The sequence below is a fragment of the Geomonas sp. Red276 genome, from assembly GCF_054784495.1.
In genome coordinates, this window is sequence record NZ_BLXW01000016.1 from 1 (window position 1) to 114010 (window position 114010).

Annotated in this window: 105 protein-coding genes, 2 tRNA genes, 1 pseudogene and 1 other annotated feature (1 of these 109 cut by a window edge); of the genes and pseudogenes, 75 read left to right on the top strand and 33 right to left on the bottom strand. The window is 60.6% G+C overall.

Annotation, left to right across the window (positions count from 1 at the left end):
• Positions 1-183 precede the first annotated feature (183 nt).
• On the bottom strand, positions 184-1656 hold the full coding sequence (ilvC, locus tag ACYVL5_RS12405; RefSeq protein ID WP_460595893.1) for an NADP-dependent ketol-acid reductoisomerase: 1473 nt from the start codon (positions 1654-1656) through the stop codon (positions 184-186).
• A 262-nt stretch (positions 1657-1918) separates the two neighbouring features.
• On the opposite strand from ilvC, the gene ilvY reads away from it, so the two are divergent.
• The 16 genes from ilvY (at position 1919) to ACYVL5_RS12485 (ending at position 19168) form a co-directional block, all read left to right on the top strand.
• The gene (gene ilvY / locus ACYVL5_RS12410) at positions 1919-2818 is read left to right on the top strand and encodes an HTH-type transcriptional activator IlvY (protein ID WP_460595894.1); all 900 of its coding nucleotides are present in this window, start codon (positions 1919-1921) and stop codon (positions 2816-2818) included.
• Positions 2819-3083: 265 nt separating this feature from the next.
• Entirely contained in the window at positions 3084-3851 is a 768-nt protein-coding gene (gene rpsB, locus ACYVL5_RS12415; protein ID WP_460595895.1) for a small ribosomal subunit protein uS2, read from the top strand.
• 89 nt (positions 3852-3940) lie between these two features.
• The gene (gene tsf / locus ACYVL5_RS12420; protein ID WP_460595896.1) at positions 3941-4591 is read left to right on the top strand and encodes a translation elongation factor Ts; all 651 of its coding nucleotides are present in this window, start codon (positions 3941-3943) and stop codon (positions 4589-4591) included.
• A gap of 102 nt (positions 4592-4693) precedes the next feature.
• On the top strand, positions 4694-5416 hold the full coding sequence (pyrH, locus tag ACYVL5_RS12425; RefSeq protein WP_460595897.1) for a uridine monophosphate kinase: 723 nt from the start codon (positions 4694-4696) through the stop codon (positions 5414-5416).
• A 2-nt stretch (positions 5417-5418) separates the two neighbouring features.
• Entirely contained in the window at positions 5419-5976 is a 558-nt protein-coding gene (gene frr, locus ACYVL5_RS12430) for a ribosome-recycling factor (protein WP_460595898.1), read from the top strand.
• Positions 5977-6091: 115 nt separating this feature from the next.
• Positions 6092-6835 (top strand): isoprenyl transferase, encoded by a 744-nt coding sequence (locus ACYVL5_RS12435; RefSeq protein WP_460595899.1) that lies wholly within the window; start codon positions 6092-6094, stop codon positions 6833-6835.
• 96 nt (positions 6836-6931) lie between these two features.
• A complete protein-coding gene (locus tag ACYVL5_RS12440) occupies positions 6932-7720 on the top strand; it encodes a phosphatidate cytidylyltransferase (protein ID WP_460595999.1) in 789 nt (262 codons plus the stop codon).
• A 318-nt stretch (positions 7721-8038) separates the two neighbouring features.
• Entirely contained in the window at positions 8039-9193 is a 1155-nt protein-coding gene (locus tag ACYVL5_RS12445) for a 1-deoxy-D-xylulose-5-phosphate reductoisomerase (RefSeq protein ID WP_460595900.1), read from the top strand.
• Positions 9194-9298: 105 nt separating this feature from the next.
• Positions 9299-10366, top strand: coding sequence for a M50 family metallopeptidase (gene rseP, locus ACYVL5_RS12450; RefSeq protein WP_460595901.1), 1068 nt, complete (start codon positions 9299-9301; stop codon positions 10364-10366).
• 98 nt (positions 10367-10464) lie between these two features.
• Positions 10465-11163, top strand: a complete 699-nt coding sequence (gene tsaB, locus ACYVL5_RS12455; protein WP_460595902.1) for a tRNA threonylcarbamoyladenosine biosynthesis protein TsaB — start codon at positions 10465-10467, stop codon at positions 11161-11163.
• Positions 11164-11567: 404 nt separating this feature from the next.
• Positions 11568-13229 carry a dihydroxy-acid dehydratase gene (ilvD, locus tag ACYVL5_RS12460; protein ID WP_460595903.1) on the top strand — a complete coding sequence of 554 codons (1662 nt, stop codon included), beginning with the start codon at positions 11568-11570 and terminating at the stop codon, positions 13227-13229.
• Between the two features lie 163 nt (positions 13230-13392).
• A complete protein-coding gene (ilvB, locus tag ACYVL5_RS12465) occupies positions 13393-15093 on the top strand; it encodes an acetolactate synthase large subunit family protein (RefSeq protein ID WP_460595904.1) in 1701 nt (566 codons plus the stop codon).
• 38 nt (positions 15094-15131) lie between these two features.
• Complete coding sequence (ilvN, locus tag ACYVL5_RS12470) at positions 15132-15623, top strand: acetolactate synthase small subunit (RefSeq protein WP_460595905.1); 492 nt, start codon at positions 15132-15134, stop codon at positions 15621-15623.
• 34 nt (positions 15624-15657) lie between these two features.
• Positions 15658-16317: a phosphatidylserine decarboxylase gene (locus tag ACYVL5_RS12475; RefSeq protein ID WP_460595906.1), complete on the top strand. Its 660-nt coding sequence runs from the start codon at positions 15658-15660 to the stop codon at positions 16315-16317.
• 32 nt (positions 16318-16349) lie between these two features.
• Positions 16350-17114 (top strand): CDP-diacylglycerol--serine O-phosphatidyltransferase, encoded by a 765-nt coding sequence (gene pssA, locus ACYVL5_RS12480; protein ID WP_460596000.1) that lies wholly within the window; start codon positions 16350-16352, stop codon positions 17112-17114.
• A gap of 141 nt (positions 17115-17255) precedes the next feature.
• Positions 17256-17488, top strand: a binding site (T-box leader).
• Between the two features lie 135 nt (positions 17489-17623).
• Positions 17624-19168: a 2-isopropylmalate synthase gene (locus ACYVL5_RS12485; RefSeq protein ID WP_460595907.1), complete on the top strand. Its 1545-nt coding sequence runs from the start codon at positions 17624-17626 to the stop codon at positions 19166-19168.
• 212 nt (positions 19169-19380) lie between these two features.
• On the opposite strand, the gene ACYVL5_RS12490 is transcribed toward ACYVL5_RS12485, so the two are convergent.
• Together ACYVL5_RS12490 and ACYVL5_RS12495 are read right to left on the bottom strand one after the other, a co-directional pair.
• The gene (locus ACYVL5_RS12490) at positions 19381-19584 is read right to left on the bottom strand and encodes a cold-shock protein (protein WP_183350568.1); all 204 of its coding nucleotides are present in this window, start codon (positions 19582-19584) and stop codon (positions 19381-19383) included.
• 230 nt (positions 19585-19814) lie between these two features.
• The gene (locus ACYVL5_RS12495; RefSeq protein WP_460595908.1) at positions 19815-20843 is read right to left on the bottom strand and encodes an LOG family protein; all 1029 of its coding nucleotides are present in this window, start codon (positions 20841-20843) and stop codon (positions 19815-19817) included.
• Positions 20844-21008: 165 nt separating this feature from the next.
• Here ACYVL5_RS12495 and ACYVL5_RS12500 point away from each other — a divergent pair, with 165 nt between their 5' ends.
• The 10 genes from ACYVL5_RS12500 to ACYVL5_RS12545 all read left to right on the top strand — a co-directional run bounded on the left by ACYVL5_RS12500 (position 21009) and on the right by ACYVL5_RS12545 (position 31881).
• A complete protein-coding gene (locus ACYVL5_RS12500) occupies positions 21009-22292 on the top strand; it encodes a 3-isopropylmalate dehydratase large subunit (protein WP_460595909.1) in 1284 nt (427 codons plus the stop codon).
• 20 nt (positions 22293-22312) lie between these two features.
• Positions 22313-22840, top strand: coding sequence for a 3-isopropylmalate dehydratase small subunit (locus tag ACYVL5_RS12505; RefSeq protein WP_460595910.1), 528 nt, complete (start codon positions 22313-22315; stop codon positions 22838-22840).
• A 203-nt stretch (positions 22841-23043) separates the two neighbouring features.
• The gene (locus ACYVL5_RS12510) at positions 23044-23706 is read left to right on the top strand and encodes a hypothetical protein (RefSeq protein ID WP_460595911.1); all 663 of its coding nucleotides are present in this window, start codon (positions 23044-23046) and stop codon (positions 23704-23706) included.
• Between the two features lie 1182 nt (positions 23707-24888).
• Complete coding sequence (locus ACYVL5_RS12515) at positions 24889-26349, top strand: hypothetical protein (RefSeq protein ID WP_460595912.1); 1461 nt, start codon at positions 24889-24891, stop codon at positions 26347-26349.
• On the top strand, positions 26346-27122 hold the full coding sequence (locus ACYVL5_RS12520) for an MlaE family ABC transporter permease (RefSeq protein ID WP_460595913.1): 777 nt from the start codon (positions 26346-26348) through the stop codon (positions 27120-27122). The genes ACYVL5_RS12515 and ACYVL5_RS12520 overlap by 4 nt, the downstream gene beginning before the upstream one ends.
• Positions 27123-27200: 78 nt before the next feature.
• Positions 27201-28271, top strand: a complete 1071-nt coding sequence (locus ACYVL5_RS12525) for an MlaD family protein (RefSeq protein ID WP_460595914.1) — start codon at positions 27201-27203, stop codon at positions 28269-28271.
• A gap of 145 nt (positions 28272-28416) precedes the next feature.
• A complete protein-coding gene (locus tag ACYVL5_RS12530) occupies positions 28417-29301 on the top strand; it encodes a carotenoid biosynthesis protein (RefSeq protein ID WP_460595915.1) in 885 nt (294 codons plus the stop codon).
• Between the two features lie 60 nt (positions 29302-29361).
• Entirely contained in the window at positions 29362-29778 is a 417-nt protein-coding gene (locus ACYVL5_RS12535; RefSeq protein ID WP_460595916.1) for an HI0074 family nucleotidyltransferase substrate-binding subunit, read from the top strand.
• 69 nt (positions 29779-29847) lie between these two features.
• Positions 29848-30324 carry a cytochrome P460 family protein gene (locus ACYVL5_RS12540; RefSeq protein ID WP_460595917.1) on the top strand — a complete coding sequence of 159 codons (477 nt, stop codon included), beginning with the start codon at positions 29848-29850 and terminating at the stop codon, positions 30322-30324.
• 288 nt (positions 30325-30612) lie between these two features.
• Positions 30613-31881 (top strand): M16 family metallopeptidase, encoded by a 1269-nt coding sequence (locus tag ACYVL5_RS12545; protein ID WP_460595918.1) that lies wholly within the window; start codon positions 30613-30615, stop codon positions 31879-31881.
• A 109-nt stretch (positions 31882-31990) separates the two neighbouring features.
• Here ACYVL5_RS12545 and ACYVL5_RS12550 read toward each other — a convergent pair whose 3' ends face one another.
• The 7 genes from ACYVL5_RS12550 to ACYVL5_RS12580 all read right to left on the bottom strand — a co-directional run bounded on the left by ACYVL5_RS12550 (position 31991) and on the right by ACYVL5_RS12580 (position 37865).
• Positions 31991-32845 (bottom strand): globin family protein, encoded by an 855-nt coding sequence (locus ACYVL5_RS12550; protein WP_460595919.1) that lies wholly within the window; start codon positions 32843-32845, stop codon positions 31991-31993.
• Positions 32846-33278: 433 nt separating this feature from the next.
• On the bottom strand, positions 33279-33488 hold the full coding sequence (locus tag ACYVL5_RS12555) for a hypothetical protein (protein WP_460595920.1): 210 nt from the start codon (positions 33486-33488) through the stop codon (positions 33279-33281).
• A 383-nt stretch (positions 33489-33871) separates the two neighbouring features.
• Positions 33872-35116, bottom strand: coding sequence for an MFS transporter (locus ACYVL5_RS12560; protein WP_460595921.1), 1245 nt, complete (start codon positions 35114-35116; stop codon positions 33872-33874).
• A gap of 71 nt (positions 35117-35187) precedes the next feature.
• Positions 35188-35388, bottom strand: a complete 201-nt coding sequence (locus ACYVL5_RS12565; RefSeq protein WP_460595922.1) for a type II toxin-antitoxin system RelE/ParE family toxin — start codon at positions 35386-35388, stop codon at positions 35188-35190.
• A 96-nt stretch (positions 35389-35484) separates the two neighbouring features.
• Positions 35485-35766: a type II toxin-antitoxin system Phd/YefM family antitoxin gene (locus ACYVL5_RS12570; RefSeq protein ID WP_460595923.1), complete on the bottom strand. Its 282-nt coding sequence runs from the start codon at positions 35764-35766 to the stop codon at positions 35485-35487.
• A 132-nt stretch (positions 35767-35898) separates the two neighbouring features.
• Positions 35899-36360, bottom strand: coding sequence for a pyridoxamine 5'-phosphate oxidase family protein (locus ACYVL5_RS12575; protein ID WP_460595924.1), 462 nt, complete (start codon positions 36358-36360; stop codon positions 35899-35901).
• 149 nt (positions 36361-36509) lie between these two features.
• Positions 36510-37865 (bottom strand): 3-deoxy-7-phosphoheptulonate synthase class II, encoded by a 1356-nt coding sequence (locus ACYVL5_RS12580; RefSeq protein ID WP_460595925.1) that lies wholly within the window; start codon positions 37863-37865, stop codon positions 36510-36512.
• Between the two features lie 169 nt (positions 37866-38034).
• On the opposite strand from ACYVL5_RS12580, the gene ACYVL5_RS12585 reads away from it, so the two are divergent.
• Complete coding sequence (locus tag ACYVL5_RS12585) at positions 38035-39405, top strand: C13 family peptidase (RefSeq protein WP_460595926.1); 1371 nt, start codon at positions 38035-38037, stop codon at positions 39403-39405.
• Here the strand turns inward: ACYVL5_RS12585 and ACYVL5_RS12590 are convergent.
• Positions 39377-41254: an aldehyde ferredoxin oxidoreductase N-terminal domain-containing protein gene (locus ACYVL5_RS12590; RefSeq protein ID WP_460595927.1), complete on the bottom strand. Its 1878-nt coding sequence runs from the start codon at positions 41252-41254 to the stop codon at positions 39377-39379. The genes ACYVL5_RS12585 and ACYVL5_RS12590 overlap by 29 nt on opposite strands.
• Before the next feature lie 183 nt (positions 41255-41437).
• On the opposite strand from ACYVL5_RS12590, the gene ACYVL5_RS12595 reads away from it, so the two are divergent.
• The 3 genes from ACYVL5_RS12595 (at position 41438) to ACYVL5_RS12605 (ending at position 45737) form a co-directional block, all read left to right on the top strand.
• Positions 41438-42394 (top strand): YbgA family protein, encoded by a 957-nt coding sequence (locus ACYVL5_RS12595; RefSeq protein WP_460595928.1) that lies wholly within the window; start codon positions 41438-41440, stop codon positions 42392-42394.
• Between the two features lie 366 nt (positions 42395-42760).
• Positions 42761-44824 (top strand): elongation factor G, encoded by a 2064-nt coding sequence (gene fusA / locus ACYVL5_RS12600; RefSeq protein ID WP_460595929.1) that lies wholly within the window; start codon positions 42761-42763, stop codon positions 44822-44824.
• Between the two features lie 19 nt (positions 44825-44843).
• Complete coding sequence (locus tag ACYVL5_RS12605) at positions 44844-45737, top strand: zinc-binding metallopeptidase family protein (RefSeq protein WP_460595930.1); 894 nt, start codon at positions 44844-44846, stop codon at positions 45735-45737.
• Here ACYVL5_RS12605 and ACYVL5_RS12610 read toward each other — a convergent pair.
• Both ACYVL5_RS12610 and ACYVL5_RS12615 read right to left on the bottom strand, forming a co-directional pair.
• Positions 45730-46656 carry a CHAD domain-containing protein gene (locus ACYVL5_RS12610; RefSeq protein ID WP_460595931.1) on the bottom strand — a complete coding sequence of 309 codons (927 nt, stop codon included), beginning with the start codon at positions 46654-46656 and terminating at the stop codon, positions 45730-45732. The genes ACYVL5_RS12605 and ACYVL5_RS12610 overlap by 8 nt on opposite strands.
• Positions 46657-46882: 226 nt before the next feature.
• The gene (locus ACYVL5_RS12615) at positions 46883-47038 is read right to left on the bottom strand and encodes a hypothetical protein (protein ID WP_250680887.1); all 156 of its coding nucleotides are present in this window, start codon (positions 47036-47038) and stop codon (positions 46883-46885) included.
• A gap of 539 nt (positions 47039-47577) precedes the next feature.
• Here ACYVL5_RS12615 and galE point away from each other — a divergent pair.
• The 6 genes from galE to ACYVL5_RS12645 all read left to right on the top strand — a co-directional run bounded on the left by galE (position 47578) and on the right by ACYVL5_RS12645 (position 53189).
• On the top strand, positions 47578-48570 hold the full coding sequence (gene galE / locus ACYVL5_RS12620) for an NAD-dependent epimerase/dehydratase family protein (RefSeq protein WP_460595932.1): 993 nt from the start codon (positions 47578-47580) through the stop codon (positions 48568-48570).
• Between the two features lie 18 nt (positions 48571-48588).
• Positions 48589-49467, top strand: coding sequence for a YicC family protein (locus ACYVL5_RS12625; protein ID WP_460595933.1), 879 nt, complete (start codon positions 48589-48591; stop codon positions 49465-49467).
• Positions 49468-49490: 23 nt separating this feature from the next.
• Positions 49491-50099, top strand: coding sequence for a guanylate kinase (gmk, locus tag ACYVL5_RS12630; protein WP_460596001.1), 609 nt, complete (start codon positions 49491-49493; stop codon positions 50097-50099).
• Between the two features lie 59 nt (positions 50100-50158).
• Positions 50159-50365: a DNA-directed RNA polymerase subunit omega gene (rpoZ, locus tag ACYVL5_RS12635; RefSeq protein ID WP_250680891.1), complete on the top strand. Its 207-nt coding sequence runs from the start codon at positions 50159-50161 to the stop codon at positions 50363-50365.
• A gap of 267 nt (positions 50366-50632) precedes the next feature.
• A complete protein-coding gene (locus ACYVL5_RS12640; RefSeq protein WP_460595934.1) occupies positions 50633-52783 on the top strand; it encodes a RelA/SpoT family protein in 2151 nt (716 codons plus the stop codon).
• A 22-nt stretch (positions 52784-52805) separates the two neighbouring features.
• Positions 52806-53189 (top strand): RidA family protein, encoded by a 384-nt coding sequence (locus ACYVL5_RS12645; RefSeq protein ID WP_460595935.1) that lies wholly within the window; start codon positions 52806-52808, stop codon positions 53187-53189.
• Positions 53190-53281: 92 nt separating this feature from the next.
• On the opposite strand, the gene rpmB is transcribed toward ACYVL5_RS12645, so the two are convergent.
• The gene (gene rpmB, locus ACYVL5_RS12650; RefSeq protein ID WP_250680894.1) at positions 53282-53473 is read right to left on the bottom strand and encodes a 50S ribosomal protein L28; all 192 of its coding nucleotides are present in this window, start codon (positions 53471-53473) and stop codon (positions 53282-53284) included.
• A gap of 111 nt (positions 53474-53584) precedes the next feature.
• Here rpmB and ACYVL5_RS12655 point away from each other — a divergent pair, with 111 nt between their 5' ends.
• A complete protein-coding gene (locus ACYVL5_RS12655; protein ID WP_460595936.1) occupies positions 53585-54175 on the top strand; it encodes a YdcF family protein in 591 nt (196 codons plus the stop codon).
• A gap of 463 nt (positions 54176-54638) precedes the next feature.
• Here the strand turns inward: ACYVL5_RS12655 and ACYVL5_RS12660 are convergent, their stop codons facing one another.
• Complete coding sequence (locus ACYVL5_RS12660; protein ID WP_460595937.1) at positions 54639-56294, bottom strand: fatty acid--CoA ligase; 1656 nt, start codon at positions 56292-56294, stop codon at positions 54639-54641.
• 214 nt (positions 56295-56508) lie between these two features.
• Positions 56509-57327, bottom strand: a complete 819-nt coding sequence (locus ACYVL5_RS12665) for a helix-turn-helix transcriptional regulator (RefSeq protein ID WP_460595938.1) — start codon at positions 57325-57327, stop codon at positions 56509-56511.
• A 155-nt stretch (positions 57328-57482) separates the two neighbouring features.
• Between ACYVL5_RS12665 and ACYVL5_RS12670 the strand changes: the two genes are divergently transcribed.
• On the top strand, positions 57483-58373 hold the full coding sequence (locus tag ACYVL5_RS12670; protein WP_460595939.1) for an SDR family oxidoreductase: 891 nt from the start codon (positions 57483-57485) through the stop codon (positions 58371-58373).
• A gap of 179 nt (positions 58374-58552) precedes the next feature.
• On the opposite strand, the gene ACYVL5_RS12675 is transcribed toward ACYVL5_RS12670, so the two are convergent.
• The 5 genes from ACYVL5_RS12675 to tmk form a co-directional block, all read right to left on the bottom strand.
• Positions 58553-59137, bottom strand: a complete 585-nt coding sequence (locus ACYVL5_RS12675; protein WP_460595940.1) for a hypothetical protein — start codon at positions 59135-59137, stop codon at positions 58553-58555.
• Positions 59138-60489: 1352 nt separating this feature from the next.
• Positions 60490-62019 carry a methionine--tRNA ligase gene (metG, locus tag ACYVL5_RS12680; protein WP_460595941.1) on the bottom strand — a complete coding sequence of 510 codons (1530 nt, stop codon included), beginning with the start codon at positions 62017-62019 and terminating at the stop codon, positions 60490-60492.
• On the bottom strand, positions 62016-62969 hold the full coding sequence (locus tag ACYVL5_RS12685) for a PSP1 domain-containing protein (protein WP_460595942.1): 954 nt from the start codon (positions 62967-62969) through the stop codon (positions 62016-62018). The genes metG and ACYVL5_RS12685 overlap by 4 nt, the downstream gene beginning before the upstream one ends.
• A 74-nt stretch (positions 62970-63043) precedes the next feature.
• Positions 63044-64015, bottom strand: coding sequence for a DNA polymerase III subunit (gene holB, locus ACYVL5_RS12690; protein ID WP_460595943.1), 972 nt, complete (start codon positions 64013-64015; stop codon positions 63044-63046).
• Positions 64016-64690, bottom strand: a complete 675-nt coding sequence (tmk, locus tag ACYVL5_RS12695) for a dTMP kinase (protein ID WP_460595944.1) — start codon at positions 64688-64690, stop codon at positions 64016-64018.
• Positions 64691-64843: 153 nt separating this feature from the next.
• Here tmk and rnc point away from each other — a divergent pair, with 153 nt between their 5' ends.
• The 6 genes from rnc to ACYVL5_RS12725 all read left to right on the top strand — a co-directional run bounded on the left by rnc (position 64844) and on the right by ACYVL5_RS12725 (position 72441).
• Entirely contained in the window at positions 64844-65545 is a 702-nt protein-coding gene (gene rnc / locus ACYVL5_RS12700) for a ribonuclease III (RefSeq protein WP_460595945.1), read from the top strand.
• A complete protein-coding gene (locus ACYVL5_RS12705; RefSeq protein ID WP_460595946.1) occupies positions 65542-66546 on the top strand; it encodes an elongator complex protein 3 in 1005 nt (334 codons plus the stop codon). The genes rnc and ACYVL5_RS12705 overlap by 4 nt, the downstream gene beginning before the upstream one ends.
• A gap of 208 nt (positions 66547-66754) precedes the next feature.
• Positions 66755-67648, top strand: a complete 894-nt coding sequence (gene era, locus ACYVL5_RS12710; RefSeq protein ID WP_460595947.1) for a GTPase Era — start codon at positions 66755-66757, stop codon at positions 67646-67648.
• A 303-nt stretch (positions 67649-67951) separates the two neighbouring features.
• Positions 67952-69484, top strand: coding sequence for a NapC/NirT family cytochrome c (locus ACYVL5_RS12715; protein WP_460595948.1), 1533 nt, complete (start codon positions 67952-67954; stop codon positions 69482-69484).
• 276 nt (positions 69485-69760) lie between these two features.
• The gene (locus ACYVL5_RS12720; RefSeq protein WP_460595949.1) at positions 69761-70435 is read left to right on the top strand and encodes a PTS sugar transporter subunit IIA; all 675 of its coding nucleotides are present in this window, start codon (positions 69761-69763) and stop codon (positions 70433-70435) included.
• A gap of 2 nt (positions 70436-70437) precedes the next feature.
• A complete protein-coding gene (locus ACYVL5_RS12725; RefSeq protein WP_460595950.1) occupies positions 70438-72441 on the top strand; it encodes a proton-conducting transporter transmembrane domain-containing protein in 2004 nt (667 codons plus the stop codon).
• A 221-nt stretch (positions 72442-72662) separates the two neighbouring features.
• Here the strand turns inward: ACYVL5_RS12725 and ACYVL5_RS12730 are convergent, their stop codons facing one another.
• From ACYVL5_RS12730 to ACYVL5_RS12750, 5 genes are all read right to left on the bottom strand, one after another.
• On the bottom strand, positions 72663-74477 hold the full coding sequence (locus ACYVL5_RS12730) for a hypothetical protein (protein ID WP_460595951.1): 1815 nt from the start codon (positions 74475-74477) through the stop codon (positions 72663-72665).
• Positions 74478-74706: 229 nt separating this feature from the next.
• Positions 74707-75960 carry an NrfD/PsrC family molybdoenzyme membrane anchor subunit gene (gene nrfD, locus ACYVL5_RS12735; RefSeq protein WP_460595952.1) on the bottom strand — a complete coding sequence of 418 codons (1254 nt, stop codon included), beginning with the start codon at positions 75958-75960 and terminating at the stop codon, positions 74707-74709.
• Positions 75961-75962: 2 nt separating this feature from the next.
• The gene (locus ACYVL5_RS12740) at positions 75963-76748 is read right to left on the bottom strand and encodes a 4Fe-4S dicluster domain-containing protein (RefSeq protein ID WP_460595953.1); all 786 of its coding nucleotides are present in this window, start codon (positions 76746-76748) and stop codon (positions 75963-75965) included.
• Positions 76745-77221, bottom strand: coding sequence for a cytochrome c3 family protein (locus ACYVL5_RS12745; protein ID WP_460595954.1), 477 nt, complete (start codon positions 77219-77221; stop codon positions 76745-76747). The genes ACYVL5_RS12740 and ACYVL5_RS12745 overlap by 4 nt, the downstream gene beginning before the upstream one ends.
• 357 nt (positions 77222-77578) lie before the next feature.
• Positions 77579-77863 carry a hypothetical protein gene (locus ACYVL5_RS12750; protein WP_460595955.1) on the bottom strand — a complete coding sequence of 95 codons (285 nt, stop codon included), beginning with the start codon at positions 77861-77863 and terminating at the stop codon, positions 77579-77581.
• 383 nt (positions 77864-78246) lie between these two features.
• On the opposite strand from ACYVL5_RS12750, the gene can reads away from it, so the two are divergent.
• The 10 genes from can (at position 78247) to ACYVL5_RS12800 (ending at position 89827) form a co-directional block, all read left to right on the top strand.
• Positions 78247-78963 carry a carbonic anhydrase gene (gene can / locus ACYVL5_RS12755; RefSeq protein WP_460595956.1) on the top strand — a complete coding sequence of 239 codons (717 nt, stop codon included), beginning with the start codon at positions 78247-78249 and terminating at the stop codon, positions 78961-78963.
• Between the two features lie 115 nt (positions 78964-79078).
• Positions 79079-81058 (top strand): proton-conducting transporter transmembrane domain-containing protein, encoded by a 1980-nt coding sequence (locus tag ACYVL5_RS12760; RefSeq protein WP_460595957.1) that lies wholly within the window; start codon positions 79079-79081, stop codon positions 81056-81058.
• Positions 81059-81174: 116 nt separating this feature from the next.
• Entirely contained in the window at positions 81175-82083 is a 909-nt protein-coding gene (locus ACYVL5_RS12765) for a respiratory chain complex I subunit 1 family protein (RefSeq protein ID WP_460595958.1), read from the top strand.
• Positions 82084-82087: 4 nt separating this feature from the next.
• Positions 82088-82729: a hydrogenase gene (locus ACYVL5_RS12770; RefSeq protein WP_460595959.1), complete on the top strand. Its 642-nt coding sequence runs from the start codon at positions 82088-82090 to the stop codon at positions 82727-82729.
• A 1-nt stretch (position 82730) separates the two neighbouring features.
• A complete protein-coding gene (locus ACYVL5_RS12775) occupies positions 82731-84167 on the top strand; it encodes a proton-conducting transporter transmembrane domain-containing protein (RefSeq protein WP_460595960.1) in 1437 nt (478 codons plus the stop codon).
• Complete coding sequence (locus tag ACYVL5_RS12780) at positions 84164-85687, top strand: hydrogenase large subunit (protein WP_460595961.1); 1524 nt, start codon at positions 84164-84166, stop codon at positions 85685-85687. Before ACYVL5_RS12775 ends, ACYVL5_RS12780 begins: the two co-directional genes overlap by 4 nt.
• Before the next feature lie 12 nt (positions 85688-85699).
• On the top strand, positions 85700-86458 hold the full coding sequence (locus ACYVL5_RS12785) for an NADH-quinone oxidoreductase subunit B family protein (protein ID WP_460595962.1): 759 nt from the start codon (positions 85700-85702) through the stop codon (positions 86456-86458).
• A gap of 72 nt (positions 86459-86530) precedes the next feature.
• On the top strand, positions 86531-87445 hold the full coding sequence (locus ACYVL5_RS12790) for a PLP-dependent cysteine synthase family protein (protein ID WP_460595963.1): 915 nt from the start codon (positions 86531-86533) through the stop codon (positions 87443-87445).
• Positions 87446-87642: 197 nt separating this feature from the next.
• On the top strand, positions 87643-88122 hold the full coding sequence (locus ACYVL5_RS12795; RefSeq protein ID WP_460595964.1) for a hypothetical protein: 480 nt from the start codon (positions 87643-87645) through the stop codon (positions 88120-88122).
• A 187-nt stretch (positions 88123-88309) separates the two neighbouring features.
• Positions 88310-89827, top strand: coding sequence for an NYN domain-containing protein (locus ACYVL5_RS12800; protein ID WP_460595965.1), 1518 nt, complete (start codon positions 88310-88312; stop codon positions 89825-89827).
• A 129-nt stretch (positions 89828-89956) separates the two neighbouring features.
• Here ACYVL5_RS12800 and ACYVL5_RS12805 read toward each other — a convergent pair whose 3' ends face one another.
• Complete coding sequence (locus ACYVL5_RS12805) at positions 89957-90535, bottom strand: J domain-containing protein (RefSeq protein WP_460595966.1); 579 nt, start codon at positions 90533-90535, stop codon at positions 89957-89959.
• 349 nt (positions 90536-90884) lie between these two features.
• On the opposite strand from ACYVL5_RS12805, the gene ACYVL5_RS12810 reads away from it, so the two are divergent.
• Positions 90885-91211 (top strand): DUF1294 domain-containing protein, encoded by a 327-nt coding sequence (locus ACYVL5_RS12810; protein WP_460595967.1) that lies wholly within the window; start codon positions 90885-90887, stop codon positions 91209-91211.
• Between the two features lie 279 nt (positions 91212-91490).
• Here the strand turns inward: ACYVL5_RS12810 and ACYVL5_RS12815 are convergent.
• Positions 91491-91565, bottom strand: a tRNA-Val gene (locus tag ACYVL5_RS12815).
• Positions 91566-91829: 264 nt separating this feature from the next.
• Here ACYVL5_RS12815 and cobO point away from each other — a divergent pair.
• The 5 genes from cobO (at position 91830) to ACYVL5_RS12840 (ending at position 95972) form a co-directional block, all read left to right on the top strand.
• Complete coding sequence (cobO, locus tag ACYVL5_RS12820) at positions 91830-92360, top strand: cob(I)yrinic acid a,c-diamide adenosyltransferase (RefSeq protein ID WP_250680940.1); 531 nt, start codon at positions 91830-91832, stop codon at positions 92358-92360.
• 116 nt (positions 92361-92476) lie between these two features.
• On the top strand, positions 92477-92881 hold the full coding sequence (locus tag ACYVL5_RS12825; RefSeq protein ID WP_460595968.1) for a cobalamin B12-binding domain-containing protein: 405 nt from the start codon (positions 92477-92479) through the stop codon (positions 92879-92881).
• Between the two features lie 311 nt (positions 92882-93192).
• Positions 93193-94134 (top strand): ArgK/MeaB family GTPase, encoded by a 942-nt coding sequence (meaB, locus tag ACYVL5_RS12830; protein WP_460595969.1) that lies wholly within the window; start codon positions 93193-93195, stop codon positions 94132-94134.
• 94 nt (positions 94135-94228) lie between these two features.
• Positions 94229-95236, top strand: a complete 1008-nt coding sequence (locus ACYVL5_RS12835; RefSeq protein WP_460595970.1) for a L,D-transpeptidase family protein — start codon at positions 94229-94231, stop codon at positions 95234-95236.
• An 82-nt stretch (positions 95237-95318) separates the two neighbouring features.
• Positions 95319-95972 carry a DedA family protein gene (locus ACYVL5_RS12840; protein ID WP_460595971.1) on the top strand — a complete coding sequence of 218 codons (654 nt, stop codon included), beginning with the start codon at positions 95319-95321 and terminating at the stop codon, positions 95970-95972.
• A 121-nt stretch (positions 95973-96093) separates the two neighbouring features.
• On the opposite strand, the gene ACYVL5_RS12845 is transcribed toward ACYVL5_RS12840, so the two are convergent.
• On the bottom strand, positions 96094-96963 hold the full coding sequence (locus ACYVL5_RS12845) for a sensor histidine kinase (RefSeq protein WP_460595972.1): 870 nt from the start codon (positions 96961-96963) through the stop codon (positions 96094-96096).
• 323 nt (positions 96964-97286) lie between these two features.
• On the opposite strand from ACYVL5_RS12845, the gene ACYVL5_RS12850 reads away from it, so the two are divergent.
• The 8 genes from ACYVL5_RS12850 to ACYVL5_RS12885 all read left to right on the top strand — a co-directional run bounded on the left by ACYVL5_RS12850 (position 97287) and on the right by ACYVL5_RS12885 (position 102612).
• The gene (locus ACYVL5_RS12850) at positions 97287-98027 is read left to right on the top strand and encodes an RNA methyltransferase (protein WP_460595973.1); all 741 of its coding nucleotides are present in this window, start codon (positions 97287-97289) and stop codon (positions 98025-98027) included.
• Complete coding sequence (locus ACYVL5_RS12855; RefSeq protein WP_460595974.1) at positions 98024-98302, top strand: SemiSWEET family sugar transporter; 279 nt, start codon at positions 98024-98026, stop codon at positions 98300-98302. Before ACYVL5_RS12850 ends, ACYVL5_RS12855 begins: the two co-directional genes overlap by 4 nt.
• Positions 98303-98565: 263 nt before the next feature.
• Positions 98566-99312, top strand: a complete 747-nt coding sequence (gene surE, locus ACYVL5_RS12860) for a 5'/3'-nucleotidase SurE (RefSeq protein ID WP_460595975.1) — start codon at positions 98566-98568, stop codon at positions 99310-99312.
• Between the two features lie 55 nt (positions 99313-99367).
• A complete protein-coding gene (locus tag ACYVL5_RS12865) occupies positions 99368-100012 on the top strand; it encodes a protein-L-isoaspartate O-methyltransferase family protein (protein WP_460595976.1) in 645 nt (214 codons plus the stop codon).
• A gap of 47 nt (positions 100013-100059) precedes the next feature.
• Entirely contained in the window at positions 100060-101067 is a 1008-nt protein-coding gene (locus ACYVL5_RS12870; protein WP_460595977.1) for a sigma-70 family RNA polymerase sigma factor, read from the top strand.
• Positions 101068-101082: 15 nt separating this feature from the next.
• The gene (locus tag ACYVL5_RS12875) at positions 101083-101598 is read left to right on the top strand and encodes a purine phosphoribosyltransferase family protein (protein ID WP_460595978.1); all 516 of its coding nucleotides are present in this window, start codon (positions 101083-101085) and stop codon (positions 101596-101598) included.
• A 256-nt stretch (positions 101599-101854) separates the two neighbouring features.
• The gene (locus ACYVL5_RS12880; RefSeq protein ID WP_460595979.1) at positions 101855-102136 is read left to right on the top strand and encodes a DUF4258 domain-containing protein; all 282 of its coding nucleotides are present in this window, start codon (positions 101855-101857) and stop codon (positions 102134-102136) included.
• The gene (locus ACYVL5_RS12885) at positions 102136-102612 is read left to right on the top strand and encodes a type II TA system antitoxin MqsA family protein (protein ID WP_460595980.1); all 477 of its coding nucleotides are present in this window, start codon (positions 102136-102138) and stop codon (positions 102610-102612) included. The genes ACYVL5_RS12880 and ACYVL5_RS12885 overlap by 1 nt, the downstream gene beginning before the upstream one ends.
• A gap of 12 nt (positions 102613-102624) precedes the next feature.
• Here the strand turns inward: ACYVL5_RS12885 and ACYVL5_RS12890 are convergent, their stop codons facing one another.
• On the bottom strand, positions 102625-103539 hold the full coding sequence (locus ACYVL5_RS12890) for a nitroreductase family protein (RefSeq protein WP_460595981.1): 915 nt from the start codon (positions 103537-103539) through the stop codon (positions 102625-102627).
• A gap of 255 nt (positions 103540-103794) precedes the next feature.
• Between ACYVL5_RS12890 and ACYVL5_RS12895 the strand changes: the two genes are divergently transcribed.
• The 3 genes from ACYVL5_RS12895 (at position 103795) to ACYVL5_RS12905 (ending at position 105607) form a co-directional block, all read left to right on the top strand.
• Positions 103795-103871, top strand: a tRNA-Arg gene (locus ACYVL5_RS12895).
• Between the two features lie 85 nt (positions 103872-103956).
• Positions 103957-105234 carry a tyrosine-type recombinase/integrase gene (locus tag ACYVL5_RS12900; RefSeq protein WP_460595982.1) on the top strand — a complete coding sequence of 426 codons (1278 nt, stop codon included), beginning with the start codon at positions 103957-103959 and terminating at the stop codon, positions 105232-105234.
• Between the two features lie 109 nt (positions 105235-105343).
• Positions 105344-105607, top strand: coding sequence for a hypothetical protein (locus ACYVL5_RS12905; RefSeq protein WP_460595983.1), 264 nt, complete (start codon positions 105344-105346; stop codon positions 105605-105607).
• A gap of 150 nt (positions 105608-105757) precedes the next feature.
• Here ACYVL5_RS12905 and ACYVL5_RS12910 read toward each other — a convergent pair whose 3' ends face one another.
• On the bottom strand, positions 105758-106060 hold the full coding sequence (locus tag ACYVL5_RS12910; protein WP_460595984.1) for a hypothetical protein: 303 nt from the start codon (positions 106058-106060) through the stop codon (positions 105758-105760).
• A gap of 1129 nt (positions 106061-107189) precedes the next feature.
• Between ACYVL5_RS12910 and ACYVL5_RS12915 the strand changes: the two genes are divergently transcribed.
• The 3 genes from ACYVL5_RS12915 to ACYVL5_RS12925 all read left to right on the top strand — a co-directional run bounded on the left by ACYVL5_RS12915 (position 107190) and on the right by ACYVL5_RS12925 (position 110125).
• Positions 107190-107651 carry a hypothetical protein gene (locus ACYVL5_RS12915; RefSeq protein ID WP_460595985.1) on the top strand — a complete coding sequence of 154 codons (462 nt, stop codon included), beginning with the start codon at positions 107190-107192 and terminating at the stop codon, positions 107649-107651.
• A gap of 158 nt (positions 107652-107809) precedes the next feature.
• Positions 107810-108169 carry a hypothetical protein gene (locus ACYVL5_RS12920; protein ID WP_460595986.1) on the top strand — a complete coding sequence of 120 codons (360 nt, stop codon included), beginning with the start codon at positions 107810-107812 and terminating at the stop codon, positions 108167-108169.
• Positions 108170-108526: 357 nt separating this feature from the next.
• Positions 108527-110125 carry a hypothetical protein gene (locus tag ACYVL5_RS12925; RefSeq protein WP_460595987.1) on the top strand — a complete coding sequence of 533 codons (1599 nt, stop codon included), beginning with the start codon at positions 108527-108529 and terminating at the stop codon, positions 110123-110125.
• Between the two features lie 453 nt (positions 110126-110578).
• On the opposite strand, the gene ACYVL5_RS12930 is transcribed toward ACYVL5_RS12925, so the two are convergent.
• Positions 110579-112741 (bottom strand): hypothetical protein, encoded by a 2163-nt coding sequence (locus ACYVL5_RS12930; protein ID WP_460595988.1) that lies wholly within the window; start codon positions 112739-112741, stop codon positions 110579-110581.
• 98 nt (positions 112742-112839) lie between these two features.
• Positions 112840-113616: a ParB/RepB/Spo0J family partition protein gene (locus ACYVL5_RS12935; protein WP_460595989.1), complete on the bottom strand. Its 777-nt coding sequence runs from the start codon at positions 113614-113616 to the stop codon at positions 112840-112842.
• Between the two features lie 288 nt (positions 113617-113904).
• On the opposite strand from ACYVL5_RS12935, the pseudogene ACYVL5_RS12940 reads away from it, so the two are divergent.
• Positions 113905-114010: pseudogene (locus ACYVL5_RS12940) on the top strand (winged helix-turn-helix domain-containing protein) (its annotated part continues 122 nt past the right edge of the window); the annotation flags it as partial.

Below are 114010 nucleotides of genomic sequence, written 5' to 3' on the forward strand. Positions count from 1 at the left end.
GCCTGACTGGAACTGGAAACGATTCTTCACGGCAGCCTCCTCGGATGGAATGTGCCGTGATTATATGAACCACCTACGACGTAATATGTCGCGCTTGTCTTCCAGCGGAAGATTGGCGCTAATCAGGAAAAGAAAAGGCGCCCCCTGGTGGAAGGCGCCTTTTTGCGTCTGGAGAAGGACCGCCTAGACGATCTTCTTCATCCCTTTCATGGCGGCGCGCAGCTCGGCGCCCACCTCCTCGACCAGGTGGCTGCGGATGGCGCCGTTCACCGAGACGAGCAGGGTGTTGTCCACGCTGCTGTCCTTCAGCTCCAGCCCTTTGCCGATCACGTCGGTGCCGACCTTGGACATGAAGTCCTTCAAAAGCGGCACGCAGGCGTGGGAGAAGAGGTAGCAGCCGTACTCGGCGGTGTCGGAGATGATGCGGTTCATCTCATACAGCTTCTTCCTGGCGATGGTGTTGGCGATGAGCGGGGTCTCGTGGAGCGATTCGTAGTAGGCGGACTCCGGCTCGATCCCGGTCTGCACCATGGTTTCGAAGGCGAGCTCGACGCCGGCCTTGACCATGGCGACCATCAGGATCCCCTTGTCGAAGTACTCCTGCTCGGTGATCTCTCCGGCGGCCTCGGTCTTTTCGAAGGCGGTCCTGCCGGTCTCCTCGCGCCAGGTGAGGAGCTTCACGTCGTTGTTGGCCCAGTCTTCCATCATGGTCCTGGAGAAGGAGCCGCTCATGATGTCGTCCATGTGCTTCTGGAACAGCGGGCGCATGATCTCCTTCAACTCCTCGGCCAGCTTGAAGGCCACCAGCTTGGCGGGGTTGGAGAGGCGGTCCATCATGTTGGTGACGCCGCCGTGCTTGAGGGCCTCGGTGACGGTCTCCCAGCCGTACTGGATCAGCTTCGCGGCGTAGGGGGCGGCGATGCCGTTGGCCACCATCTTGTCGAAGCAGAGGATGCTGCCGGTCTGCAGCATGCCGCAGAGGATGGTCTGCTCACCCATGAGGTCGGACTTGACCTCGGCGACGAAGGAGGACTCCAGCACGCCGGCGCGGTCGCCGCCCTGGGCGGAGGCCAGTGCCTTGGCGATCTCGAGGCCGTCGCCCTTGGGGTCGTTCTCGCGGTGAACGGCGATCAGGGTCGGCACGCCGAAGCCGCGCTTGTACTCCTCGCGCACCTCGGAGCCCGGGCACTTCGGGGCCACCATGATGACGGTGAGGTCCTTGCGGATCTGGGTCCCTTCCTCGACGATGTTGAAGCCGTGGGCGTAGCTGAACACGGCGCCCTGCTTAAGGAACGGGATGACCGTCTCGACCACCTTGGAGTGCTGCTTGTCCGGGGCGAGGTTCATCACGATGTCGGCGGTGGGGAGCATCTCCTCGTAGGGGCCGACCTTGAAGCCGTTGTCGACGGCGTTGCGGTAGGACTGGCGCTTCTCGGCGATCGCCTCGGCGCGCAGGGTGTAGGAGACGTCCAGGCCTGAGTCGCGCATGTTGAGGCCCTGGTTGAGCCCCTGGGCGCCGCAGCCGACGATGACGATCTTCTTGCCTTTGGCGTACTCGCAGCCGGCGGAAAATTCCGAGGCGTCCATGAAGCGGCAGCAGCCGAGTTCCTGCAGCTGGAGACGCAGCGGCAGGGTGTTGAAGTAGTTCTCTCCCATCTTTTCTCTCCTCTATGTTTGGTGGGGTATAGATGTGATAGCGTGCAGACAGTACCGGAAATTTAATATTGCGTAAAGTGAATTGTTGTGCATATTGTGTTGCAGTTTCTGCAACACTGGCAAAGGGATGTCCACCCGCCAGAACGTATCTCGGGAAGCGGCTGGCCCACCTGGAAAGAGAGGGGAAGGCTGGGCGGGAACGAAGGCGCGAAGGGAGGGGGGAGACCAATGAGATGGTACCATTGTACCACGGGGCGTTCTAATGGACATGCGCGAGCTGGAAGTTTTCCTCACCCTGGCGGAGCTGCTGCATTTCGGCAGGGCGAGCCAGGCCTGTAACCTGAGCCCTTCCGCGCTCTCCCGCACCATCCAGCGGATGGAGGAGCAGCTGGAGCAGCCGCTCTTTATCAGGGACAACCGGAAGGTGCTGCTGACCCCGGCGGGGGAAAGGCTGAAGCGCTACGCCCGCCTCTCCCTGGACGAGTGGCGAAACTTCCGCCTGGCCATCAAGAACGAGCAGGCGGTGGCGGGAACCCTTTCCATCTACGCCTCCATCACCGCGGTCTACAGCCTGCTCCCGCAGCTTTTGGAGAACTTCAGGTGGCGGTACCCGGAGGTGCAGCTCGAGTTGAGGACCGGGGCGGCGGAGCAGGCCATCCCGCAGATCCAGCGAGGGGAGATCGACCTCGCCGTGGCGCCGCTTCCGGATGGCTCGAAGAGCGGGCTCGCCTTTCTCCCCATGGTGACCATCCCCCTCATCTTCATCGCCCCCCGCACGGAAGGGTTCGCCCTGGCCGTCAAGGAGGAGTCCCTCGACCCGGCCCGCACCCCGCTGGTCCTTCCCCAGACCGGGCTCTCCCGGCGGCGGCTCGACCAGTGGCTGAAGGAGCACCGGATCGCCCCCAGCATCACCTCGGAGGTCTCCGGCAACGAGGCGATCATCGCCATGGTGCGCCTGGGGTGCGGGGTGGGGGTGGTGCCGCGGCTCGTCCTCGAGCGGAGCCCGTTCCGGGACGAGGTGACCGTGCTGGAGAATGCCCCGCGGCTCGATCCCTACGAGGTAGGGCTGGCGACGTCGGTGAAGAACCTGCAGCGCCCGAGTGTGCGCGCTTTCTGGGAGCTCGCGGAGAGGGGGCTCGCCCGGCTGCCGGCCATGGAATAACGCCGGACGCGGGCAGGTATGGTCGGGTAGGTGTGTTTCAGAAAGGATGCCGTTGTTCGACCGGGGCCGTACAGGGGTTGACTGGGGGAGGGGATGGTCCGCGGGCGCGTCTCAGAGTTAGGGAAACCCCTTGCCAATCCCGCATTGCTGTGATATATACCTTTGCTGCTTTAAATTCGCACGCCATGTCATCAAGTGCCGGTGGTGCCTGCTTCGGCGGGTTCCGGCATGCGGGTGGCGGAGGCCAAACCAAAGGAGAAAGTACATGTCGAACATCACCATGAAAGAACTGCTGGAAGCGGGTGTCCACTTCGGTCACCAGACCAAGAGATGGAACCCGAAAATGAAGCCGTACATCTTCGGCGCCCGTAACGGTATCTACATCATCGACCTGCAGAAGACCGTCCGTCTCTTCAAGAACGCCTACAGCTTCGTGACCGAAGCCGCCCAGGCCGGTGAGACCGTCCTCTTCGTCGGCACCAAGAAGCAGGCCCAGGATTCGGTGGCCGAAGAGGCGCAGCGCTGCGGCATGTTCTACGTCAACGAGCGTTGGCTGGGCGGCATGCTCACCAACTTTTCCACCGTCAAGCAGAGCATCGACCGCCTCAAGCGCCTCGACGCCATGATCGCCGACGGCACCATCGAAGCCTACACCAAGAAAGAGCAGCTGAAGCTCGGCAAAGAGCGCGAGAAGCTCGAGAAGACCCTGGGCGGCATCAAGGGGATGGGCAAGACCCCGGGCGTGCTGTTCGTGGTCGACCCGAAGAACGAAGAGATCGCCGTCAGCGAAGCCAAGAAGCTCGGCATCCCGGTCGTCGCCATCGTCGACACCAACTGCGATCCGGACGACATCAACTATGTCATCCCGGGCAACGACGACGCCATCCGCGCCATCCGCCTTTTGACCAGCAAGATGGCTGACGCCGTGCTCGAAGGCGCCCAGGCCCGCAACGCCCGTCTCCAGACCGGCGCCGAGGAGGAGTTCGCCGCTCCGGCCGAGGAAGTCGCCGAAGAGGCTGCCGGCGAGGCCTAATCCCCTCTTCCCGGCAACATCCCACTCGTTTCGAAAACTACATGATGAGTCCCCGCGCCGAACAGGCGCGGGAGGCTGTGGAGGATAACGTGAGCATTACCGCTGCAATGGTAAACGAACTGAGGAAAGTAACCGGTGCCGGCCTCATGGACTGCAAGAAGGCCCTGACCGAAACCAACGGTGACCACGAGAAGGCGATCGACTACCTCCGCACCAAGGGCCTCGCCGCCGCCTCCAAGAAGGCCGGCCGCGCCGCCACCGAAGGTATGGTCGGTTCCTACATCCACGCCGGCGGCAAGATCGGCGTCCTGGTGGAAGTGAACTGCGAGACCGACTTCGTGGCCAAGAACGACAACTTCCAGGCTTTCGTACGCGACATCGCCATGCACATCGCCGCCGCCAGCCCGCTGTACGTCCGTCGCGAGGAAGTTCCCGCCGAGCTCCTCGAGCGCGAGAAGGCCATCTACCGTGACAAGGCCAAGGAAAGCGGCAAGCCGGACAAGATCATCGACAAGATCATCGAAGGCCAGATCAACAAGTTCTACTCCGACATCTGCCTCCTCGAGCAGGCCTTCGTGAAGGATCCGGACAAGAGCGTCCAGACCTACCTCAACGAGACCATCGCCTCCATCGGCGAGAACATGAGCGTCCGCCGCTTCGCCAAGTTCGTGCTGGGCGAAGGGCTCGCCAAGAAGGAAAGCGACTTCGCGGCCGAAGTTGCCGCGGCCGCCGGCGTCTAGAGCGACCCAGAAGAGCCGGCCATGAAAATGGGCGGCTCTTTTTTTACCCGCTGACCGACAGGTGCACGGGATTTTTCTTGTTTACCAACGAAGGTGACAACCATGCCAGAACCGTACTACAAACGAGTGCTCCTGAAGCTTTCCGGGGAGGCCCTGGGAGGCGAGCAGGGGTACGGTATCGACCCCCTGACCATTACCGCCATCGCCCGCGAGGTGAAGGCCGTGGTGGAGGCCGGCGTTGAGCTTTGCCTGGTCATCGGCGGTGGAAACATCTTCCGCGGCCTGGCTGCCTCCTCCAAGGGGATGGATCGCGCCAGCGCCGATTACATGGGGATGCTGGCCACCATGATCAACTCCCTCGCGATGCAGGACGCCCTCGAGAAGATCGGGGTGGACACCCGCGTCCAGTCCGCCATCGGGATGGCCGAGGTCGCCGAGCCGTACATCAGAAGGCGCGCCATCAGGCATCTGGAGAAGGGGAGGGTGGTGATTTTCGGGGCCGGGACCGGCAACCCGTACTTCACCACCGACACCGCGGCGAGCCTGCGTGCCATGGAGATCGGCGCCGACGTGATCCTCAAGGGGACCAAGGTCGACGGCGTCTACTCGGCCGATCCCAAAAAGGACCCCTCCGCCACCAAGTACCAGAGCCTCAGTTACCTGGAAGTGCTGAGAAAGGGGCTCCAGGTGATGGACGCCACCGCCATCTCCCTTTGCATGGACAACAACCTCCCCATCATCGTCTTCGACCTGACCACCGAAGGCAACGTACTCCGCGTGGTATCCGGCGCGCCGATCGGCACCCTGGTTAAAGAAGGAGAATAGCAATGATCAAGGATGTCATCGCCAATTTGAACGTCCACATGGACAAGACCATCGAGGCGCTCCGGAAGGACTTCCAGAAGATCCGCACCGGCCGCGCCACCACCGCCCTTTTGGACGATGTCCGGGTCGATTTCTACGGAAACCCGAGCCCCTTGAACCAGGTGGCCACCCTCGCGGTTCCCGAGGCCAGGACCATCACCATCCAGCCCTGGGACAACAAGATGATCGCGCCGATCGAGAAGGCCATCCTCAACTCCAACCTCGGCCTCACCCCTGCCAACGACGGCAAGCTGATCCGCCTGTCGCTCCCGCCGCTCACCGAGGAGCGCCGCAAGGATATCGTGAAGGGGCTCAAGCGCGATGCCGAGGACTCCAAGGTAGCGCTCAGGAACATCCGCCGCGACGCCATCGACCAGCTGAAGAAGCTGGAGAAGGACAAGCAGATCTCCGAGGACGACCTGAAGAGGGCGGAGAAAGATGTCCAGGATGCCACCAACAGCCACGTCGCCAAGGTCGACGAGGTGGTGGCTCACAAGGAAAAAGAGGTGATGGAGGTCTAACAAGGCCTTGGCGGCGGGGGTATGCGCCCCCGCCAGCCCCACCGCCAGCGCGGCTCGCCCGTACCTTCCCGCGCAAAACCCCGTATCACGGGGATTTTTTGTTTCTAGGGTGACTATGGATAGTTTAAGACCGGAGAGACTCCCGGTTCATCTAGCGGTTATCATGGATGGTAACGGCCGCTGGGCTGAGAAACGGATGCTGCAGCGGATCGTCGGGCACCAGAAAGGGGTGGAGACGGTCCGGGTGATAGTCGAGGAATGCTCGCGGCTGGGCATCCGCTACCTGACCCTGTTCGCCTTCTCGGCCGAAAACTGGCTGCGCCCCAAGACCGAGGTCAAGGCGCTGATGGCGCTTTTGAAGAAGTACATCCGCGCCGAGATCAAGAGGATGATGCAGAACGACATCCGTTTCAACGTGATCGGAAACCGCTCTGACCTCCCCCCGGACATCCAGCACGAGATCGATCAGGCTATTGAGAAGACTGCCGGTAACAACGGGATGCTGCTGACCCTGGCCCTTTCCTACGGCGGGCGCCAGGAGATCGTCTCCGCCGCCAAACGCCTCGCCGCCGACGCGGCGGCAGGAAAGCTCGACCCGGAGCAGATCGACGAGCGGATGTTCGGCGCCTCCCTGCACACCGCGGGAATTCCCGACCCCGACCTCCTCATCCGGACCAGCGGGGAGATGCGCATCTCCAACTTCCTGCTCTGGCAGCTCGCCTATGCCGAGCTCTACTTCACCGAGGTCAACTGGCCGGACTTCGACAGAAACGAATTGGCGAGGGCCTTCAGGGACTATCAGTCCCGGGAGCGCAGGTTCGGCATGACCAGCGACCAGCTCCGCAAAGAGCCCTCCTGAGAGGACCTTGCTCGGTTACCGTAATCGGCTCACGTTGTGCCGTACTATCCGGCAATGCCGCTTCAGCCCGACGGCTGGAGCCTACAGGAGTCCGCTATCAAACGACTAGCCACCGCAGCCGTACTTTTGCCGCTGGTGATCATATTCATCCTGAAGGCCGGCGTGGTTCAATTCGCCGTACTGGTCTTCCTCCTCTCCCTGCTGGGGCTCGACGAGTTCTACCGGATGGCGCTCCCTGCGCGGCGCGCCGAGGGGAGGCTCGCCGCCTTAGCGGGAGCTCTCTCCGTCTTCACCCTTTTCGCTCCCGACCGGATCATCCCGCTGATGGCGCTCACCGTGCTGGTGCTGGGATTTTCTCTCATCGAGCTCTTCAGGTTCAGGGAGATCCCGCGAGCCGCCGGGGACGCCGCCGTCTTGCTGATGGGGTTTCTCTATGTCCCGCTGCTTCTTTCCCACCTGATCCTGATCCGGCAGCTTCCCCACGGCGTCTCGTGGCTTTTCCTCATCATGGTGATCGTCATGAGCGGGGACTCGGCGGCCTACTACGTCGGGTCGACCTTGGGGAAGACCAAGCTCTACCCGTCGGTGAGCCCGAAGAAGAGTGTGGAAGGGTCCGCCGGCGGGCTGGCCGGCAGCGTGGCGGGTGCCTTTATCTTCAAGGCGCTCTTTTTCCACGAGTTGACCGCGCTGGACTGCGTGGCGACCGCCCTGCTGCTGGGGCTCCTCGGCCAGCTGGGCGACCTGTTCGAATCGCTTATCAAGAGAAGCTGCGGCGTGAAGGATTCCGGGACCATCTTCCCCGGACACGGTGGCGTCCTGGACCGGCTGGACAGCATCCTCTTCGCCGCCCCGGCCGCATTCTACTACGCGTACTTCAACTTCTGAAACCGGTTCTAAGTTCTATGTTCTACGTTCTACGTTGAAGAACTGCAGGTCGCGTTGAGGGACGAAACGCGACGTTTCCCGCAGTATCGGAAAGAGTTGCGTTTCACGGAGAAGCCGTTCAACGCAACCTACCCCCTTAACTTCTGGAACCAGTTCTACGTTCCACGTTGAAGGCTCATAGGACTAGAAGAATGAAACTTGGCGTTGTACGAGGTTACAATCACGTTGAAAGTTTAGTTCTCTGCTCTGCCAATAGGTTTCAACGTAGAACCTAGAACGTAGAACCTAGAACTTGTTCTTCGTTTACGAGGGATCTTTATGAAAAAATTGACCATTCTCGGTTCGACCGGTTCCATCGGAGTAAGTACCCTTGACGTCGTGGCCGCCCAGCCCGAGATGTTCAAGGTGATCGCCCTCACCGCCGGCAACAACCTGGAACTCCTGAAGAGCCAGATCGAGGCTTACCAGCCGGAACTGGTTTCGGTGCTGACCGCCAATAACGCCCGCACGCTCTCCCGCATGCTGACCGGCAAGAAGCCGGAGATCATGCACGGCGTGGAGGGGATGATCGCCGCGGCCACCGCTGCCGAGACCAACATGGTGGTGGCCGCCATCGTGGGCGCCGCCGGCCTGGTTCCTACCTACGCCGCCGTCAAGGCGGGCAAGGATGTGGCGCTGGCCAACAAGGAAACCCTGGTCACCGCCGGCCACCTGGTGATGAACCTGGTGAAGGAGAAAGGGGTGAAGCTCTATCCCGTCGACTCCGAGCACTGCGCGGTCTTCCAGTCCATGTGCGGCCACCGCGACCAGGACATCGCCCGCGTCATCCTGACCGCCTCGGGCGGACCTTTCCTGAAATGGGGGAAGGAGCAGCTTGCCCAGGCCACCGTCGCCGACGCCCTCAACCACCCCAACTGGAGCATGGGGAAAAAGATCACCGTCGACTCGGCCACCATGATGAACAAGGGGCTGGAGGTCATCGAGGCCCGCTGGCTTTTCGATATCCCGGTGGAGCGGATCGCCGTCAACATCCACCCGCAGAGCATCATCCATTCCATGGTGGAGTACATCGACGGGAGCGTCATGGCCCAGTTGGGCGTACCCGACATGAAGGGGCCGATCGCCTACGCGCTGACCTATCCCGCCCGCGTTCCTTCCGGCGTCAAGCCGCTCGACCTCACCACCCTTTCCGGGCTCACCTTCTTCAACCCCGACACCGACCGTTTCCCGGCCCTCAAGCTCGCCTACCGCGCAGCGGGGGAGGGGGAGAGCATGCCGGCCGTCATGAACGCCGCCAATGAGATTGCCGTCGACGCCTTCCTCAACGGCCGCATCGGCTTCATGGCCATTCCGGAATCGATCGAGAAGGTGATGGACCTCCACCAGGCTCACCAGCTGAAGTCGATCGAAGAGGTGCTCGAGGCGGACCGCTGGGGGCGGGCGAAGGCGAAGGAAGTCCTCGGCGTACAGTAGCGGGAAAGCGGAATTGCCGGGTACAATGAAGTAAGCTACGCTTCTGGAGCATAGTGATCACGCGACCCCAGTTCTTTACGGAAATGGGGTGCAAAGGGAAAATCCATGAGCATGCTTTTCGCCATCATCGCCCTTGGGGCGCTCATTTTTGTCCATGAATTCGGCCACTTCCTTTTCGCCAAGCTGTTCGGCGTCGGTGTCGAGAAGTTCTCCCTCGGCTTCGGCCCGAAAGTGGTCGGCAAGAAGGTGGGAGAGACCGAGTATCTCCTTTCCGCGCTGCCGCTCGGCGGCTACGTGAAGATGGTTGGCGAGGGGGAGGACGTCGAGCTCACCGACGAGGACATCAAGCGCTCGTTCTCGCACAAGCACCCGCTCAAGCGGATGGCCGTCGTGGCGGCCGGCCCGGTGTTCAACCTCCTCTCGGCCTGGCTGATCTTCATCGTCATCTTCATGATGGGGGTGCCCGCGGTAACCACCAAGGTCGGCGAAGTCATGGCCAACAAGCCTGCCGCCAAGGCCGGCCTCAAGACCGGTGACCTCATCACGGCCATCGACGGCAAGCCGGTCAACCGCTGGGACGAGTTCGCCAAGATCATCGCGGAAGGGAAGATCGCTCCCCTGCAGATTGCCGTCAAGCGCGGCACCACTCCCCTGACCTTCACGGTGACCCCCGAAAGCAGCACCACCAAGACCATCCTCGGTGACAAGGTTACCCGCCCGGTAATCGGAGTGGTAGCGGCGGGAGACACGGTAATCGACAAGTTCCCGGTCGACGAGGCATTTTCCCGTGGTACCGTCCAGAGTTGGACCATGATCAAGATGACCGTGCTCTCGATGGTCCGGCTGGTACAGCGGGCGATTCCGCTGGACACCATCGGCGGGCCGATCATGATCGTGAAGATGGCCGGCCAGCAGGCGGCGGCCGGCAGCGTCAACTTCCTTGCCTTCGTGGCCCTTCTCTCCGTCAACCTTGGCGTCCTCAACCTGCTTCCGGTTCCGATCCTGGACGGTGGTCACCTGGTCTTCTTCGGAATCGAGGTGGTCATCGGGCGGCCGGTCAGCAAGAAAACCCGGGAGATAGCCCAGCAGATCGGCCTCGTGCTCCTGATCAGCCTGATGATCCTCGCCTTCTACAACGACATCGCACGTATGTTCACCGGGGCGAAACTGTAAGGTAGGGGGCGCTAGGTTCCCTCTCCTTCAAGGAGAGGGGCAGGGTGAGGATGGGGTTCCGGTCCGAATGGGTTTAGTTCACGTAGGAAATAGCTGCCTTGAAGATTTTAACGATTGATACCTCCAGTAACTGTTCCTCGGTAGCACTGAGCGACGGCACCAAACTCCTCGGGGAATGCATCCTCGGTGAAGACCGCTGCAATTCCGGGCGCCTGTCGGCTTCGATCTCGGACCTTCTGGCCGCTGCCAAGCTCACACCCGCCGGGCTCGATGCCTTCGCCGTTTCCCTCGGCCCCGGCTCCTTCACCGGGGTTCGGGTCGGTATCGCCACCGCCAAGGGGCTTTCGCTCGCCACCGGAAAACCCGCCATCGGCTTCTCCTCGCTCGCCATGCTGGCCATGAATCTTCCCCACGCCTCTCTGCCGGTTGCACCACTGTTCGACGCCCGCAAAAGCGAGGTGTACGCGGGGCTCTACCGGTGCGATTCACTCCCCACGGCACTCGTGCCGGATGCCGTGCTTCCGCCGGCCGAGTTCCTGGCCGCCATCGATTCCCCCACCATCTTTCTCGGTGAAGGGGCCGTTCGCTACCGTGCCCTGATAGAGTCGACGCTGGGAGAAAAGGCACTCTTTGCTCCCTGGAACGCGGACCTCCCGCGCGCTTCGGCGGGAACTGTCATAGCGCTCGACAAGGGCCTCAGGGGAGAGTTCACCCCGCTCGCCCTCCTGAACCCCACCTACCTGCGCGCTTCCGAGGCCGAGATCGCCAAAAGGAAGCGCGAGGCAGCGGCGGCGTAGTTTTTCGCTAACCCTCGCCCCTTCAGGGGAGAGGGTGGCCGAAGGCCGGGTGAGGGCTGGTTTTTCTCTTTCGGAGTACGGGGTGCCCATCCTACCCTGAGAGCCCGAGCCGCTGAAATCCCCCCTGTCCCCCTTCGCAAAGGGGGGGGGGCCGTATGGGTTGCCTCGGAGAAGCCTGGCGTGCGTCGTTCGCTCCTTTCGTAATTCCCTTTCCAATACGATCACATAAGCCCTATTCCCCGTTAACGCTGTTCTACTTGCTGTTGACAGGTGGCCGTTAATGTATTATCTTGATCGTTCGATTCATTAGTCGATAAGTTCGCTGAACTTCATCGTTTTTGCCTCACCAAACCGCCGGTCGGCCGCCTCATACGGGCCGCGACTGTAGCAGGGAGAGATAAAGAATGCGTAGCGATACTATTACCCAGGGCCTGGAACGTACTCCTCACCGCGCTCTTCTCAAAGGGACCGGTCTTCCCCAGAGCGAAATGGGTAAACCTTTCATCGGCATTGCCACGAGCTTCACCGACCTGATCCCGGGGCACGTCGGGATGAGGGACCTCGAGCGTTTCATCGAGAAGGGGGTCCACACCGGCGGAGGCTACTCCTTCTTCTTCGGTATCCCCGGCGTCTGCGACGGCATCTCCATGGGGCACAAGGGGATGCACTACTCCCTGCCGACCCGCGAGCTGATCGCGGACATGGTGGAGTCGGTAGCCGAGGCGCACCGCCTCGACGGCCTGGTCCTTCTCACCAACTGCGACAAGATCACCCCGGGCATGCTGATGGCTGCCGCCCGTCTGGACATCCCCTGCATCGTGGTCACCGCCGGCCCCATGATGAGCGGCCGCGGCGACGCCGGCCGGAAGTACTCCTTCGTCACCGATACCTTCGAGGCCATGGCCCGCTACAAGGCCGGCGTCATCGACGACCAGGAACTCGCCCGCTGCGAGGAGAATGCCTGCCCGGGCATGGGCTCCTGCCAGGGGCTCTTCACCGCCAACACCATGGCCATCCTGACCGAGACCCTCGGCATGAGCCTTCCGCGCTGCGGCACCGCCCTGGCCGTCTCCGCGCTGAAGCGCCGCATCGCCTTCGCCTCCGGCGAGAAGATCGTCGACATGGTGCGTAACAACGTCACCCCGCGCTCCATCCTGACCCGCGAGGCCTTCGAGAACGCCATCCGCGTCGACCTGGCGCTGGGGGGCTCCTCCAACACCGTGCTGCACCTTTTGGCCATCGCCCACGAGGCGGGGGTCGAGCTCCCGCTGGAGACCTTCGACATCCTGGCCAAGGAGACTCCGCAGCTGGCATCCATGAACCCTGCCGGCGAGCACTTCATGGAGGATCTCGATGCGGCAGGCGGCGTGGCGGGCGTGCTCAAGCAGCTGGGGGACAAGATCCACGACTGCCCGACCGTGTTCGGGATGACCACCAAGGAGATCGCCGGAACCCTCCAGGCGGTCGACGAGACCGTCATCCACCCGCTCTCCGCACCGGTCAAGAAGGAAGGGGGGATCGCGGTCCTCTTCGGCAACATCGCCCCCAAAGGCGCCGTGGTCAAGCAGTCCGGCGTCGGCGAGAAGATGATGAAATTCACCGGCACCGCCCGCTGCTTCGATTCGGAAGATCTCGCCATGGCCGCCATGATGGGTGGCGTGGTGAAGAGCGGCGAGGTGGTGGTGATCCGTTACGAAGGCCCCAAAGGCGGTCCGGGGATGCGGGAGATGCTGGCCCCGACCGCGGCGCTCATGGGCCTTGGCCTGGGCGACTCCGTTGCCCTCATCACCGACGGCCGCTTCTCCGGCGGCACCCGCGGCCCCTGCATCGGCCACATCTCTCCGGAGGCTGCGGTGGGTGGCCCCATCGCCCTCATCGAAGACGGCGACAAAATCGAACTCGACATCCCGGCCCGCACTCTCAAGGTGCTCGTGAGCGACGAAGTCCTGGCGGAAAGAAAGACCCGCTGGAGCGCACCCGAGCCGAAGATCAAGAAGGGCTGGCTCTCCCGCTACGCCAAGGTTGTCACCTCGGCCCACACTGGCGCCATTACCACGGCGGAGTAACACCCCGACCCCCTTTACCGAAGGGGCAGAGGCAGGCCTCCCTTTACCGAGGGCTGGCAGGCTTCAGGGGACTTGGATTGTTTTTTCAAGTGGTCTTTCGTCTTACCGGACGCGGGATCTAACATAGCCGGCAGAGTATCTGCCGCAGTATGGGGGTATACCTATGAAAATGAGCGGTGCACGAATCGTACTGGAGTGCCTCAAACGGGAGGGGGTCGACACGATCTTCGGCTATCCCGGAGGTACCGTCATCAACCTCTACGACGAGCTGTTCTCCTTCAAGGAGATCAGGCACATCCTTCCTCGTCACGAACAGGCCGGCGTTCACGCCGCCGACGGCTACGCCCGGGCCACCGGCAAAGTCGGCGTCGCCCTGGCCACCTCCGGCCCCGGCGCCACCAACACCATCACCGGCATCGCCACCGCCTACATGGACTCCATCCCGATGGTGATCCTGACCGGGCAGGTGCCGACCGCGCTGATCGGCAACGACGCCTTCCAGGAAGCCGATATCATCGGCATCACCCGTCCCTGCACCAAGCACAACTTCCTCGTGAAGGACGTGAAGGATCTCGCGCTCATCATGAAGAAGGCCTTCTACATCGCCCGTACCGGACGTCCCGGCCCGGTGGTGGTGGACCTCCCCAAGGACATCCAGATCGCCCAGGCCGAGTTCGAGTATCCGGAGACGGTGGATATCCGCGGCTACAAGCCGACCGTGGAAGGTCATCCGAGGCAGATCGAGAAGGCGGTCGCCATGATCGCCCAGGCCAAGAAGCCGGTCATCTACGTCGGCGGCGGCGTCATCCTCGGTAACGCCTCCGAAGAGCTGACCACCCTGGCCAAAGAGCTCGACATTCCGGTCACCACCACCCTCATGGGCCTTGGCTCCTTCCCCGAGGATCATCCCCTCTCCCTGGGGCTTTTAGGCATGCACGGGACCTACTACGCCAACATGGCGGTCTCCCACTGCGACCTCCTGATCGCGGTGGCCGCCCGCTTCGACGACCGCGTGACCGGCAAGATCGCCTCCTTCGCGCCGCACGCGAAGATCATCCACCTCGACGTCGACCCGACCTCCATCAAGAAGAACGTGAGGGTGGACCTCCCGATCGTCGGTGACGTGCGCGAAGTGCTGACCCAGATGCTCAAGGTGACCCACGCCAAGGCCAAGGACCTCGCGGCCGCCAAGGAAGGGTTCGCCTCCTGGAAGGCCGAGATCGACGACTGGAAGGCGAAGCACCCGATCACCTACCGCCAGACCGGCTCCACCATCAAGCCGCAGTACGTGATCCAGAGGCTCCGGGCCCTCTCCGATCCCGACGCCATCGTGGCCACCGACGTCGGTCAGCACCAGATGTGGACCGCCCAGTTCTTCGGCTTCACCACCCCGAGAACCCTCCTCTCCTCCGGCGGGCTCGGCACCATGGGTTTCGGCCTTCCGGCTGCCATGGGCGCCCAGGCCGGCTTCCCGGGCCGCCAGGTGATCGCCATCTGCGGCGACGGCGGTTTCCAGATGAACATGCAGGAACTTGCCACCATGGTCCAGAACCGCCTGGACGTGAAGATCGTCATCCTCAACAACAACTTCCTCGGGATGGTGCGTCAGTGGCAGGAACTGTTCTTCGACAAACGTTACTCCTCCACCTGTATGGAGCTTCCCATCGATTTCATCAAGCTCGCCGAGGCGTTCGGGGCGACTGGCCTTAGGGCCACCAAGGTCGACGAGGTCGACGAAGTCATCAAGAAGGGCTTCGCCACCAAGGGACCGGTGCTGATGGAATTCAAAGTTGCCCGCGAAGAGAAGGTGCTGCCGATGGTTCCGGCCGGCGCTTCGCTCACCGAAATGGTGCTGGCTTCCTGATTGGGAATAACCTTACAGACTGATACGGAGGGAAATACATGAGACACACGATTGCAGTGCTGGTCGAGAACGAGTTCGGCGTCCTTTCCCGCGTGGTGGGGCTTTTTTCCGGACGCGGCTTCAACATAGACTCGCTTACCGTCGCCCCCACTAACGACGAATCCCTGTCCAGGATCACCGTGGTGACCCGCGGGGATGAGCAGATCATCGAGCAGATCACCAAGCAGCTCAACAAGCTGATCGACGTCATCAAGGTCATCGATTTCGAGCCGGAGAACGCCATCGAGCGCGAGATGGTGCTCGTCAAGGTGAACGCCGAAGAGCAGAGCCGGGCCGAGGTGCTGAGGATCGCCGACATCTTCCGCGCCAAGGTCATCGACGTCACCCCCAAGTCGTACACCCTGGAGGCCACCGGCACCCCCGCCAAGGTCAGCGCCATGATCGAGCTGCTCCGTCCGCTCGGGCTGAAAGAGCTGGTCTCCACCGGCCCGGTCGTCATCGGCCGCGGGGCCAAAGGCTGGAAAGGGTAGATATTTCCGCCCAGTTCACACATGAGGTTATTGAATGCGCAATACTAACACCCCGGTTGCTTTCGAGGGGTTCCCGTTCATCCTGGGATTTCTGGCCGCCACCGTCCTTCTGGCGGTGGCCGGCCAGTTTCTTCACCCGGCCTTCTACGCCCCCGCCGTCCTGGGGGGGCTGCTGACCCTCTTCACCGTCTTCTTCTTCCGTAACCCCGAGCGCACCGCCCCGACCAACGAGCAGGCGGTCATCGCCCCGGCCGACGGCCTGGTGATCTTCCTCGGCAAGGTGGTCGAGCCGCACACCCAAAAGGAGATGGAGAAGGTCAGCATCTTCATGTCGGTCTTCAACGTCCACATCAACCGGGCCCCCATCGACGGCAAGGTGGTGGACGACTTCTACACCAGGGGTAAGTTCTACGACGTCCGTGACGAGCGGGCGAGCTTCGAGAACGAGCAGCAGGGGCTGGTGCTGGAGACCCCGACCGGGGCGCGGATGGTGGTGGTGCAGGTGGCTGGGCTCATTGCCCGCCGCATCGTTTGCTACGCGAAGGTTGGGGATATGCTAACCAAAGGTCGCAGGTACGGGCTCATACGCTTCGGATCCCGGCTGGACGTGTACCTTCCGGTCGGGACCGCCATCAAGGTCGCCATGGGACAGAAGACCGTCGCAGGGGAGACCATCCTGGGGATACTTCCGTGAACGAAGAGACGGCCAAGATAGAGAGGGAGGGGATGCGCAAGGGGATCTACATCCTCCCCAACCTCTTCACCGCCGGAAGCCTGTTCGCCGGCTTCTACAGCATGGTCTCCACCATCAACGGCGATTACCGGACCGCCGCCCTCTGGGTGCTCGCCTCCTCCGTCTTCGACGGCCTGGACGGCAAGGTGGCCCGCTTGACCGGTACCGCCTCCAAGTTCGGGGTCGAGTTCGACTCGCTGGCCGACGTGGTCTCCTTCGGGGCGGCACCGGGGCTATTGGTCTACTGCTGGGCGCTACGGCCGTTCGGACGGCTCGGCTGGCTGGCCGGCTTCCTCTTCCTGGTCTGCGCGGCCTTACGGCTTGCCCGCTTCAACGTCCAGGTGGACACGGTGGAAAGCAAGCGCTTCGTCGGTCTTCCCACCCCGGCCGCGGCCAGCATGGTCTCCGCCACCGTGCTCTTCTTCTACCACATGCACTGGCCGAGCACCTACAACAAGCTCCCGGTCATCATCCTGATCTACTTCCTGGCTCTCTTGATGGTCTCCAACGTCCGCTACTACAGCTTCAAGGACCCGAGCCTGATCAAGCGTCAGCCGTTTGCCTTCCTGGTGCTGGCGGTGCTTTTACTGATCGTGATCGCCGCCGAGCCGGCCATCATGTTCTTCACCGTCTTCATCTGCTACATCCTCTCCGGGCCGGTCGGTTTCGTCATGACCTGGCCGCGCAGGAGGCGGCTCGAAAAGGCGCTCCACAAGGGGCACGAGGAGATGATCAGCTCCGGAAAGAGGCCGCAGTAGGGGGGATTTTTACCCCATCCTCACCCTGCCCCTCCCCTTGAAGGGGAGGGAACGCTGAGACTGACGGCGGGGGTGAGTGAAACGATGTTTTTAAAAAACCCTTGACACGTGTCAGGGGTTTGTTATTATCCCCAAAATTCGTCAAAGGCATTGACGAGGAGTAGTAGCCTTTCTCTTCCTCTCCAGAGAGCCGGTGGTCGCTGCGAACCGGTGTGGAAGCAAGGTGAACTCGCCTCCGAGCCGCCGTCGTGAAGAGCCGCAGGACCGGGCTTTAGCGTCGGCCGTCCGCCCGCGTTAAGGGCTAACGAGGTCCGCCGTTTCGGTGGACGAACAAGGGTGGTACCGCGGAAGCTTTCAAAGCCTTCGCCCCTTACTGGGGCGGAGGCTTTTTTCGTTTCCGGCCTTAAGCCAGCGGCCGATGGCTTTTGACCGGATATCTGGGATAATCGAGAGATAAACCAATGAGTTTCTCTCCAACCGCAGTTTAATAATAAGACAGGGGGAAGATTGTGAACAAAACGGAACCAAAGACCATCAAGATCTTCGACACCACACTCAGAGACGGGGAGCAGTCCCCGGGCGCCAGCATGAACATCGAGGAGAAGCTCCGCCTCGCGAAGCAGCTGCAGAAACTCAACGTGGACGTGATCGAGGCCGGCTTCCCGATCGCTTCGGAAGGTGACTTCGAGGCGGTCAAGAAGATCGCCCAGACCATCACCGGTCCTGAGATCGCCGGCCTTTGCCGCTCCGGTTTCAAGGATATCGACCGTGCCTGGGAGGCACTTCAGTACGCAGGCGAGCGGGGGAGGATCCATACCTTCATCGCCACCTCCGACATCCACATGAAATACAAGCTGCAGATGACCCCGTCCCAGGTGCTCGAGTCGGCGGTCAAGGGGGTCAAAAGGGCCTGCGGCTACACCAAGAACGTCGAGTTCTCCTGCGAGGATGCGGTGAGGACCGACCGGAAATTCCTGGCCGAGGTGGTGGGCGCGGTCATCGACGCCGGCGCCAAGGTGGTCAACATCCCCGACACCGTCGGCTATACCATCCCCTTCGAGTACTTCGACATCATCAAGTACCTGAAGGACAACGTGAAGAACATCGACGACGCCGTCATCTCGGTGCACTGCCACAACGACCTCGGCCTCTCGGTGGCCAACTCCATCGCCGCCGTCCAGGCGGGCGCGGGGCAGGTCGAGTGCACCATCAACGGCATCGGGGAGCGCGCCGGTAACTGCTCGCTGGAAGAGTTCGTCATGGCCATCAAGACCCGCGGCGACATCCTGCCATTCAAGACCAACGTGGTGACCGACCAGCTGACCCCGGCCAGCCGCCTGCTGACCGCGGTGACCGGCATCGTGGTCCAGCAGAACAAGGCCATCGTCGGCGCCAACGCCTTCGCCCACGAGGCGGGGATCCACCAGCACGGCATGCTGATGGAGAAGTCCACCTACGAGATCATGACCCCGGAATCGGTCGGGCTCAAGGCGAGCGCCCTGGTGCTCGGCAAGCACTCCGGCCGCCACGCCTTCAAGAAGCGGCTGGAAGAGTTGGGACACGACCTGGACGAGGAGAACCTGAACAAGGCCTTCACCCGCTTCAAGGCCCTCGCCGACCTCAAGAAGGAGGTCTACGACGAGGACCTGGAGGCCATCGTGGCCGACGAGGTGATGAGGGTGAAGGAGAAGTACAAGCTTTCCCACATCACCGTGACCTGCGGATCCTTCGCCGTGGCTACCGCCACCGTCCAGATGGAGATCGACGGCCTGCAGGTGAGGACGGCGGAATTGGGCGACGGCCCGGTCGACGCTACGCTGAAGGCCATCAAGAAGCTCGCCAAGGTGGACCCGAAGCTCGTCCAGTACAACGTCGGTTCCATCACCGGCGGCACCGACGCCCAGGGCGAGGTTACCGTCAGGGTGTCGGAAGGGGAGAAGAACGTGATCGGCCGCGGCGCCTCCACCGACATCATCGAGGCCTCCGCCAAGGCGTACATCGACGCGCTCAACAGGCTGGCCGTCGCCACCGCGAGGGACATCGAACCGCTCTAACGTTTGAAACAGGTTCTACGTTCTAGGTTGAAAACTTCTGGAATGGGAAGGGGACTGGCTCCGCAGGTGCCAGTCCCCTTTTTGCGCAATGACAACACATCCCCTCGCCCCTTAGGAGAGAGGGGCAGGGGGGAGGACTGTTTAAAATCAGAAACGAAAAAGGCCCCGCCGGATCTTCCGACGGGGCCTTTCTACTGGGTGGCTAGAGAGACTTAGCCGAGCTTCTTGACGTTAGCAGCCTGCAGACCCTTCGGCCCGTTGGTAACGTCGAAGGAGACCGATTCCCCTTCAGCCAGGGATTTGAAGCCTTCGCCGGTGATGGCGGAGAAGTGGACGAACACGTCTTCACCATTCTCCTGCTCGATGAACCCGAAACCCTTAGCGTCGTTGAACCATTTTACTTTACCCTGTGCCATTTTTCCTGCCTCCTTTTGTTACCTCCGGATCTCAGCCGGATCTACGATGGTTGCTGCGTTTCCCGGAGCTATAGGTGCCTGAATCGGCACAAAGGAGAGAGTCTCCTTGGCTTTTCGGCGTATCAGTCTCGGAAACCAGCGGCGTCGGGAAAAAAATTAACATCGTATAATAAGCTTGTCAAGAAAATATTTTCTTCATAACCGGTTTTTGTCTTTCAAAATCAGCCGGCTCAGAAGGTGTTGAGCCGCCGTATGAAGGCGATCAGCAGCCCGTAGTGCTGGTGGTGGAAGCGGAACCCGAGCCTTGGGAGGGAGAGCAGGTCCGGCTCGTCTGCTTCTTCCGGTCGAGGCGGGATTGCTTGGATGCGGCTCCCCGACAGGCGCAGCTCCGGGAACTCATTTTCGAGCATCTCGATCTGCTCGGTGGTGAGCTCCTTGGTGAGCCTGATGATGAGCTCGCCGTTGACGAAGCGGATGGAGTGGTAGTTGGTGTAGAAGTCGTCGATGACCTGGACTGCCTCTTCGTAGCTCTTGGTGATGGTGAAGATCGAGAAGTCCTCTGCCGAGATGAAACCCTTGAGAAGCAGTCGCTCCTTCATGAATCTGAACCAATGCTCCCAGTAGCCTTCCTCGTCATCCACCAGCACCAGGGGTTTGGGCGAGGTCTTGCCGGTCTGCACCAGGGTGAAGACCTCCATCGCTTCGTCGAGGGTGCCGAACCCGCCGGGGAAGACGGCGATGGCGTCGGATTCCTTCACGAAGGCGACCTTGCGGTTGAAGAAGTACTTGTAGGTGATGAGGCGCGGGTTCTTGACCATGACCGGGTTGGCCGACTGCTCGAAGGGGAGCTTGATGTTGGCGGCGAAGGAGTGATCGCTCCCGGCCCCCTCGTTGCCGGCCTGCATGATGCCGCCACCGCCGCCGGTGATGATCATGTATCCCTTTTCGGCCAAGAGGTTACTGAAGTTCACGCACTTCTGGTACATCTCCTCTTCAGGGAGGGTGCGGGCCGAACCGAAGATGGTTACCTTTTTGGTGTGACGGTAGGGAGCGAACACCAGGGTGGTGTAGCGCATCTCCTTCATGGTGTTGCTCAGGAGCTTCAAGTCGGCAAGGTAATCGGTGTCCTGCCCGGCTTTGAGAGCGGAGATAATCATCTCCCGTGCCAGTGCCGGGTGATGAATTCCCCCTGCCTTGTCGAGCAGTTCGTCGATCAGTCGGTCAATTTCGCCGTTGGTTCTGGTAAAGCGCAGTTGCATGTGAGAAAGCTCCCCTCTTGGAATGGGGATCTATTATAACATGCTGAAACTTTAAGGCAAATGTTTAATATCGTTGAACAATTATTAATTTGATTTGTTCCTTTGCTTTGGTTATTGTGGCAACCATGACAATTTTATTCCACTAACGTAAAAGGAACGCCACCCATGGGTATGACAACCGCACAGAAGATTTTCGCGGCCCATCTTGTCGATGAGCCGTTTGCCGGGACCAAGGTGTTGAAGGTCGACGTGGTGATGTGTCACGAAATCACCACCCCGATCGCCATCGCCGACCTGATGGCCCGCGGCAAGGACCGTGTCTTTAACACCGACAGGATCAAGGCCGTCATCGACCACGTGACCCCCTCCAAGGACTCGAAGACCGCCACCCAGGCCAAGATGCTCCGCGACTGGGCCCGCCGCCACGAGATCAAGGACTTCTTCGACATCGGTGCCAACGGCGTCTGCCACGCCATCTTCCCGGAAAAGGGCTTCATCCGTCCGGGCAACACCGTGATCATGGGGGACTCCCACACCTGCACCCACGGCGCCTTCGGTGCCTTCGCCGCCGGGGTGGGGACCACCGACCTGGAAGTCGGCATCCTCAAGGGGGTCTGCGCCTTCCGTGAGCCGAAGACCATCAGGGTCAACCTGAACGGGACGCTCCCCAAAGGGGTCTACGCCAAGGACGCCATCCTCCGCGTGATCGGCGAACTGGGCGTCAACGGCGCCACCGACCGCGTCATCGAGTTCGGCGGACCGATCGTCTCCTCCATGTCGATGGAATCCCGCATGACCCTTTGCAACATGGCGATCGAGGCGGGCGGGACCTCCGGCATCTGCATGCCGGACATGGTCACTGTCGAGTACCTCTGGCCGTTCATCTCCGGCGAGTTCGCCTCCAAGGACGAGGCGCTCAAGGCCTACTCCGCCTGGTGCTCCGACGCCGATGCCCAGTACGAGAAGGTCATCGACCTCGACCTCTCCAACCTCACCCCGCTTTGCACCTTCGGCTACAAGCCCGACCAGGTGAAGAGCGTGACCGAGATGGAAGGTACCCCCATCGACCAGGTCTACGTCGGCTCCTGCACCAACGGCCGCCTCGAGGACCTGAGGATCGCCGCCCAGGTGCTCAAAGGGAAGAAGATCGCCCCCAACGTCCGCGGCATCCTCTCCCCGGCCACCCCGCAGATCTTCAAGCAGGCCACCGCCGAGGGGCTGATCGACATCTTCATGGAAGCCGGTTTCTGTGTCACCAACCCGACCTGCGGCGCCTGCCTCGGGATGAGCAACGGTGTCCTGGCCGAAGGCGAAGTCTGCGCCTCCACCACCAACCGTAACTTCATGGGTCGCATGGGCAAAGGCGGCATGGTCCACCTCTTGTCGCCGGCCACCGCCGCGGCAAGCGCCATCGAGGGTAAGATTGCCGACCCGCGCAAATACCTCTAACTGACAAGGAGATCGACGATATGAAGAGTTTTGGCGGCCCGGCCCTCTTTCTGGACCGTAGCGACATAAACACCGACGAAATCATCCCGGCCAAGTACCTGACCGAGATCACCAAGGAGGACCTGAAGCCCTACCTCCTGGAAGACCTGAAACTCCCCGGTTTCGACCCGAAGTCGGAAAAGACCCTCAAGTGCGGCGTGGTCGTTTCCCGCGCCAACTTCGGTTGCGGTTCCTCCCGCGAGCACGCGCCGTGGGTGTTCGAAGTGAACGGCATGAACGTGGTCATCGCCGAGTCCTTCGCCCGCATCTTCCGGCAGAACATGTTCAACTGCGGCATGGCGGCCATCGAGCTTCCGGCCGATCAGATCGAGCGCCTCTTCGGCTACGCCGGCGCGACTGACGCCTCCATCGAGGTCGACGTCGAAAACCAGAGGCTGACCGTTGCCGGCGGCGGGAAGAGCGAGACCATCCAGTTCGAGCTCTCCCCCTTCGACAAGGCCCTGGTCCTGGCCGGCGGCTGGGTCGACTACGCGGACAGCAAGTACTAACTGTCGGCCACCGGGAACCTTTCTCGAATGAAACCGATGAGGCAGGAGACCAAAAGTCTGCTGCCTCATCGGTTCATAAAATATCCCCCCACGCTTGCATTCGGCCCCTTCCTTGTTATTATCAGGTTAATAATATCTAATGTTAAATCAACCTAATGCTGGGGCCGGCACCCAAAACGGAAACTCCCAACAAGGAGGCTCTTATGGGCAGCAAGTTGAAGAGCAGCACCGCAGGGATGACCCACACGGCGCGGTCCATATTTTTCCGCGGCGTAATCGTTCACATGACCGGCAACCCCAATTTCACTGAACCGTGGGCGGCAGGGTTGTCGCTCGCTATCTGTCTTGCCCTGGCAGACAAGTACGACTCCTGGATCATCGCTGGCGGCAGGGGGGACCGGGACAACATTGCCACCAGAAACGAGGTGGCGGGGGAAGTTCAGAACCTTCTGGACAGGCTCGCCCACTATGTGGAGATGACCGCAGGCGATAACCTTGCCGCTTTGCGCAGCTCGGGTTTCCCGTTGCGGCAGCGGCACGGCAAAACCAGCAGCTCGCAGATTGCGAACGCATTTCCGTCTGCCGCTTCGGCCCCGCCCCAGGAACCCGTGGCGGTAAACCTTGCCGAAGCGAAAAAGGTCCTCCTTGAGGCACCCTGGGGACCTAACATTATCAGCCGCGAGGTGCAGACCACCACCGGCAATCCTGCAGATGAGGCGGCATGGGGTGAACAGGCGGTGTTTCCTCCCAATTCCAGGATGGAAATGGAGTGTACAGCCGGTGCCAATACCTTCTTCAGGTACCGGGATATCACCGAAAACGGCGTAAGCGACTGGTCCAAACCGGTCTCCACCTTCGTGACTTGAAACCCCTCCCATCGCCCCCGCATCAGGCCAACTTGCCGGCGTCTTGATCGATCTTGACGCCGGCTATTTTTCTGTTGGCCATGACCTAACTGCAAAATCCGTCTACAAACCCGGACCTTCCCTCCTAAAAAACGGCACTTGGATCACCCTCCCACGGGATGTTGACGCGTCACCTGAATAGAGGTGCCCGTGACAGTGTAACGTGCGTCCCTTCCCGTAATAGTAGCGCCTCTTCCCATGGCATGTAGGCGAGTCAGCGAGTAGAGGGTGCCGGTGGATATGTCAAGGTGGCCTCCTCCCGCGACACGGGAGTCTCCTCTGGTGACGTGTTGATGCGGTGCCCAAGTAAGGGGTGCCCGTTAACATTTTTGGCGAACCTCCTCCCACAACACTTGAACCTCCTCCCACAACACTTGAACCTCTTCCCACAACACTTGAACCTCTTCCCACCATACGTTGACGTCTCAACGATGTTATGGGTGCAAGTGGCCATGTTAATGTGGGCTCCACCCGCAACGCGTGAACCTCCTTTCATGCCATCTCGATCCGCTATCCAAGCAAGGGATGCCGGTCAACTGTCAATATGCCCCTCCACCCACAACACAGGAGCTAGATTCCATGGGATTCTGACGAGCTATCCAAGCAAGGGGTGATGTACACCTCTTAAATGCGGCCTCCTTCAGGAAACCTAGGCCTTTCTCCGCATGTTTTGGCGCGCTCCCCCCAGTGGAGGGAGTTGCCGCGACATCTATTCAAACCCTGCTAGACGTTGCCCCATCTGCTGTTAATAATACCAACCTGTTGTCTGCCGCGTCAGAATTGGCGACTAATCCCGTCGTAAAGAGACTTCCTGAAGCGGGGCAGCACTTAGCTTCGGCCGCTCCGACATCGGTGGGCACAATTGCGGCTGGAGAGAAAGGTGGGCAGAGGGCTCCCCACCCTGCGATCTGATGGTGGACATTGCCACCTCTGTCGATGGTGGGCAAAAAAATCTATGAGGCAGGAGACAATGACTCTGCTGCCCCTATTTGGGGGGAATTGTATCTGGTCCTCCGTTTTTCTCTGCGATAAGCTTAACTTTCGGTAAGCTAAACCACGTTTTTTATTGACTATGGCTAATTGCAGACGTTACTATTCCTCCTTATGTCTTTCATCCCGCGGGTTACCAGGATACTACTGCCAGTGGTCGCCGTAGTCATTGCGGCGCTTGTGGCCCTTCCTGTCCCGCGTTGCGAGGCGGCCGAGGCTGCCAAAGCGGCGGACCACGGCACCATCTTCACCCTCTGGCCGCTGCTCGACTACCGGACCAGCCCCGCCGAGGGGTTCAGCAACCTCTCCATCTTGGGGCCGCTGATCAAGATCGAGAAGAAAGGTGAGGGGAGGGAGACCGCCTTTCGTCCCTTCTTCTACCGCACCGACAACCTGAAAAACGAGACGACCTCGACCTACTTCCTCTATCCGTCGGCGTTTTTCGAGACCACGCCGCTCGCCGATACCTACGAGGTCTTCCGGCTCTTTCAAAAGACCGATTATCGTAAGGACGAGGGTGCCGGGAAGAAGGAGCAGGGGACCATGCTGTTCCCCTTCTACATCTCCGGGCGCTCGGAGAGCCACGGGGAGTACCGGTCCTACTTTCCGTTCTACGGCGACATCTACGACCGGTTCTGGCGGGACGAGTACCATTTCGTGATGTTCCCCCTCTACGGAAGCACGGTGAAGAAGGGGACCACCACCCGGCACTATCTCTGGCCCATCTTCTCCACCACCTCCGGGGAAAAGGAGAGCGGTTTCGAGTTCTTCCCCCTCTACGGTCATTCGGCCAAAGAAGGGGTGTACAAAAAGCACTACCTGATCTGGCCGCTTTTCACCTGGTGGGATACCGGGCTCAACACCGACAATCCGAAGTCGCAGCTGACCTTCTTCCCGCTGTACTCCCGGATGGAGTCGCCTAAGGCGAGCTCGCGGAGCTACCTCTGGCCGTTCATGGGGTACAAGGTGGATCGGGAGAAGAAGCAGGAAGAGGTCGATTACTTCTGGCCCTTCGTCTCCACCATCCGGGGAGAAAAACGGAACTCGAACAACTTCCTCCCCCTGTACTCCCACGACCAGTACGCGGACGGGGAGAAGAGCTGGTACCTCTGGCCGCTGTACCGGCACGAGGAGCTCCGCTCCAAGGAGTTCGACCGGGAGACCGACCGCGTCCTCTTCTTCCTGTACCGGGGAAGCCGCGAGACCTGGCCCAAGGACGGCCGCGACCGGGTGAGCCGGGCGCTTTGGCCCCTGTTCCTCTACAAGAGGACGCCGAGCGGCATCTCGTCCATCTCGCTGCCCGCTCCGGTCGAGCCGGTGCTCTTCGAAAAGGAAGGGATCGAGAAGAACTGGGCCCCGCTCTGGCGGCTGTACCAAAGCCGCTGGGACGAGGACGGCAACTCCGCCACCTCGTTTCTGTGGAACCTTTACTGGAAGGAGCGCCGGGGAGACGAGCTCGCCTACGAGCTTTTCCCGCTGGTCTCCTACCGCGGGCTGAAGACGGAGAGCGAGTTCAAGCTCTTGAAGGGGCTGTTCGGCCTGAAACGTACCGGCGACGAGCGGGAGCTGACCCTCCTCTGGATCCCGTACGGGCTGAAATGGGGGAAGAAGTGACCAAGTTCCTGGAGCCGTTGGGGAAAAGGATACTCTATTTTCACCAGGTCCTCGGTGAGATGCTCATCCTCCTGTGGAGGACCCTGTACTACTTCCGGGAGGCCCCCAGAAACGTGCAGAGCATCCTGACCCAGATGGCCATCATCGGCTACGACACCCTCCCGGTGGCGGCCGTCATGGCCTTTTTCGTCGGGATGGTGCTGGCCCTGCAGACCGGAGTCGAGCTCCAGAAGTACGGCGGGCAGAACATCATCGGCGCCATCGTCGGGCACTCCATGGTGCGCGAGCTCGGGCCGGTCATGACGAGTTTCCTGGTGGCCGGCCGGGTCGGTTCCGCCATGGCGGCCGAGCTCGGGGTCATGACCGTGTACGAGGAGATCGACGCCCTGCGGACGCTCGACATCGATCCGGTCCGCTACCTGGCCATGCCGCGCTTCATCGCCTGCATCATCTGCGTGCCGGCCCTCGTCATCTACTCGGACTGCATCGGCATCGTCGGTGGGGCGCTGATCAGCAACCTGCACCCGCAGATCTTCGTCTCCTACGCGACCTATTACGACAGTCTCACCGCCGCCTTGAAGATCAAAGAGATCGGGATCGGTCTCACCAAGGCGGTGGTCTTTGGGTCCATCGTGGCGCTGGTCGCCTGCTACGTCGGTTTCGCCACCTCGGGGGGCGCCCGCGGCATCGGCCAGTCCACCACCAGGAGTGTGGTACTCTCTTTCATGCTGATCCTGGTCGCCGATTACGTGCTGACCAGGGTGCTCATGTAGGGGGGTGGCCCCGTACGGTGCCTGTTTCCCCTTTCGGTTCGTTTTTTGTGCCGCCCGTAGTACGGAGGGTTTTTGTCTATGGCTATTTCGGTAGAAAAGAAGGTCGGGATCTTCTTCATCCTCGGCCTCGTCGTGCTCGGGGTGCTTCTCGAGGTGGGGGAAAAATGGAATCCCTTCGAGAAGAACGTCCCCTACAAGACCTACCTGTCGAGCATCACCGGCCTCAAGGTCGGCGACCCGGTCCGCTTGGCCGGGGTGGACGTCGGCCGCATCACCCACATCCAGATCCTCTCCGACAAGATCGAGATCGATTTCGAGGTGAAGCCGGGGACCCAGATCAAGACCGACACGGTGGCGGGGCTTAGGCTCACCAACCTGCTCGGCGGCCAGTTCCTCGGGCTCTCCTTCGGCTCGCCGCAGGCGCCGCCTCTGGAGCCGGGGGGGACGGTACGCGGCAAGGACGTGGCCAACATCGACATCATCGTCGACAACCTGAGCGACGTGGTCAAGGACGCCAAGAATCTGGTCAACAGCCTCAACAAGAACCAGGACCGGGTGATGAAGCAGGTCTCGGACATCCTGGGCGCCAACAGCGGCAGCATCACCGAGTCCCTCTCCAACATCGCGAGCATCACGAGGAAGTTCGACCGGGGCGACGGTTCGCTGGCGCTGCTTCTGAACGACAAGACCCTCTACCAGGACGCGAGCAGCACCATGACGAGCTTCAAGCACATCGCCACCAGGATCGACAACGGCGAAGGGACGCTCGGGAAGCTGATCAACGACGACACCATGTACCGCGACGCGTCATCGGTGGTTGCCGACCTGAAGACCGGCGTCAAGGATCTCAACGCGGGGTTCAAGGACTTCAAGGACATCACCGGCCAGATCAACCGCGGCGAGGGGACTCTCGGCAAGCTCGTAAAGGACGATTCCCTCTACAACGACCTGCGTGACGCCTCGAAGAACGTCAAAGAGGTCACCCAGAAGATCAACTCCGGCCAGGGTACCATCGGGAGGCTGGTCAACGAGGACCAGCTCTACCGCGATACCACTGCCACCCTTAAAAAGGCGGAACGGGCCATGGAGGGGCTGGGGGATACCGGTCCCATCTCGGTGCTGGGGTCGATCGTCGGGACGCTCTTCTAACCTCGGGGCACCCTCCCCTGCAAGGGGAGGGTGCCCCGAGGATGGGGGGGACGGGCGGCCGGCGGAAGTGGTAATTACTTTGGTGGATAGGACGCTGCCGACGCGGTCGGGATGGTCGTCGGCAGCAGGCATGTGGAAGGATGTAATGGCTGATTGGTTGAACGTGGCGGTGGGTACCTTTACCATGCGCCCCTACGTATTCGCGTTTTTTGCGAGCTACCTGGTGGCGGCGGTTTTGCACCTCGGGTGGCGAAAGACTCTCTGGTTCACGGTGGCAGGCTACCTCATCGCCTTCGCCTCCGAGTTCTCCTCCATCAACAACGGTTTCCCCTACGGCTGGTACTACTACATCGAGACCACCAAGAGCCGCGAGCTCTGGATCGCCGGCGTCCCCTTCTTCGACTCCCTTTCCTACGTCTTTCTCTGCTACTGCAGTTACTGCACGGCGCTTTTGGTGCTGGCCCCGGTCAAGCGGGGCAAGGGGGATCTGGTCCTCTTGGAGACCGGGCGCATCCGGCGCTCGTTGTCGGCCCTCTTGCTCGGCTCCCTTTTCCAGGTCTTTCTCGACATCGTCACCGACCCGGTGGCCCTGCAGGGGCACCGCTGGTTCCTGGGGCAGATCTACGGCTACCGCGAGGCGGGCGTCCATTTCGGCGTACCCTTCTCCAATTATCTCGGCTGGTGGCTGGTGAGCGCGGTGATGATCGCCGCCCTGCAGCTGATCGACCGCCTGGTGGGAAAGGGGAAGGAGAAGCCGGCGGGCATCGTCCGGGCCCCCTACCGCGCCCTCTATGCCCCCTTTCTCTATCTCTGCGTGGTGGCCTTCAACCTGTCGGTAACCTGGTACATCGGCGAAAACCTGATGGCGGTCACCGGCGTCTATATCTTCACGCTGCCGGCGGTGATGGCGGTGATTCTCCTGGTGAAGAAGATCGACCGCTACCACAAGGACGAGCTCGCCGACCACCTGCGGGAGTTCCCCTGGTCTCCTGCCGCCTCCGGCGGGGCCGGCCACGGCTGGGTCGACTGACTGTCACGCAACCGAGGGGGCCATCCAGCTGCACCGAAACAGGCCTCGACTGGAGATGCTATGAACGATGGGAAAAAACGCTGGCACCGCACCTTCATGGAGTTCACCGATGCCCTGTCCCGGCTTGAGGATGCCATCAAGCTGAGGGAGGAGCGGGAGCTCACCCCGGTGGAGCTGCAGGGGCTCATCAAGACCTTCGAGTTCACCCACCAGCTCGCCTGGAATGCCATGATGGAGTTTTTCGAGTACGAAGGCACCGAACTGGTGGGATTCCGGGACGTGACCCGGGAGGCCTTCGAACGGGGGCTGATCAGCGCGGGCGACAAATGGCTGGAGATGATCCGCAGCAGGAGGAAGGCCGGCAACAGCTATCTCAAGGTGGTGGCCGACGAGCTCTGCGAGACGGTGGTCACGGTCTATGCCCCGCTCTTCTCCGAATTCCGCACCACCATGCAGGAGCAGATGTCGGGTAATTAAATGTTTTTTAATTGCCGCCGGCCTGTGGTATTTTTTCCCAGGGCGACTACAACATCATCAGGAGGAAACATGAAACATACAGTGGCCATCGCGTTGACCGTGGGAGCCCTCATCGGTGCGGCTGGTGCCGCCCTTGCCGCCGATAGCGTCTCGCTTCCCCGGGGGTACGAGAAATGGGCGAAGAGCAAGGCGAGGGTGGAGCCCGACAGGAAGTCGATGTTTTACGGCATCCACTACATCTACGTCGACAAGAAAGCCATGAAAGGGTACAAGACCGGCGGTCCGTACCCCGAGGGGAGCCAGTTCGTGGCGGTCAACTACTCGATCAAAAACGAGGGGGGCAAGCAGCTCCCCGGCAAGAGGACCATGATCGTGGTGATGAAGAAGGACAAGAAGCAGACCGCATCCGGCGGCTGGCAGTTCGCCGGTTTCTCCCCCGATGGCAAGCCCTCCGGTCTCGACCCGGTACGCGACTGCTTCGGCTGCCACGAGAAGGACGCCAAGGAGCGCAACTTCGTCATCTCCACCTACGCCGACTTCAAGTGATCAAATTTTACCCTCGCCCCTTTAGGGGAGAGGGTGGCCGAAGGCCGGGTGAGGGAGCTCTTTCGCCTCGAAACCTCCCTCACCCCTCCCCCTCTCCCCTAAAGAGATCTCTCCAGGGGATATGGATCTCTTTTCTCCCCCGGCCTACACCGACCTTTTTCCTCTCTTTAATCAGCCGCCAGTATGACCTTTTCCCCCTCCCCGCAATCAACTTCTAGCTGAAGTCCCCCCGAATGTTATAATCGTTGTGACCACTTTCCAACCGCACACCTACAGGAGTGAGTGATAATGAATCAAAAGCTGCCGGACGTAAATCTGACGACGTTGCCCAATGGCATCCGTGTAGTGACTCAGAGAGTGCCGCACATGCAAGGCGCCGCCATCGGGATCCGCATAGACAGCAGTACCAGGAACGAGACCCGGGATTCCGGCGGAGCCTCCCATTTCATCGAGCACCTGCTCTTCAAGGGGACACCCTCCCGCAGTGCCGACGAGATCATGGACGACTTTAACAGGATCGGGGCGCGGGCCAATGCCTACACCAGCCAGGAGGAGGTCTTCTTCTATGCCATCTCGCTCGCCTCGGTGATAGACCCGACCTTCGAAATCCTGGCGGACATGTACCTCAATGCCACCATGCCGCACGCCGAGGTCGAGAAGGAGCGGGGGGTGGTGCTGCAGGAAATTTCCATGAACAGCGACACCCCGGGCCGTTTCATCTACAACCAATTCCACCAGGGGTTCTGGCGCAACCATCCCCTCGGGACCCCGATCCTCGGCACCGCCGAGACCATCTCGTCCATCCCGCGCGACCGCCTGCTGGAGCACAAATTCACCAACTATCTTTCCGGGGGGACCATCGTCTCGGTGGCGGGGGACGTGGAGCACGAGCGGATCGTCGACCTGGCGCACCGCCTCCTCTCCTCCCTTCCCCCCGGCCGCCCGACGGCCAGCAGTGCGGAGCCGGGATGGCAGCCGGCGGTGGCGGAGAGCGCCCATTACGAGCGGCCGATGGAACAGACCCTGTTCTACATGGGGTATCCGCTTCCCCCTGCCGGCAACGAGCACCGGCACAAGCTGGCCGTCTTCAACCAGATCCTCGGCAGCGGCATGAACTCGCGGCTGTTCAGGGAGGTCCGCGAGCGCAGGAGCCTCGCCTACACCGTCTACTCCATGATGTCGACCTATACCGACACCGCCGGACTCATGATCCACTGCGGGACCAGTGCGGAGCGCGCGCAGGAGGCGGTCGAGGTTTGCCATGCCGAGGTGATGAGGTTTAGCGAGGAGAGGGTGACCGATGACGTGCTGGAGGCGGCAAAGGAGCAGATCCGGAGTAACCGCCTGATGGCGCTGGACGACGTGGAAACCCAGGTGCGGAGGATCTCCAATACCACCTCGCTTTTGGGGGCGCCGGAGGCGATCGCCGATTCGCTCCAGGCCCTGGCCGAGGTGAATGCCGAGGAGGTCAGGGAGATGGCCCGGAAGCTCTTTGCCAACGTGGTGCCGCGGGTGGAGTCGGTGGGGCCGGGGAAAGGGCCGAAGGAGCCGAGGTAGGCCGGGTAAAGCACCCTCACCCGCCCTTCGGGCACCCTCTCCCCCAAGGGGGGCGAGGGGATATTCAACGTCCTACAAAACGAGGAGGGCGGCCTGACGGGCCGCCCTTTCACTTTCCTTCCTTTTCGACCTTCCCGTTTGCCTTCGCGTCCTTGAAGGCCTTCAGCTCGTTCATCTGCTTCTGATAGCAATCCGGGCAAAGGCCGTGGCTGAAAAGCGCCTCCGAGTGCTCGGAGATGTACAGCTCCAGCTGCTGCCAGCTCTCGTGGTCGTCCCGTATCTTCTTGCAGATCCCGCAGATGGGAATGACCCCCTCCAGCCGCTTTACCCGGGAGAGCGCTCTCTCCAGTTCGGTGATCTTCCCCTCCAGCTGCCGGGTCCGTTCCTCGACCTGCGCCTCCAGGTCGGCCGCGTAGCTGGCCAGCCGGTCGCGGGCGCTCTCGACCTCGCTCAGGAGGCTGTGGGTGTAGGTGTCGAAGACCAGCGTGATGTCGAAGTAGAGGAGCTTGTCCAGGGCGCGGCAGGAGGCCACCACCCTCTGCGGCTCGTCCATCCCCCTCTCCAGCGCCCGGAAGAGGATCTCCTTCAGAACCCTCATCGCCGAAAGGTAGAGCTTCGGTTGCACCCTCAACTGTTGGTGAAGGAGCCCGATCCGCAGACGGTTGGTGACATAGGCGAGGTCGGTGACCCCGTCGAACAGTTCCATTATGTAGTTGCGCTGGGCTGCGTGGAGGTGCTGGAAGGTTTCGCCGTCACCGATCAGGGCGGCCACCTCTTGGTCGGAGCCTACCACTGAGAAAAACTCGGCGACGATCTCTTCCAGTTGTCGCTCGATGCAGGGCCTGCACCCTGCCAGGATGGCCATGTCACCGCTTTCGAACTGCACCAGCTGCTTTCTCCGTGCAATTTCGGGCTCGGTGATACAGATTTTACTGAATATGGCGTCGCTTACGATCCTTATCATTGCTACCTATGTGAAACCGGAACAGTTCATCGCTACTGTCCGTTCATTGCGGTCCCTGATGAAAAACAGTCGACACCGGCGCGTGGTACTGCTGGATAGCTTGCCTGTACTGACATCCATTCTATCGTACCCGGCTCTCGCGCCTCAAGACAAATAATTCATGGGTGTGGTGGCCCCTGCAGTCTCATTGGAGGAAACCTGCCGATCAAGGTCCGCTCCCACCAGAGCCCCTCACGGCGCCTGGTCACCCGGTCGGTGAACCGGCGGATGAAGGTAGGCGGTCCATGCTCCCCTCCAGTACCAGTTCGAACCGCTCGGCGGTCATCACCGGCAGGCGTCGTGCAGCAGGAGGGCTTTGGCTGATAGTACGAAGGCCCGCGCGGCGCCGGAATGAACGCCATGCGGGCCTTGGTCGTTTAGCTGGGCGAAGGGGTCAGTGCATCAGGTCAGGATCACCGGATAGGTGAGGGAAATGCTCGTGATGCATCTCGTGGTCGAGCTTGCCGATCTTCCCGCAGGTCGGGCAGAGATACTTTTCTCCGCTGTCCTCGACATCGCTTCTGACGCAGGATGACGACCAGGACTTGATGTCACAGGACCGGTCACCAGGTTCTTCGATGGGGTTTTTCTGAATGTTTGCCATACCGTGTCCTCCTGTCTGGCTCTGTCTGGCTTTGAGAACATTATAGCATGGCCCGATTTTCCCCTGGCAAATAGATCCGATGCCGATCACCAGCTGGCTCAACTTCAGTATCCCCTTGGCGAAGGCGCTCGTTTCATAGTTGGAGAGGGTCTCGGCGACCAATTCGCCATCCACCGGCTGGTCCGGATCTACGATGCGCGCTACCGGTTCCAGCACCTCCGGGAGGTCGCTTTGCTACCACGAAAAAGGGGGACTGGCAGCTTTTCAGCCAGTCCCCCTTCAGTCTTTCTTTGGTCGGGCAGCAATCGGCATTGTCGATAAAATCTAAGGATCGTAGCTCACCCCGCCCCCCATCCCACCCCTTGAAGGGGGGCGCGCAATCCTTAGAGAAACTCCTCGAAGTAGTCCAGGTCCTTGTGAAAGGTCTCCTCCAACCGGTACAGCGAGATGAAGGCGACGATCATGCAGAGAACGCCGACCGCGATGGCGCCTCCCTCCAGCCCGAGCTGCGCCCGGGCCCACTGGAAGAGGAGCGTGATGGGGACCACCATGCCGCGCACGAAGTTGGGGACCGTGGTGGCGACCGTGGCGCGGAGGTTGGTGCCGAACTGTTCGGCCGCCACGGTGACGAAGATGGCCCAGTAGCCGCTGGCGAAGCCGAGGAAGGTGCAGATGCCGTAGAAGGTGGCGGTGGAGACCCCGCCGGCCAGGAAGTACCAGACCACCCCGAGGCCGGTGAGCCCGAGGAAGATCATCACCACCTTTTTCCTGCTCTTCAAAACCTGGCTCAGGAGACCGCTGGCGAAATCGCCGAAGACGAGGCCCAAGTAGCAGTACATGACGGCGTTACCCGCCGAGATCGCGCCGGTGACCTTCAGCGCCTTGGCGAATTCGGGGGAAAAGGTGATCAGGATGCCGACCACGAACCAGGTGGGGATGCCGATGACGATGGAGTCGATGTACCGGCCGAAGCGGCGGCGATCGGTGAAAAGGGCGAGGAAGTTCCCCTTGGAGACCTCCTTCTTTTCCATGTCCTTGAACATGCCGGATTCGGCGACGCTGATCCGGAGGATGAGGAGCAGGAGGCCGAGGATGCCGCCGATGAAGAAGGCGTTACGCCAGTCGAAATTGGCGGCGACGAAGTTGGCCAGAATGGCGCCGGAAACACCGACCGAGGCGACGACCATGGTCCCGTAGCCGCGGGCGCTTTTGTGGAGGACTTCGGCGACCAGGGTGATGCCGGCCCCGAGTTCCCCGGCCAGCCCCACCCCGGCGATGAAGCGGAGGAGGGCGTAGGCGGGGAGGGAGGTGATCATGCCGTTGGCCAGGTTGGCGAGCGAATAGAGGAGGATGGAGCCGAACATGATCTTCAGGCGCCCCTTGCGGTCGCCGAGGATCCCCCAGAGGATCCCCCCCACCAGCATGCCGACCATCTGCATGTTGAGGATGAAGACGCCGCGGTTGATCAATTCCGGCCCCTGGAGGCCGAGGCTTTTCAGGCTCGGCACCCGGACGATGCTGAAAAGGACGAGGTCGTAGATGTCGACAAAGTACCCCAAGGCCGCCACGATGACCGGCAGGCTGAGGATCTTCCCCCATCCCGCCTCCCCAGTCGAAACCCGCTCCATAGCTCCCTCCTCTTCAATTGATCATTCAATGCATGACATTTCCGAGCCCCTAGCGAGCCCTTGCAATCGCCTCATCCCTCCACAGTGGTCGACGGCGCATGGGGAACTTGCGCCCCGTGCCACACTGCCACGATCCAGACGGTCTTTTCCTTTACCCGGTAAAAGAAGCGGTAGGGAGGGACGATAGCCTCGCGGAAAGGCAGATCTGGGAACTCCGGCAAGGTCATGCCGGAGTTAGGGAAGTCCCTAAGTTGATAGAACTGCTTCCGCATTTTTCCTGAAGGAGATGGCGGCAGAAGGATTCTCCTGGCGGATATAGGCGAGCGCCTCTAGAAACTGACGGCGTGCAGTTGAGGTAAAGACGACTTTCAAGATTCGGTCTCTTTGAGATATTCATCCGCTTCGGCCAAGACTGCGTCGAGCTCATAACCTTCCCCGGTCTCTATTTCCTGCTCTCCGCGGGCGAGAACCCTCAGGATTTCAAGCTCGTGTTGAGTCTGCTCAAACGCCTGCAGGCTTACCATCACGGCGGTCGCCCTACCTCGTTGAGTTATGAAGACCGGCTCCTGGGAGGCGGAGATTCGTTTGAGTATTGCAGTCGCATCCTGCCGAAGATCTGATATGGGAACTATTTTGGGAACTGTAGCCACGATGGTACCTCCTAACGATACTTCTAACGTTACCACCAACGGTACATGTAAACAACTTCCATCCGGAGCATCCTGCCACCTCACGGTATTTCGACCGGCCGGACACGGAGTGCCCACCCTGAATCGGCCCAGCTACCGGCGGGCTTTGCCGGTGACGTGGCCGATGGTGATCTTGATGACGTCGGTCTTGCTCCCTTTCGCCGCGATGTACTTCTTCCCTTCTTCCATGAAATCGGCCGAGTACTTTTCCAGGAGAGCCAGCAGGGCGTTGTGACGCTCGGCACCCTCAACCTTGGAGGCGGTGCCGAAGACGACCGTGGACTCGTACTCGGTGGCGAACTTGTTGGGGAGTACTTTGGTCTTCCCGACCACGCAGAACGACACTTTGGCGTTATGGGCGATGTTGTCGAGCTTGTGCCCTTCCAGGGCGCAGTGGAAATAGATGGCTCCGTCCATGACGGCGAAGCTCAAGGGGATGCCGTAGGGCTGGTTGTCCTCACCGACGGTGGAGAGGATGCCGTATTCGGCGGCCTCGAGAACGGAGAGGGCGTCTTCGGTGGTGATTTGACGTTCAGTTCTGCGGATCGGGCGCATGGGTGACTCCTGTAGGGGAACCCCATCCTCACCCCCCCGGCCTTCCAGCCTTCGCCAAGGCTTCGGCCGGCAGGCTTTGAAGGGGGAGGGGAGTTTGTGGAAGGGGGGAAGATTCAGTCGCGGTGACTAATTGTTTTTGATCCGGCGGGTTAACGGACGGGAGGAGTGAGCATCTCGGCCAGTTCGAAGGCGAGCTCGACACTCTGCTCGGCGTTGAGCCTTGGGTCGCAGTTGGTCTGGTAGTTGAGGTGGAGGTGCTTGTCCAGAAGCTGGCGGCTCCCGCCGGTGCACTCGGTGACATGGTCGCCGGTCAGCTCGAGGTGGACCCCGCCGGCCACCGTCCCCTCCGCCTCGTGGATCTCGTAGAAGGAGTGGATCTCCCGCAGGATATCCTCGAACTTCCGGGACTTCTGCCCGTACTCGTTCTGGTAGGTGTTCCCGTGCATCGGGTCGCAGGTCCAGACCACCTTGTAGCCGGTGATCTTGATCTCCCTGAGGAGCTGCGGAAGATAGGAGCCGATGCGGTCGGCGCCGAAGCGGGTGATGAGGGTGAGACGCCCGGCCTCGTTCTCGGGGTTGAGTCGCTCGATGATCCTCTTGATCTCGTCGGCGTTGTGGCTCGGCCCCACCTTCATCCCCAGCGGATTCTTCACCCCGCTCAAAAACTCCACGTGGGCACCGTCCAGCTGCCGGGTGCGGTCGCCGATCCAGAGCATGTGGGCGCTGCAGTCGTACCAGCCGCCGGAGGTGGAGTCCATCCTGGTGAGCGCCTCCTCGTAGTCGAGCAAGAGCGCCTCGTGGGAGGTGTAGAGGGTGGTCTGGTTGAGCTGGGGGTTGTGCTTGGGGTCGAGGCCGATGGCGTTCATGAAGTTCATGGTCTTCCAGATCTGCCTGACCAGGTCCTCGTACTTCTGCCCGGCGGGAAGTGCGTCGAGCGAGGCGCGGTGCCATGCCTGCACGCGGTCGAGCGCGGCATAGCCGCCGAGGGTGAAGGAGCGGACCAGGTTGAGGGTGGCGGCGGCCCGGTAGTACCCCTCGAGCATCCGGCGCGGGTCGGGAAGGCGGGCCTCGGCGGTCGCCTCGGGGCTGTTCACCATGTCGCCGCGGTAGCTCGGGATCTCCACCCCGTTGACCACCTCGGTGTCGGAGGAGCGGGGCTTGGCGTACTGGCCGGCGATCCTGCCGATCTTCACCACCCGCTTCTCGCCCGCATAGGCGAGGACCACCGACATCTGCAGGATGACCTTCAAAAGTTCGCGGATGTCCGGGCCGGTGCAGCGGGAGAAATCCTCGGCGCAGTCGCCGCACTGCAGCACGAAGGCGCGCCCCTCGACCGCCTCGGCCAGTTGCTCCTTCAAGGTGTTGCACTCGCCGGCAAACACCAGCGGGGGGAGCTGGGAAAGGGTCTTCAGGGAATCTTCCAACGCGGAACCAGCCGGCCAGACCGGCTGCTGCATGGCCGGAAACTTCCGCCAGCTGTTCTTGGTCCATTTATGGGTAGGCATGGTTTCACCTCGTGCTGGGTTGGGCGATCACGGCATGGTAACAGGAATGCCCGCAATGAGAAACTAAAAATGTGGCCGAGAAGGGGGGGAAGCTCATGAAATCATTCTGCCAAATCGCCACGGCGTGTTATCATCCTCCATCATGGAGAGCGTGGAGCCTAGACAGCCGATGAACATCCTGCGGAGAATGGGACGCAACCTTTTGGGAGGAGTTCGCCTCGCCTTCGGGGTCCCGACCGATCTCTCCTATTTCAGCAGCGCTCCCGCCGACCTGGTCGTCATCGCCTGGCTCGATCTCCTTTTCAACATCGCCGCCTGCTTCCTGCTGGTGGGACGCCGCGGCCTCTTCGCCTTCTCGTCCATCCCCTCCTTCCTGTTCCACCTGCCGCTGTTCCTCTTCTTCTCCTTCTGGGCAGCCAGGACGACCTCCCGCTCCTCCTTCATCACCGCCCTTCCGGTGGCGATGGTGGCTCTCAGCATCCCGGTCGAGCTCTGCCATGGCGCGGTGGAGTGGCTCTCCCAGCTTCCCCGCTTCCGCTATCTGGAGGACTACCTCGATTCGCCCCATTACTACCGTTTCTTCTGGTGGTGGTGCGGCGCCTCGGCCCTTTTCTTTCTGAGGCTTCGTTCCCTGAGCGAGCTTCGGCGGCTGGCCGTGCTCCTTCTCTTCCTCGTCCTGGTGGTGCCGCCCCTTTGGTACTATCCGCGCCCGGATCTCTGGGTGAGTGCCAGCGAAGGGTCCGAAAGCGGCGAGCTGAGCCTGACCGAGGACGTGCTTGCCGCCCAGGACCACCTGCTCGATGAGGAGCTCGATGCCCTGGTGCCGGTGCCGCGCGGAACTCCTGCCCTCTACTTCGTCGGCTTTGCGGGGGATGCCTCGCAGGACGTCTTTCTCAAGGAGATCCTGGCCACCGACCGGCTCTTCGACCAGCGGTTCGGGACCGAGGGGCGCTCCGTCGTCCTGGCCAACAACCCCCAGACCGCCGCCTCGCTCCCCTTCGCGACCGGCGTCAACCTTGAGCGGACCCTCGAGCGTATCGGGCGGCTCATGGACCGCGACAACGACGTCCTCTTTCTCTACCTCACCTCGCACGGGACCCAGGACCATCTGCTGACCGTGAACAACCGGCCGCTGGAGCTGAACGATCTTTCCCCTGAGAGGTTGCGGCGGGCGCTGAAGAAATCGGGGATCCGGTGGAAGGTGGTGGTCGTTTCGGCGTGCTTCTCAGGGGGATTCATCGAGCCGCTCAAGGATGACGACTCGGTCATCATCACCGCGGCCGACGCCACCCACGAGTCCTTCGGCTGCGGGTACGGGGAGGATTTCACCTGGTTTGGCAAGGCCTACGTGGACGAGGCGCTGCGGAAGACCTTCTCCTTCACCAACGCCTTCGAGACCGCGCGGGGGACCATCCACCAGTGGGAGGAGGAGCAGGGGGAGACCCCGTCGAACCCGCAGATGTGGGTGGGTAAGGAGATCGCCCCCAAGCTGGATGCCCTCGAGAAGACCTTTAAAACGTCTCCCCCAGCGACTCGTTGATCCCCTTCAGCATGTCGTACCAGAACTCCTTGGCCGCTTCGCTTGCGTCGGCGTCGAATTTTTCCAGCCAGGCCGCCAGCTCGGGCGAGGGATCCCCGTCCACCTCCCGTTTCCTTCTCAAAAAGGTATGGATGAAGTCGACGTTCCTGGCGGACTCCCAGAATACCGGGCAGTTGTGGCTGTTGAGCCGGCTGGCGAGGACGGAGATGGCGCGCAGGAACTGGTCCTTGCAGCCGTAGAGCTCCCCCATCACCTCCGGCAGCAGCTCCTCGGCCCAGGCCCGATGGAAACGACAGATCCCCAGGTTGTCGAGTACCAGCTCCGCCTTCAGCCGCTCCGCGCACCTTCTTCCCAGCTGCCGGGGCGGAATGAACTCCGCACCGTAGACCATGTAGTACTTCCCCATCACCGCCATCGGCGCCAGCGCCCCCGCCACCCAATACTGGTTCGGGACCATCCATCCCCGCCTGCCGAAGGCGATGTATACCAGGTTGTCGTGCAGGGGAGCGGGGCGCCCTCCCGAGTGGATCCGGCTCCACTTCCGCACCCCTTCCCGGAAATCCAGGATCCCCCGCCGCTCCAGGATGGCGTCCACCAGCTCCACCCCGAGCTCGGCGTTATGCCTCGAGTCCTCCACCGGATCGAACCCCTGCAGCTCCCACTTAGGCTTCCCGCTCACCCCGAGCTCCTCCGGCTTGAGAGCCCCGCTGTCGAGGAGATCCATCAGCCAGGCGAGCACCCCTCCTCCCGAGATGGCGTCGAACCCCATCGTGTCGCAATGATGGTTGAGGAGCTCGGCCCCCCTTTGGTCGAAGATGCCGCAGAGCGGTCCCATGGTCTGGTACGGTTCGTAATCCTTCTTGAAGGGGCCGTTCATCTTCTTGCAGGCGGCCACGCACGGCTCGCCGCAGTTCGCCTGCTGCTTCCCGGCGATGGTCTCCTCGTTGAACTGCCTGAGGTAGTGGCCGGCGATCAGCTCTTTGTGCAGGGCCAGGCGGTCCTCTTCGCTGGAGAAGATGGTGCGGTAGTTGAAGGCCATGATGCGCCCCCCCATGGTGGTGTAGTTCACCCCGAAGGTCCCGCCGGTACCGAGCTTCTCGTCGAAGCGGTACTTGCTGGTCGCCTCGATGTCCTTTTGGTGGAGCTTCTGGTCGTACTTGTTCTGGAACCACTGGTCGGCCACCTTGCGGTCGCGGAAGTCCTCGTCGATCACCGTCCCCCCGTAGATGATGGCGGCGATGCCGTACTCCTTAAGCATGGCGCTGCCGAACCCTCCCCTGCCGGCCCAGGTGTCCACCATGCTGATCTTCCCGCGGGTGATCGGCACCGACATGATGCCGCCGAGGTCGCTGGAGAGGGCGGCCGGGCCGCAGACGAGGATGCGCGGGTCGGTCTCGTAGCGCTTTGCGAAACGCTCGAAGACGTGGTCGGTGAGGGCGTAGACCCCTTTGCGGCCGCCTCTCCAGACCTCCTCCACGTTGACCGGGACCACCTCGAGATCCACCTCTTCGCCGTGGTTGCGGTTTAAGTAGAGGATGGAGGGGGTGGGGGCCTTGCCGACCAGGCTCAGCATGTTGATGCCGAGGTTGTCGAAGACGAGCCCGGCCCCTCCCATGGAGCTTATGTAGAGCCCCTGCCAGCAGGGGGAGTGCCCGGTCACCACCAGCCGGTTCGATCCGGGAAAGATGGAACCGGCGAAGACCCCGACCCCGAAATTGAGGGACTTCCGCTTGTCGGCCAGATGGATGCCGAGGTCGACGGGGCCGTAGTAGCGGTCGAAGCCGTATTTGAGCGTGCGGTAAAAACCGGTGCCGGTGTCGACGTTCAGGACCTTCTGGTGCATCTGCATAGGACCTCCCGAGCGTAAGGCCGCCTCGTTTACTTCTGACCGTGTTAGAGGTACCACAAAATCACCAAAGCACCACCCCTCCCGGGTGACCGCCCCTTTCATGAGGCACCCGGATGGACAGTGAAGCGGTTTGATATTATGATTGGGCGCGAATCCACTTCTGAATCAGCCGCGGGAGGAGCCATGCCGGCATCCATCAAGATCGGGGTCAGTTCGTGTCTTTTGGGGGAGAAGGTCCGCTACGACGGAGGTCACCAGCACGACCACTACGTGACCGATACCCTCGGGAGGTTCTTCACCTTCGTGCCGGTCTGTCCGGAGGTGGAGTGCGGCATGCCGGTACCGCGGGAAGCGATGCGCCTGGAGGAGGACCCCGGCGATCCGGAACATCCCCGCCTGGTCACCCGCACCACCAGGATCGACAAGAGCGGCCAGATGCTCCGCTTCTGCGACGAGAAGGTGCGCAACCTGGAGGGGGAGGATCTCTGCGGCTTCATCTTCAAGAAGAATTCTCCCAGCTCCGGCCTCTACCGGGTCAAGGTCTACCGGGAGGGTATGGCTCCCCTCTCCGGCCGCGGCCTCTTCGCCGCCGCCGTCGTTAGGCATTTCCCGCGCCTTCCGGTCGAGGAGGAGGGGAGACTCAACGATCCCGACCTGAGGGAGAACTTCATCGAGCGGGTCTTCGGGTACCGCCGCTGGAAGGACCTCCTCGCCGCCGGCCCGGAACCGGGGAGCCTGGTCGAGTTCCACACCCGGCATAAACTCCTCATCATGGCCCACAGCGTGGCGCTCTACCGCGAGATGGGAGCGCTCGTCGCACACGGGCGGAAGGTACCCCTTGCGGAGCTACTGGACCGCTACGAAGAGCTCTTCATGAAGGCCCTCGAGCTGCCGGCCACCGTGAAGAAGAACACCAACGTGCTGCAGCACATCATGGGGTACTTCAAGAGGGAGTTGACCCCCGCCGAGAAGGAGGAGCTCCTCGGCGTCATCGAGCAGTACCACCAGCGCCTGGTCCCCCTCGTGGTCCCTATCACCCTCCTCAAGCACTACGTTAACAAGTACCGCCAGGAGTACCTGCAGAGCCAGTGGTACCTCTCACCGCACCCGATCGAGCTCATGCTGAGAAATCACGCCTGACCCGCCGCCCTTTGCCGCTTTCCTGCTTCCCGACATCACCCGGGCGCGGTTGAGGGGCGCCACGTGGGCCACCCGCCTGCCAATCACACTTCGCATCAGGTTCATTTGATCTCTCCCCGCCCGATGAGCCGCTCACCCGAGCCGCCTGCACGCCGGCTCACCCTCCTTCGGTGACAGCTTGAGCCCCGCCGCTCGCTGGCATAGGTCACCATGCTGGCCGTCCGGTATTCAGTTCCCATCCGCTCAGCCAGGCCCGATCCCCCCCTTATGACAGCATCCGCCCCCCGTAAAGTTGGCACTGTCACATTTTGAGGTAAACTTAGCGCCTAAAGCAGGGCGACCCTACAGTTAACCGGGAGAACCTCCGTGCCTTCTGACAGTAGCGCCATACGGAACATCGGGATCATCTCCCACATCGACGCCGGCAAGACCACTGTTTCCGAGCGCATCCTCTTTTACAGCGGTGAGACCTACAAGATGGGAGAGGTCCACGACGGGCTGGCGGTCATGGACTGGATGCCCCAGGAGCAGGAGCGCGGCATCACCATCACCGCTTCCGCCACCACCTGCCGCTGGGGGGATTACCGGCTCAACCTGATCGACACCCCGGGACATATCGACTTCACCATCGAGGTCGAGCGGAGCGTGCGGGTTTTGGACGGGGCGATCGCCATCTTCAGCGCGGTCGAGGGGGTACAGCCGCAAAGTGAGCTGGTCTGGCGCCAGGCGGAGCGTTACCGGGTGCCGCGGGTCTGCTTCATCAACAAGATGGACCGTGCGGGCGCCGACTACCGGCAGACCCTGGCCCAGATAGTGGGACGGCTCAAGGCCCGGCCGGTGCTCATCCAGCTCCCGGTCGGGGAGGAGGCTTCCTTTTCGGGGGTGATCGACCTCCTGACCGAGGAGATGGTGACCTTCGACGAGCACGACCTGGGAAAGAGCGTGACCCGGGGGAAGGTGCCGGAGGCCATGATCCCGGAGATCGAGGAGGCGCGGCTCAAGGTGACCGAGGCGGCGGCCGACTTCGACGACGAGGTGATGGCGGAATTTCTGGACGGCAGGAAGGTCCCGGCCGAGATACTGAGAAGGGCGCTCAGGCGGGGGACGCTGGCCGGCGAGATCTTCCCCGTGCTGCTCGGGACCGCACTCCGCAACAAGGGGGTCCAGCCCCTGCTGGATGCCGTCTGTTTCTACCTCCCGTCGCCGCTCGATATTCCCCCGATCCCCGGACACCATCCCACCGGCGGTGGCGAGGAGCGCCTCTCCTGCGACCCGAACGGTCCCTTGGGCGTGCTCGCCTTCAAGGTGATGGCCGAGGAGGGGCGCCGCCTGACCTACCTCCGTATCTACAGCGGAACGCTCAAGGGGGGGGCGTCCCTGCTGAACCCGATCCGGGGCGGCTATGAGAAGGTCCGCCACCTCTTTCACATGCACTCCCACCGCCGCGAGGAGATCCCGCAGGCCGAGGCCGGGGATATCGTCGCCGTCACCGGCTTTCAGTCCACCCTGACCGGCGACACCCTTTGCGATCCGGCGAAACCGCTGGTGCTCGAAGGGGTCACCGTTCCCGAGTCCGTGGTGTCGCTGGCGGTGGAGGCCAAGGGGATCGAGGACCGCGAGCGGCTGGACACCGTCCTCCAGTACTTCCAATGGGAAGATCCCACCTTCAAGGTCCATGAGGACAAGGAGACCGGCCAGACCATCCTGACCGGGATGGGGGAGCTGCACCTGGAGATCGTCATCGACCGCCTGCGCCGCGAGTATGGCGTGCAGGTCAAGACCGGGCGGCCGCGGGTCGTCTACCGGGAGGCCTTGAGGCGTCCGGTGGAGCGCCGGGAGTATTTTCAGCGGGAAGGGGAGAAGCGGCCGGAGATCGCCGATCTCCTCATCAGGCTCACACCGCTTCCCCGCGGCAGCGGCATCCGGGTCGCCGTACCCCCGCCGGCCCCTCCCGTTTCCCGGGAGCTTTTGGCCGCCCTGGAGCAGAGCGCGCTCGAGGCGTGTCAATCCGGCTGCCGCACCGGGTATCCCCTCACCGACCTCGAAGTGAAGATCGTGGAGGTCCCGGTCGAGCCGGGGACCCCGTTTCCTTCGGAGGCGACCTTCCGGGCGGCGGCCCGGCGGGGGGTGGTGATGGCGGCCCGGGAGGGGAGCCCGATGCTCCTGGAGCCGATCATGTCGCTGGAGCTGGAGCTGCCGGCGGACAGCCTCGGCAAGGTGCTGGGGACCCTCCAGCAGAAGCGGGGGAGGGTGGAAGGGCTCGACAAGCGGGGCGAGGTGGAGGTGGTGCGGGCGACGGTGCCGCTGGCCGAGATGTTCGGCTACATGACCGACCTGCGGAGCGCCACCAAGGGGCGCGGCAGCTACACGATGGAGTTCCAGCGTTTCGAGGAGGCCCCGCCGCAGGTCCAGGAGCAGTTCGGACTCTAGTGCCGGGAGGAGGTTATCGATGGTCCAGGATCTGCTCGATGCCGTCTCCGGCGATGCCCTTCGCGGACATATCGCCGCCCTGGAAGGGATTCGCCACCCGCTCGTCGCGCCGCAAGCCCTTCGGGCGGCCGAGACCTACATCGAGGGGGAATTCCGCCGGCACGGCTACCGGGTGGAGAGGCACCCGTTTGCCGACCATGGCGTCACCTATCACAACCTGATCGCCTCCCGTTCGGGCGCCCCGGAAACCGGCCGGCGCATCCTGGTGCTGGCCCACTTCGACTCGGTGTCGGTTTCGCCGGGGGCGGACGACAATGCCAGCGGAGTGGCGGTCCTGCTGGAGCTCGCGCGGGTATTGGAGTCGGTCCGTTTTCAGCGGAGGGTGGAGCTGGCGGCGGTGAACCTGGAGGAACCTTCCCTTCGCGACGGCTTCGCGCTCAAGGGGAGCGCGGCGCTGGCCCGGCGGGCCCGGGAGGAGGGATGGGAGATCGAGGCGGTGCTGGTGCTCGAATCGGTAGGCTTTGCCGGCGATGTCCCGCAGACCGCGCCGCCGTTGCCGGTGCCGGCCCCTGCCGTGGGGGATTTCCTGGCGGTAGTCGCCAACGAGGGCTCCGGGAGGGTGCTCGAGCTCTTCTGTGGCGAGGTGAAGAGGCTCGGCATATCCCTCCCGCTCTTTCCGCTCGCGGTCCCCGGCAACGGCGAGATCCTGCCCGACAGCCGGCGGTCAGATCACGCCCCCTTCTGGGATCTGGGGTACCCGGCCCTCATGCTGACCGACACCGCCGATCTCCGTAACCCCAACTACCACGCGCCGACCGACACCATCGGCACCCTCAACATCTCCTTCGCCACCGAAGTCTGCCGGGCCACCGTCGCCGCGGTGATGGCCCTCGCCGGGGGGACGGTCAGCTGAGCCGCGGCCGCACCGGTTGCCGCAACAACCCCTTCGCCCGCGCCCCCAGTTGATCCGGCGGCGTCTTTCCCGTCATCTCGATGAAAGAGAGAAAGAGTTCCCTTCGGTGGCGTCCGATCGTTTCCACTGCCGCCTCCCGCTCGTTTCCCGCCGCCATCCGGACCCGCACCATTTCCACGAAGACGTCCATGTCGTGCAGTTTGCCGAGGATTTCCTGGTACCCCTTCAGGTCGTCGTGCAGTTGGTCGAACCCGCCACCGAAGAGCGGCTCGACGATTTCCAGCCGGTAGCGAAGCTTCTTGATCGCGATCCGCAGGCGGTGCTGCACGGGGCCCTGGTCTTCGTTGAGGGCCGCCGGGAGATGCTCCCTGACGGCGCAATCCCGCCGGTCGATGGCGCCGGGAAGCAAGCCGCCCAGGGAAAGAAAAGGGGTGCTGCCGAGGACGAACAGGTTGTCCCCCTGCACGAGGGTCCGGCAGGCGCTCTTCAGTCCCTCCGGCGACAGCGCCTCGAACCCGGCTTTCACCTTCCGGTGTTCCTCTCTCCGTTCCTCCCGGAGAAACTCCCGCAGCCTGCCAAGTTCCTCCCCCTTGGGAAAGGCACTGTCGGCAAGCTGCGAGAAGAAAAGATACGCTTCGTCGGCGTTACGCAAACCGCCGAGCAGGTCGGTTACCAGCTTCAACCTCTTGCGCAGGGATTTGGCCGGTGAGCCGGGGAGGCAGGGGGCGAAGAGGGCCAGTCCCTCACGGAGCCGGCGCGAGGCGACCCGCAGGTCGTGTACCTCTTCCTCGTCGAAGTTCTTTGCCGTCTTCTTCCACTGAGTGAAGAAATGCCTCTGGTGGTCCGTCAGCAGTATGCGGGCGGCCACCCACAAAGGCGTATCAGGGGCGACGGTGTCGTTGTCTGTATCAGCGCTCACTTTTTCCTCTCGACTGGCGACTCTATACACATTGTCCCCGATGTCACCCTCTTTCGCCAGGGTTATGCCGGGTTCTCGACCAGTCCAAGGTACGGGCGCGGAGCAAAGTTCGGCGTGAAGGAGGAAAAATGCCCCCTTGACGGCGGCCATCTAAGGGCCGCCGACTCATGGGGAGACTCGCTGTGAGGAGAGGGAGCTGGTGCTGCTGGTACGAAAGGAGAGATTGTCAGGGCGTTTTGTTGAGGGAAATGAGGAATTCCATCACGGCGAGAAGGTTCACCAGCCTTTTGAAGATGAGGTTCTTTTCTTCGGCATCACGGGTTAAGTTGAGTTTCTCCTTTAGCTGTCGGTATTGCTCGTAGGCCAGGTCGAACGGTTTCATGTTTTTCAATTGGCACCTCGCGTGAACTTTGATTAGCAAAATATAATCAACTGTGGTTTAGGATGTCAAGGGTAAAAGCCGGCAAATCGGTGACGGCGCAACCGTGAAGCCGGCCAAGAAGGCGAAGAAGAAAAAAGCGAAGAAGGCGAAGAAGGCGAAGAAGGCGAAGAAACAGACACCGGGACGACCGAAACCGGCACCACCGGTACCACGGGCACTGAGCCTGCCGGGGGGACCTCCTCCAAGTAGTTCAATCTGAAAAGAATGAAACACGGCAGGTGACAAAGGCCGTCTCTTCGGAGGTGGCCTTTGTCTGTTTCAGCGGAAAGCTTAGCAAAATTTAATCGTTGCACAGGGGTAGGCTCGGTGTTATAAGTGAATCCTCACACCCATACCGATAAAACTTCTGCCAGGATGGCCCTCCGGATGTTCATTGATGCTCCCGGTACCTGTTTTTTTTCCTCACGCCATCCCAGAGGGTTTAGTTCAAAGGCTAGGCCCTTTTTCGTTTTAATCTAATGTCGTCATAAGGAGATACTATGGGTCCAATTCTGGTTACCGGCGGGGCAGGGTATATCGGAAGCCATGTGGTAAGGCAGCTTACCGAGGCGGGACGCGAAGTGGTCGTTTACGACAACCTCTCTACCGGCTCCGCAGAAGCCCTCATCCACGGCGAGCGGCTGGTGGTGGGTGACCTGGCCGACCGTGAGAAGCTTTCCGCCCTGTTCAAAGAGTGCAAGTTCAAGTCGGTGCTCCATTTCGCCGCCGCCATCATCGCGCCGGAGTCGGTGCACCTCCCGTTCAAATACTATTCGAACAACACCCGGAACACGCTGAACCTCTTGCAGACCTGCGTTGAGCACGAGATCGAGCGGTTCATCTTCTCGAGCACGGCCGCCGTCTACGGCATCCCCGAGGGGGGCGCCGCCGCCGAGACGAGCGCCACCGTTCCCATCAACCCCTACGGGACCTCGAAGCTGATGAGCGAGTGGATGCTGCGGGACGGATCCTTCGCTCACGGGTTCTCCTACGTCGCCCTGCGCTACTTCAACGTGGCCGGGGCCGATCCGCAGGGGAGAATGGGGCAGCGGACCCCGGATGCCACCCACCTCATCAAGGTCGCCTGCCAGGCGGCGCTGGGGATGCGGGAAGGGATGTCCATCTTCGGCACCGACTACGACACCCCAGACGGGACCGGCATCCGCGACTACATCCACATCGAGGACCTGGCCGCCGCCCACCTCTACGCACTCGGCTACCTGGAGAAGGGAGGGACCTCCACCACCATCAACGTCGGCTACGGCCGCGGCGAAAGCGTGCGCGAGGTGATCGACGTCGTCAAGAAGGTAAGCGGCGTCGACTTCAAGGTGACCGAGGCGCCGAGACGCCCGGGGGACCCGGCCAATCTCGTGGCGGTGGCCGACCGTATCCGCAACGTGCTCGGGTGGAGCCCGCGCTACGACGATCTCACCACCATCGTTTCCGACGCCTGGCGCTGGGAGAAAAAGCTTTTCGAATCGTCCCGCAAATAGGGAGTCTGGAGGAACTACGTGATCAAGAGCATGACAGGATACGGCAAGGGGGAGGCGGCTTACGCGGGGGGGAGGATCACCGTGGAGGTTCGCTGCGTGAACCACCGCTACGGTGAGATCACCATCAAGCTCCCACGCGCCCTGATGCAGTTCGAGAACGAGCTGAAGAAGCGGGTGGCCGAGCGGCTTTCCCGCGGCAAGATCGAGGTCTTCATCCAGGTGGAAGGGGGGACCTCGCTCGGGATGCCGACCGCCAACCTCCCGCTGGCCCGTGCCTACTACAAGGCCTTCGGGAGCATCCGCGAGGCGCTCGGGATGGCGGAAGAGGTGAAGCTTGCCCTGATCGCCGGCCAGCGCGACGTCATCACGGTGGCCTCCGAAAGCGACGCCGAACTGACCGAGATCCCCGAGGAGCTGACTGCCGCCATGAGCGACGCCTTAGGGCGGGTGGACGCCATGCGCACCTTCGAAGGCGAGTCGCTCATGGCCGACTTCGTGAAAAGGCGCGAGACGCTCAGGCAGCTGATCGCCCAGGTGGCCGAGCGCGCCCCCTCGGTGGTGAGCGAGTACGCAGCCAAGCTAAGGGAGCGGGTGGCGCTTCTTTGCTCCGACAACAACGTCCCCGAGGATCGTCTCGCTCTAGAAGTGGCGGTTCTTGCCGATAAGTGTGACATCACCGAGGAGCTCGTCAGGCTGGAGAGCCACCTGCGGCAGTTCGACGAGACACTGGAGAAGTCAGAGCCGGTGGGGAGAAAGCTCGACTTCCTCCTCCAGGAGATCAACCGCGAGGTCAACACTATCGGCTCCAAGGCCAATGACGCGAAGATCGCCGCCTCGGTGGTAGAGCTGAAGGCCGAACTGGAGAAAATCCGCGAGCAGGTTCAGAACATAGAGTAACGGAGAGAGGTTTGGAGAATCAGATCAATCGAGAGGGTGTACTGTATGTGATCTCGGCCCCGTCAGGAGCCGGTAAGACCACGCTCTGTAAGGAAATTATTGACAAATTCCCTAACTTGCGGCATTCTGTAAGCTACACGACGCGCACCCCACGTAGCGGCGAGGTGCATGGGCGTGATTATTTTTTTGTGGGTAAGGAAGAATTCCAACGGATGGTCGATGCCGGAGAATTCGCCGAGTGGGCCGAGGTCCACGGCAACTTCTACGGCACCTCGCTGGCAACCTTGAAGGAGTGCCGCTCGCAGGGGATCGACCTGATCCTCGACATCGACTGCCAGGGTGCCCGGCAGTTGAAGAGCCGTTTCGAAGGTGGCGTCTACATCTTCGTACTTCCCCCGAGCATCGCCGAACTCCGCCGCCGGCTCGATACCCGCAGCCTCGATACCGCCGAGGTGATCGAGCGCAGGATCAAGAACGCCGCCGGCGAGATCAAGGAATCCCGCTGGTACGACTACATCATCGTGAACGACGATTTCCAGGTCGCGGCGGAGCAGTTGAAGAGCGTGTTGATCGCCGAGCAGTGCCGGACCTCCCGGCTCTTGGCTTCTCTCGCCGCCACCTTCGACATCTGAGGGTGGGGCGCTACCAAAGACAAACTCTTACTTTCCGATACAAAAAAGGAGTGTGAACAATGGCCAGGGTAACCGTCGAAGATTGTCTGGAGAAGGTGGATAACCGCTTTCTCCTCGTGATGCTCGCCTCCAAGCGGGTGAAGCAGCTTTTCAAAGGGGCCAAGCCGCTGATCGACAACAGGGGTGCCAACAAGAACGTGGTCGTCTCCCTGCGGGAGATTGCCGCCGGAAAGATCGGCTGCGAGCTCGGCAAGAAAGGTCGTTGATAGAAGAGGGGGGACTCGTGTCCCCTTTTCTCGCTCGCCTGGGGCTGACGGCAGAGGGGGGATCGCCCCGTGGTCGTTGGCCCTTTCTTTTTCGCCGAAATCGAAAACACCATGGAACGCGGATGGGACGGATGTACGCGGATAAACCTCGAGAGAGGCGAACCCGCCATTAAATCCTTGAGTCCCTTGCATGATCCGCCGATATCCGTTCCATCAGATTTTATCCGTGTTCCAAAGGTCCCTTTTGTCAGTTACAACCGTATCCACATGATCCGACTGAACGACATACTCGAGAAAGTAGCCGCCTACAACCCGGGGGCCGACCTGGACCTTTTGAGGAAGGCGTACGTCTTCTGCGCGAAGGTCCACCAGGGGCAGACCCGCCTCTCCGGCGAGCCGTACCTGATCCATCCCATGGAGGTGGCCGGCATCCTGGCCGAGCTCAGGCTGGACGTCGCCGCCGTGGTCACCGGCCTTCTCCACGACACCGTCGAGGATACCCTGGCCACCCACGAGGAGCTGGAGTCGATGTTCGGCGCCGAGGTGGCGAGGCTCGTGGACGGCGTCACCAAGATCGGGAAGATCCATTTCAAGACCCGCGAGGAGAGCCAGGCCGAGAACTTCCGCAAGATGCTCCTCGCCATGGCCACCGACATCCGGGTCATCCTGGTGAAGCTTGCCGACCGCCTGCACAACATGCGGACCCTGCAGTACCAGCCGGAGGCCAAGCAGCGGACCATCGCCAAGGAGACCCTCGACATCTACGCCCCGATCGCCAACCGGCTGGGGATCTCGTGGGTGAAGGGGGAACTGGAAGACCTCTCCTTCCGCTACCTCGAGCCGCAGCTCTACTACGATCTCGCCTCCAAGGTGGCCAAGAAGAAGCAGGAGCGGGAATCCTACGTCGGCACCGTCAAGGAGATCATCAAGAAGCAGCTGGCCGAGCACGGGATCAAGGGGGATGTCTCCGGGCGCTCCAAGCACCTCTACTCGATCTGGCGCAAGATGCAAAGCCGCAACGTCGACATCGACGAGATCTACGACCTGATCGCCATCCGCGTTTCGGTGGATGACATCCGCGAGTGCTACGAGGTGCTGGGGATCATCCACTCCACCTGGAAGCCGATTCCCGGGCGCTTCAAGGATTACATCGCCATGCCCAAGGGGAACATGTACCAGTCGCTGCACACCACGGTGATCGGTCCCCTGGGCGAGCGGATGGAGGTCCAGATCAGGACCTTCGAGATGCACCGGGTGGCGGAGTCGGGGATCGCCGCGCACTGGAGCTACAAGGAAGGGAAGGGGTACGACGAGAAGGAGGTCCGCCGCTTCACCTGGATCCGCCAGCTCCTCGAGTGGCAGTCGGAGCTCGACGATTCCAAGGAGTTCATGGACACCGTCAAGGTGGAGCTCTTCCCGGAGGACGTCTTCATCTTCACCCCGAAGGGGGACGTGAAGGGGTTCCCCAAGGGATCGACCCCGATCGACTTCGCCTACTCCGTCCATACCGACGTCGGCCACCGCTGCGTCGGCGCCAAGGTGAACGGCAAGCTGGTCCCCCTGAAGTACGAGCTGAAGACCGGCGACATCGTCGAGGTCATCACCTCGCCGCACCACACCCCGAGCAAGGACTGGCTGAAGATCGTCAAGAGCTCGCGGGCCCGCAACAAGATCCGCGCCTGGGTCAAGACCGAGGAGCGCCTGAAAAGCATCACCCTCGGCCGCGAGATCTGCGAGAAGGACTTCCGCCGCTTCTCCGCCAACCTCAGCAGGTTCCAGAAGAGCGGCGAGCTGAAGAAGGCGGCCGTCGAGTTCGGTTTCCTTACCGAGGACGACCTGATGGCGGCGGTGGGGTACGGGAAGCTCTCCTCCAACCAGATCCTCGGCAAGCTCCTTCCGGCCGAGAAGCTGGAGGCCGCCCAGGAGCGGAAGGAAACCCGGATCGGCAAGGTGATCGAAAGGCTCAAGGGGAAATCCTCCAGCGCCATCCAGATAAGCGGCGTCGAGGACGTCCTGGTCCGCTTCGGGAAGTGCTGCAACCCCCTTCCCGGCGACGAGATCACCGGCTTCATCACCCGCGGCCGCGGGGTCACCGTGCACACCGCCGACTGCCCGTTCGCGGCTGCCCTCGAGCCGGAGCGGCGGATCGACGTCGCCTGGAACAAGGGGAAAAAGAGCGCCTTGCCGGTCCGCATCCGGGTGGTCTGCAACGACGAGAAGGGGATCCTCGCCAACATCGCCACCGCCATCACCAACTGCGAGGCGAACATCTCCAGCGCCTCCATCCAGAGCACCGTCGACAAGAAGGGGGAAAACCTCTTCGAGGTGGACGTCACCGATCTCGATCACCTGAAGAAGGTCTTCGGCGCCATCATGAAGGTGAAGGGTGTCTTGAAGGTGGAGAGGCTCAAGAGCTGACGAATTTCCAGAGGAGGGGGATATGAAAAAACAGATCATCGCGACCGGACAGGCCCCCAAGGCCATAGGTCCCTACAGCCAGGGAGTGAAGGCGGGGGGCTTCCTTTTTCTCTCCGGCGCCATCGCTCTCGACCCGGCCACCGGTGAAATGGTGGGAGGAGGGATCGAGGCCGAGACCGAGCGGGTCATGAAGAACATCGAGGCGCTTTTGGCCGCCGCCGGCGTCGGCTTCGGCGATGTCGTGAAGACGGTCATCTACCTGGCCAGCATGGGCGACTTCGCCACCGTCAACGGCATCTACGGGCGCTATTTCGAAAGCGAGCCGCCGGCCCGGGTGACCGTCGAGGTCAAGGGGCTGCCGCGCGGCGCCCTGGTGGAGATCGAGGTGACCGCGGTTTGCGGGTAGGCCTCGCCCTTTCCCGCCGGCTGCCGGGTGACAAAAATAAAGCCGCGGACGCATTGAGCGCCGCGGCTTTAGGTTTCCTTGCAGGGTCGGGACTAGAGGGCTTTGGTCACGTGCCCGGAGCGAATGCAGCGGGTGCAGACCTTGATGCTCCTGACGGTGCCGTTCCTCACAGCCTTGACCTTCTGCAGGTTCGGGCGCCAAATCTTGCTGGTTTTGTTGTTGGCGTGGCTGACGTTATTCCCGAAGCTAGGGCCTTTACCGCAAATTTCGCAAATTCTGGACATTTCTTTCTACCCTCCGGTGTTTACTGAAGTCGTAACTTATAGCAGATGAATCCCGATGATGCAAGAGGAAATCTTTCTCTTTCTCTGGGTTCCGCATGGAAGGTGCAAATAATGGCTGTTTTGAAGGGTCTTGTCTCGCTGTTCATCCTGCTGGTGCTGATCGTCGGCGTGCTGTTCGTCGACTTCGTCTACAAAACGTTCTCCCTCACCCCGCGCGAGGTCCAGGCCGACGCCATCGTCGTATTGGCGGGCGGAAAGGGGCGTATCGAGGAAGGGGTGAAGCTTTTCCGGGCCGGGCAGGGGCGTCAACTGCTGCTGATCGGCGTCGATCCCATGGTGAAAAAGCACGAGCTCTTCCGCGGTCCCCGGTCCGAGAGCGTCTTCTTGGAGAAGGAGTCGAGGAACACCGTGGAGAATGCCATCTACGCCCGCGACCTGATCGTGAAGCACAAGATCACCTCGATCAAGCTGATCACCTCCCGTTACCACATGAAGCGCGCCACCCTGATCTTCAGAAACTCCCTCCCCAAGGACATCGCCATCTATCCGCACCCGGTGGACAGCCGGAACCTCAAGGAAGACTGGTGGGTGCACGGCGGCAGTTTCAAGCTCCTCTTCTCCGAGTTCTACAAGTACTGCGGCTTCCGCCTCTTCTTCATGTTCGCCCCGGGCGAGCTCCGCCCGCTGCCGCTGGGGGGCTAGCCTCCCCCGAGCCTGACATCATTCATAATCCCGCTCTCGTTTCCGGGAAATGGTTTCCTGATCCCGTCGACTCGTTCCCGGGAAGGAGGTTCTCTGATCCCCTCGCCCCTTCGGGGGAGAGAATCCGCCGATCCGGTGCGGCCGACCGCGCAGCGGCAATGAACTCCTCCAGCTTCGATAGGACCGCGACCAGTTCTTCTCACCCGGGTTGCTCGGAAGGCCCGTCCTGGTAGCAGTGGGCGCATCGCTGGTTGCATCGTTCGGTGATATGCCACTGACAGAGGATGCTGGCAGGAATATGCGGCAATGGTTGTTGACCCATCTCGGCCTCATTGCAAAAGACTAAAACCCGGCTGCCCCGTCACGTGAGCCCCTCATGCACAGGCAGGAAGAGATGGCTTGCAAGTCACCAGTGTCTAGCTTTCATTGGCGATTCGGGGGACATGACAGTGGGTTTCCGGCACTATTCCACTGTGGGGGCCTTACAGTATTTCTCCCTCAGCGTCACCTTGCTCACCTTTCCGACGCTGGTCTTGTCGAGCTCCTCCACGAACGCCACCTTGAGCAGGACGATCTGCTTGTTCACCACCCCCGTATCCGCGTATTCCTTGACATGGTGGGCGATCTCCCTCGCGGTCAAATTGCTCCCGGGATGCGGGACCACCAGCGCCAGGGGGCGCTCCCCCCACTTGTCATCGGGTGCCCCGATGACGGCCACCTCGGCTACCCCGGGATGACGCCCGATGATATCCTCCAACTCCAAGGAGGATACCCATTCACCTGCCACCTTGATCACGTCCTTGCTCCGGTCGGTGATCCGCACGTACCCCAGTTGGTCGCGCACCGCGACGTCACCGGTGTGCAGCCACCCCCCTTCCCATAGCCGCTCCGAGAACTTGCTCTCCTTCAGGTATCCCTGGGTCAGCCAGGGTGCCCGCACGACGATCTCCCCGGTGCTCGCGCCGTCACGGGGAAGTTCAGCGAGGTCGCCATCGACCACCTTAAGATCTACCAGCGGAAGGCTGCGTCCCGTCTTGCACCGGATAGTCGCCTGTTCCTCCACGGTCAGTTGGAGCATCTCGGGAGTCAGTTGGGAGAGGGTCAGGATAGGGCAGGTCTCCGACATGCCGTACCCCGTGAAGACGTCGATCCCCCGTTTCAGGGCCTCGACGCACAACGACCTCGGGAAGGCGGCGCCGCCAATGATCGCCTTCCACTTGCTGAAATCGATCTTCTGGGAGAGGGGGTGCTTGAGCAGCATGTGAAGGATGGTCGGGACGCAGTGCGAGAAGGTTACCTTTTCCCGTTCGATCAGATCCAGCAGGACCTCCGGGACGTAGCGCCCCGGGTAGACCTGCTTTACTCCCAGCATGGTGGCGATGTAGGGGAGCCCCCAGGCGTGTACGTGAAACATGGGTGTAATCGGCATGTAGACGTCATCGCAGTGCAGGTGGCCATGTCCGGAACTGGTGGCGAGAGCGGCCGTGGCGGCGAGAGAGTGCAGCACCAGTTGACGGTGGCTGAAATAGACCCCCTTGGGCATGCCGGTCGTGCCGGTGCTGTAGAAGGTGGTAGCCCGGGTGTTTTCATCCAGGTCGGGGAAGCTGAACTCGGCAGGTGCGGCCGCAAGCAGTGCCTCGTACTCTCCAACGAAGGGGATCGTCGTGGCGGGGGCGGACAGCTCATCGTTGAGCAGCACGTAGTTGCGGATCGTGTCGATGCGGCCCCGGATCTGTTCCAGGATGGGGAGGAACTCGCGGTTGACCAACAGGACATCATCTTCGGCGTGGTCGATGGTGTAGAGGATCTGTTCAGGAGAAAGCCGAACGTTAACGGTATGAAGGACCGCTCCGATCATGGGCACCGCGAAGAAGCACTCCAGGTAGCGGTGGGAGTCCCAGTCCATGACGGCAACGGTATCTCCACGTTGAACCCCGAGCTTGGTGAGCATGTTGGCGAGTCGGTGCACACGCTGGCGAAATTCGCGGTAGCTGTAGCGCCCCCCCCGGTACACGATAACCTGGTCCGGGTTGTCCCTCACCGGGTTGAACAGGAGGTTTTTGATCAGAAGCGGATAGTCATAGGCCGACGAGGTACGCGGGATGATAGATTCAGGCACGAGGTCAACTCCATTGGCAGCTGTTGTCAGCGCTCACTGTGATTGATTGAGAAGATCAGGAAGGAGATCAGCCGCCCAGAATTTATCACAATATCCCCCCTGCCTCCATCGCTTTTCGCCGCGATCTGCCGCGGCACTTTGGGGAGCCTGGTTCAGGCACGGGCCACACGACCATTAAGGAAACTTCCCGCACACCTGGTGGCATGGCGCCGACTTAGGTGAACAACGACCGTACGCGATCCTCATCGTCTGGTGTTGCTGGGGTGTAAATCACGAGAGTCAGATCGGGACGGCCGTCAACGGCGAACGAGGAGTACTCAAGGGTCAAGGTCCCAACGACCGGATGATGGAGTTGTTTGATACCCTCGCCGTGTGACAGAATGTCATGGTTTTGCCACATCGAATCGAATTCCGGACTCGAGAGACGCAGTTCCTCGATCAGCAGTTGTACGTCTTCCGTTGCTCCCGTTCGGACGATATCGGCGCGGAAACTGGCAACAATGGATCGGGCGACGCTCTCCCAGTCGGTCTGAACAGACCGCGCATGGGGATTAGTAAAGAAGAGCCTCAGAATGTTTCGCTGGGAGCTTTCGAGGGCATTGTAGTTCGTCAGTACTAACGATGCGGCCTTGTTCCATCCCACAATGTCCCAAAGAGACGTTCTCACGAACGCTGGACTATATTCCAGTGCGTCCAGAATGCGCTGCAGGCGCGGGGTGATGCCTTCGATGCGCTGGTAGCGAACTTCAGGCGGTCTTCCCAGGGCAAGGAGGTAAAGGTGCACGCGCTCGGCGTCCGTCAGCATCAGGGCGCGAGCGATTCCATCCAAGGCATTTGCGGAGGGCGCGCCCCCCCGGCCTTGCTCAAGCCACGTGTACCATGTGGCGCTCACGTTCGCGCGCTGCGCAACCTCTTCCCGGCGCAACCCGGGCGTACGCCGGCGAGTGGTAGAAAATCCCAATGCCGCAGCATCAAGTTTGGTGCGGCGGTCCTTCAGATATGCTCCCAGAGCGTTCTCTTTGTCGGTCGTCATCCCTTATCCTGTTACTGCTTATACCAGTATAAAGTCACTACTTTACCAGAATATATCGCAAAGCTAGTATGACCTTGCCATAAATTGACCTCCATGACAATAGGTCACTCAACGAGGAAGGGCAGGTCCAAAGTTCACACAAAAGGAGAGGCAACATGCGTGTATTCGTTACTGGTGCAACGGGATTCATTGGTATTGCCGTAGTGAGAGAGCTTGTCTCTGCCGGCCATAAAGTTGTCGGCCTTGCCCGCTCGGAGGAAGGGGCACAATCCCTGGTAGCAGCCGGAGCAGATGCTCTCCTCGGCTCGCTTGAAGATCTCGACAGCTTGCGAAGCGGTGCCTCGGCTGCCGAAGCCGTTATTCACCTGGCCTTCATACATGATTTCAGCCGGTTCCAAGAAAACTGCGAAATCGATCGGCGTGCCATTGACGCTTTAGGCTCGGTGCTTGCCGGGTCTGCCCGTCCCTTGATCGTTACGGCGGGGACGGCGGGATTGGCCGGGTCCGGGCAAGTTGCCACCGAAGACGATGTCGTGCCGCCGGATTTCCCATTCCCCCGCGTTTCGGAGCAAGCCGCTCTCGCCTTGGTACCGAAAGGGGTGAGTTCCGCCGTCGTACGCTTGCCGCAGGTCCACGACACGGTCAAGCAGGGGCTTGTCAGCTATGCCATCGCGATAGCGAAGGAGAAAGGCGTATCCGCCTATGTGGGGGAGGGGGAAAACCGCTGGTCGGCGGCGCATGTTTCGGATGTCGCACGCCTGTACCGGTTGGCGCTGGAGAAGCATCAGCCGGGTGCCAGGTATCACGCGGTGGGCGAGGAAGGTGTACGGATGCGGGAGGTCGCCGAAGCCATCGGTCGAGGTTTGCAGGTACCGGTAGTTTCCCTGTCTGGGGAAGGCGCCCAAGCCCATTTCGGATGGCTGAACCTGTTCGCGAGCCACGACCTTATGGCCTCCAGCGGGTTGACCCGGCAAAGACTGGGATGGATTCCCGCGGGGCCGGGGCTGATCGAAGATCTCGATGAGATGGATTACTCCCACGTTTAAGAAGCCCCCCCTCTGTCAGTGGGGCGGGGCTTCGCAGGTAAACTAGCGGATTCGACGATCTTACCTAGAGGCCTTCCCACCCCCCCGGCTGGGTTGGCCTCTTGTTTTATCTGCAGATCGCGAGGATTTTGGTCGGCGAGTCCCCGACAGTTCCAGGTACAGGTCGTCAAATCCGGAAGTCAAAGATCTCTTTCGGTGAATTCGATAAAGCGGTTGACTACCTCTTTGATCCTGGAGAGTGCTTCGCTGAGACGGCGTCGGCGGAGTTCAGACGGGACGTCGTCGGGAGACCATACCTGCTTGACCGTGCTCAAAGGAATCCATTCACGCCGCGTTACCCTGTCGTAGTTTTCGGTTATTCCGCAACATACGGCTCTGTTCCATTCTTCCTTGCTGCTAGAAAGCCACTTGGCCCTGAACTCGGGAAACGTGGGGTTCTCTCCGAAATTCATTTCGCTTACGTCTATTGCCGTTGCGCCTCCCCGCGGGTCGCGGTGCACCTTTTCCACGTAAGCGACATGCCAGAAGTTCTTGATGGCGAATATGGCGACATCCCCCTCCGTGATGTCGGCGATGCCGGTGTTTTTGAGGGCGGGCATGTCGTCTTTGGAAGGCAAGGGAAACGTGGGAATGCGTTCTTTTACGTAGTCGACACAGTACCCGTGTCTTTCTACCCAGTCATTACAGTTACAGCTGACGGCATAACAGCAGGTGTCGACGGTGGTAACCAGCGTAGCCAGTACAATTATCGCTAAAACTTTCATTCGAACCCCAAAACGGTGACAGCCGGACAGGTTTCCGGCCGCAAAGATCCAAAAGCAGGATCGCCTGCGCCAACTTTGCTGCGCACGAAGACGGGGCGATGGCCACAGATCCGCCTATGATTCCAGGCGGGCTATCCGGGGCAGCCCCCTCATGTCGATCACACCGCTCCGGTCGTGCCGTACCGGTGAATGCGCAGTGCGAGGTTATGACCGGCTTTTAGATGCGGGGGGCGAACGGCCGACGGTAGGGGGAGGCGGCGGGGACGTGTACCGGGGCGGTACGAGGTCGGAGATCTGGTAGGAAAGAATGTTGCTGGGAGCAACCTGCGTCGGCACAACCGAGACAAGGTCGTTTTGCTGCTTCAGGCAGTTTGCAATGCTTTTGTGCTGGCTCTCGACAACTATCCGTTGGGTCGCTTTAGGACGGTGGGGGCGTGACAGGTCCGGGACACGCACCCCGGCGGACAGGAGGCTGAGGGCGACCAGGAAAATGATCAGGATCTGCAGGCGGTGATTTATGCGGGAATTCATCATCTTTGACGGGTACCGCCACCTTAGTAGCACGTTTTCCCGTCGATGGAAAGAGCGGAGTCTGTCCTGAAGGAGCCAAATGGGGGCGGCGTTTCTCAGGATGAATTCCGTTTGCCCCGGGCGGGTCCCCAACCATTCTCTCCCGGGATGCTCACGGCATGGTCTAGTCCTGAGCCGGCTGGAGGCAGGTAGCAACCCTCGGGAGCTTCGCCACGATGGTGGTGACCTCCGCCGAGCCCCCCCGAACACCCGGCTATTTGCTGCGGCAGCGTCGACGTTTGTCGCGAGGTGGCTTCGCGAGGTTACAGCCGTTAGGAAAAGTGATCTTTACCCTCGGAGGTTTCACCCTCCTTGCGGACCACGTTGGTGTGAGGGGGGAATAAAACGGGTGGCCGGCTCTCTACAAAGGGTGCAGCGCGGGTCCGGGGGGGAAGGGAGGGGAGCCGCCCAGGGGGAGCCCTCGACTGCGTCGGCACCTTAACGCAATCACTCCTTGCGAGGGGGGACAATTCGGGTCCTTGCCGCGACTGTTCGGACGAGGGTCGCGACTGTTCTGACGAGGGTCGTGACGGAGTTGTTTTTTTGCCTTGTAAGGCTCCGTTTTGGTTGACTGTTTTGGTTTAATGAACAGGACGGAGTTGGCGGAAGGCTTGGCAGGTCGGTTGGAAGGGGGGGCAGGGCTGCCGGAGGACGAGGGGCTTAGGGGGAGCGAAACGGATGAGTGAGAAGGGGGGAGGGGGCAAAAAGAGAAGCGGAGATCTTCTTAAAAAGAAAGGGACGCCGGTCTGGCGTCCCTTTGGTAGGTGATGGGGTGACTTCGGTTATTCCGCCTTCTCTTCGATCCTCGGGAAGAGGGGAGCGGCTTTCTCGATGGTGGAGCCGGCTTTGAGACCGCCCCAGGCGAGGGATTCCTTGGTGGGAGCCTCGGTGATGCCGAGGTAGCCGAGCCCCTTCTCGGAGGTCCGCGGCATGAAGGCGGAGAGGAGGGTGTAGACGATCCTCTGCGACTCGAGCATGTAGTACATGACGGTCCCCAGCCGCTCCTTCTGGGCGGGATCCTTGGCCATGGCCCAGGGAGCCACCTCGTCGATGTACTTGTTGCCGGCCGAGATGACCTCCCAGATCGACTGCAGCGCCTTGGAGAAGGCGAGGTCTTCGAAGTGGCCGTCCACCTGATCGATCATGGCTACGGTCTTCTCGCGGTAGGCGGTATCCACCTCGGCCTCGGCGCCCGGCTTTGGCAGCACGCCGCCGAAGTACTTGCCGAGCATGGCGGTCGAGCGGTTCAACAGGTTCCCGAGGTCGTTGGCGAGATCCGAGTTGATGCGGGCGATCAGCGCCCCGTGGGAGAAGTCGCCGTCCAGTCCGAAGGGTACCTCGCGCAAGAGGAAGTAGCGGACCGCGTCCACGCCGTACTTCTCGATCAGCATGTTCGGCTCGACCACGTTTTGCAGGCTCTTGCTCATCTTCTGCCCCTCGATGGTCCACCATCCGTGGGCGAAGACCTTCTTCGGCACCGGGAGCCCGGCCGCCATCAGGAAGGTCGGCCAGTAGACGGTGTGGAAGCGGAGGATGTCCTTGCCGATCAGGTGCACGTCGCACGGCCAGTACTTCTCGAAGTCGCCCCCTTCGTTCGGGTAGCCGAGGGCGGTGATGTAGTTGGTCAGCGCGTCGAACCAGACGTAGACCACGTGCTTGTCGTTGCCCGGGACCGGGATCCCCCACTGGAAGGTGGTGCGGGAAATCGACAGGTCGCGAAGCCCCTCCTTCACGAAGGAGATGATCTCGTTACGGCGGCTTTTGGGCTGGATGAAGTCCGGGTTCGCCTCGATGTGGGCCAGGAGCTGCTCCTGGTACTTGCTCATCCTGAAGAAGTACGACTCCTCCTTGAGCTTCTCGGTCGGGCGGTTGCAGTCCGGGCACTTGAAGTCGATCAGCTGGGTCTCGGTCCAGAAGGTCTCGCACGGGGTGCAGTACCAGTCCTCGTACTCGCCTAAGTAGATGTCACCCTTCTCCATCACCCGCTCGAACATGGCCGCCACCCCCTTCTTGTGGCGCTCCTGGGTGGTGCGGATGAAGTCGGTGTTGGAGATCTCGAGCTTCTCCCACAGCGACTGGAAGCGTTTCATGACGCGGTCGGCCAGCTCCAGCGGGGTCTCGCCGGCGGCGGTGGCCGCCTTCTCGACCTTCTGCCCGTGCTCGTCGGTGCCGGTGAGGAAGAAGACGTCGAAACCCATGAGCCGCTTGTAGCGCGCCAGGACGTCCGCGGCCAGCGTGGTGTAGGCGTGGCCGATGTGGGGGACGTCGTTGACGTAGTAGATGGGGGTGGTAACGTAGAAGGCCGGTTTCATGATGGTTTCTCCTTTTTGCGTTCCTTGACGTCCTGCGGGCGCCGATCGCGGCGCTGCTGCTTGGCGGCCTGGGCGGCCTTGGCCTTGTCCTGCTGCCCCTGCCCCTGACCCTCGCCCTTGCCCGGCTGCGGCTTTTTCACCTTGTCGCTTACCTGGTCCGGGGTGATGTCGTCGCCGTTCAGGGTGACCATGCTGTCGTCGGTGGTTTTGAGGGTGACGGTCCCCTGCAGTACGTTGACCTTGACCACCTCGCCGTCCACCTGGCCGCACTGGACCCTCTTGCCGCACTTGGGAAGCCCCTTCCTCAGGCTGCAGTAGGTCTCGAACTCGTAGGAGAGGCAGCAAAGAAGCCTCCCGCACTGGCCGGAGATCTTGCTCGGGTTGAGGGCGAGGTTCTGCTCCTTGGCCATCTTGACCGAGACCGGCTCGAATTCCCGGAGATAAGAGGAGCAGCAGAGCTCCCTGCCGCAGATCCCGATCCCTCCCACCATCTTGGACTCGTCGCGCACGCCGATCTGGCGCATCTCGATCCTCGTGTGGAAGGCGTGGGCCAGGTCCTTGACCAGTTCCCGGAAGTCGACCCGGCCGTCGGCGGTGAAGTAGAAGATGGCCTTGCTCCCGTCGAAGAGGTACTCCACCTTGACGAGCTTCATGTCCATCCCGCGTTCCTTGATGCGGGTCAGGCAGAACTTGTGGGCCTCCTTCTCCTTGGCGGCGTTGGTGGCCAGGGCGGCGAAGTCGGAGGCCTCGGCCATCCGCTGCAGCGTCTTGGTCCCTTCCGGCAAAAGCGAGTCGTCGACCTCGATGGGGCCGGCCACCACGTGGCCTATGCTTTTGCCGCGCTCGGTCTCCACGATGACCCGGTCCCCCGGTTTCACCTGGAACTTGCCGATCAGGAAGTCGTAGAGCTTGCCCGCCGCGGTGAATTGTATCCGTGCTATCTTTGCCAAAAATCCTCCATGGTACTCATGCTAGCTTTTACCGGCCGCCTGGCAGCCGGTTGTGGCCGCAAACACGGCCGGCGCTAGCCACGCACCCCGTCGGCGAGGTGCATGAAGAAGACCTCGAGGGCGAGCCGTGCGTTGACGTTGCGGGAGAGAAGCGACCTTAAGTGGACGAGCTGTTCGATCAGCTCCATCACGCTTCCTTCCGATCTGCGCGACGCCTCGAAGGCCACCAGTTGCTCCAGGTCGGAGTTGGCGAGCCCCTCGGGGGTCGAGCGGTAGATCAGGATGTCGCGCAGAAACGACAGGAGCAGTTCCAGGCACCCCGGGAGCCCCTCCTTGTCGGCGGCCATCTCCTCGGCGGTCTGGAAGAGCGCCTGGATGTCGCGGGTGTTGAGGGCGAGGACCCGGTTGAGGAAGGCGACCCTTCCCTCCAGCACCCCGTCGGCGCCGATCTCCTTGGCGCGCTTGAGGCTCCCCCCGCACAAGGTCGCCGCCACCCGCGCGGCCTCGGCCGGGAAACCTTCCCGCACCAGCCGCTCCTCCACCAGCTCGACCGGCAAAGGCTGAAAGGCCAGCGACTGGCAGCGCGACTGGATGGTCTGCATGACCGCCGAGCGCTCCGGCGTGATGAGGATCATCAGCGCATCGCCGGGGGGCTCCTCGAGGGTCTTCAAAAGCGCGTTCCCCGAGGCCTGGTTCAGCTTCTCGGCGCCGTCGATGATGCAGACCTTCTTGGGCGCCTCGAAGGGGCGGTAGGCGAGCTCCTTCTGCAGCTCCCGGATCTGGTCGATCTTGATGAAGGCCCCCTCCGGCTCCAGGATGTGGAGGTCGGGGTGGTGGCCGCCTGCGAGCTTTTTGCAGGAGGGGCAGACACCGCACCCATCCTCCCTGCCGCAGAAGACCGCCTGCACGAAGGCGAGCGCCGTCCTTCTCTTCCCGCACCCCTCGATCCCCGAGAAGAGGTAGGCATGCGAGACCCTCCCCATGGAGATCGAGCGCTTCAGGATGGAGATGGCGGCGTCCTGGCCGATGACGTCGGAGAAGGCCATCTAGCGGACCCGGCCTCCGCCGAAAGCGGCCCGGAGCTTGTCCGGGAGACGGGAGGCGATGGCCGAGACCAGCACCACCTCGGTCTGCTCCACGCTGCCGGAGCCGTCGACCACCACGAAGCGGTCGGGATAGGTGGCGGCGAGCCTCAGGTAACCGTCCCGGACCCGTTCGTGGAAGCGGACCGACTCCAGCTCGAAACGCTCCTCGCGGGCCCCCTTGGTGTTCTCGATGCGGGCCAGCGCGCGGGTGAGACCGACCTCGACCGGGCAGTCGATCAAAACGGTGAGCTGCGGCTGGAGTCCGCCGGTGGCGAGCTCGTTCAGCTGCCCGATGGTTGCCAGGTCGAGCTCCCGCCCGTACCCCTGGTAGGCCATGGTCGCATCGGTGAAGCGGTCGCAAAGGACGATGTCGCCGCGCTCCAGTGCCGGCGCGATCACCTCCTGGACGTGCTGGGCGCGTGCCGCAGCGTACATGAGGAGTTCGGCCAGCGGGACCATGTCCCGGTTCTCGGCGTCCAGTAGGATCGCCCGGATCTTGTCGGCGACCGGGCTTCCCCCCGGTTCGCGGGTGGCGGTAACCCTTTCCCCCGCCTCCTCGATCCGCTCCTTGAGGCGCTTCAGCTGGGTGGTCTTACCGCATCCTTCGACACCTTCAAATGTAATGAAAAAGGCCATGTCGACGCTCTCATGATTACGGTGAAAATCGATAAATTATAGGAGAGGGGGGTGCACAATGCAAGATTTAAATCGACGCAAAGCCGCATGACTATTGCCATGGCGGAGCCCTTTGGCTATAGTGGCGCAAACACGGGGGGAGCGGTATTTCTCATGGGCAATTCGGATTACGACAACCTTTCGGTGATCGAGGAAAAGCTCGGCTACCGCTTCAAGGAGCGCACCCTCTTGCAGCAGGCGCTGACCCACCGGACCTACGTCAACGAGGCGGGGGGTGGGCGGGACAACCAGAGGCTCGAGTTCTTCGGAGACTCGGTGCTCGATTTCCTCCTCTCCGAGATCCTCCTGACCCGTTTCCCCGACTGCCGGGAAGGGGAGCTGACCCGCATGAGGGCTGCGCTGGTGGACGAGGTGAGCCTCGGACGCATCTCGGCGGCCCTCGACATCGGCTCCGGCTTGAGGCTTGGGCGCGGGGAGGAGAAGGGGGGAGGGCGGGAGAAGCGCTCGCTTTTGGCCGACGCCTTCGAGGCGGTCTTGGCCGCCGTCTACCTCGACGGGGGGATCGAGGCGGCGCGCAGCGTGGTGACCGGCTGTTTCCTGCCGCTACTGGATTCCCACGAGACCCTCTCCGGCCGCGACTTCAAGACCGACCTCCAGGAGCGGGCCCGCATCGTCCGGCGCGAGCTCCCGAGCTATCGCCTGAAGGAGATCAGCGGTCCCGACCACGACCGCCGCTTTACCGTGGAGGTCTTTCTCGGCGACCAGCGGATGGGGGAGGGGGCCGGAAGGAGCAAGAAGGAGGCCGAGCAGGCCGCCGCCCGGGCCGCGCTCACCATGCTGAAGGGGGAAGGTTGAAGCCGGTCCTGGTTCCCTTCTTCATCCCGCACCTCGGATGCCCTCATCGCTGTGTATTCTGTGACCAGGAGAAGATCGCCGGCGCCCGGAGCGTACTTCCCGATCCCGCCCAAATGCGGGGCCGGGTCGCCGAATACCGGAGCGCTGCGCCGGGAAGGGCGCTGGAGGTTGCCTTCTACGGGGGGACGTTCACCGCGCTTTCCCACGCAGACCAGCGCCGGTTGCTGGAGCCCCTGCAGCCGCTTCTCGCCTGCGGCGAGGTGCGGTCGGTGCGGCTTTCCACCAGGCCGGACGCCATCGATCCCGGCACGGTCTCCTTCCTCGTTTCCATGGGGGTGACCACCGTGGAGCTCGGGGTGCAGTCGATGGACGACCAGGTTCTCATCCGCTCCCGCCGGGGGCACACCGCGGCCGATGTGGAGCGGGCCGTTTCCCTGCTCGGCCAGGGGGGGCTCTCGGTCGGGATCCAGCTCATGCCGGGGCTCCCGGGAGACAGCGAGGAGCGCTCGCTTGCTTCGCTTCGCCGGGCGCTGGCCCTTTCCCCCTCCTTTCTCAGGATCTATCCCGCCCTGGTCATCGACGGTACCGAGCTTGCCGACCTCTACCACCGGGGGAAGTACCGGCCGCTGTCGCTGGACGAGGCGGTCTCGGTGTCCAAGAAGATGCTGGCGGCGGCCAGGGAGGCCGGCATCCCGGTCGTGCGGATGGGGCTGCAGCCGACGGCGGAGCTGGAGACGCCGGGAGTGATCCTGGCGGGGCCGTATCACCCCGCCTTCGGACAGTTGGTGGAGGGGGAGCTGCTGTACGACCGCGCCTGCGAGCTGGTCGCCGGGCTCCCGGCCGGAAGTACGGTCTCCTTCGTCGTTTCGCGGGGAAGGGTCTCGGACCTGGTGGGGCAGCGGAGGCGAAATGTCAGGCGGCTCGCGGAGCGCTTCGGGGTCACGGTGGGGAAGATCCGGGAGGCCGCTGGGCTGGAGGAGGGGACGGTGCGGGTGGAATGAGAAGACCCTGCCCTCACCCGCCCTTCGGGCGCCCTCTCCCCTGAAGGGGCGAGGGTAAAGTAAATGCGCCCTTCGGGCACCTCGGAAGAAATAGGAGAACGGCGACGGGAGGTGAAGCGTCGCCGCAACCGTGTATACTTGGGTAATGTTTTGATTTCTATAGAGAACGGGATTTACCAGCGATCCGTTATCGATACTGGAGGCTTTCATGGCTGAAGAAACATTCCGTTCAGGGTTCGTGTCCATCGTGGGACGCCCGAACGTTGGCAAATCCACCCTGCTGAACAGGATCCTCGGCGAGAAAATCGTCATCACCTCGGACAAACCCCAGACTACCAGGAACCGCATCCAGGGGATCCACAACGTTCCCGGCGGACAGATCGTCTTCATCGACACCCCGGGCATCCATCGCGCCAAGAGCCGCCTCAACAAGTTCATGGTGGAGGAGGCCCTCTCCGCCGTCGAAGGGGTGGACCTGATCCTCTTCCTGGTTGACGGGGGCGCCGATCCCGCCAAGGAGGCCGGCATGATCAAGGAGGTCCTCTCCGGAGTCACCGTCCCGGTCATCCTGGTGCTGAACAAGATCGACCTGATCCCCAAGGGGGACCTCCTGGAAAGGATGCTCTGCTACGGCGAGTGCTTCCCGTTCAAGGAGATCATCCCCATTTCCGCCATGAGCGGTGACGGCGTCGATCAGCTGGTGCAGCTCGTCCATGGTCTTCTTCCGGAGGGGCCCTGCTATTTCCCCGAGGACATCCTGACCGACGTCCCGGAGCGCTTCGTGGTGGCCGAGATCATCCGTGAGAAGATCTTCCGTCTCACCCACGACGAGGTCCCCTATTCGGTGGCGGTGGTGGTGGACAGCTTCAAGGAGCGGGAAAACGGGACGGTAGCCATCTCGGCGACCATCAACGTCGAACGCGATTCCCAGAAGGGGATCATCATCGGGAGGCGGGGCGACATGCTGAAGCGGATCGGGACCCAGGCCCGCCAGGAGATCGAGCAGCTCCTCGACACCAAGGTCTTCCTGGAGCTCTTCGTCCGGGTGAGCCCGGAGTGGAGCGACAATACCCGCATGCTGAAGGAATTCGGCTACCAATAGCCCCGCTGGGGTGGGGCGTTCAGCCCCGGCCCATTGGCCTCTTCTCGTTAAACCTCACGGTGGGTGACTCGTCCCGGCGGCTTCGGGATCGATTCATTAAAGTTGTAACACCGTTCTTAAATATTCAATAAATCATATGTACCGCCGTGTAGGTGTCCGATTTACTGTTTAATTTTTTTAAATTAGCTTTATATAGTTGGCTTCGGCCTATTAATTTACTTTTTTTTGACATTGCGGTTACCGGATAGTAGAGTTGCACGATTTTTCGCTCGACCACACACGGAAATTGGAGGAGAAAACGGAATGGCAATAAGAAAGTATGCCGGCTACGCGTGGAACTTGATCAGTCTCGCCGGTATGGTCCTCGCGGTGACTGCTGCCGGTCTGGACATCGGCTTCCTGTCGTACGAGGCGATCACCGGTATCGAAAAGCCTTACCTCGGCCTGATGACCTACTTCCTGTTCCCCGGGATGCTCATCGCGGGTCTGGTCCTGGTTCCGCTGGGCGCCTTCCTGGTCAGGGAAAAGCGTCGCCGGTTCGACAAGGACGGCCACACCATCCCTCCTTATCCGCGGGTTGACTTCAACGAGCCGCACAAGCGGCACGTCTTCATCTTCTTCATCGTCGCCTCCATCGGCTTCGTGCTGATTGTCTCGGTCGCCTCCCTCAAAGGGTTCGAGTTCACCGAGTCGACCACCTTCTGCGGCGAGCTCTGCCACCAGGTCATGGGTCCGGAGCACACCGCCTGGTCCAACTCCCCGCACGCCAAGGTCAAGTGCGTCGAGTGCCACGTCGGCCCCGGTGCCGCCTGGTACGTCAAGGCCAAGATCTCCGGCATGAGGCAGCTCTACGCGGTCCTCTTCCACACCTACCCGGCCACCATCGCCACCCCGATCGAGAACCTCCGTCCGGCCCGGGATACCTGCGAAGAGTGCCACTGGCCGGAGAAGTTCTACTTCGGTCGCCAGAAGGTGTTCTACCACTTCGCACCCAACGAGCAGAACACCCCGCGTGAGGTCGACCTGCTCATCAACATCGGCGGCGACCCCAACACCCCGAACGCCAAGGGTATCCACTGGCATATCGGCACCGAGGTCAACTACATCGCCACCGACCGCAGGCGCCTGAACATCCCGTACATCTCCGTCAAAGAGAAGGACGGGAAGATCACCGAGTACTTGGACACCGAGAAGGCCCTCTCCAAGGCGGAGATCGAGAAGGCCGAGAAGCGCCAGATGGACTGCCTCGACTGCCACAACCGTCCGGCCCACATCTACCGCGCCCCGGGCGTCGAGATCGACGACAGCTTCGTCCACAAGCGGATCGACTCCTCGCTGCCGTACTTCAAGAAAGTCGCCGTAGAAGTGCTGACCAGGCCGTACAAGGACAAGGAGTCCGCCAAGGCTACCATCGCCAAGGAGATCCCGGCCTACTACAGCCAGAACTACCCGGCAGTGGCCCAGGCCAAGGCCGCCCAGATCAAGCAGGCCGTGGAAGTGGTCACCGACATCTACGATCGTAACTTCTTCCCCAACATGCACATCAACTGGAACACCTACCCGAACTACATCGGTCACTTCTACACCCCGGGTTGCTTCCGCTGCCACGACGGCAAGCACAAGTCCGCCGACGGGCGGGTGATCTCCAAGAACTGCGACCTCTGCCACAAGGTGCTCGGCCAGAAGCAGGAGAACATCCCGGCCGGTACCCAGGTCAAGTCCTTCGTCCACCCGGTCGACATCGGCGACGAGATCATGAAGACCAACTGCAGCGAGTGCCACTCCGCCGGCGGCCAGGACGTCCCGGGCGGCGAGCACCACGACAAGAAAGAGTAGGGTTCTCCCTGCCCATCACGCAGCACAAAAAGCCCCCGGCCGAAAAGCCGGGGGCTTTTTGAATTTGACCCCTCGCCGCTGGCGGAGAGGGACGTTTCAAAATCTTCCCTCACCCGGCCTTCGGCCACCCTCTCCCCCAAAGGGGGCGAGGGATTATATATATACAGGGGGCGGAGGTGAGGGGGGAGAGGATTCGTGCACCCCTCACCTAATGCCTTGATTTCCTTTACTCGTTGGTGTTATAAGGCTCTAAGCCTTTAGATCCGGAGTCCTACCATGCTCATGAAAGCTTCCGAGGTGGCCGCGCTGCTCAAAAAGGACGAGAGCGTCGTCGTCAAGTGGATCAAAAAGGAGAAACTGCCGGCCACCATGGTGCGGGGGACCTACCGCATCAACCGCGTCGATCTCCTCGAGTGGGCGACCGAACACGGCGTGACCGTCCCCTCCGAGCTCTTCGCCGCCGCCGAAAACGACCTCAAGCTCCCGACCCTGGTGGAGGCGCTCGAGGCCGGTGGGGTCCACTGCGGCGTGGCGGGTGACGACAAGTACACCGTTCTCAAGAACGTGGTCTCGCTATTTAAGCTCCCCTCCCAGATGGATCCCGACTACCTGCTCCAGGTCCTCTTGGCCCGGGAAGCGATGGGGACCACCGCGGTGGGGGACGGCATCGCCATACCGCACGTCCGCAACCCCATCCTCCTGCAAAACCGCCCCCAGCCGGCCATTACCCTCTGCTTCCTGGATCACCCCATCGATTTCGGCGCGCTCGACGGGGAGCCGGTACGGATCCTTTTCCTGCTGACCAGCCCGACCGTGAGGATCCACCTGCACCTCCTCTCCCGGCTGGCCTACGCGCTCCACGACCCGCAATTCCGAGCCACCCTCAACGCCTGCGATCCTCCGTCGATCCTGGAGGCCGCCCGGCGCTTCGAGAAGGGACTGAGGAGCTAGCCATGCAGCTGTCCGGCGAGTCGATGATCACGTTACTGCTGTTCTCGCTCGCCGCCGCCCTGCAGGCGGTCTCCGGCATACCGCTGCTCATCGATCGCGGCTCCCGAATTTCCCAGTGGATCTCCACCGTTCTCCTCATGGCGGGGGCGCTGGCCGGAGTCGCGGGCGCTCTCCTGGTGCTCATTTCCGCCGCCTCCTTCGAGATCTCCCTCCCCTGGGGGCTCCCTTTCGGCACCGCCCGGGTGGCGGCCGATCCGCTGTCGGCGCTCTTCCTGCTCCCGGTTTTCCTGGTCACCGGCGCCAGCGCGCTCTACGGCACCGGCTACCGCCCGGTCTCGGAGCACCCGAGAAACGCGGGGCGGCTCGCCTTTTTCACCGGCACCCTTGCCGCCTCCCTCACCACCTTGTTCCTGGTCCGTAACGGCGCCCTCTTCCTCGCCGCCTGGGAAGTGATGGCGCTCTCCGCCTACTTCGCCCTCGTCACCGATGACGAAAAGGCCGCGGTGCGCGAGGCGGGGACCCTCTATCTCATCACCACCCACATCGGGACGCTCGCCCTTTTCGCCATGTTCTCGCTCTTCAACCGGGCCACCGGCGACTTTCTCTTCCCGGCCGCCGGAAGCCTCCCGGGGCACAGCCTGCTGGCCGCCGCCATCTTCCTCACCGCCCTCCTAGGCTTCGGGCTCAAGGCGGGCGCCATGCCGCTCCATGTCTGGCTCCCCTCGGCCCACGCCAACGCCCCGAGCCACATCTCGGCCATCCTCTCCGGCATCGTCCTGAAGACCGGGATCTACGGGCTCATCCGGACCCTCTCCTTCTTTGCCGATCCCCCGGCCTGGTGGGGGGTGACCATCCTGGTGGTCGGCGCGGTCTCGGGGGTGGTCGGGGTCGCCTTCGCCATCGGGCAGCACGACCTGAAGCGGCTTTTGGCCTACCACAGCATCGAGAACATCGGGATCATCCTTTTGGGGGTCGGCCTGGCGCTTTTGGGGCAGAGCATGGGAGTCCCGGTGCTGGTCGTGCTCGGGCTGGCGGGGGCGCTCCTGCACGTGGTCAACCACGCCCTCTTCAAGTCGCTGCTCTTTCTCTCCGCCGGCGCGGTCATCCACGCCACCGGCACCCGTGAGATCGACCTGATGGGAGGGGTGGCCCGCCGGCTCCCGAAGAGCGCCCTTTACTTCCTCGTCGGCGCGGTCGCCATCTGCGGCCTCCCGCCGCTCAACGGCTTCGTCAGCGAGCTCCTCGTCTACCTCGCCTCCTTCTCGGCCATCCGGAGCTCCGACGGGCTGGACGGGGTGCTCTCCGCCCTGGCCGCTCCCGTGCTGGCCCTGATCGGGGGGCTGGCCGTCGCCTGCTTCGTCAAGGTCTTCGGCGTCGTCTTCCTCGGCGCCCCGCGCTCCGCCCCCCACGCCGCGGCGCACGAGGCGCCCTCCTCCATGCTCTGGTCCATGGGGCTTCTGGCGGGATGCTGCGTCGCCATCGGTCTCTTCCCCTTCATCGCCATCCGTCCCCTGGACGGCGCCCTGGCGAGCTACCTCGGAAGCCAGCCGCCCCATCAGCCGCTGGGGGACCTGGTGCCGTTTGGATGGATCTCAGCCCTTGCCGTCGGGCTCCTGGCCGTCACCATGCTCATCGCCCTCCTCTTCAGGATGCGGGGAAGTACCTTGCCGCGGGAGCGCTCGGTTACCTGGGGGTGCGGATATCTCGCCCCCACCCCGCGCATGCAGTACAGCTCCTCCTCCTTCGCCGCCATGCTGGTGCGGATGTTCAGACTTCTGCTGCGTCCCGAGGAACATCGGCGCGAGCCGGATGGCCCCTTTCCCTGCACGGGGCATTTCGAGAGCCACGTCCCCGAGACGGTGCTCGAGCAGGCCTATCTCCCCGGGCTCGAGTATCTCTACCGAAAGAGCGCTCCCGTCCGCCATCTGCAGCACGGCAAGCTGAACCTCTACATCTTCTACACCTTCATCACCCTCGTCGTGCTGATGGCCCTCACCACCCGGTAAACGGCAATCCCCTCTTTCGCGAATTTCCCCTCGCCCCATTAGGGGGCCGAAGGCTCCTATCTCCATACCCTCGCCCTTTTAGCGGAGAGGGGATACTTACAGTACAGAGCAGAAAAAAACCCCTTGAGGGGGGAGAAGCTTCCCTTCCTCAAGGGGTAGACGACCACTCTCGCGCCTGGTCCGGGCGGCGAGCGGTCAAATTTCGATGGCGATGGAGCCGTTCACTCCTGCGGGGTCGACGGCGTCTCCCGCTCCTCGCCACCCTTCTTCCATTTCCCCAGCGCCAGCGACTCGATCGCCGCGGCCAGCCCGAAGGAGAACACACTCGCCACCAGCGGGACGCCGTGGGCGCCCAGGAGGTCGTGCACGAAGACCTTCACCCCGCCGATCAGCGTGACCAGGATGGCCACGTTTCTCCACTCCTTGTTGGACCTGAAATAGGCGAGCGCCATGATCGCCGCCGCCGAGCCGTTGATGGCCACCGATGTCGCGCAGCGAAGGGCGTTCATGACTTCCTTGGCCGGCATGGAAAGGGACATCACCTGCCACACGGCGACCTTGACCATGAAGAAGCCGTTCAAAAGCGCCGCCAGCAGGAGGAGCACCGCGCTGCGGTCGAGCCGGTCGTAGCGTGAGAAGACCGACGGCGAGGGAGGCGGGTAGCGCCGGCACCACTGGTACTGGTAGAGGGTGATGAGGGTCAGCAGTCCCGCCGGGATGGTCGCCACCACGTCGGAGGCCGACCGCGGGTTCATCAGCATCACCACCGCCAGGGCCATCGATGCGTAGATCTGCACCACGTAGGAGGTCACCCGGATGCCGCCGTTCTTCCACTCCCTGGAAAGAAAGCTCATGAAGACCGAAACCACCGCCAACGCCGGGAGGGCGATGAGGAACTTCCCGAGCAGGGCCGGGAGGGCCACCGCCGCCAGCGCCGCTCCGGCGAAGGCGAAGGAGTTGGTTCCCGGAGCCCCCTCGACCTTCCGTTCGGTCAGCCAGAAGGTGACCCACAGGTGCCCGCCGGCGATCAGGAGCCCGATGGTTCCCAAGAGCATCAGGCTTCCCCCCGAGGCTTTCACCACGTAATAGGCGGCCAGAAATCCCCAGACGACGTTGACGGTGGGAAGGGCGAAGTCGAAACGGGAGATCCGTTCACCGCTCGATCTCAGTATCCCCGCCCAGGCGAGCGAGAGGAAGAGGAGACAGAAGACGGAAAGGGTGGGGAGGAACCAGGCGGGGGCGAGCTCCGGCGCCGGGGTCTCGTGCCCCCCGACGGCGATCCCCAGTCTCACCGCCCAAAGCTGCAGCATGGCGATGGTGACCGCCAGCACGATCCATCGCAGCCACGAGCAGCTCTTCAGCCTGGCGGCGAAGTAGCCGAGGATGTTGGCGGCGAAGAGGATCATGGCGAGGTACGGGAAGAAGGGGTGCGGGTAGTCGATGGCGGCCCCCGCCAGGCACATGCCGAGGGTCCCCACCGAGATGGGGAGAAAGGCCCGGTGGCGGTAGCTCACGAAGGTCATCCCCCCGCCGGTGCAGATCAGGGTCAGGTAGGCGGGGATAAGCGGCAGCGAGGCGAAGCGGGCGTGGGTCTCCACCACGATGGTGCTCATGAGGGCGGCGCCGCAGCAGGCAAATACGGGGGCGAGGGCGCTCTTTTTCTCGTACCCGTAGCCGCCCCAGATCATGAGGAGCGCGGCGTAGGTCATGCCGATCCCCGACCCGAGCAGGGTGTTGATGAGGTTGTTGTCGGTGAGGGTGCGGAGGATGAGCGCCACCACCAGCAGGAAACAGAGGGTGGAGAGCCGTGTCAGGAGGTGGGTCCGCTCGGCCCAGTTGAGGATTTCCTCGGAGATCTCCTCCGGCTCCTCGAGGAGAATGTTCTTCGCTTCCGGCTCGGGCGCCGGCTCGGCCGCCGCGGGCGGTCCGGTTCCCGCCATCGACGACTCGAGCTGCGCGAGCCTTGCCTTCAATGCCTTCAGCTCTTCGTTGACCTGGTCGACCCGACCACCGTGATCCGCTTCCCCGACCGTCATGGCTCCCCCCCGTCCCTTCGCGGGACCCTCGCTGGAAGACCGTCACCAACCCGGGGGAGGGGATCCTCCCCCGGGCCATTTATCACCAACTCGTGTCAACTCTCCCTCCCCGTCAAGGGGAGGGGGGTGAGGATGGGGTTAGGAGGTCGGCGAAGAACCCGTATCCTGCAGTTGTCCTCCCCCTTGAAGGAGGTGGAGCGCGATTTGCCGATCAGGTGTCGTCATGCCGTCAATGGGTCTCCTTGAAGACCGGCATGACCTTGTTGAGGACATAGAAGATGCAGAACGGGACCACGGCGACCACCAGCGCGCCGAAGAGCCCCTCCTTGGCCTCCTCGAAGGTGTGGGGCCAGATCGGGAGTTGGTAGTGCATGAAGCCGGAGAGCGAAGAGGAGAAGGCCTGGCCGCCGATGACGACGTTCCACCGCATCATGAAGACGCCTAAGAGCACCAGCACGCTGCCGATGGCGGCGCGCCGGACGGTAAGGCCGGGGATCAGGAAGAGCACGAAGGGGAGGAGGTTCCCCAGGCCGTACTGGATCACGAAGATGTTGACGAAGTCCCGCTCGTAGATGACGCTCCTGAGGATGTCCCAGGACTTGACCGCCGTGTAGCCGCGGAAGATGAGGTCGAGGAGCTCCAGGGTGATGGCCGCCACCATGAACATCAAGAGGTACTTGGCGGTCATGGTCACCACGTGCGCCTCGGCGCTCTTGAGGTCCTGGTGCGACGGGAGCTCCGGGTACTGCTGCGCCTTTCTCCTGGCGAGCACCTTCCTGATCTCCATGGTGAGGATGTAGGTGAGCATGCAGAGCGCCACCCCCGAGACCACCGCCGAGCAGATGAAGATGACCGGCATGAGCGGGGTCATCCAGAGCGCGTTGGCCTTGACGGAGCCGAAGATGAAGCCCGCGTAGCCGTGCAGGAAGCAGGCGACCGGGATGCCGGAGGCGGCGAGCTTTTTCACCGCCCGCTCGTCCGCCTCTAAGGCCTCGTGGCTGATGTCCTGGGCGCCCAGGGTGAGGGCGGAGAAGAAATAGTAGCGCAGCTGCGTGAGCGGCGAGCGGTCGCCGGCCGGTAGTTGGCGGATCTCCTCCACGGTCTCCACGAAGTGCTTGCGGTAGACGAACCAGAGCTCGGAGGCGACGATCATCCCGTAGGTGGAAAAGACGATGCCGAAGGCGGCGATGGCCGAGGTGAAGTGCGGCGTCATCATGACCTCGATGCCGCGCTGGGGCTGCTGCAGGTGGAGCATCAAGGGGAGCATGGCCACCGGCAAGAGCGCGAACGAGAAGACCAGCGAGAAACGGGCGATCCCCTTGAGCGCTTTCACGCCGAAGACGTGGTAGAGCGAGGAGAGGACGAAGGCACCGGCCACCAGACCGGTCATGAACGGGTACATCACGATCTGGATCGTCCAGTAGATGTACTCGTTGGGATAGACGAAAAACTCCTTGAGGGTCCAGGCTTCTCCGTGCACCATGGCTATCTCACCTCCTTGGTGAGCCCCAGGTAGAAGACTTGGGGCTTGGTCCCGTACTCTTCCTTCAGCACGTTGACCCGTTCGGTCATGATGATCTTGGTCACCGGGTCGTCGGGGTCCTTGATGTTGCCGATCCGGCGGGCCCCGAAGGCGCAGGCGTCCACGCAGGCGGTCTTCATCCCCTTGGCTATCCGGTGGTAGCAGAAGTTGCACTTCTCCGCCACGTGGTAGACCGGGTGGAAGAAGCGGACGCCGTAGGGGCATCCCATCACGCAGTAGCCGCAGCCGATGCACCACTTCCTGTCCACCAGCACCACCCCGTCCTCGGTCTGGTAGGTGGCCCCCACCGGGCAGACCTGGACGCAGGGCGGGTTGTCGCACTGGTTGCAGAGTTTCGGCACGAAGAAGGCCTTGTCGATCTCCTCGTTCCTGATCTCTTCGAACTTACCTTCCCCGATGTCGATGGCGGTGGTCTCGAAGCCGTCGCGCGCCCCCTTGGGGGAGTCGATGTGGGTCTTGCCGTCCTTGGTCACCACGTAGCGCTCGACCCAGGTCCGGGTCACGTTGGCGTCGTAGGGGACCTCGTTCTCCGTCTTGCACGCCTTCACGCAGAAGCCGCAGCCGACGCACTTGTTGGTGTCCACCAGGAAGACCCAGCGCACCTTCTTGCCGTCGTTCTTCTCGGCCTCCAGGCGCTTGGGATCGAAGAGCTCGAGGGCGGAGAAGGGGATGGCCAGGCCGCCGGCGATCAACAGGGTTTTCTTGCAAAAGGATCGACGGGAAATCATTTCTTATGCCCCTCCTTTCTCGGGTCGTGCGGCCAGTGGCAGGTCACGCATTCCAGCTCGGGGTGGTGGGTCTTGATGTTGATCCCCCGGATCTTCCCGCGTCCGCTGGTGGGATATTCCAGGCGGAAGTGGCAGCGGGCGCAGAGCTCGCGCCGGCGGTCGACGGTCAAGACCTTCGGATCGTCGGGGTGGTTGAGGGCAGGGCCGTGGCAGTTCTCGCAGTTGATGTTGGCATGGGGGGATTGCTTGATCTCGGCGTACTTCTCGGGATGGCACTGCTTGCAGTACTCGGCGGTGCGGTACTTTACGCTCACCTCCTTCCATTCCTGTTCGTTGCTGGGTCGGTGCCAGCCGTACATGTAGCCGCGGCTCCCGATGCCGAAGTCCGCCGGCACCAGGATCTTTCTCGTCACCAACACCGCGGCGATGACCAAGAGCACTACGTACAGGGGTCGCCAAACATGGTTCTTCACAGCTCTCTCCTCCTTTGTTCCGCAGCATGCGGTAGGCGCTGTTTACCCAAAACGGCCGGACGGTTGTCTGCTCTCGGTGCAAAATATAACGCTGTTAACATTTTTAACATACCAAGCGGCAGGTGACAACCTTAAAGTAAGGCAAAACACGGTCTTTGTCGGGTGTACCGGTGTTTTATTGAATTGAAAAATGCTTAGAAAACTTTTTTTGACAACGGGGTGCAGGGCGACTATGCTCCAGGCGTTTGTTTACCCGCACGTAAACGGCCCCAAACGGCGCGGGGCCTGCGGACGATCCACCGTTTGTCGATCCTCGATCGGCGGGCGAACTCCCCGCCGGCGGCTTCCGGACCGCCGTTACCGGTGGAAAACGATGGCGAGCAACATGAGGGGAATGGAAACGAGGAAGGAGACTATGAATGCGACACACCCGAGTGAGAGGAATGGATCACTCAGGGTGACGAACTGTCTCTTGAGGATGAATTCCATGAGTCTGGCCAGGGTGTCGACGAACCCGTAGACGCTGCGCCCGAACCTTAGCCGGGTCAAGAGCTCCCTGTGCTTGATGCTGAGCCGTAACAGGGTGAAAACCAGAGAAATATTCGCAATAATGATAACGATCAGGATTGCGTCTTCCAGCATTTCACACCTCGTTGTGTATGGCCCTCCCAACTCTATCGCATCACATCACTTCTTTTTCCTCCTTACTGCCATGCCGCATCGCCGCAGAGCCATCGGAAAAAATCTCTTGTCGCCCCTGCCGGCCCCTCAATTTTACCACGCCTCTTCGCGGTGGCACGCGTTCGGTTGCCATCCGCCAAGGAATGTAAAACACAATTTTTTTGTTCTTTGTTTTTGACAAATGACTGTTCGCGGAGTAGTTTGTGGTGATTCGACGGCCGTATGCCGTTTGATATCAGCCAATTACGGTATGTTGGCGGCAAACTGACTCAAGACTGCGGAGAGGAACCCCGAGCAACCAGCGGGGGCGCCGGCCGCTTCTTCGATAACGGATATAGGTGGATATGCCTGGAGTAACTCGACTTTTCGAAAACAACCGGGCCTGGACCCAGCAGATACAGGCCGAGGACCCGGAGTTCTTCCTCAAACTTTCCGAGCAGCAGGCCCCCGAGTACCTCTGGATCGGATGCTCCGACAGCCGTGTTCCTGCCAACGAGATCGTCGGCCTGTTGCCGGGTGAGCTCTTCGTCCACCGCAACGTGGCCAACCTGGTGGTGCACACCGACCTCAACTGCCTGGCCGTCATGCAGTACGCGGTGGACATCCTCAAGGTGAAGCACCTGATCGTCTGCGGGCACTACGGCTGCGGCGGCGTGTACGCGGCGCTGAAGAGCATGCGGCTTGGCCTGATCGACAACTGGATCCGCCACCTGCAGGACGTGCGGGTGAAGCACGAGGCCTACCTCGCCTCCCTCCCGGACGACGACACCCGGTGCGACCGCCTCTGCGAGCTCAACGTGGTGGAGCAGGTGGTCAACGTCTGCCAGACCACCGTGGTTCAGGATGCCTGGGCGCGGGGCCAGGAGGTTGCGGTACACAGCTGGATCTACGGCCTGGCCGACGGCAAGCTGAGCAACCTCGGGATGTGCGTGACCGCCATCGACCAGTTGCCGGACGCCTACGCCAAGGCGATCGAAGAAACCAAGCGGCGGGAGATCCCGGAGCGTCGCACCCACTCGCACCTCCAGCAGGCGACCGACCCGACTCTCAAGAAGAAGTAACCCGCTGTCCCTAAGAATCCCAATCCCCCGGTGACCGCGTAAGCGGCGGCGAGGGGTGATCTTTACACTACTGGAGTGACCGGTACCCCCGGTCACGGTCGAAAGGCTGATTGCAATGTTTCATGACATGATGCGAGAGCCTGCCCTATGGGTATTGGGCGCGATTGCGGTGACGGCTCTCTCCGGAGTCCCGGGACTATTGTTAAGACATGGATCCTTGGGGCAACGGGTGGCCACCGCCGGCGCGCTGCTCGCCTCGCTGATGGCGCTTCCCGCCATAACGTACATGCTGACCGCGGGTCTAAAGGCCCGCTACCTCCTCGAGTGGAATCTCCCTTTTGGCTCCTGTGAGCTTGCCCTCGATCCCCTCACACTGCTCTTCCTGATTCCGATCTTCCTGGTCTTTGCCGCCGGCTCCCTCTACGCCTGCGGTTACTGGCCCGCCTCCTCGAAACCAGCCAGCGAACCTCCCATTACCTTCTTCTACGGGCTCTTAGCCGCCGCCATGGCCATGGTGGTGGTCTCCCGAAACGGCGCACTCTTCGTGATGTCGTGGGAGGTCATGGCGCTTTCCGGCTACTTCCTTTTGAGCGCCGAGCACGCCGATCCCGAGGTGGGGAAGGCGGGGCTCGTCTACCTGGTGGCGAGCCACCTGGGGGCCGCCTCGCTCCTGGTCCTCTTCTCCCTGCTGGCGGGGGCCACCGGAAGCTTCCTCTTCCCGGCCGCGGGCACCCTCCACGTGAGCAGCTCGCTCGCCGCCGTCCTCTTCTTCGCCGCCCTGGCCGGCTTCGGCTCCAAGGCCGGCATCATGCCGCTCCACATCTGGCTCCCCTCCGCCCACGCCAACGCCCCCAGCCACGTCTCGGCCATCCTCTCCGGCGTCATGCTCAAGATGGGGATCTACGGCATCCTGCGGGTGATCACCTTCTTCCCGGAGCGCCCGCTTTGGTGGGGTGAGCTCCTGCTGGTGGCCGGTCTCGTCTCGGCGCTGATGGGGATCTGCATCGCCTCGGCCCAAAAAGACATCAAGCGCCTGCTCGCCTACAGCTCCATCGAAAACCTGGGGCTCATCGCCGCCGGCATCGGGGCCGCCCTCTACGGGGAGGCCACCGGCAGCCAGCGGCTCGCCTACCTTGGCATGGCCGGCGCTCTCTTTCACATCCTCAACCACGGCCTCTTCAAGCCGCTCCTCTTCTTCGGCGCGGGTAGCGTCATGCACGCCACCGGCACCCGGGAGATGGACCGCATGGGGGGACTCTCCTCCCGCATGCCCTGGAGCACCCTCCTTTCCCTGGCGGGTGCCGTCGCCATCTGCGGGCTTCCCCCCTTCAACGGCTTCGCCAGCGAATTCCTCCTCTACCTCGGCTTCTTCGGCGAGGCGAGCTCGAGCCAGCCGCTGCTGGCCCTGGGGGCCCCGGTGCTGGCCCTGGTCGGCGGGGTCGCCGTCATCTCCCTGGTGAAGCTCTTCGGGATCACCTTCCTGGGGGCTCCCCGAAGCGAGGGGGCGGCCCATTCCCACGAGTCTCCCGCCACCATGCTCGTTCCCATGGGAGTGCTGGCGGGACTGAGCCTCGCGGGGGGGATCTTCCCCCAGCTCTTCCTTTCGCTGGTGAACCCGGTGGTAGCCTCCCTGGCCCTGGGGGCCCCGGAGAGCTATGCCGTCCCCGTGCGCCCCATCGCCCTCACCGCCGCCGGTGCGGCGCTGCCGCTACTGGCGGGGGCGATCTTTCTCGTCCTGAAGCGGAGGGCGTCCGCCTCCCCGCGGGCTACCGGCCCCACCTGGGGATGCGGCTATCTCGCTCCCGCTCCCCGGATGCAGTACACCGCGAGCTCGTTTGGCCAGCTGATGGGATCGCTCGCCACCCCGCTCGTCAGGAGCCGGACCAGCCGCGACACGGTGGCCGGGGTGGCCCCGGCCGAGGCCCGCTTCCGCTACCAGCCGGAGGAGACCCTGCTCGGCAGGGTGGCCATGCCCGCCCTGCGGGGTGCGGCGACGCTCTCCGCCTTCATGAGAAGGCTTCAGCACGGAGAGGTGCAGATCTACATGCTGTACATCTTCGCCACATTGTTCGTGCTTTTGCTGTCGGTCAGGTAGGGTGATGGATCCCTCTCCCCCAAGGGGGGCGAGGGTATAAATAAAATAGATAGGCCTTCGGCCACCTGATTTTATGCAGTCCGTGTTTTTTGAAAACCAATGTCTGGAGACGTGACATGATCGATACCATCGTGCACATGGTACTGGTCCTCGCGATGCCGCCGCTTCTCATCGGGGTCATCGCCAAGACCAAGGCACTCTTCGCGGGAAGGGTAGGGGCACCGGTTCTGCAACCCTACTACGACCTCGGCAGGCTGATGAGGAAGGGGGTCGTGATCAGCGACACCACCAGCTGGGTCTTCAAGGCCGGCCCGGTGGTGACCCTGGCCGCTACCCTTTTCGCCGCCCTGCTGATCCCGCTCGGCAAGCACCCCGCCCCGGTCGCCTTCGAGGGGGACATGATCCTCTTCGCCTACCTCTTCGCCCTGGGGCGCTTCTTCACCACCGCCGCCGCGCTGGACACCGGCTCCAGCTTCGAGGGGATGGGGGCCGCCCGCGAGGTCACCTTCTCCTGCCTCGCCGAGCCGACCGTCTTCTTCGCCCTGATCACCCTGACCAGGCTCTCCGGCACCATGAGCCTCACCCCGATGCTCCAGAGCGTCACCCTCCCGGTCTGGACCGGGACCGGCGCCTCGCTCCTTTTGATGCTCTTCGGCCTCTTCGTGGTCCTTTTGGCCGAGAACTCCCGCATCCCCTTCGACGACCCCAACACCCACCTCGAGCTCACCATGATCCACGAGGTGATGGTGCTCGACCACTCGGGTCCCTACTTCGGCTGCATCCTCTACGGCGCCTCCTTGAAGCTCTACCTGATGGGAGCGCTCTTCGCCAACATCGCCATCCCCTTCTCCGGGGGGGATCCCTACCTCGACTGGCTGATCTTCGCCCTCTCCATGCTGGCGCTGGCGGTCGGGGTCGGGGTGGTAGAGTCGGTGATGGCCCGTCTGAAACTGATCCGCGTTCCCCAGCTTCTGGTGGCGGCCATGATCCTGACCGCCTTCTCGCTGGTCCTGGTTGTGAGGTGATGTCATGAGTTCCCTGGCCGACCAGCTCCTCGTCCTCTGTCTCCTGATCAACTTCGCCGTGCTCGGCACGAGCCGCCTCGCCTTCTCGGTGCGGGCGGTCGCCCTGCAGGGGGTGCTCCTCGGGGTCCTCCCCGCCCTGGTGCACCCCTTCTCCTGGCACCTGGCCCTCATCGTGGTGAGCATCATGGCGGTCAAGGGTGCCGTGATCCCGGCCCTGATCATCAACGCCATCAAGCGCGCCGAGATCCAGCGCGAATTCGAACCCTTCATCGGCTACATCCCGTCGCTCGTCCTGGGGGCGCTCCTCACCTCGCTCGCCTTCATCTTCGCCGCCAAGCTCCCCCTGGCCCCCGAGCACGCGGGACTCCTCATCGTCCCCGCCTCGCTGGCCACCCTCATGTCAGGCTTCCTGGTCCTCATGGGAAGGCGCAAGGCGATCTCCCAGGTCATCGGCTACCTCCTTATGGAGAACGGCATCTTCATCTTCGGCCTGCTGTTGGCCGATGCCATGCCGGTCATGGTCGAGGCGGGCGCCCTTCTCGACCTCTTGGTCGGCGTCTTCGTCATGGGGATCGTCATCAACCACATCAGCCGCGAGTTCTCCACCCTGGACACCTCGCGGCTTTCGGCACTGCGGGAGGATTAACGTGCTCACCTGGTATCTCGTTCTGCTGCCGCTGGTGGGAGCCCAGATCTCCTGGCTGATCCCGGACAACCGGAAACGCCCCTTCGTGCTCCCCGTCGTCGCCCTCGTGCACCTCGCCCTGACCGTGGCGCTGGTGATCCAGACCCCGCCGCCGTCCCCCGGGGGATGGATCTACCTCGACTCGCTCGGAAAGCTGGTCCTTCTCTGCAACAGCGTCCTCTTCGCGGTCTGCGCCTTCTACGCGGTCGGCTACTTAGGCTACCGCCACCGCCGCCCCAACCGGATCCTCTGCCTGGCGCTTTTGACCTGCCTCTCGGCCATGACCCTGGTGACCCTCTCCCAGCACCTGGGGCTTCTCTGGATCGCCCTGGAGGCCACCACCCTGGCCATGGCCCCGCTGGTCTACTTCAACCGCAACGCCCGCTCCATCGAGGCCACCTGGAAGTACCTCCTGATCTGCTCGGTGGGGATCGCCATCGCCCTCTTGGGGATCTTCTTCCTGGCCTACTCCACCATCGTGGCCAACCAGGAGGTCTCGCTGGTGATGAGCTCGCTGATCGCCGACGCCGCCAACCTGCACGCCGGCTGGCGCCACGCCGCCTTCATCTTCCTTTTGGTCGGCTTCGGGACCAAGATGGGGCTCGCGCCGCTGCACACCTGGAAGCCGGACGCCTACGGCGAGGCGCCGGGGCTCGTGGGTGCGCTTTTGGCGGGGGGGCTCGTGAACTGCGCGCTCTTGGCCCTCCTGCGGGTCTACCAGATCGCCGCCGCCTCCACCGAGGCGCTCCTCTTCCAGCAGGTCCTCCTCGCCATGGGGCTCGTCTCCATGGCCTTCGCCGCCGTCTTCATGGCCCGCCAGAGCGACTTCAAGAGGATGCTCGCCTACTCGAGCGTCGAGCACGTCGGGATCATCGCGGTGGCCCTGGGCCTCGGGAAGGGGGCCCTCTTCGGCGCGCTTCTCCACATGATGAACAACGCGCTCACCAAAGGGGTGCTCTTTCTCTCCTCCGGCAACATCCACCGCGCCTACAACTCCAAGAGCACCCAGTACGTCCGCGGCGCCCTCACCAGGACCCCCTGGTCCGGCGCCCTTTTCCTGGCCGCCTTCCTGGCCATCACCGGCTCCCCCCCCTTCGCCCCCTTCGTGAGCGAATTCATGATCGTCTCCTCCGCCTTCGGGCAGGGGAACCACGTCACCGGCGGGCTCTTCCTCTTCTTCCTCGCCATGATCTTCATCGGGATGGCCTCCACCGTGTTGCCGCTCGTGATGGGGAAGATTCCGGAGGACATCGAGCGCACTCCCTACCGTGACGCCGTCCCCACCGTTTTGCCCCCCCTGGTGCTGATGGCGGTGGTCCTCGTGCTCGGGCTCTGGATCCCGGCCCCGCTGCAGGCGCTTGTTACCGAGGCGGCCGGACTCTTGGGAGGTGGACGATGAATCGACCGTACCGATTGCTGCAAAACGGTGAGGCGGTGCCCCGCCGGGAGATTCCCGAGCTCTCCCTCGAGCGCTTCCAGCAGGAGCTTTTGGGGGGGATCGAGGACGGCTGGCGGGTGGTCACCTACTTCGGCGCCGCCGAGGGGGGCGCGGTCCGGCTCTACGCGATTCTCTCCAACAAGATGGAGGGTGTCCTCGGGGTGATGAGCGCCCTGGCGACCGCCCGGGAGATCCCGACCCTTACCCCGTACGCGCCGCAGCTCCACCTCTTCGAGCGGGAGATCGCCGAGCAGTTCGGCCTCGTCATCGAGGATCACCCCTGGTTCAAGCCGGTCCGTTTCGCGCCGCCGCTCGCCTCCCCCCCCGGGGCTCCCGCCAGGACCCCGGCCAAGGCGGCCCACAAGATCGGCCTGATGGAGTTCTACCGGGTCGAGGGGGCGGAGATCCACGAAGTGGCGGTGGGCCCCGTCCATGCCGGCATCATCGAGCCGGGACACTTCCGGTTCCAGTGCTTCGGGGAGGAGGTCCTCCACCTGGAGGTCTCGCTGGGGTACCAGCACCGCGCCGTCGAGCGCCTGGTGCAGGGGCCGCTCACCGCCGCCACCAGGAAAAGGATGGAGGCGGTGGCGGGCGACACCACCATCGGCCACGGCACCGCCCACACCATGGTCGTGGAGGCGCTCGGGGGCGGCCGGGTCCCCGCCCGCGCCCAGGCGATCCGTGCCGTCGCCCTGGAGCTCGAGCGGCTCGCCAACCACACCGGCGACCTGGGCGCCATCTCCGGCGACGTCGGCTACCTCCCGACCGCCTCCTTCTGCGGAAGGATCCGGGGGGATTTCCTCAACCTGACCGCCGAGCTCTGCGGCAGCCGCTTCGGGCGCGACCTGGTCATCCCGGGAGGGGTCGCCTTCGACGTGAGCCGGGAGCTGGCCGAGAAGATGGCCGGCCGTCTCCAGAAGGCCTTCGACGACGTCGCCAACGCCGTCGATCTCCTCTGGGAGACCCCGTCCGTCATGGCCAGGCTCGAGGGGACCGGGGTGGTGAGCGGGGAGACCGCGCTGGAGATAGGCATGGTCGGCCCCGCCGCCCGCGCGAGCGGCTTGAACCGCGACATCCGGCGCGACCATCCGTTCGGTATCTACGCCATGAGCCACATCCCGGTGGAGACCGCCCGTGCGGGCGACGTCTACGCGAGGACGCTCGTCCGCTGGCTGGAGGTGGAGAAATCGGTGGAGTTCATCCAGGAACAGCTGACCCACCTCCCGGGGGTCGCCTTCCAGTACCCGGCCGGGACCATCGCCGGCGACTGTCTGGCGGTCGCCCTCACCGAGGGGTGGCGCGGTGAGATCTGCCACGTCGGCATCACCGACGAGCGCGGAGGCTTCGCCCGTTACAAGGTCACCGATCCCTCCTTCCACAACTGGACCGGGCTCGCCATGGCCTTGCGGGGAGGGCAGATCTCCGATTTCCCCCTCTGCAACAAGAGCTTCAATCTCTCCTACTGCGGCTTCGATCTGTAAGGAGCACCGTCTATGATAAAAGCCATCCTGGCCCGCCTGAAGCAGGGGCACCGGACCACCAGCTATCCCGACCAGCCGGCCACCCTTCCCGAGCGCTTTAGGGGGTACCCCGAGCTCAACGCGGCGGTCTGCCCGCCCGACTGCCGGGTCTGCGCCGACCTCTGCCCGGTGGGGGCTATCGACTGCGGCGGCAAGCTCTCCATCGACCTCGGCAAGTGCCTCTTCTGCCCCGACTGCGCGGAGATGTGCCCCCATGGCGGCATCACCCACACCACCGATCCCCGCCTGGCGGTCAACCGCCGCGAAGAGCTGGTGGTGACCGCCGGGGAGGAGCGCCGCCTCGCTAAGGCCCTGGAGAAGAAGATGCTCTCCCTCTTCGGGCGCTCCCTCAAGTTCCGTTCCGTGGTTGCCGGCGGTTGCAACGCCTGCGAGGCGGACACCAACGTCCTCTCCACCATCGGCTGGGACCTCGGCCGCTTCGGGGTGCAGTTCGTCGCCTCCCCCCGCCACGCCGACGGGCTCTGGGTGACCGGACCGGTGACCGAGAACATGCGGGAGGCGCTCATGCTCACCTACCAGGCGATTCCCGCCCCCAAGATCGTGGTCGCCTGCGGGGCCTGCGCCATCAACGGCGGCCCCTTCATCGGCTCCCCGGCCGCCCACGACGGCGTCGAGGGGATCCTCCCGGTCGATCTCTACATCCCCGGCTGCCCCCCCCACCCGGTCACCATTCTCGACGGGTTGCTCAGGTTACTGGACAGGATGGAGTAGCTCGTGCTAATCTGCGCGACGGTCTGCCGTTGAGGCGGCGGCGCTCCCATTCCAACTGCTAGTGAGGCACACATGAAAGGTCAAAGTCTCCTTGATGCCATAGGGGCCACCCCGCTGGTCCAGGTCGCCCTGAGCGGAAAGCCCGGCGTCCGCATCCTGGCGAAACTCGAGGGGAACAATCCCGGGGGGTCCGTCAAGGACCGCCCCGCCCGCCAGATGATCCTGGCCGCCGAAGAGAGCGGGGAGCTCACCGCCGACAAGGTGATCCTGGAACCTACCTCCGGCAACACCGGCATCGCCCTCGCCATGATCGCCGCCGCCCGCGGCTACCGGATAAAACTCTGCATGCCCGCCTGCGTGAGCATGGAGCGCCGCAGCGTCCTGGAGGCCTACGGGGCCGAGATCGTTCTTTCTCCCGGCTGCGAGGCGACCGACGGCGCCATCCGGCTCGCCCACAAGATCCTGGCCGAGGAGCCCGAGAAGTACTACATGCCCAACCAGTACGCCAATCCCAACAACGTGCTGGCCCACTACAAGACCACCGGTCCCGAGATCTGGGAACAGACCGCCGGGAAGGTGACCCACGTGGTGGGAGGGATCGGTACCAGCGGCACCGTGATGGGGCTCTCCAAGTTCTTCAGGGAGAAGGCTCCGGCGGTCGAGATCGTGGCGGTCGAGCCGGTGCTGGGGCATAAGGTCCAGGGGCTGAAGAACATGAAAGAGGCGATCGTCCCGCCGATCTACGACCCTACCGCCTACGACCGCAAGCTGGTCATCGAAGACGACGACGCCTTCGAGACCGCCCGCCTGCTGGCCCACCAGCACGGCATCTTCTGCGGGATGTCCGGTGGCGCGGCCATGGCCGGGGCCATGAAGGTGGCGGCCGGAATCGAAACCGGCACCGTGGTCGTCATCATCCCCGACCGTGGCGACCGTTACCTGAGCACCAACCTCTTCAAGTCCATGTGCGCCGAATGCCCCCCCTAACGGCGCAGAATCGCTACCCTCGCTCCCTTAAGGCGTGAGGGTGGCCTCAGGCTGGTAGAAAATATACCCGCGCCCATCATCTTTCGCAGTTCGACTTTTACCGTCTCTCCCCGCTCCCGCCTTTACGGGAGCTTTGGCCTGCCCGCAGAAGTCATCGGCGCAGGCGAGGGGGAGGATGGGTTCCGGAGGTACTGACCATGAACCGTCTCTTCCCCCTGATTCTCGTAGGAGCCCTCCTCTTCCTGGTGGCCGGTTGCGCCTCAAAAGAGGCCGTGAAGAAGGATGCCAAGTCGTATCACTTCCATCACAAGGGGTACAGCTTCAAAATCGCCTGGGAACTCGTTCCCGGCCACGACGGCGTGGCGGTCCAGGGGTTGATGCAGAACATCACCCTCCGCAAGGTCGAAGACATGGAGGTCACCGCCACCCTGCTGCGTGGCGCCAACGACGAAGTGGCCGAGGGGCAGACCTACGTGCTCGGCTCGCTCAAGGACGGGGAATCCACCGACTTCGACCTTTACCTCCCCAAGGCGGTCCTTACCCCCGGTGACCGTCTCGCTTTCCGCATCAAGTACACCGTACCCGGTGCCGCCGGTTACACCTGGGCGACCAACGTGGTCACCGATGCCAAGACCGGTGCCGCCATCGTCCCCGACAACGAGACGACATCCGACTAGGCCGGTCCGGGCTGGGCATGGTTACCCTCTCCCCCCGGGAGAGGGCCGGGGTGAGGGAGGTTTTCTAATCTCCTGGTTGCGCCCTGCCCAACTCACCGGTACCATTATGTATGTCGTCACCTCGCCGACCTCATGAAGTGATCCGACACCATCTATCGAACAAGTTCCCCATCTGAAAGGAGTACCAATGCCGGAGATCTCGACAATCCGCTCCGCACTCTTTGTCGACTTCGACAATATCTATCTCAATTTCCACAACCAGGACCAGGATCTGGCCAAGGCCTTTGCCAGCCGGCCGGAACGGTGGCTCAAGTGGCTGGTGGATTCGAAACTCCCCATTGTCACCGACGGCCAATTCGAGCGCCGCATCCTGATCCGCCGGTGCTATCTCAACCCGTCCTCCTTCGCCGATTTCCGCCCCTACTTCACCAAGGCGGCCTTCGAGGTCATCGACTGCCCGCCGCTCACCAGCCGGGGGAAGACCAGTACCGACGTTCACATGGTGATGGACATCCTGGAGACCCTGCACCACTATCCGTCCATCGACGAATTCATCGTCCTCTCCGGTGACGCCGACTTCACCCCGGTGCTCATCAAGCTCCGCAAGCACGACCGCCGCACCTCCGTGCTGGCGGTGGGATACGCCTCGCCCGCCTACAAGGCCTCCGCCGACCACGTCTTCGACCTCGACGACTTCATCAGCAGCGGCATCGGATTCGTCGAGATCGAGCCCGACCACGATCTCTCCGCTCCCGGCAACCTGAAGCCCGAGACCTCGCTTATCAAGCGCATCGCCAGCCGGGTCGTCGAGGTGGTGGCCGAGGCGGGACCGGTCCAGGCCGCCGACCTGCCGAGAATTTTCCGGGAGTTCAAGGAATTCGGGAGGGATACCAATTGGCTGGGGTACGGGACCCTGCGCCGGCTGGCCATGGAGGTGGCCAACTCGCGTGACGAGCTGGTACTGATCGACGAGGACCCGTGGAAGATCGGCATCCAGGCCGCTCCGGTCGTTACCGAGGAGACCGAGCACGAGCAGCCGGCGGCGGCCGCCGAAGGGATCGTGCTGACCCCGGAGCTCAAGCAGAAGATGGAGGATTTCATCGTCGAGATCGTGAAGTCTTCCCCGATCCCGGTGGTGATGGCCAAGATGGCGCATCTGCTGGTCATGAAGTTCGGGCCGGGGCTAAACGAGTCGGAGTGGTTCGGGAAAGGGAGCTTCAAGGCCCTCCTTGGGCACATGAACCTGCCGGGGATCGAGCTCTCCAGCATGCTCTCCGGTTTTCTCTACGATCCGACCATCCATCCCGCCCCGGAAGAGAAGATGGATTCGCTGCAGGTCAAGATCCACAACATCACCGACACCCCGCTGCTCCCCGCCGAGCACTACCAGATCCTGTTCCGCTGTCTGGCCAACGAAGTCAACGCCAACGGTTACAGCCTGAGCAGGACCTCGAAGGCGGTGCGCGACTGCTGCGCGGAGGAAGGGGCATCGGTGGCGAGAAGCCACGTCAACTTCGTACTCCTTGGGCTGGGGCACGTGCGTTACCGTTACCAGCAGGGGCAGGTGGACGCCGCCACCCTGGCGCAGAAGTTCTTCGAGAACGTCCTGAACCTCTGCCGGAGCTCCCAGATCCAGCTGACCGACGAAGAGACCTCCTCGGTCCGCGCCTGGATCACCGGCCAAACGGAAGAGACCCCGGCCTGACTAAAAACAAAATAGAACGCGGATAAAACCTGATTGAGCGGATTTGCCCGGATACCCCTAAAGCTTTGAGGGTTTAATCCGCGTGAATCCGCTCAATCCGCGTCATCCGCGTTCCATTGCCGTTGGATTTTACCTTTCCTCGATTCTCACCCGGCTGCTTCGCAGGTGTTCCTCCAGCAGGTGGTCCGGCCCGAGCCTTAGCTGCGACTGCTCCACCTGGTCCACCCCGCCGGCCGTGATCGCCACGTGGCCGGTTTCCAGCCGCTCCACCCATCCCTTCGCCTTCAGATACCAGAGGTGGAACTCCACCAGTTCCGCGGGAGCGCCGATCAGGCGGCAGAGCTCCACCTCGCCGATCCCCGGGCTCAGCATGTCGCGGCGCCTTTGGACGTAGAGCAGGGAAAGGAGCTTCTCGCGGGTCACCTGGTCGTCCCCGAAGGCCGCCCGGTTGCTCGCCTCCGCCGCCACCCCCCATTTATGGTTCCAGTAATCCTGGTACTGGACGTCGTACCCGGCCCGCGCCGCGGGATCCGAAAGGGTGTGGTGCGCCTCGACGATCAGGCGGAAGCGGTCCGAGTCCGAAGACTCCACGTTGTCCGGGTGGTACTTCTTGGCCAGATGCCGGAAGATCCGGTCGACAGTCTCCGCATCCGCGCTCGGGCTCAGCTGCAGCAGATCATAGTAGTCAACGAATTTCTGGTTAGTCACCGTATCCTCCCTCCGACTGGCGTTGTCGTCCTTTTCCGTTCTGCACTTTCACACCCTCGCGGCGCCCTTGGCCCTGCCATCACGCCGTGTCCCGCCGGTATGGTGCCTTGCATCCTAAACGTCCCTCCCCTTCAGAGCCTGCCGGCCGAAGCCTTGGCGAAGGCTGGTGAGGATGGGGTTACACAACACGCCAGCAAGTTTATCATTGGAAGAATCTAAATAAAGTATCTTCCACGAGATCTTGTCTTGGAGCTTCCATCCCCGCTATAATCCCCCCAACCCACAGCATCCCCTCTCCCTCCGGGAGAGGGCTAGGGTGAGGGGCTTTGCCGCCCGAAACGGAGTCCGCGTGTCCACCCCATTGGCTCAATCCGCCTTGCTTATCGCCGTCTTCGTCGCCGCCTACCTCGCGCTGGGAAGCCTCCCCATGCTTTATATTGCCGCGAGCCTCGTCACCTTCCTCCTCTACGCCGTCGACAAGACCGCCGCCCGTAACGGCGCCCGGCGCATCCCCGAGTTGACCCTCCACACCGCAAGCCTTTTCGGTGGCTGGCCGGGAGGCCTCTTGGCCCAACGCCTTCTCCGCCACAAATCCAGCAAGCAAAGCTTCCAGTTAGTCTTCTGGCTCACGGGAACCGCCAACACCCTCCTCGCCATCCTGGTAAACCACAGATGACCGTTTTTACCCTTTCCCCGCCCGTCAAAATCCCCTCTCCCCCCGGGAGAGGGTCAGGGTGAGGGAGATCTCGCACAAGAGGAAACGAGCCCGTGCAAAACGCAAGCTGGACCAGGCAAGGCTGGGTACAGAGGGGATTGTGAGGTTATTCCGAGGGCGAAGAGCGCATGAGCGCATAGGCGCGCCATGACTTGAGCGAAGAAGTTATACCGAGGCGAGAAAAGGCAGGAGAGGAAACAAAAAAGGCCAGACATCTCTGTCTGGCCTTGCTGTTTGTCTTGGTGGGCGATACTGGGATCGAACCAGTGACTTCTACCGTGTGAAGGTAGCACTCTCCCGCTGAGTTAATCGCCCGTTGAAGTGTCCTGATTAAATAACAGATGGATTCCCTCGTGTCAAGCCCTGAATCGGACGTCATCCCGCATTCAGACCGACTTTGGCATAAACGTCGTTTTAAGCTAGGTGATTAGCCTTGACAGCTTCCTGAAGCAGTTGTTATAGTGCCGCAGTTTACGGGAGCGGCAGGCGCCGGGCCCTCCACCCCGCGGGAACAGCCGTTCCCGGAAGGGGAGGGGAGGGATCCCCGCAATCTTCAACCGTTACCCGCAAGGACGGCGCATGAAACTGGAACAAGGTCTCATTCAGGTGTATACCGGCAACTGCAAGGGAAAGACCACGGCTTCGCTGGGGCTCGCCCTGCGTGCGGTGGGACGCGAGCTCATGGTCTGCATGATCCAGTTCATGAAGGGGGGCGGACCCTACGGCGAGCAGATGGCCGCCGAGAAACTCGCCCCCTACCTCACCATAATCCAGACCGGCCGTCGCGGCTGGGTCAACAAGGACAACCCCGCCGACGCCGACAAGCAGCTGGCCGCCGAGGCGCTGGAGCTGGCCAGAAAGACCGTGATGGGGGGAGAGTACGACCTGGTGATCCTCGACGAGATCAACGGGGCAGTCTCCATGGGGCTCGTGCCGGTCGAAGATGTACTCGACCTGATGAAAAACAAGCCCCCCCAGGTCGAGCTGGTGATGACCGGGCGAAACGCAGACGAGCGGATCATCGAGGCGGCCGACCTGGTCACCGAGATGCGCGAAGTGAAGCACTACTACAAAGCCGGGGTCAAGGCCCGGGTCGGCATCGAGATGTAACGAAGCGAGAACGATTAACCCCATCCTCACCCCGACCCTCCCCTTGATAGGGAGGGTGAGTTTGCGTGAGCCGGGAATTCGTAATATTAAAGAATCTGGAATTCAGGAGGTGTGCCATGGCTGAGAGGAAATTACGTATTCTGGTAGGGAAGCCCGGGCTGGACGGCCATGACAGGGGAGCCAAGATCATCGCCCGCGCGTTCCGTGACGCCGGCTTCGAAGTCATCTACACGGGTCTGCACCAGACCCCGGAGCAGATCGTTTCCGCCGCCATCCAGGAGGACGTCGACCTGATCGCCCTTTCCATCCTCTCCGGCGCCCACAACACCCTGCTTCCCGCCGTCTATGACATCATGAAGGAGAAGAAGGCCGAGGACATCGTGCTGATGGCCGGTGGCGTCATCCCCGAGACCGACATCCCCGGCCTCAAGGCCGCCGGCATCCGGGAAGTCTTCACCCCCGGCACCTCCACCGAGACCATCGTGGAGTGGGTACGCGGCAACGTAACGGCAAGGGCCTAAGCGTATTCAACGGCTGTTCTAAGTTCTACGTTCTAGGTTCTACGTTGAATACATTTATGATCCAGCGGCTCAACCAGGTTCCACCCTTGTTGAGCCGCAGGCTTTTCAACGTTGGAACAGAGGCTGAAGCCGCTGGCCGCAGGCACTGCGCGAGTCCGCTGGCCTCACAACCTGGAACATAGAACATAGAACGTAGAACGATTCTTCGGATATAGGCTGAAGCCGCTGGCCCCAGTCATTACGCGAGTCCGCTGGCCTCACAACCTGGAACATAGAACGTAGAACGTAGAACCTGTTTTATGGAGTTTTATATGCTAGCAGAACGTGTCCTTGACGGCGACGTGCGGGCAGCCGCGCGCCTGATGCGGGATATCGACGACCGGATGAAGAGCGCGGTCGACGAGTTGAAGGTCCTCTATCCCCACACCGGCAACGCCTTCATAATCGGCCTCACCGGCCCCCCCGGCGCGGGCAAGTCCACCCTGGTGGACCAGATCGTGGCCGGCTTCCGCAAGAAGGACCTCCTGGTCGGCGTGGTCGCCATCGACCCCACCAGCCCCTTCTCGGGAGGCGCCATCCTGGGTGACCGTATCCGCATGAACCGCCACGCCGACGACGCCGGCGTCTTCATCCGCTCCCTCGGCACCCGCGGCGCGCTGGGCGGGCTCTCCCGCTCCACCACCGACGTCGTCAACGTCATGGACGCCATGGGGATGGACGTCGTCATCATCGAGACCGTCGGGGTAGGGCAGGACGAGGTCGACATCGTCTCCGCCGCCCACACCACCGCCGTGGTCATGGTCCCCGGCCTCGGTGACGATATCCAGGCGATCAAGGCCGGCATCCTCGAGATCGGCGACGTCTTCGTGGTCAACAAGGCCGACCGCGACGGTGCCGATCGCACCGCCCGCGAACTCTCCGCCATGCTGGAGATGCGCCACCCGGAGGAGGGTGCCTGGTTCCCGCAGGTGCTCAAGACCGAGGGGAGCCGCGGCGTCGGCATCGACGAGCTGATCGCCGAATTCGACCGGCACCACGACTACCTGAAAAGCTCCGGTCACCTCCAGCGCCTCACCGAGGAACGCAACGCCAAGCTCTTCACCGATACCCTCCGTGACCAGCTGTTCGAGACGGTCTTCGGCGCCATCAAAGAGGACGGCACCTACCGCCGGATCCTCGATGGCCTTAGGGAGCGGACCACCGATCCCTACACCGCGGTCGAACGGGTGCTGGCGCAGAGCGCTTTTTCTTGACCGACGCGGCTAATAGTGCTACTTACAACGAGAATGGGGCAACGACTGCCCCATTATTCGTTTGTCGTCAGTCGCGGTCGGGAGATTTGCCAGGATGTTACGCAAGTTGTTGTACGTGTTGTTGCCGGTAGTCGCTTTTGCCATCGTCGTCTACAAACCGCTGGCCACCTCGATGCCAGGGCCGAATCCGCTCGATCCCGCCCACGAAGACCTCACCCGTATCGAATATCCGAGTCTGTCCCAGGTCAAGTGGCACGCCCACTTCGTCCGCCCCGAAGAGTCCCTGGAATCTCTCTACGGGAACGACTGGCCCACCGTTGCCCGTTTCAATCGCATCGACCGCCGCCACGTCTACCCCGGCATGACCATCAGGGTCCCGGACGACATGGCCGCCGCCCGCAACTACTGCCCCCTCCCGCAGGAGTATCCCCCCGCGCAGCGCTATGCCAAGTACATCCTGATCGACCTCACCGAGCAGTGGATCGGCGCCTACGAGCACGGGAAGCTGGCCTTCTCCGCACCCGCCGCCACCGGTGCCGCCGGGCACGAAACCCCCACCGGCCTCTTCCAGGTCGACGCCCGCGACAAGAACCACGCCTCTTCCCTCTACAAGACCGAGGACCAAAGCGGACAGTACCCGATGGACAACGCCATGCGTTTCCATGTCGGGGCCGACAACGTCGCCTACTGGATCCACGCCCGTGACCTCCCCGGCAAGCCCGCCTCCCACGGATGCGTCGGCCTCTTCGACGAAGCGATGCAAAAGCGGGTCTACGGCGTGCCGAAAAACCCGACGCTGCTCGATTCGGAAAGATTCTTCGAATGGGCGGGGGGAGAGCCGATAGCCATCGCACGCCTCGAGTCGAAGGACACCAGCGAGGCCGAGGCCGCGGCCGAAAGCGAGGGCGCACGGGGAGCCGTTCCCAGTGCCGGCGTCGTAATGGCTGCCGCAGGCTCCACCGAAGAGGGGGCGAACGCCGAGGAGGGTGAGCGAGCGGTCCAGGGTGAAGGTTCGACCCGCGGGGCCGTCCTCGTCCGCAACGCGCCGATGGTGGAGGTACGGGGCGCGATACCGAAGTACCAGGCGGTTGCCCGCCGCTGATCCCTTTCATCATGAGGGGTTGCGAGGGTTGGGATAGCGTCTACTATTTACAAACCATTTCAACCCTACGAAGGGGAGTCGCGTGCAGCAGTTTCTCAGGGAATACCTGCAGGTTCACGGGTACTGGGTGCTTTTCATCGGCACCTTCCTGGAAGGGGAGGCCATCCTCATCTTTGCCGGGTTCCTCGCCTGCCAGGGGTATCTCAGCATCTACGGCGTCATCCTCTCCGCCTTCGCCGGTTCCTTCCTCGGTGACCAGTTCTACTTCCATTTGGGGAGGCGCAAGGGGGCACAGCTTCTCCGCATCTTCACCTCCTTCGCCAGGAAATTCCGAAAGGCCCTCCGCCTCATCGAGCGCTACGGCTCCTTCGTCGCCTTCGTTTCCCGCTATACCTACGGATTCCGTATCCTCCTCCCGGTCATCCTGGGGATGACCAACCTTTCATCCCAACGATTCCTGATGCTGAACATGGGGAGTGCCCTTTCCTGGGCCATCATCTTCTCGCTGGTCGGCTTCCTCTTCGGCAAGGGAGCCTCCATGGTGGTCGACGACCTGGAGAGCTACGAGCCGTATCTGCTGCTGATCCTCGGCGGCTTCACCGCTCTTTTATGGCTCAGCCACTTCGTCGCCCACTGGTGGCGTCGCCGTCACGCGAGAAGAAGGCTCAAACGCCTCCGCGCCTGGCGACAGAACCCGCACTCCACCCGGCACAAAAAGCACCCGGCAAAAATCTGAAGTTCAGACTCGTCCGACTGGTCCGACTGGTCCGAATCGTCCGACTGGTGGGAAAGGTGGGAGAGGTGGGAGAGGTGGGAGAGGTGGTAGGAAAGCTTAGAAAGGTAGCTGCTGAAGTGGACTAAGCCCTCGGGTACCCGACATCGGTCCCAAGGGTAAAGTAAAAGGTCGATCCCTCGTCTTCCACTCCTTCCGCCCAGATCCTTCCCCGGTGGCGCTCGACGATACGCTGGGCGGTTGCCAGCCCGATCCCGATACCCTGGAACTCCGGACCGTGCAGCCGTTCGAAAGGTTTGAAAAGGTTGTCGCTGAACCTCATGTCGAAGCCGGCCCCGTTATCCCTGACGAAATAGGCCATCTCCCCCGCGGACTCCACCTTCCCGAACTCGATGACGGTCCGCGGTTTCTGCGAGCTGTACTTCCAGGCGTTTTCCAAGAGATTGATCAAGAGCTGGCCCAGGAGGTGGTGGTCGCCGTAGGCGGTCAGTCCCGGCTCCACCCGGTACTCCGCGTTCCGGTGCGGCTCGGCCTCGCGCAACGTTTCCAGCGACGCCTCGGCCAGGTGGCTCAACTGTACCTTGGCGACTCGCAGCTCGCTGCGATGAACCTGGGAGAGCTCGAGGAGACGATCGATGACGTCCCCCATCCGGCTGGTCCCCGCCCGGATCCGGTCCAGGAGTTTCCTCGCATCGGCGGGAAGCGCCTCTTCGAAGTCCTCCTCCAGGATCGCGCAGCAGCTGTTGATCAGGCGAAGCGGCGACCGCAGATCGTGAGACACCGAGTAGCTGAAGGATTCGCGCTCTCTCACCGCCGCCTGCAAGGCCGCGGTACGCTCCTCGACCCGGCGCTCCAGGGTGGCGTGGATTTGGCACAGCTCCTCCTCCCGCTCCCTGAGCGCCTCGTCGGTGCGCCGCCGCTCCCTCAAGAGCCTTTCCCGCAGCTCGCGGATCTCCTTCAGCAGCTCTTCTCTTGTTTTTTGGCTGGAGTTCATGTATCTCTCATCAATTAATTTGCGCTAGAAATACCAAAATTACCAAAATAGGCAAGCTAAAAATGCATGGACCTCGGGAATTTACCGTGATAACCCCGAAAAATTCTGATCCAGTAGTGACCCGTTCCTGATGAGGGGCGGTCCGGTGCCCGTGGCGCGCTTGCGAGGCGGATCGCATCAGGAGCGTATTGCCAAACGCGCGCGAGTTATGGTCTAATGCCGGGCGGTCTCGTCCCCTTCACGGGATGCCGCACTATCAGCGTGAATCCGCCGAAACCGGCCGATCCGCGTCCCAATCGCCCATCAAGGAAGTATCGAACTCAATGGATCTCAAAGAACGCATTTCCGTGGTGCTGGTAGGCACCCAGAGTCCCGGCAACATCGGCATGGTCTGCCGGGCCATGAAAAACATGGGGTTACGCGACCTCCGCCTGGTCAACCCCTGCCGTCTCGATCACCTCGACGCCGTCAAGTTCGCCGTCTCCGCCCGCGATCTCCTCGACGCGGCCAAGGTCTTCACCTCGCTGGAGGAGGCCATCGCCGACAGCGAATTTTCGGTCGCCACCACCCGCCGCCACGGGAAGTACCGGAACGAAATCTGGACTCCGGGAGAAGTCGTCGAGCGCTTCCACGCCTGCGCCCCCGGCAGCCGGCTGGCCCTGGTCTTCGGCCGCGAGGACAGCGGGCTCACCACCGACGAGGTGGCCCTTTGCCGCTGGCAGTCCACCATTCCCACCGCCGACGAGTTCGGTTCCCTCAACCTCTCCCAGGCGGTATTGATCTTCTGCTACGAGTTCCTCAAAGGATCGCTCCCGGAAAGTCCGGTCCAGCCCGCCCGTGAAGTGGCCGGCTCCGCGCTCTTGGAGCCGCTCTACGCCCACATGGAGAAGGTGTTTCTGAAGATCGGCTACCTCAACCCGCAAAACCCCGACCACATGATGCGCACCATGCGCCGCATCTTCTCGCGGGCCGAACTCGACGAGCGCGAGGTGAACTCGTTGCGCGGACTCCTCTCCCAGATAGACTGGGCCTGCGCCGAGTTCAAGGGGAAGAAAGGGGCATGAACCTCGTCCACTACATCGGGCTGTTGGCGGGGGCGCTTACCTCCGGCGCCGCCCTACCTCAGGTCTGGCGGACCTGGCGGACCCGGCACGCCCGCGACATCTCGATGTGGCAGCTCGTTTTGCTGTCAACCGGGATGCTCCTCTGGCTGATCTACGGTCTACTCATCGACGATCTTCCTCTCATAGCCGCCAACTCCTTCTCGATCGGCTGCTATGTCGGGCTCATCTGCATGAAGATTCGTTTCGACAGGGAAGACGCCCGCGCCGTGACCTGAGGAGGACACCGCTCAGGCAGAAAAAAGAAATTTAAAAATGCAAATTAAATATGTTAAAGTATTTCCCGTCCCCTCCGATTCAGAAACCCATGAGTCGCATCCTCGCCTTGTCCATATCCCCTCGCCCCTTTAGGGGAGAGGGTATGACTATACAAGGGGCAGGGGAGAGGGAGGTTTAAATGGGGCGCCGGGATACGCTGTCCTGATGGGAAGAAGTCGAAACCTTAAATGCCGTCTGCAATGCCATTCACAAGGGGTACCCGTTGAAGATCCTGCTTACCAATGACGATGGTGTACACGCGCCGGGGCTGGCCGCCCTTATCAGGCGCGTGTCGGAAGTCGGCGAAGTGGTCGTGGTCGCTCCCGATCGCGAACAGAGCGCCGTCGCCCATGCCCTTACCCTGCACCATCCCCTGCGCGCCGCCCGCATCGCCGAAAACATCTTCGCGGTCGAAGGTACCCCCACCGACTGCGTGAATCTCGGCATTCACAGCCTGCTCGCCTTCCGTCCCGACCTGGTCATCTCCGGCATCAACCGGGGGGCCAACATGTGCGACGACGTCACCTATTCGGGAACCGTGGCCGCGGCACTCGAGGCCACCCTGATGGGAATTCCCGCCATCGCGGTGTCGCTCGCCACCACGGGAAAGGGAGAGCATTACGACGCCGCCGCCGAGGTGGCCGCGCGGCTCGCGGTGACGGCGCAAGCGAACGGTCTTCCCCCCGACACCTTCCTGAACGTGAACGTCCCCGATCTTCCCGCGGGAGATCTCCGCCCGCCGCTCATCACCCGGCAGGGGAAGAGGAGCTACGAGGGGACCATCGTCGGCAAGGTCGATCCGCGCGGGCGCAACTACTACTGGATCGGGACCACCGACCAGAGCTACCAGGACATTCCCGGCAGCGATTACCATGCGGTCTCCCGCGGCCACGTCTCCGTTTCGCCGCTCCATCTCGACCTCACCAACTACGCCTCACTCGAGGAACTGAAGAGGTGGGAACTGCGGTGAAGCTGGACTTTTGGTTGGTGCTTTGTTATATTTCCCCGCTGGTTTAGGGGGGAAGATGGATCTGTCCGTAGCACGAAAAAGAATGGTGGCCCAGCTCGTCAAGCGCGGGATCACCGACCAGCGCGTGATCGACGCCATGCAGCAGATCCCGAGGCATCTCTTCGTCGAGGAGGCCATGGCCGCGCAGGCGTACAGCGACACGCCGCTCCCCATCGGGGAGAAGCAGACCATCTCGCAGCCGTACACGGTGGCGCTGATGACCCAGATGCTGCAGCTGACCGGGAAGGAAAGGGTGCTCGAGCTCGGCACCGGTTCCGGTTACCAGGCCGCGGTGCTCGCCACCCTGGCCGGCTGGGTCTACACCGTAGAAAGGATCCGCCCGCTCGCCCTGAAGGCGCGCAAGGTGCTCGACGGTCTGAGACTTTTGAACGTGAACCTGCGGATCGGCGACGGAACCGACGGCTGGCCGGAGGAAGCACCCTTCGACGCCATCCTGGTGACCGCCGGAGCGCCCTCCGTTCCGGACTGCCTGATCGACCAGCTAGCACCGGGAGGGCGGATGGTGATCCCGGTGGGGGACCAGGTGGACCAGCAGCTCGTACTGGTGAAGAAAGGGTATGACGGAAGCATCGAAAGAGAAGATTCCGAAGGATGCCGCTTCGTCCGTCTGATCGGCAGGCACGGCTGGAGCGAGCACTAACCCCTGGGCAACTGAACTTACTTACCGGATTTGCATAGGAGTCCTGTATGGAACACGAAGAACTTCTCGAGGAGAAAGAGCCAATCTTTCTCGACGCGGATCGAGACCCCGATGCGATGGAACTCGAAGATGTCGAGGATGTCGAAGACGTCGAGGAAGGGGACGACGAGGGGGGCGAGGTAGAGGAAGAGGAGATCAAGGCGGCGGTGGTCGAGCACTTCGACGACGCCATCAAGCTCTACCTGCGCGAGATCCAGAAGACCAAGCTTTTGACCGCCGACGAGGAGAAGGAGCTGGCGGCCAAGATCGATCTCGGCGACAAGGCGGCCCGGGATCGCATGATCGTGTCGAACCTCCGCCTGGTGGTCAAGATCGCCAAGCGCTACATCAACCGCGGGCTCCCGTTCCTGGACCTGATCGAGGAAGGGAACATGGGGCTCATCAAGGCGGTCGAGCGCTTCAAGCTCTCCAAGGAGTGCCGCTTCTCCACCTACGCCACCTGGTGGATCAGGCAGTCCATCGAGCGCGCGCTGGTCAACCAGTCCCGCACCATCCGTCTCCCGGTACACGTTTCCGACGACATCAACAAGATGCTCAGGGTGACCCGCGAGCTCGTGCAGAAGATGAACCGCGAACCGACCATCAAGGAAGTGGCCGACACCCTCGACGTGAACGTCACCTACGTGCGGCGGCTGATGGTCCTGCTCAAGAAGACCTACTCGATCGAGCGGCCGATGGGGGAGAACAACGACTACTTCCTGATCGACACCATCGAGGACACCTCCACCATCTCGCCCGCGGTGCTCCTCGAAGACCTCAACAAGTACGAGCTGGTCTCCAAGTGGTTCGACACCCTCTCCGACGGGGAGAAGAAGATCCTGACCCTCCGTTTTGGCCTGGACGACAAGGATCCCCAGACCCTGGACACCATCGGGAGGAGCTTCGGGGTGACCCGCGAGAGGATCCGCCAGATCGAGGCGAAGTCGCTGGAGAAGCTGAGAAAGATCGTGGAAGCCACGGATATAATGGGGCGCACTGCCACCAATGGAAAATAAGGAGCGGCTATCGAGATGCAAGAACTGAAGGATATCATCAGGGACGTACCCGACTTTCCCAAGAAGGGGATTCTTTTCAAGGACATCACCACGCTTTTGGGCGACGCCAAGAGTTTCCAGCGCATGGTGGACCTTTTGGCCCACCGTTACATAGGTGAGAAAATCGACAAGGTGGTGGGGGTCGAGGCCCGCGGCTTCATCATCGGCGCCGCCCTCGCCTACAAGCTCGGCGCCGGCATCGTGCTGGTGAGAAAACCGGGCAAGCTTCCCTCCGCCACTTTCAAGAAGACGTACGATCTGGAGTACGGCACCGACACCCTCGAGATCCACATCGACGCCATCAAGCCGGGCGAGCGGGTGCTGGTTGCCGACGATCTGTTGGCCACCGGCGGCACCATGTCCGCCGTGGTCGACATGGTGCAAGAGCTGGGCGCCGACCTCGTCGAATGCTGCTTCATGGCCGAGCTCGAATTCCTGGACGGAAAGAAGAAACTCCCCGAAGGCAAAGTCTTCTCCCTCCTGAAGTTCTAGTCTTCCTCACTAAATAAAAAGGGGACTGGCTCCGCCAGGTGCCAGTCCCCCTGTCCGCCCGTACGTAGATAGCCTCCTCTCCGCAAACCTCCCTCTGTGGTCTGTCGCCCCTTCATAAAAATCCTCCCCACCGAAAAACATTCCAGAAAAGGTGGCTTCCTTACCGACGCGTGATGTGTATCATTTAAGTGCTGGCTAATGTCTGTTGTGCCTAGCACAAGTATTTCATTGAACACAATCATGGGATGGTGTAATCATGTTGCTGGAGCCTCTCTCCCGAAAGGATGCGAAGGCCCTAATCCGGGCCATTCTCAGAAGCGGCATCGTGACCTATGCCAGACCGCACGCTCTCGAGCGCATGGCGAAGCGAGCGATCAGCACTGTTGACTGCGAAAACGTGCTGTATGGCGGAGTTGTTCACGATCCGGAGCTTGAAAACGGGACGTGGCGGTATCGAGTTGAAACCAGGAAGATGTGTGTGGTTATTAGATTCGAGGACGATACAGTTCTGCAAATAGTAACTGCGTGGAGGAACTGATGATCTGTGGGATCTGCGGAAAAGAAGAGATGGTCGAGGTAGTCGAGCCCTACCACTATACCGAGTGTGGGTTGAGCAACATCGTGCTGGAAGGGATACGTGTTAGGAAATGCGATGGCTGTGGCAACACAATGCCCATGATTCCCGCTCTGTCTGGCCTTCACTACGCCATCGCTCGAGAGGTCATCAAGAAGCAGGGAAATCTGGAGCCCTCCGAGATTGTGTTCCTAAGGAAATACCTCGGTTGGTCCGGGGTAGACTTTGCGAGGAATATGCACAGCACGAGCTCCCAGGTCTCGAAATGGGAATCGGGTAAAGTGAGGATGAGTACGCCCACCGAGCTTCTTTTACGGGAGATGGTCGCCAGGGGGAAGAAGATTGACGATTATCACAGCTACGACATAAACCACGAACAGACTGCGGTGAGGCATCGTCGTTTCCAGCACGAGCGGGAAGGCTGGAAGTCGGCAGCGTAGGATTAAGGCCCTTCAGTCCCCCAACCAGCTGACCGCAGAGAAGTGTCTGGTAATTCCCCGCCTGAAGGCCACCGCCGGATACCCCAGAATCAAAGCGATCGCCGGCTTGTTTCCCTCCGGAATCCCCAACTCCCCGCAGAGTTTCCTGTTGCGAACGAGGATAGGAGCCGCCGCGCCGATCATGGTGCTCCCGAGCCCCAGCGACTCCGCTGCAAGCATTGCGTATGTGCAGGCGATCATGGTCTCCGAAGGATCGACGTAGGGCGAGTGATGGAAGATAATTACCGCAGGTGCATCGTAAAAGAGGAGATCCCTTCCCTTTGCCTTGCCGTCGATGTACGCCTTCGCCAGGGGGATGATGAAGCCGCTCATCTGTTCGTACGCCGGCTTCTTCATGAACAGCCGCAACAGAGCGAGGAGCCCCGGCCTCATCACCTTCAAAAGCCCCTCGTACCCCTTCAGGATTTCGTCCGCGAGTCCCTGCACCCGTTCCCTTCCCCGGACGACCACGCACCCCACATCCCACGGCGGGATTCCCATGGGACCGGTCGCCGCCATGGAAAGTACCTTCTCCAGGATCTCCCTTGAGGGGACCTCCCCGGTGAAGTGGCGCACGCTCCGTCGTGACCGTATGAGCGCTGCCATTGCCGCGCCGTCCGCCCGTTCCTCGCGCGGAGGGAGCGGGAAGAGGTCCGCAGGAGAAACGCCGCGGCCGGTCACCTCGATGCATTCCGACGGGCAGGACATCATGCAGTGTCCGCAGGCGATGCAGCCGAAGTTACTTTCCGGGTGGACGGTCAACACCCCTTTCTCCATGCGGAGCACTTCGACCGGGCAGATCCCGGCGCAAATCCCGCAATTCGTGCAGATGGCGTGATCGACCGTAACCGTCCCCGCTTCCCGGTAAAGACTATGAGCAACCGCCATGGATACCCCCTTCGCGTATCCGGATTAAAAAACGTTGGACATTATGCCACCGTCCCCTCCCACCTTCAAGGGGAGTAAAACGTAGAACCCGTTGAGAGGAGCCACGCGTCGCGTCCCCCCCTTTGCGACGTGTCCGCTGAAGCCTTGGCGAAGGCGGAAGGGGGGACAGGGGGGATTTGCCTTCCGATGTCGTCTGTTCCAGATAAACCCCTTGCAAAACAGCTCGTCCTGCGTTATAAAGTCTGTCTCACTTGTGTCCCCGTAGCTCAGCAGGATAGAGCACTTCCCTCCTAAGGAAGGGGTCGGACGTTCGAATCGTCTCGGGGACGCCACCTTTGTAAGTAGCTGTAATAGCAGCATAAAAACAGAGCCTCTCAGCTTTAGGTATACAACTAGGTATACAACGAGCGAGAGGCTTTGTCATATCCAACACACCTCATCAAGGTCAATAGCAGGTTCTACTACAAGATAAAAGTCCCTGCGGACCTGTCCCATCTGTTCCCCTGTCGATTTATCAAGAAGTCTCTTCAAACCAACCAGTTACATGCAGCGAAGGTGATGCTGTGGAACCATGAGTTCAAGACCAACAATGCCTTTGCCTTGTTGCGTACCGGCACGCTTGCATCTGAACAGGTGGAGCAGGTGGTGCATAGTTTGTTGCCAGTTCAAAAGGAACCTAGGACCAAGGCAGGGAGTCGGCTGGCTGAGGTGATAAAGATATACACCGCAGAGAAGGAGGCTGGCTGGACAGAGAAGACAAAGCTGGAGGTAGAAGGGGTCTTTAAGCTCCTGGTTGATATCCTTGGCAATGTTGACGTGGCAACCATCACCAGACCCATGCTGATCGACCTGAGATCCTCATTGTTGAAGGTGCCACCGCACTTCTACAAGAGGAATCCTGGACGGTCGGTGAAGGAGGGCATAACGGCCAACACAGGTGAAGGTATAAGCGTTAAATCCGTCAACAAGCATGTAGCCAGGATCGGTAGCCTGTTGAAATACTGCCATGAGCAGGATATGATACCGAGGAACCCAGCGACCGGCTTGCAGTTGGCAACTAAGGTGAGGGCAGACGAAGAGAGAAGCGCATACACCCTTGGTGATATCAAGAATATCGTGGCAAACTTACCTGTGGACACAAAGACACCTGAACGCTACTGGGTGCCGCTCATTGGTCTGTATTCAGGACTGCGGCTAAACGAGATATGTCAGCTGCATGTCGAAGATATCGTAAAGGTAGATGACAGTTGGTGCTTCGATATCAACGAGGCTGGTGATAAGCGGCTCAAGAATGCAGCCAGTACGAGGGTGATACCCATACACCCTAAGCTGATAGAGGTGGGACTGATCAGCTACTACGAGGAAATGAAGGAAACTAAACAGCCCCGATTGTGGATGAACCTGGAGTTGATACGCCTGCACGGGTACACGAACGGCATCGGGAAGTGGTATGCGAGGTACAACCGAGAGTATGTAACAGATGATCCGAAGAAGGTGTTTCACAGCATGCGTCATACCGTGGCGGACATGCTGAAGCAGAAAGGAATTTCTGAAGCTGCAATAGCTGAAATTCTGGGTCATGCTCATGCCACAATCACCAGTGGCCGTTATGGTAAGAGGTATCAGCCCAAGGTTCTCTTGGAGGCATTGCAGCATTTGGATTTTGGGGTTACGATATCAAAAAGGGATTGGTGAAGTGGGTACCGTAGGCTTGTAACTTGCGGTGATTGCGTTATATTGGTTAAATGGATAGCTTGTAACAGGTTCGATGTCGAGGGAGATTGCCTGATAAAAGGAGGCTGCAATGGCAGGAAGCAAATCTATATTGACTGAAATATTGGCCCCCAAGCTGCCACCAGAAGAACGACAAAAGTTCATAGCGTGGTCAAATGATGTGTCTAATGAAGAGTATGATGAGGGCCTTGCCTTGTTCTTTCAGATTGATGAATTACAAGAGGCCGTAGGTGACTACGCTATTGAGCAATTGCAAGAACTTGAAATGCATTGCAATATCAAAATAACAGCGACAATTGATGTCCATGGCAGCGTTTATAGATATCGTCTGTGACAAAGGCAAGTGATATTGATACTGAAAGTGTTTGCCAGCCAAATTGATTATCTAATCTTTGTATATATCAGTATAGATAAATAATAACCAAATCGAAGTGGCTGTGAAGTACTGATACTGGCAATTATAAAAACAAAAATGGCGGATTGGCTAAAGCGGCTTTTTGCTATTAATTAAACGTTCAATGGTGTGCGATACTTTTAACCTCATTTTATCACGAAATAATTTATCGTTTCGAATTCTTCCAATAAAATTCATAGACGACATTGCTATTGAGTGCTCAAGTAAAAAATAGTAATAATCTTCCTCATCTTCATCAGATAAAATTATGCGATATTGTTGTATGATATGATGTGAATTTGTTTGTTTGGTAATGATGCATGTAGGATATTCATTTTTTATAACATCGAGCTCAGCTTCACCCAATAGTAATGTATCTATAATTGCTCCCATAAATCACCTCAGTAGCAATATAAATGAAAATAGCTCAAAGTCAATTCGAGTTACTCAAAGTTCAAAATATATCAGTCATATTTACTGGAAACGCTTAAGTTTAGGCTTCTTGTTCAGGCATGTCGAGTCGTTATTTTTGAATGCCAATTTGCATAAACCATCTTGACCAAGGCACACACACCAATAACAGGGATATTCTTTTAACATTTTAATTTCCATTTTCGATTCCTCCCATTAATTGAAATTCTCTCTTTTCGTAAGGGTATAAGGGCATTCGTCGAATAAACGGATGATCCGTCATGTGGTTGGCATATTTTTATTATAACTAGCTAACGTTAATGTGCAAGACAAAAAAGCAATATCAGCCAGCCACGGGTAAAGTTTTTATATAACACCGAGGATGGTAAGCGGTATCAGCCGAAGGTGCTTCTGGAGGCTCTTGTGCAGTTGGACTATGGAGTTGATGTCCCTGTTTGGAAGACGTAGGCAAGAGAGGGTGTTTTGCTTGCTTGGTGGTCGGTAGAATCTTTCCTATAACGACGCCTTAGCAAGTGAAGCACCTTTTTTTATCTGTCCGAACCCCTCTTGGTGGTGTTGGTGATTTTGGTGGTTCTGGTAATGACGCTGTTGGTCTCGAAGGTGGTGATTGGCAGGTATCGTGCCGAGAGGGTTGTAGTTGGTCCTGGTGGTCGGTATCGGAATTGTAGTCATGAGAGACTATGGTGGTGATGGTCTGACGCGCTTCGCTTGTCACCTTGCTCTTCAGTACAAACGGTGAGGCTGTTTGTCCTTCATCACAAGGGCTGGTAGACGTATCCTCATGGTCGGTGTTTCCCGCTGTCAAAGACCCACGATGTAAGATGTTGATGGTGGTCTTATTCCTCATTCCGCAGTTCAAATCCCGTCATCATTCCCGTCACTCTTTTGTAACTATCTGTAATGTAAGCGAAAGTAACGGATAGGGAATCCGTTGCGCGTCATAAGATGCTGAAAATCCAGAGAGAACGTGTCTGGGGCAGTAACCTTGGGCTGTAGTGTATTCCTGAAAATACTATGCTGTATTCTTTTCTGTTGACAGGGAATCCGAAGCCGGTTATAGTCCGATCACCTTAAGGCGAAAGGAGGTCAGATGGTCAAGAGGACATTCAGTATCCCTGATGAGAAGGAAGTCGTGTACGAGAGGTTCAAGGAGATCGTGCCTGAGGTGTCGGGTGCTCTCATGGAGATGATCGAGGGCTATGTAAGGCGGCATGAAGCTCAACAGAAGAGTATGGAGGCTCAGAGGGTCTTTAAGGGAAAGCATAACAGGGATAGCGACGTGTTCACCGGCCAGGAGTTCCGGTTCTTTGGAACTGTGGTTGACTCTGACACCGATGATAACGGAACCGTGAGGACTGTTTTCTACACCAAGAAGGGTAAGTTTCTGGTCTATGCTGTTGATATCGTAGATGATATCGAGAGCATGGGATTCTCGGTATACGAGAACTACGAAGAGATGGCTGTGAAGATTCCGAGAGACCTGCTGATGAAGTGTCAGGAGAAGCTTAGTTTAAGCAGCAATGTGAGGACTTACATAGAGTTGGACGTTTAGGCTGGAGAGGAGACCAGCAATAGAAAGCCCCATCAACTGCGGGAACAGTCGATAGGGCGGGGTCAATGTCACTTGGGGGGTCACATCAACCACTGTCATTATGGGACCAATGATTCCGTGATGCAACTGTAAAATGCCCTAGGAGGGGCTTAGCAAACATGAAAATCACTACTGCCACTATCGCTGATGTCGAAACTGCACTTCTCGCCTTTCAGGTCGCTGCGGAACGAGATGCTAACCTGGAAGTTCGGTCTGGTAAGAAGCTGGCAGCTGTTGTCGAAGCCCTTACGCCAAAAGATGGCGTGACCAAAGACCTCAACCAGGCATACACCAACGGTGAAAAGTGGCACGCTGTCAATGCTAAGACCAGGAAGCATGGTTGCACGCCTGAGAATGAGCAGGAGAAGATTAAATGGTACATCCAGAACACGGATGCCTATGCTCGCCACTTTGGTAACCCTGAGACCAAGGCAAAGGTGGAAGGTTGGCTTGCAGAGACCTTCCCTGTCGCAGTTTAACCTACTCAGGGGAGGTTCCCTAGATCCTACCATGTCTTGATAACCACCAAGCCCTTGAGGACCCCAAAGCCTTGAGGGCTTTTTTGTCTCTTTGGTGTAGTAGTGCGAGTGTCGAAGTAGCCAGTATTTATAGGAGTTTGTCGCTTATCTTTACTTATTTTACATTATCGTTCCGTTCATATTTCTATCGACCCACTTGCAGGTTGAATAATACATAAAGCCACAGTATCGCTGTAAGAGTGCCGTAAGGCTTGGTTGATATATGTAAGAGGCTCACAGTGTAGGAGGCTATCAGACGTAGGTTTTTAATGTGTCTGGTGTAGTACCTTTAGTCTGACAGATTGACGAGGAGTCGGTATGCTTGACAATCCCTTACAGAACTCAAGACTGTTTGATCCATATAGATACAGCAATCACAAAAACGTCATCGTGGCATGTGAGTGTTTATACAGAGAGCTTGGCTTCAATGATAAGCGCTTACGTCCCTATGTTATGATGTTGCTGTTGGATCTGTATTGGTGTTGGAGAAGTGATCCTACTCAGTATATTTGCTGTGCAAGGGACAAGAACAGGTATGGTGCTAATAGTAGGTATGCAAGTATAGCGATTGGCCATCGTGGCATTGTCAAAGTGATGAATGGTCTCATTGACAATGAGTATGTTGAACACGTAGATGCAACCTGCTACCGAGATCCTGTTACTAATAAACCTTACGCTGGATACACCAACAGAATCAGAGCCAAGAAGAAGCTCGTGCGGCTGATGGTTAAGCATAAAGTAAAGTTGTCAATGATATCAAGGCATCCGAATGAAACGGTCATCAAGTTCCGTAGTGAGAAGGATGAGAATGATGTCGCTAGAGATATCAAGGAGTTCACAGCTCCAAGAGATGTTGAAAGATCTGCGAAAATCCTAACCAAGTATAACAACCTGTTGCAGAGATCGTATATTGATCTTGATGATGAGCTTGCTACAGATGAAGAACTACGAGAGGCAGGGATACGTGAGTACAAGATTGATCTTTCGAGAAAGGGCGTCTACCGGGTCTTTAACGATGAGAACTGGAGGCATGGAGGCAGAATATATGGTGCGTGGTGGCATGGTTGTCCAAAAGAACTAAGGAAGTATATTCTTATAGACAATGAGCCAGTAGTAGAACTTGATTTTTCATCAATACATGTGTTGCTGTTGTATGCTCACTTGGGAGCGAACTTTCTTGATGAAGGTGCCGATGCTTATACGATTGAAGGTCATGATTTCCGAAGTGCAATGAAGGTTGTTATGATGTCCGCTATAAATGCTAAACCAGATGATGAAGCAGATGGAGAGACGAGAGCTATCCAAGCTACGTGGGATACCTTGATAAAGAAGTTGAACAGAAAGCGTGTGGAGTATGGTATCACCTCGCACGAAAGCTTATATGAGATGCTTGATGCTATTAAAGAGAGACACAAACCGATAGCCGACTTCCTAGAGTCAGGTGAAGGTATAAGGCTACAGCGTGAAGATTCAGATATTGCTGTAGATATAATAGAGCATCACCTAAAGATGAATGTTCCGATCTTGACAGTACACGACAGCTTTATAGTGCCGAGAATGATGTGGCCATTCACTATAGATATTATGAATCAAGCCTACGGAAAGATGGTGGCTAAGTACCTCGGAGCGGGCTTCAAGAGTACTGCTGATACGATACACTGGCATCACGGACTGATACAGCAGGATACTTCAGACAATATAAACGTTTCAGGCTTGATAAAGCCAGCATACACAAGAGAACAGTTAACAGAGGCGTATAACAGATTAGACACGAGAGTAACATCGAAACAGTTAAGAAGACAGTTTAGGTGGTGTAAGAACAAGTATCAGTATGATATTCTGTATAGAAAGGTACTGTATCGTAAGAAGGAAGTAACAGGAGTAGAGATACAGGAAGATGTAGCAGAGGGACATTAGGATAGAGATTTGGTGTAGGTATCGTAGCAAGCGGGGGTAACACCCATTACTCATCCCACAAGTCAATTAAACTATTGATGTTGTTATGGTATTTTTGCAAAGCTGTTGATTCGGAGGGGGGCTGCGAGCCGAGGTGCTAGGCCCGATACGCGAAATTCTCGCGGGAAAGGCGTGGGAGGAGACCGCATAGGTGCAGTGGTCTACCTGAGATTATTGTTGCGGGACATGAACAGAGGAGGCAATCAAAGGTATGGGACCCATTGCAGAGAGTGTTCAACCCCAGCATCGGTTCCTGCCGCATACAGATAGTGATGCTGCTGTCTGCAGGACTAAGATCAACTAGCGTTACGAATCCTGAATTAAGAAAACCCATACCGCAGGCTGTCTCTGTCGATAAACTCCTGCTGGTAAGGCATTTACAGAAGCCGTGATGCCGCGCTGTGGGAACCTCCGTTACATTATTATGCCATCTAGGCTTTTATTACTAATTAGAATATTTTCTGGGCTTCCTATTTGCAGGTATTTTAATGTTTCTGAAAACATAGGTTGCTCCTCTAAGCGTTCAGTCAGATTGCTACGACTCATATAAAGTAAATCTGAGACGAAATCCAAAGTTTGTTCATACCAGTATGGCGAATTACTGTTGATAAAGTTATTAGCCTCCTGTCCTATTTTTTTCCTTAATTCGTCAGCTATAGGGATCATGAGGTTAGTGTTGATATGGTAAATGAGCTCGGTGACATAGACCATTCTTTGCATCCCGGTTATGACGGTGTTCCATCTGATGGGCTTGTCAATTGTGTTAGTATATAGTGGTAGATACTCAGCTATTCGATAAATGAGTCTGCCTATGAATCGCGCTGATTCAAATCCAGAAACCGGTAGTACCGTTGACAATACTGTCAAGGCACCAACTCTAATAAAACCATTGGCTGTAGTCGCATGAGAAGCATCAATTGGATGGGTATCACATGCACTCAGTATCACAATGGGAGGGATTCTCACTTCTCCCTTTAGGCTCCAAACGTCAATAACTTCATCTCCAATTACCAGACCACCAACGCCAGTCTCCTTGTCATGTTTACCGTGTCCATCATAGATCATCAACGCACCATTATAGCTGTTTAGTGCATCAATAAAATCCTGCTTACAAGAGACATCAACAAATCTCAAAGTGAGAGTAGTTTGCGAAGCCACGGAAGTAAAAAGATTAACTGCGTCAGTCAAGCTCTTTTTTAGAAGGTCGTTTGCATGGAACGATCTTATGATGAGGACTTCACTGAACGCAGACACTGGAACAACTAACGGGAAATTTTGAACCATTTTAGCAAAAAATAGATTACCTGGGGTTGTGGGAATCCTGCTGGCAGAGTTCCGTAACATTAAAGGAAGCCCGTCAATTCTTAACCATTCTAATGGAGAGTCTGATACTATCTTGATGTGTCCTGTTGTTCCATTGATTACTTTAATGTATTCGGCATCTACAACGTTTGAGAGCTTCTTTGCAACTTCCTTGTACAGTTTATTTAGCTTGAATTTCTTATGACTTGAGTTGCCTCTTGAACAAGCAGCTAATCTCTGAAGGTCAGCGTGAAGGGTGTTTACAATGGGCGGTAATCGCAGCACAGGCGAAAAGTCGCTGCATGCCTTAATTGCAAGAGCAGTTGTGTACAATGTAATTTCTTTTTTTCTCATTGTGGTGAAATATTGCCACTCCTTACTGCCAAGCATGTACTCCATTTCTTCTTTGTTGGTATCAAAAGAAAACTTATGCTGTTTTGAATGTTGACGAATAAATAGTTTAAAGGCAGCGCTAAGCTCTTTATTGTTAGAGTCGATTTGATGTCTATATTTGTACCAGTGATGAAATAAAGAAGTGGATGTTAAGATTAAGTTTGTAACATCAGGTAAAAGTTGTTGATACTTTTTTAAGACTCGTTTTTTTTCCTTTCTAATAGAATTGGCTAAGACCGTAATCGCATTAATATATTGCTTGTCAGGGCCAGCTAGTAAAGGTTTCGTAGCTTTGAATTTATACCCAAAAGAATCCAAAACAGATTCGTTTGGTAAGGTGCATAAATGGTCTCTTCGTCGAATATCAATCTTCGCAACAGACCATTTTCTCTTCCTTCGGATAGACTCAAGCATATGATCAAAGTGAGTGATTCCATTATTATGTAAAATCTGAATAGTATCTAGGACATATCTTCGTATGTATTCCAAATTGAACGCGTCTATTCCGATAGATTTGTCAGTTTTATTCATAGATACATGTAAAAAAGGTAGTTGTTGCGATTCAATGACCTCACAGACTTCTGAAAATGATTCTTCCGTACTGAAAAAACATCCAAATGGGCTTACGGCACTTGAAACATAAGCCTTTAAGTATTCCTTGCTAAGAGGGAGGATATTGACTGAGCTGATGCCTTGAATTCTTTGTAATATAGTAATTTCTCTAGAACTGGAAAATTCAAATAAGTTCTGGGGTAAGGAAAGGCATTTGTAATAAAACGGAAGGGCTTCATAGTTATTGAGCGAAAAACCTTGGAACGGACTCTGGTGTCTTAGGTCTTCGGGTTCCAATGCAGCAATATAGATGATCTTTATCGAGTTCATACTAGCCCTTTTGCGATCTTCTTGTGTAATTGAAAAACGGCAAGGACTTGTTGAAAGGCCTTTGGTGATACCAAGGAGTATCGGTGCGCCGATATAACCTAACCACCTATACTGTCAAGCTTATTCTGTATCTCTTGCAATAAAACCTGTAGCTTGGAGACCACCATCTCCCTGTCCTCTCCCAGGGTGTTAAGGTCTATACTCTTGAGGCACTTGAGAGTGTTATCTGTAGCAGTGATGGTCTTCTTGGTAACTGTCAGCCTAGGCCTCTTGATATCCTTCTTAGGCATACCTAAAGAGGCAACAAGAGCATCGTAAGCCTTCCTCTGTGATGTAGGTCTCTTGATCTTAGCGATACTGAGTAGAGCGGACCTGCTAAGTTCCTTCCTGCCTCTTGCATCCTCACGTATATCATCTGACAGACCCATTAGGGCCAAAATCTCGCTGACAGTGTTCTGAGCCTTCCCAACCAGGTTCCCTAACTGATCCTGGGTATAGCCGTACTTGGTCTTGAGATTGTTGACAGCTTCAGCCTCGTCTATGGGGTGAAGGTCCACCCTTTGAATGTTGTCTATCAGTGCTACCTCGTCATATCGGTCGCTGTCGATCCTCATCGCAGGGATGGTATCTCTACCCAAGGACCTGTAGGCCCGAAGCCTTCTCTCTCCAGAGACTAGGATGTTGTTACCCTCATCATCTACACGAAAAAGGACAGGGTACAGCAACCCTTTATCCTTTATGGACTTCTTGAGAGCATCAAGCTCAGACTCATCAAAGTGCTTGCGGGGCTGTTCAACATCTCTGTGAAGCAGATCAAGGCTGAGATCGTGGATCTTGCCCTTCCTGTAGGTGGTAGCTTTGGTCTCGGCAGTCATTGAGCACCCTCCATGCGGAAATGAGATGATATGCGAATATACACTTTTTAAAGTAAATTTCAACGCTGAGTTGGGATGGTATAGGTATGGGTGGGGCTGGCTGGAAAGTCGGCTTGTAAGGCAAATATGGAAGCCGTGAGATGTGAATGTTGTTTCATTTGACTTGGCTGTATGATATAAGGCAACTACGGATCCTAGCTACATGAGGGACCTTACCTGAACAATGACGAAAGGCTGCATTACGCCATGGGTAAACAAGAAAAGAAACAAAGCGAGTTTGTGAAATGGATGGGGCCACTACTTGACTGTCTTAGGTCAGTGGGTGGTTCTGCCAGGCCGAAAGAGGTCTCTGATTGGATCGCTGATAACCTTGGCTTATCTGATGAGCAAAGGG

Excerpts from the sequence above, each read along its gene's own strand:
- ilvC (WP_460595893.1), bottom strand. The coding sequence starts at position 1,656 with ATGGGAGAGAACTACTTCAACACCCTGCCGCTGCGTCTCCAGCTGCAG.
- ilvY (WP_460595894.1), top strand. The coding sequence starts at position 1,919 with ATGGACATGCGCGAGCTGGAAGTTTTCCTCACCCTGGCGGAGCTGCTG.
- rpsB (WP_460595895.1), top strand. The coding sequence starts at position 3,084 with ATGTCGAACATCACCATGAAAGAACTGCTGGAAGCGGGTGTCCACTTC.
- pyrH (WP_460595897.1), top strand. The coding sequence starts at position 4,694 with ATGCCAGAACCGTACTACAAACGAGTGCTCCTGAAGCTTTCCGGGGAG.
- frr (WP_460595898.1), top strand. The coding sequence starts at position 5,419 with ATGATCAAGGATGTCATCGCCAATTTGAACGTCCACATGGACAAGACC.
- ACYVL5_RS12435 (WP_460595899.1), top strand. The coding sequence starts at position 6,092 with ATGGATAGTTTAAGACCGGAGAGACTCCCGGTTCATCTAGCGGTTATC.
- ACYVL5_RS12445 (WP_460595900.1), top strand. The coding sequence starts at position 8,039 with ATGAAAAAATTGACCATTCTCGGTTCGACCGGTTCCATCGGAGTAAGT.
- rseP (WP_460595901.1), top strand. The coding sequence starts at position 9,299 with ATGAGCATGCTTTTCGCCATCATCGCCCTTGGGGCGCTCATTTTTGTC.
- ilvD (WP_460595903.1), top strand. The coding sequence starts at position 11,568 with ATGCGTAGCGATACTATTACCCAGGGCCTGGAACGTACTCCTCACCGC.
- ilvB (WP_460595904.1), top strand. The coding sequence starts at position 13,393 with ATGAAAATGAGCGGTGCACGAATCGTACTGGAGTGCCTCAAACGGGAG.
- ilvN (WP_460595905.1), top strand. The coding sequence starts at position 15,132 with ATGAGACACACGATTGCAGTGCTGGTCGAGAACGAGTTCGGCGTCCTT.
- ACYVL5_RS12475 (WP_460595906.1), top strand. The coding sequence starts at position 15,658 with ATGCGCAATACTAACACCCCGGTTGCTTTCGAGGGGTTCCCGTTCATC.
- pssA (WP_460596000.1), top strand. The coding sequence starts at position 16,350 with ATGCGCAAGGGGATCTACATCCTCCCCAACCTCTTCACCGCCGGAAGC.
- ACYVL5_RS12490 (WP_183350568.1), bottom strand. The coding sequence starts at position 19,584 with ATGGCACAGGGTAAAGTAAAATGGTTCAACGACGCTAAGGGTTTCGGG.
- ACYVL5_RS12495 (WP_460595908.1), bottom strand. The coding sequence starts at position 20,843 with ATGCAACTGCGCTTTACCAGAACCAACGGCGAAATTGACCGACTGATC.
- ACYVL5_RS12500 (WP_460595909.1), top strand. The coding sequence starts at position 21,009 with ATGGGTATGACAACCGCACAGAAGATTTTCGCGGCCCATCTTGTCGAT.
- ACYVL5_RS12505 (WP_460595910.1), top strand. The coding sequence starts at position 22,313 with ATGAAGAGTTTTGGCGGCCCGGCCCTCTTTCTGGACCGTAGCGACATA.
- ACYVL5_RS12510 (WP_460595911.1), top strand. The coding sequence starts at position 23,044 with ATGGGCAGCAAGTTGAAGAGCAGCACCGCAGGGATGACCCACACGGCG.
- ACYVL5_RS12525 (WP_460595914.1), top strand. The coding sequence starts at position 27,201 with ATGGCTATTTCGGTAGAAAAGAAGGTCGGGATCTTCTTCATCCTCGGC.
- ACYVL5_RS12530 (WP_460595915.1), top strand. The coding sequence starts at position 28,417 with ATGGCTGATTGGTTGAACGTGGCGGTGGGTACCTTTACCATGCGCCCC.
- ACYVL5_RS12535 (WP_460595916.1), top strand. The coding sequence starts at position 29,362 with ATGAACGATGGGAAAAAACGCTGGCACCGCACCTTCATGGAGTTCACC.
- ACYVL5_RS12540 (WP_460595917.1), top strand. The coding sequence starts at position 29,848 with ATGAAACATACAGTGGCCATCGCGTTGACCGTGGGAGCCCTCATCGGT.
- ACYVL5_RS12545 (WP_460595918.1), top strand. The coding sequence starts at position 30,613 with ATGAATCAAAAGCTGCCGGACGTAAATCTGACGACGTTGCCCAATGGC.
- ACYVL5_RS12550 (WP_460595919.1), bottom strand. The coding sequence starts at position 32,845 with ATGATAAGGATCGTAAGCGACGCCATATTCAGTAAAATCTGTATCACC.
- ACYVL5_RS12555 (WP_460595920.1), bottom strand. The coding sequence starts at position 33,488 with ATGGCAAACATTCAGAAAAACCCCATCGAAGAACCTGGTGACCGGTCC.
- ACYVL5_RS12560 (WP_460595921.1), bottom strand. The coding sequence starts at position 35,116 with ATGGAGCGGGTTTCGACTGGGGAGGCGGGATGGGGGAAGATCCTCAGC.
- ACYVL5_RS12565 (WP_460595922.1), bottom strand. The coding sequence starts at position 35,388 with ATGCGGAAGCAGTTCTATCAACTTAGGGACTTCCCTAACTCCGGCATG.
- ACYVL5_RS12575 (WP_460595924.1), bottom strand. The coding sequence starts at position 36,360 with ATGCGCCCGATCCGCAGAACTGAACGTCAAATCACCACCGAAGACGCC.
- ACYVL5_RS12580 (WP_460595925.1), bottom strand. The coding sequence starts at position 37,865 with ATGCCTACCCATAAATGGACCAAGAACAGCTGGCGGAAGTTTCCGGCC.
- ACYVL5_RS12585 (WP_460595926.1), top strand. The coding sequence starts at position 38,035 with ATGAACATCCTGCGGAGAATGGGACGCAACCTTTTGGGAGGAGTTCGC.
- ACYVL5_RS12590 (WP_460595927.1), bottom strand. The coding sequence starts at position 41,254 with ATGCAGATGCACCAGAAGGTCCTGAACGTCGACACCGGCACCGGTTTT.
- ACYVL5_RS12595 (WP_460595928.1), top strand. The coding sequence starts at position 41,438 with ATGCCGGCATCCATCAAGATCGGGGTCAGTTCGTGTCTTTTGGGGGAG.
- ACYVL5_RS12605 (WP_460595930.1), top strand. The coding sequence starts at position 44,844 with ATGGTCCAGGATCTGCTCGATGCCGTCTCCGGCGATGCCCTTCGCGGA.
- ACYVL5_RS12615 (WP_250680887.1), bottom strand. The coding sequence starts at position 47,038 with ATGAAACCGTTCGACCTGGCCTACGAGCAATACCGACAGCTAAAGGAG.
- galE (WP_460595932.1), top strand. The coding sequence starts at position 47,578 with ATGGGTCCAATTCTGGTTACCGGCGGGGCAGGGTATATCGGAAGCCAT.
- rpoZ (WP_250680891.1), top strand. The coding sequence starts at position 50,159 with ATGGCCAGGGTAACCGTCGAAGATTGTCTGGAGAAGGTGGATAACCGC.
- ACYVL5_RS12640 (WP_460595934.1), top strand. The coding sequence starts at position 50,633 with ATGATCCGACTGAACGACATACTCGAGAAAGTAGCCGCCTACAACCCG.
- ACYVL5_RS12645 (WP_460595935.1), top strand. The coding sequence starts at position 52,806 with ATGAAAAAACAGATCATCGCGACCGGACAGGCCCCCAAGGCCATAGGT.
- rpmB (WP_250680894.1), bottom strand. The coding sequence starts at position 53,473 with ATGTCCAGAATTTGCGAAATTTGCGGTAAAGGCCCTAGCTTCGGGAAT.
- ACYVL5_RS12655 (WP_460595936.1), top strand. The coding sequence starts at position 53,585 with ATGGCTGTTTTGAAGGGTCTTGTCTCGCTGTTCATCCTGCTGGTGCTG.
- ACYVL5_RS12665 (WP_460595938.1), bottom strand. The coding sequence starts at position 57,327 with ATGACGACCGACAAAGAGAACGCTCTGGGAGCATATCTGAAGGACCGC.
- ACYVL5_RS12670 (WP_460595939.1), top strand. The coding sequence starts at position 57,483 with ATGCGTGTATTCGTTACTGGTGCAACGGGATTCATTGGTATTGCCGTA.
- ACYVL5_RS12675 (WP_460595940.1), bottom strand. The coding sequence starts at position 59,137 with ATGAAAGTTTTAGCGATAATTGTACTGGCTACGCTGGTTACCACCGTC.
- metG (WP_460595941.1), bottom strand. The coding sequence starts at position 62,019 with ATGAAACCGGCCTTCTACGTTACCACCCCCATCTACTACGTCAACGAC.
- holB (WP_460595943.1), bottom strand. The coding sequence starts at position 64,015 with ATGGCCTTCTCCGACGTCATCGGCCAGGACGCCGCCATCTCCATCCTG.
- tmk (WP_460595944.1), bottom strand. The coding sequence starts at position 64,690 with ATGGCCTTTTTCATTACATTTGAAGGTGTCGAAGGATGCGGTAAGACC.
- rnc (WP_460595945.1), top strand. The coding sequence starts at position 64,844 with ATGGGCAATTCGGATTACGACAACCTTTCGGTGATCGAGGAAAAGCTC.
- era (WP_460595947.1), top strand. The coding sequence starts at position 66,755 with ATGGCTGAAGAAACATTCCGTTCAGGGTTCGTGTCCATCGTGGGACGC.
- ACYVL5_RS12715 (WP_460595948.1), top strand. The coding sequence starts at position 67,952 with ATGGCAATAAGAAAGTATGCCGGCTACGCGTGGAACTTGATCAGTCTC.
- ACYVL5_RS12720 (WP_460595949.1), top strand. The coding sequence starts at position 69,761 with ATGCTCATGAAAGCTTCCGAGGTGGCCGCGCTGCTCAAAAAGGACGAG.
- ACYVL5_RS12725 (WP_460595950.1), top strand. The coding sequence starts at position 70,438 with ATGCAGCTGTCCGGCGAGTCGATGATCACGTTACTGCTGTTCTCGCTC.
- ACYVL5_RS12730 (WP_460595951.1), bottom strand. The coding sequence starts at position 74,477 with ATGACGGTCGGGGAAGCGGATCACGGTGGTCGGGTCGACCAGGTCAAC.
- nrfD (WP_460595952.1), bottom strand. The coding sequence starts at position 75,960 with ATGGTGCACGGAGAAGCCTGGACCCTCAAGGAGTTTTTCGTCTATCCC.
- ACYVL5_RS12740 (WP_460595953.1), bottom strand. The coding sequence starts at position 76,748 with ATGATTTCCCGTCGATCCTTTTGCAAGAAAACCCTGTTGATCGCCGGC.
- ACYVL5_RS12750 (WP_460595955.1), bottom strand. The coding sequence starts at position 77,863 with ATGCTGGAAGACGCAATCCTGATCGTTATCATTATTGCGAATATTTCT.
- can (WP_460595956.1), top strand. The coding sequence starts at position 78,247 with ATGCCTGGAGTAACTCGACTTTTCGAAAACAACCGGGCCTGGACCCAG.
- ACYVL5_RS12760 (WP_460595957.1), top strand. The coding sequence starts at position 79,079 with ATGTTTCATGACATGATGCGAGAGCCTGCCCTATGGGTATTGGGCGCG.
- ACYVL5_RS12765 (WP_460595958.1), top strand. The coding sequence starts at position 81,175 with ATGATCGATACCATCGTGCACATGGTACTGGTCCTCGCGATGCCGCCG.
- ACYVL5_RS12770 (WP_460595959.1), top strand. The coding sequence starts at position 82,088 with ATGAGTTCCCTGGCCGACCAGCTCCTCGTCCTCTGTCTCCTGATCAAC.
- ACYVL5_RS12780 (WP_460595961.1), top strand. The coding sequence starts at position 84,164 with ATGAATCGACCGTACCGATTGCTGCAAAACGGTGAGGCGGTGCCCCGC.
- ACYVL5_RS12785 (WP_460595962.1), top strand. The coding sequence starts at position 85,700 with ATGATAAAAGCCATCCTGGCCCGCCTGAAGCAGGGGCACCGGACCACC.
- ACYVL5_RS12790 (WP_460595963.1), top strand. The coding sequence starts at position 86,531 with ATGAAAGGTCAAAGTCTCCTTGATGCCATAGGGGCCACCCCGCTGGTC.
- ACYVL5_RS12795 (WP_460595964.1), top strand. The coding sequence starts at position 87,643 with ATGAACCGTCTCTTCCCCCTGATTCTCGTAGGAGCCCTCCTCTTCCTG.
- ACYVL5_RS12800 (WP_460595965.1), top strand. The coding sequence starts at position 88,310 with ATGCCGGAGATCTCGACAATCCGCTCCGCACTCTTTGTCGACTTCGAC.
- cobO (WP_250680940.1), top strand. The coding sequence starts at position 91,830 with ATGAAACTGGAACAAGGTCTCATTCAGGTGTATACCGGCAACTGCAAG.
- ACYVL5_RS12825 (WP_460595968.1), top strand. The coding sequence starts at position 92,477 with ATGGCTGAGAGGAAATTACGTATTCTGGTAGGGAAGCCCGGGCTGGAC.
- meaB (WP_460595969.1), top strand. The coding sequence starts at position 93,193 with ATGCTAGCAGAACGTGTCCTTGACGGCGACGTGCGGGCAGCCGCGCGC.
- ACYVL5_RS12835 (WP_460595970.1), top strand. The coding sequence starts at position 94,229 with ATGTTACGCAAGTTGTTGTACGTGTTGTTGCCGGTAGTCGCTTTTGCC.
- ACYVL5_RS12845 (WP_460595972.1), bottom strand. The coding sequence starts at position 96,963 with ATGAACTCCAGCCAAAAAACAAGAGAAGAGCTGCTGAAGGAGATCCGC.
- ACYVL5_RS12850 (WP_460595973.1), top strand. The coding sequence starts at position 97,287 with ATGGATCTCAAAGAACGCATTTCCGTGGTGCTGGTAGGCACCCAGAGT.
- ACYVL5_RS12855 (WP_460595974.1), top strand. The coding sequence starts at position 98,024 with ATGAACCTCGTCCACTACATCGGGCTGTTGGCGGGGGCGCTTACCTCC.
- ACYVL5_RS12865 (WP_460595976.1), top strand. The coding sequence starts at position 99,368 with ATGGATCTGTCCGTAGCACGAAAAAGAATGGTGGCCCAGCTCGTCAAG.
- ACYVL5_RS12870 (WP_460595977.1), top strand. The coding sequence starts at position 100,060 with ATGGAACACGAAGAACTTCTCGAGGAGAAAGAGCCAATCTTTCTCGAC.
- ACYVL5_RS12875 (WP_460595978.1), top strand. The coding sequence starts at position 101,083 with ATGCAAGAACTGAAGGATATCATCAGGGACGTACCCGACTTTCCCAAG.
- ACYVL5_RS12880 (WP_460595979.1), top strand. The coding sequence starts at position 101,855 with ATGTTGCTGGAGCCTCTCTCCCGAAAGGATGCGAAGGCCCTAATCCGG.
- ACYVL5_RS12885 (WP_460595980.1), top strand. The coding sequence starts at position 102,136 with ATGATCTGTGGGATCTGCGGAAAAGAAGAGATGGTCGAGGTAGTCGAG.
- ACYVL5_RS12890 (WP_460595981.1), bottom strand. The coding sequence starts at position 103,539 with ATGGCGGTTGCTCATAGTCTTTACCGGGAAGCGGGGACGGTTACGGTC.
- ACYVL5_RS12905 (WP_460595983.1), top strand. The coding sequence starts at position 105,344 with ATGGCAGGAAGCAAATCTATATTGACTGAAATATTGGCCCCCAAGCTG.
- ACYVL5_RS12910 (WP_460595984.1), bottom strand. The coding sequence starts at position 106,060 with ATGGGAGCAATTATAGATACATTACTATTGGGTGAAGCTGAGCTCGAT.
- ACYVL5_RS12915 (WP_460595985.1), top strand. The coding sequence starts at position 107,190 with ATGGTCAAGAGGACATTCAGTATCCCTGATGAGAAGGAAGTCGTGTAC.
- ACYVL5_RS12920 (WP_460595986.1), top strand. The coding sequence starts at position 107,810 with ATGAAAATCACTACTGCCACTATCGCTGATGTCGAAACTGCACTTCTC.
- ACYVL5_RS12925 (WP_460595987.1), top strand. The coding sequence starts at position 108,527 with ATGCTTGACAATCCCTTACAGAACTCAAGACTGTTTGATCCATATAGA.
- ACYVL5_RS12930 (WP_460595988.1), bottom strand. The coding sequence starts at position 112,741 with ATGAACTCGATAAAGATCATCTATATTGCTGCATTGGAACCCGAAGAC.
- ACYVL5_RS12935 (WP_460595989.1), bottom strand. The coding sequence starts at position 113,616 with ATGACTGCCGAGACCAAAGCTACCACCTACAGGAAGGGCAAGATCCAC.